This is a genomic window from Bacillus sp. TE8-1, from assembly GCF_008368855.1.
Taxonomy (GTDB): Bacteria; Bacillota; Bacilli; order Bacillales; family Bacillaceae_G; genus Bacillus_A; species Bacillus_A cereus.
Genome location: NZ_QPET01000034.1, coordinates 1 through 106507 on the forward strand (window position 1 = coordinate 1; position 106507 = coordinate 106507).

A 106507-nucleotide genomic window follows, 5' to 3' on the forward strand; every position below is an offset into this window, starting at 1 on the left:
ACTTTGAAATCCCAGAGTATCGAATACTTTTATGAGTCAACTGACCAACAATATTCGATTTATCTTTAAAAATTTATTAAAAATAACTTAGATACAAAAAAGCTACGTTTTATATAGGATAAAAATTTTTTTACGCAAAGGAGCTTGATTATTTGTGAATTTCCAAAATGATAACAACTCTAACATTCACAAACCTTGCACTTGTCCATCCCCCACGGCTAACAGTTTAAATGTTGTTCAAACTACCCCATCAATAGTTTCTGTAAATTCCGCGATTCCACTAGATACCGTGGTAAATTCTAATGGTACGGCAATCTCGTTCACACCACCAACAACTGTTTTACTTGAAGGTGGAAGAACCTATTTAGCAATCTATGAAGTGCAAGTTATCATTCAACCAGGAGGTAATTTGGCAGGTATCACTATGTATCTGAATAATAATCCAATCATTGGATCTGGTACTTCTCTGGGATATACTGCAGGATTCACTTCTGTATCAGCACCCGCAATTTTCACTACACCTTCAGGTATAACAAGTACTCTTACTGTTAATGTAGGACCATATTCTAATACATTAAATACGTTGGGCTTGACTCTTGCTGTTGTAGCATTAACATAATAAAATCTAGTTCTCTCTACAATGATTTTCTTTGTTCTTTAATTATTTTTGAGGGCTAGCCTCTAGGAATTCAACATAACTACATAAAAAAAAGAACATTATTTGGTTCGATAGCCATTTCTCATTCCTCATTTATTAATAAAATTCAAATTGTCCCAACCACGTATCGAACTGCGTAGCCGGGATTTCTTCACCTACTTGGTGCATCTTTTATGTCTATTACTATGTAATTTACTAGCAGTGATCATTTAATTTAACACAATTACATCACATTCTCATAGCATGTTTAATCATTTTCATTAAACATAAAATATAGTATAGTACCGAAAATAAAAAACATTAAAAAAAAGAGAATGTCTTCAAAAGTTAATCTGTGGATACTTTTTTGACATTCTCTTTTCTTATTTCAAAGTTTTCAAACAAGAAACTTATAAGCGATTATACGAATGTTATACCTGCACTTGCGAATCCTGTAATAGCAGTAGCTATATCGAAACCAGGTGTAGTCGATGATACAACAAGTAATATCTTATCTTGTGGAGCTACCGCAATTGCTTCTCCAACAATACCACTTGAAGTAGCACCGATAGCAATTAGACCACTAAATGCTGGTGTTAATAGTAATGGTACACCTACTGGAGTGAAAGTATTACTTGCTGCTGGCGCGCTGTACAATTGCATTTGAATTTGTATGCTTCCTAATGCTAAAGCAACCGCTACAGTTACACTAAAGAATCCTGCTAATGAAGTAATTGTACCTGCGCGAGGAGCTACAAATGCGAAATCAAATACCGGAGGTACAGGACCTATAGTAATTGGGCCACCAGGTGGGACAATTACAGGGAAGAATGAACTTCCAAATCCAAGAAGTGCTCCTGTGTTTGCCAATCCACCTAAAACAGTTGTTAATGCTACTGGTCCACCTGATGCAAACGGAATAACCGCTCCAGCTCCTGTTGCTCCTGTTAGGCCTGTTGCTCCTGTTAGGCCTGTTGGACCTGTTGGACCTGTTGCTCCCGTTGGACCTGTTAAGCCTGTTGCTCCTGTTAGGCCTGTTGCTCCTGTTAAGCCTGTTGCTCCCGTTGGGCCTGTTGCTCCTGTTACTCCTGTTGCTCCACCAGTACCTGCTGGACCTGTTGGACCTGTTGGACCCGTTGCTCCCGTTGGACCTGTTGCTCCACCTCCAGGACCTGTTGGACCTGTTGGACCTGTTACTCCACCTCCAGGACCTGTTGGACCTGTTGGGCCTGTTGGACCTGTCGCCCCTGGAGTAGCATTGATTAATTGAATTAATAAATTAAAAAGAAGTTGTAAAGTTGCAGAATCAACATTTGAGTCGCAGGATATAGGGATAAGATCTAAAGCGAAGAAGAATTGTGCAAGGGCGCTATAAAATTGTTGCAATAATGTTGACAATTGCCCTAAATTAGGAGCTGGAGATTGTAATAAAACTAAAATACTTTGAGTTAATTGTTTCAAGAAATTAACTTCTGGGGAAGGTAATAAGGAATTTAAGAAAATTAAAAATTGATTAAACACATTGAATAACGCTACTCTGTTTGCATCACTTGGATTTGCAAAAAATGCTGAAATAGCTGATACTAATGAGTTTAGTAAAGTAATTAATTGACTTAATTGTTCCCTAGTAATAGGAACTGACTGTGGATTTTTACAACAATCTGCTGAAAAAACAATCGGATTGCAGTTATTATGATTAAAACAATCATTATGTTTCATTTATTTCCTCCTTATTTAATAATTTTGAGAGAATACTCTTATACTAAGAAACACTCAATTGTAATAGCGTTGAATATTTTTAAATATTCATTTTTCTTAGAATAAAAATAGTTACTAATAATTAAACTATAAAAATTCAGCTTAATTACTTTCACAACTCACATAATATAAGTATACGCATCTATTTATCTAGTGCTTAGATTAATTCCCTAATAAAATAGCGTATTTTTAAAGGAATACGTTATTACTCCTATCAACGTGTTTATTTTGTCAATAAACGAAAAGACATATTAATTTATAAGTTCAATAATGCCATTCTAGAGTAATATCAAATGAAGTTTTTTGAAAAAGTTTAATCTTCACAACCTAGTTGTTTATATCATGAGTTTCTAATAATGCATTTCATTTTCCATTAAGAGCTAATCATTTTGCTTTTGCTGACTAATATTTATTTCTTTGTAACAACTTATACTCATCTTACATACATTATCTTGAATCCTTACTTGTTAAACCATTTAATTGTTCATGACTCACAAACATCAACAATATTTGAATGGTGTACTGATTCATAAACATATAATGGTGCTCTTTTTTATTTCTTTGTAACAACTTATACTCATCTAACAAATTGTTCATGACTCACAAACATCAACAATATTTAAATGGTGTACTGATTCATAAAAGAGTACCATATAATGGTGCTCTTTTTTATTTCTTTGTAACAACTTATACTCATCTTACATACATTATCTTGAATCCTTACTTGTTAAACCATTTAATTGTTCATGACTCACAAACATCAACAATATTTAAATGGTGTACTGATTCATAAAAGAGTACCATATAATGGTGCTCTTTTTTATTTCTTTGTAACAACTTATACTCATCTTACATACATTTTTTGAAATTTCCAATATACTTGTTAAAATTTAAATAATATCATTGATTATTTACTCCGAGAAAAGAAATTTTTCGAAGAATCCTTTTTTAATACACTAAATATACTTTAAGTACAGAAACTTCTAAGACATTTCAGTTAATATTTCTTTAAGATTGGAGCAGTTAGCTTTTTTGTTCTTATTTTTTGCATACAACATACATTGTTAGTAAGTTCGTTATGTTCACAGAATTAGTTACCTCCTATCTTTAGAGCGCCGTAAACGAGCGCTCTTTTTTATATCGGCTTCACCAACGAAGCATTTTTGTCATACCTTAACATTGAAAAGGTATTCAAACTTCATTTCATAAACGCTTAGTCAAAGGGCACTTATATACATTGCTCTTTGACTAAGCTTTTGTTACAAAATAAAATTCAGGTTCCTTTTTACTCCCGAATAACATTTCCAATTACGTTTATACTATAACTGTAACTTCAAGTTACATATCTGTACTTGTAGGGCCTAATTTCCTTTATACAACGAGTAGTTAGCAAATTAAGCTGACCGCTTCGTTGTGCTAACTAAAGTTTTCATTTTGTATATATTCTACAATACTGTTTATACTATAACTGTAATCTTAAGTTAGAAAACATAGCGTGTATGTGTATTGTTCTTTTAGATCGCAAAGCAGTTAGTTCACTGAACTAGCTGCTTTGTATTTTAACCATTTCTGCAAGAATAAAATTTATATGCATAATTTCTAAAGTGAAATCCATACTATATTTAGGTCTTAACATCTAAAACCCTAATTTCAACATTAGACCTAATAAACCGTTCCTCTTCCTTGGGACTAAGCAGTTAGCTTTTAGCTAGCTGTTTCTTAGTTTAAAGAATAACTTTTGAAAATATGTTAATACTATAGATACATCAAAGTGCAAGATGAATAGCCATCGAATTCTTCTTATGCATAGGACAATTAGTGTAACTAAATGTCCTTTTTATTTTTCATAATGTAATATCGTTTTTGTATAAAAACTGCACATTCATTAGAAACATACATTAAATATCATGTGGCATTCATTTTCAATATTAGTTTTGGTCATAGAGCGCTTTAAAAAACGCACTTTATATTTGCTAATAAATAACCATTTTGCTCAAACATACTCACGGTTTATATAAACAAAGCATATATTTAAATAGACAAGACATAGCTTTTTATTTTACATGCACATTTTTTGTGCATGTTTTTTCTTCAATACAATAACTATTTTATCATATTCCTTGCACTTTTAAATGAGACAAGCATATGTTGTAGTATAGTGTTTCATCACTTATTTACACTTCCTTTTTTCAAGAGTACATATTCGATATGTACTCTTTTTGCATCACTATATAATAACGCTTTTGTCTTGTTTTATAATCTGCCATGCTTCTTTAAAAACTCTTCTAGCTCACTGATCCACTCCAAAGTGAATTTAGTTGGCTCTTCAATCATGTCATCCATAATTGAAACTATATTTTTATAAGTAATTTCCGTCTCATCTAATTGCCCTCGCAAATATCTTTTTTGATAATCTTTACTTTTCATTTTCACGCCATCTTTCCAAACTACAAATATATAAGGATTAAAGTTGATGATTTCGTTCGTATTTTGCTTTCGAATTTTTAATGGCCACAATTTTATAGTTCGGTTTTTATACAAAATTCAAATTTTGTCTTGCTTTACATCTACACATGCTTGACTTGCTTCTCGACTAAAACCATCTGGATATCTTTTAGCTAATTTTGCAATATTCATTTCAGCAATATCTTGTAACGTATATCCCAGTTCATGCGCCATAATTGATAAATAATAAAGAATATCTCCAAGCTCTAAGGCTAACTTATAAGTGTTTCCGTCCTCCTCTCCTGGACAATGCGATGGTTGAAAACCATGTCCGTGATAAATTGCTTTTTTAACAATATCAGCAACTTCACCAGCTTCGCCTGTAAGTCCTAAAGCTGCATTTGAAACTCGTCCTCCAAAATCAGTTTTGTTATTCCAAGTTCGTAAAGTTGCTTCCTGATAATCATTTAATTCATCAATCGATAAGATACTTGCAATCTGTAAAACTGTAGCTTCATTTATAACTTGATCCTCATTTTTTACTTCACTCATTAATTTAGTTGCTTCTAATACACCATTTTCCATAATGTTCATTTTTGATTTCCCCTTCCTATTTAGCAAATTCCTAATCCTATCGGACGATTTTCAATTAAATACTTATCAGCCTGATCTATTACAAGGAGAGCAACCTCCGCTTGATGTCTCCTTAATGCTTTTGCCATCTTCGGCAAACTCATACCTTGACTCCACATTTTACGAAAACGAACTACATCTCTTTCATCCCAAATGAAGTTAGCTTCTTCTAAAGCAATGTATACCTTCAACCGTGATTCCTTCATCGTTTCATGATTTCTCACTACACTCATAAGCGAACCTACTTTCTAAAAATAATTATTTTACCTTTTCAGTAAACTTAGTATCTACACGATCAACTTTACCGTTTATCCAAACAGCAACTTGTTCACCAAAACCACTCTCCGGTGGATTGAATGCTGTAACATTTCCATCCTTTACTATTAAAAGCTTGTTGTTACTAACATCAATTTCTACTTTTTTCATATGTCTATCTCCCCTTTTATTACTGCATGTACTCAACAACATCAGGTTTAAAGCCACTTCCTAAATAAACCCTTATCGGAATTATTTCTTTTTTATCCCTTGCTGTCTTGCACAATTCTTCAGCTGTATCCCAATTGAAAAACTTATCTACAGCCCTTTGAAATCTCCATATTGCCATTACATATTGTTCAAAGATGTCATAGCGATCATCTTGTTTAGTTGTGCGTGGTAATTCATCCGTACCCTTTGCAATCTTTGGAACTTTGACGCGTACATCAGCGTATGTAGTGCGTCCAGTTCCTCTTTTCACATTTGCCTTCATTACATCGAATTCACAAATTGCTGGCTCTACATCGAAAATGTTTAGTTGCTTAGGCATGTGCCAGCCCACTCTTCTGAATAAGATTCAGTAATTCAATTATCCCTTCCTTACTCAAAAACATTCGGCCACCTAGCAACTCTATGTTAGTTTCAGAAATTTCACCGGTTACAAAGCATGACTTTTCATGTTTTCTTAAAACAATGTTTTCACCATCGATATGAAAATCTAGTGCCGTTCCTTCGGCAATCCCTAAAGTTCTGCGTAACTCTATCGGAATTACTACACGACCTAACTCATCGACTTTTCTTGCAACACCTGTGTTTTTCATACCTTACTCCCCTTTAGTATTTTTATATTTATTTAGAATCTCATCCAAACGTTTCTTATTATCTTCAAGATTATCGCTTTGAGTTTGCTGTGGCTGCTGTATTGGCTCTTGTTCATCTTGTTTGCGTAACCAATCCGGTACAACTTCCGTTCGTTTGGAATAACCTTTACCAGTACGTTTGTTGTTTTTCTTACTCATTTCAAATCGAGTATCTAAAGCAGCAACATCATTTAATGTTTTTACTTTTTCCTTTTCCCAACTACTTAAAATACTGCGAATATATCTCCACTTTGGTACATTTTCATCAATTGCTTTATTAACAGCGTGAATAACTAATTCATTACCGAATCTATCGCAAAACTCACCTAATTCTTGAATTGCAATTTCACTTAACGGAATCCCCTTTTCAAGTAAAAAGTTGTAACTAGTTTTAAATTCTTGATCAATTAATTTCTGAGATGAAGTAGCATCATCATCATTTATATTTGTAGTAATATTTGTAGTAATCTCTGTATTTGTCTTACGTTCTAGTGTAAGAGACTCTTCCGTTTTATCGTAGGAGGCTATTGCTTTAGAATGTAAGACCCTCTTGCTTTCTAAAGTAATAGGGCTATTACTTTTCAGTGTAGGAGGGTTATCATTTCCCCAATATATAATAGATATTTTCTGAATCATTTCAGGTACAGGTTCAACATACATAACGTTATTACACCTAGTTCCGTTAACAAGAATCGTCCTAAATTCAATTTTTATAAGTCCACGTTCTTTCAGAAAGTCACATGCTTCTTTTACTTGTCTTTTTGTAAACCCAAATGAATCGGCTAATTGTTGATAACTCTTTTGAAGCGTGTCAGCCTTAAACTTTTGTTTATATTGAACTTGACTAGATTCTTCACTTCTTACTTCAGTAGGTTTATACCAATAAACAATTTCTCCTAAGATAGTAATTGCAACAATATTAGGTTTACCATTATCTAATGTAAGTGTTTTAAACCATCCATGATCTATAACATTGCCACGAAAATTTATTTGCCCTATTTGTAATACCTTGTTGTTCATAGCTTTCACTCCTTTTCATAAAACCAATGTGCTATTTCCCTCCTTTCCGTGGTATACTTATAACAACTTATTTTTCAAAAGGACCCACTGCCATGGGTCTTTTTACTTTGCTTCACATCACTCCAAGCCCATTTTTTTATAGGCTCATAAGTTATGTAAAACAACCATGAACCACATGCAATTAATATCGCTAATATAGCTAATGATGTTGTATCTTCCACTAAATCACTTCCTTTTGTGCTTCAAGCCAAGCTTCTAAATCCTTTTGCAAGAAAAGTAATTTACGACCTTCCCTAATCACTGGAAAATGTGGGTGATTTGCTAATTCATACATTCTACAAACTGCTATATTGAGGTAAGCAGCTGCTTCTTTCACCCTCATTACCTTGTTTGGTTGTGATTGTTGTTGGAATGAAGCTAAAGCTGCTTGAATTTCTTCGCGAACAACTTCGCGGATTGACTCTTTAATGATTTGATCTAATCCCATTTTTTTTGCTCCTTTCTAATTTACTTAACCAAACATAACTTAACTTAAAGTTAAGTTATGGACAAAAAATTTTAATTGCATCTAACTTCACTTTAAAAAACTCAGCAATTTTCACAATTAAATCATAATAAGGTCGACGCTTCCCGTTTTCTATATACCAATAATAAACTTCAGTAATACCCACGGCTTCAGCTACTTCCCTACATGTATATCCCTGTTCTACACGTAGCTGCTTTAGAGTTTTCATAAACAACTCCTCTCTTCCGTTTTTGTTGTTAATTACATAATAACTTAACCTAAAGTTAAGTTCAAGTGTTTCCCAAAACTTTTTTCAAAAAAATTAACTTTCCACTTAACTGATAGTTAATATATAATGACAGTGTGACACCATAATAGTAATTAAGAAAAATAATTTCATATAAAATAAACTTGGGGTGTTTTTTATTATGTTTAGTCATGAGAGATTGAAATCATTAATTGAAAAGAAGAGCATCACCCAACAACAGTTAGCTGATGCAATTGGTGTTAGTCATGTTTCTGTTTATAATTATGTTGAGGGGAAAAAAGCACCCGGCACACGTACACTTCAGAAGATAGCAAATTATTTAAAAGTAACAACAGATTATTTGTTAGGTTTATCTGATTCACCAGATTTAACAGCGGGCGAAGACTTACAGTTAACAAAAGAAGCACACGAAATTCTTCAGATCATTAATGACTTACCTGAAGAACAACGAAAAAAAGCGTTAGAGCAATTAGAGATGTTTGTGAACTACGAAAAATCTAAAGGAAATATGTAGTGTAAAAAGACTATCCAAAAAAGTTAGATAGTCTTTTTTACATAACTTTTTCTTTTTTGGATTCACTCAAACAGATAGAAAATAATTTCTCTTTTGGATTATCCTCTTCTTGCAAAAGTAACAAAGCTTGTTTAATTAGATTAACTTCCCCTTCTTTGCTCTTCATCTTCTTCAATCTCCCTCTTTGTGTTTTTGTATTTTTTTACAATAATTTCTTTTTTCTTCTTACAGCAAAAAAAGAAATTTCTCCTAAAACTACAAATGACATCGTCAATTAAGACGATGTCATTTGTAATATATATAAACCTTTATTATGTATTTTACCAGCCGCCACCAGGGTCAACCATCATGTGTTGAATTGTAGGTTTTAAATCATTTGTACTAGGTTTTTCTTTTATAGAATCAGTGTTAATGAATAATGTAGCAGCTATTAATAGCGCAGGAATGATTGTAATTATTTTTTTCATTATTTCACCTCTTTCCGAAGACAATTATACCAATTATTCAAATTAAACCCAAGTGTATTTTTGGTAAATTCGAATAAAATATATTCCCTGATTTTTGACACATCAAAAGAGAACCTTTCATTAACTCTTCTTTTTTTGTACCTTCATATGTTAAACCTAAATATGCAGTCTGTATGTCTGTTAACCTTCCATTCTTCTCTTTTAATTGCATCAATAGTTTTCTCGCTTCAATCCTCTTACCTTGTTTAATCCTTAAATATGCTAGTTCACCTGGATGAACAACATCTATGCTACTAATTTCTTTATCATGATGAATCTTTAAAAATGATAATGTATGTTGCACCATTTTTCTTTTTCTCTCAATTCCATTAATCTTACTATCCCCTAGCACTTCAAGAGTCTTTTCCAAATAATATTTTGCCTTCTCATATTCATTCTCTGAAAAAATATACGATTCTCCTAGCTTTAAATATGCATTTACTTTTGGAAAAGAAAAAAAGTTATCCCATTCAAGATCATCTAATAGTTCCATGCTAACATGCCTTGCTTCAATGACTTCACCACCCTGCAACGAAGTAACCGCAATGGCTTCTTTATATCGTAATTTATAACATTCTCGAATGTACCTATTACTTATTTTATTTAGTTTTATTTCAAGAGATTTTAATCGCTCATTTAAAGAAGTAAAATTACCCGATTGATATTGCGCTTGACATAATAAAATTTCAATTAACACTTCCATCTCTGAGGTTCTTATTGATTTACTTTCGAGGCTTAATGCCTTATGGTACTGTATAGCATCAATCTCACCTATATATCGTCTATATATAATTCGATACACATTAGCAAATTCTCTATTTTCTGCTACCTTTGATTGTGATTCACTATTTATAATATTAATTAATAGATTAAACTTCCCCCTTAAAGCTAAATCCTCCATTGCCTCACGTAAGTTTTCTGATTTTGGTTTCGTTATATTTATATAATCTGTTAATAAATTTTCTTGAACCTGTATGTCTTTGTTTAATAGGATGACTGTCTTAGAAAGAAAGCCAAAACTCATGTCTGTGTTACCTTTAAAAACTTTTGTAACAGTACTTGGCTTAATTCCCCAATAATTTGCTAGTTTATTTTTCCTTATTCCAGCTGCACATAACTCTTTTTCAATTTGATTTAGAGCTTTCCACATGTTTTGTCCCCCTTATTGGAACAAGACACACTTCCCTATCATGAAAACGCACCTTAATGATGAATTACATCTAAAAGTTGTGTTATACTAGCCGTATATGTTACGCATAGTCGTAACTAAAAGGCTCATGGCAAATGTTTTCCCTACTACAATTAGGGCAAACGGTGTAAAAGTGTTCCCAGCACAATTACACACGCTATGGGTCTTTTTCGTTCCGTCAAATTATATTATTAAGAATATTCTATCACAAATAACCCAAACATCTATTCTCTCATATTCTGAAAATACTTGAGAAAGTTAAAAATATTAATATATTCCTTGTTTTTTAGCCTTCCTAAAAAAATATGCAATATTGCATTTAATAATCGGAGTAGACATTTCACTATTGTTTAACAACAAATGAATCCCCCTACACTATAACTGAATTTATTTTTATATGGTAAAATATACCCATCGCTGATATGTCCAAACATGTAATTTTCATAGCAGCAAAATTACAACCAGACTTATACAACATGATTCAAAACAAATGAAGGAGTGTTTTAAGTGAAAGGACATATTCGAAAAAGAGGAAATAAATACTGTATCGTTATTGATATCGGTCCTGATCCAGAGACAGGAAAAAGAAGACAAAAGTGGTTTTCTGGGTATAAAACAAAAAAAGAAGCACAGGCTGATGTGGCAAAGAAAATTACAGAATTGAATGAAGGAACTTTTATAGAGCCATCTAAAGTTACACTAAAAGATTACCTAAATCATTGGCTAGAAATTAAAAGTATGAGCATAGAAAAGAGTACCTTTGCTGGCTATAGGGCATTTATCAACCAACATGTTATACCTAGTATAGGAATGGTCGCGCTTCATAAACTAAATGTTATGCACATTCAAAAATGCTATAAGACTGCGATAGATAAAGGGATTGCAAGCAATTCTATTCTGCTTATGCATAGAATTTTAAAGAGCGCTTTAAACCTAGCCGTAAAACAAAATATTATGTCTCGAAATCCAGCAGATTTTGCTGAGATACCTAAAAAAGAAAAAACCCCTATCCAGACTTGGACAGAGGAAGAAGTAAAAAAGTTTTTAGCTCATTCACAAGAATCACGATATCACATTGGGTATCTACTTGCAATAACTACAGGTATGCGTCTAGGAGAAGTTCTAGGTTTACGATGGCAGGACATTGATTTTGAAAAACATACTGTTACAATAAATCAAACATCTGGTCATGACAATAAAATCAAAAAAACTGCAAAAACAAATTCATCAAAACGCACAATTCCTGTACCTAATGAAACAATAGCAGCTTTAAAAAAACATAAAATTTTAATCAATAAAGAGAAGTTAAAGTTTGGTTCTGCTTATCTAGATCAAGATTTAATTAATTGTAATGAGTTTGGAAGAATCATAAAGAGAGCTCATTTCAGAAAGAGCTTCATTAGGTTAACACACAAAGTAGGTATAAAAGAAATTAAATTCCATGATTTAAGACATACACATGCAACTCTACTATTGAAACAAGGAGTTAACCCTAAAATCATCAGTGAGCGATTAGGTCATACAGATATTTCAATGACATTAAGTGTCTATTCTCATGTTTTACCGAATATGCAGGAAGAAGCAGTTAAAAACTTCGGTAAAAGTATCTTTGGATAACCTATGTTTGCAAAATGTTTGCATTTTATAAAAATAAGTCAAATAAACGTTGTTATATCAAGGTTTGTTTGACCCAACATCTTATATTCTTGATAAAATCTCCGAATTCCTATTGAAATATTTAATAATGGAGCGTTCTCACCACCGCGGGTTATGCATTCGAATCGATATACATAGGAGAAAAAATCTTGTGTTTTTTCATCTTTTATCGGCCCAGACATCGCCTCACAAATATTTTGTGATCTAAGAGGGGAAAAATAGATTTCTTCTTCATTTGTATTTTCTAAATATATAGGACGCTCACAAAAAATATGTGAGATTAAAGCGGGCACCCACTTAGAATACGTTTCATTATCATGTAGTACTGGCAAATTAGAAATCAAATCGGATTGCCATTCATATTTTGGTGGTTCTACTAATCTATTTGGTTTCCAATCATGAATAATCTCATACCAACTTTGAAAAATATAATCGAGCTGCTCTTGTCTAATAGGTTCTTTCGATACAATCCATGGTGTATTTTCATTTAATACGTACGGGTTATGCTGAATAAACAATATATCCGAAAACATATCATACAATCTTTCATTCAAACGTTTCAACTTACTCGTTAATAAAAATGTCTTATAATGTATCTCTACGATGTCCAGCCATTCAATAGGAAAGTATATAAATGATACCTTTTCATTTAAAAGGGGGTTTACTATATTTTCAAATGTTAGCAGCCTTAATTTTTTCATAAAATGATTCCTTCCTTTCTTCAGTTGTCTTGATTATCAAAAAGCTAGAACAATAGTTACTTAATCTAATCCATTTAAACCAAGTATTTAAAAGAAACGTAAAAACTGTTTATCTACATAAACTATTATCAAACCGACTCTTTTAAAAATTCAAAGTAATTATCATGTATAACACCTCTATAATATTTGTATTTCAATACATTCGAATTATACATTACACATAATGCATTGTACTTATTATTTACAATAACTTTACAAAAAAACCAAAAAAGAACACCTTAATTCGGTGCCCTTTTTACAAATATCAACCTTTATGTAATTGAACATATAGATAACAGTAATCCCCCAAATGAAATTGCTCCTAGTAAACCTACTACAACTCCTGTTAAACAAATACAATCAGCAAGACAAATAGAAGACTGCGATAATGGAACGAATGACCTACTTGTACCCGAACCATATTGTTTTATCTTCTCATAATTCATATCTAACATTAAATGTAGACATGTTACACCCTCCTCAATAGTATGTAGAGATTCTTTTTCTAATCGCTCCAATAATTTACTATCAAAAGCAACTGCTAGAGGGTACTGCTTATCCGATTTCATATTTTGATAAATTAGTTGCAAACGAGATAATATATTATTTTTCTTCTTTTCAGATGTTACTGTACATTTCATATTATTAAATTCATTTAATAACAGTGATAATTCATCTCTTTTTCCGTATAAATCTTTAGCTATTTTTCTCTTTAGTTTATACGAATGGAAAATAGATTTTAGTTCAACCATATTCATACACTTCCTAATTACATAGTATTTACCCTATTATTTTGTAGATAAACAGTACTTTTTAATCTTATTTAAAATACACTTAAGCAACTTATTTTACTATCGATTAACATTACATTAACCTTACACGGTTGTAATAAAATCATTAGCTAGAAGGAAGCAATGCCCAAACTAGACAGATATTTAATGATAAAACCATAAGAAAAAAACAATGATTAGATTTTAAATCTAGTCATTGCTTTATCCATCACATCTTGATTACATCTATATATCTTATTGTTACTTTTTCACTTGAATGATTGAATATATCCATTAATAATGGCTATATTCTTTGTCGGCACGTACATATAACTAATGTTTTTTAATTGCTAAAGTGAAACTTTAATCAGCTCTCACCAATCGGGCTTTTATGGGCAGTCCGCCACCTAACTTCTCTTTGCTCTCGCTGAATTTTTTGGGGGATGTTACTGCCCGCAACTAGCAAGATAGATGTTATCAATATTCATACGTTACAATAGTACCGGTAGTATCAGTAAAACCATCAAAACAGTTAGAGCAACCACCACAGCCGCCACAACCGCCACAGCCTCCGCAACCAAAACAACCGAAGCAACCAATACAACGGAAGCCACCACAACGGAAGCCGCCACAACGACCTCCACCACAACCGCCACAACGACCACAACCGCCACAGCGACGAGCAGCATCTTCAATATAGTAATATGGATATTGGTTTTGCTGGTCCCAATAGACAATATTTCCAGACCGGTAATCATTAAGGCTTAACGCTTGTAGTTCTTGTTGAAACTGATTCATTTTCATAACCTCCGTTTATAAAATACAACCTCATCGATACTTCCCTATATTCCTGTTCGTTACATCTAAGTAGAAATAGCGCTATAAACTAAGTTCAATACGTACACCAACAAAGTATGACTTATCACTAGATGATGCACCTTGTTCATATACCTATTTTTACTATGGGCTCATTTTTATAAAGTGAAACTTTAATCAGTGGGGTTTTGTTCATCCCCTACCTAACTTCTTTGCTTCCGCTGAATTTTGAGGTGGGGGGCTTACTGCCCGGCAAATAGCGGAATAAATAAAAATTAAAAAATATGAATTCTAGCGTCATATCTTCATACTTACTAAGTTCAATTAATTTCTCAATAATTATGATGCCATATCCTATATATTTCCGTCTGCTGCTTAGATTTTTCTGTACTGTAAATGGCTTTCGCTATAACACCTCCAAGTGACCGGTTTCTATGACGGATAAGAAATTCCAACAAAAAAAGCCCTAATTAGGGCTTTTCATTCTATTTCTCCAGTAAAACTCTCTATGAAATTCCTAATAGAAAAAAGACACACTTAGATTGATGCGTCTTTTTGTGATGCCTCTTTTGTGAAATCATATAAAGCAATTGCGCCTAAAAGAACAAGTATCCCTTGAGGAACATCTAGCAAAATGGTTTTCCAAATTTCTGGAATTATCCATTTAATATCTGCTGCTGTTTCAAGATATGTTTGGAAATAGCTGATTGTAAAATTAATTATCCCTAAAAATACAAATAACGATAAACCAAATCGAATTAATTTCTTATTTGTAAACATATAACACCTCTCAAAATTCATTGGATATTCCTGCTTTTGCTTCTTTATATTTCCATATCTCTATATCTGATTTTAACACATAAAGAGCTCAAAAAAATACGATATGCATATTTGCATATCGCATTAACAACACTCCATGATAATTTAGAAATTCCTGCAAAGAAAAAACAACTCCGTTACAGCTAACAGCTCGGGTTTCTTTTCTTATTTAACTTCATACCACCAACATTTACGTTCTTTGATTGTAAAATAAATGTGACAGAAGTTTATCCAGTTAATGCGTAGACAAGTAAATGAGCTAAATTATCGATATTCTATTTCGCCATATCCGTAGCACTAATGACTTTACGCAAATTTGACAAGAAAAAATATATAGATAGGTATGATCCATACCTATCTATAACATTACTTCTATTCTTTATCCAATTACGTCTTTTACGTCTGTATCCACTGGCCACTTTTCTAATGTATAAGCCATTTCCCAAAATGAATATTCATATTGACTGCTAATAATAAAATGCTGTTTCATACGTTTGCGGTCTGCCTCTGTTACTTTTTCAGCGATAGTATCTAAACGTGTAATTTGTTCTTCAACTAGCGTACGGAACCAATCAGATCCATAAGCAGAAATCCATTCGTTATAAATTGGCTCTTCCGGCTGGCACTCTTTTAGGCGTTCGCCAATTTCATAATACAACCAATAGCAAGGTAAAATTGCTGCAATGATATCTCCTAAATGCCCTTCATACGCAGCACGATACATATGTGAAGTATACGCATATGCAGTTGGCGCAGGAATAAAATTATCTTTTTCTTCTTTCGTTATCCCTAGTTTTTTAGCAAAATTCTCATGTAAAGATAACTCTGCTTCATATGTATTTTGAGCATGATGTGCCATACGAGCTGTCGTCTCTAATTCAAGAGCTTTTGCAGCTCCTAAAGTTTGTACTCTAGCAAAATGACTCAAATAATATGAATCTTGAAGCACATAATAACGAAAACTAGCTAAATCTAACGTTCCTTCACCAAGTTTTTTTACAAAAGGATGGTTAAAACTCGCTTCCCAAATTGAATCTACTTCTTTACGTAATGATTGTGAAAAATTCATTTAAATCCCTCCAATAATATATAGAATATAAGTATTTATCCACAATTATTAAAGCTGTAAAATAAAAAAACTTTCTTTACAGGCGTAAAGAAAGTGAAATCGACAGTATTTATTTACTCATTAAATAGCAACGTCTTTCCCACTTCCCTACGCTGGCATTAACCAGATCAGGTACTAAGAGTCTCAAAATCACATTTGATCTCAGCCTATAAAAGGCCCCCCTAGTGGATAAATATTTTGTTTTTATAATGTATTCATCATAGCATACTTCGTGAAACTGTCAAAAAAATTCGTTATATAATTCCCTTAAAACCCTTCTTCTTTTCTAACTTTTAATGATGTTTCAATAATCATATCTAATAGTTTGCTATAACTAATCCCCGCTGCTTCTGCACTTTTTGGCAATAAACTTGATTGTGTCATCCCTGGTAATGTATTAATTTCCATTACATATGGAATTCCGTCCTTCACCATCATATCAACTCTTGCATAAACACTACATTTTAATGCTTTATAACAAGCAAGTGACGCTTTATTTACACGTTCCTTAATTTCTGCTGGAAGTTCGATAACTTCCTCAACTGTACTAGTATCATCATATTTTGCATTGTAGTCAAAGAATTCGGCTGCATGTCGAATTGAAACTATAGGTAACTGTTTTCCATCCAGAATTGAACATGTAATTTCATCACCTTTTATATACTTTTCAATTACTACTTCAGAATCCCATTCGAATACAGTTTCTAGGATTGAGATCAATTCATTTTTATTATAAACGATTTTCACTCCGACACTCGATCCGCCAGAGTTTGGTTTTACTACTAATGGAAATCCTAACTTATCTAACTCATCAAGATTTAGATCCTCCATTTTTGTAATTTCAATCCAATCTGGTGTTTCTACACCTTCATAACGTAAAATCTTTTTCGAAATATTTTTATCCATACATATACTGCTAGATAACATATTACTTCCGCTATAAGGAATCCCTAAACTCTCCAGTGTTCCTTGAACTGTCCCATCTTCTCCGTATTTTCCGTGTAATGCGAGCAACGCAAAGTCAATGTCTTTCGCTTTTTCAACTAAATCTATTTTTTCATTTAATGTAATTGGAACTATTTCATACTTATTTTTATCTAAATGAGCAATCATTTCATTCCCCGTCATAATTGAAACTTGTTTTTCAGACGATACCCCGCCCATAATAACACCGATTTTCATTTTCTCAACTCCAAATTTCATTTTTTAATGTATCACCAATTATTTTAATTCCCCGAACTATTTCTTCTTCTTTCAAGCGCGAAAAACCTAATCGGAAAGTGTTCGCTCCTTCTCCATCAGAGTAAAAAACATCTCCAGGTGAAAACGTAACGCCTTTCTCATAACACTTTTGTAAAAGTGTGCGGGCATTCATATGCTCTTCTAGTTCTATAAATAAATGAAGTCCACCATCTCCAGCCATTCTTTTGAAATGAATGTACTGGTCACATGCCCCGACAGCTAACTCATATTTTTTCTTATAAACAGATCTTGCCTTTTTTAAATATTTCTCAAAATATCCCTCATGTAAATATTGAAACAGAACAGCTTGATCTAACGTAGATGTGTGGATCGTTCTTGCTCTTTTTACGCTTTCTAAATAATGAATCAGCTCTTTATCTGCAATAATCCAGCCTACACGTAAACCAGGGAAAAGTACCTTTGAAAAGCTACTAATATAAATCACATTATTGCCAGCTCCAGCAAAAGTTAATAATGGGGCTAAATGTGAACCTGAATAACGTAATTCTTCATTAAATCCGTCCTCTATAATAGGAACCTTGTATTTTGAGAATAACCTCATCAATTCCGTTCTTTTCTCTGAACTCGTAACAATACCGGTTGGATTATGATAAGAAGGAATTAAATAAGCAAAATCAAAATCTTTTTCACGCAAACTTTTTTCAACTTCATTCGTATCAATACCATCCTCATGCATATCAATCCCATGAACTTCAAGTCCATGTAAACGGAAAAGCTTAAGTGCAGCATGGTGAGTTGGATTCTCACAAATGACACGACCGGATTTTTTTGATAAAGAAGAGAGTACAATATCCAATCCTTCTGTAAATCCATTTGTAATTAGAATATCTTTATTCGAAATGTCTACACCTTTCATCTCCATGTAATGAAGTAAATAATTCATTAACGGTCTATATCCCTTTGCATATCCGTAGTTCAATACGATGTCTCCTTCAATGGACATACGAGTAAGAAAAGCTCTTTTGAAATTTTCAACATCAAATAGCTTCTCATCCGGGGCTATACTATTAAAAACAATCATTCCCTTTTCCCAACGAACACCATGTTTCATTAAATCTAATTCATCCGCTAATGCGGTCACTGTATTAAGTTTCTTTTTCCAATCTATTTCAACAGACGAAGTGTTAGATATATCCACCTTCGCAACAAAGTTCCCTTTTCCTTTAACTGCATAAATGAGTCCTTCTTGCTCTAAATCTGCATAAGCAGCGAGTACAGTGTTTCTACTCACACTTAGTAATTCACTTAGTTCCCTTGTTGATGGGATTTTTTGATCCCCGAGCAAATGCCCTTTCATAATCATCTTCTTCAAATAATCTTTCAACTGAATATAAACGGGACGATCTTTAACAACTTTAAAATCCTTAAACAATTCCTTACCCCCTGCAATCATTTTTGCATATTTATTTCATTCTCAAAAGGTCCACGACATATGTATTTTTTATAAAGGGCGGTACGGTCTTACAAATCTTTTCGATATAAGTTAATTACATCTTTTAAAGCTGCAGCTGCAGCGCCTCGTGGATTAGAAGCCCCACCAATTGTAGTAACTTGTCCCATCGTATCTGTAAAGAACGTAATTCCTTTTTCGGTCCCATTTACTTTTGCTAACGGATGATCTTTTTCTATTTCGCACGGTTCAACATTTAAATTGACATTGCCACCCTCATCCTTATATGCTGATGCTATTAATTTAATAATTTTATGTTGTTCCTTAGCATTTCTAAATTGCTGTTTTGTAACGTGCTCGATTCCTTTTATATGTATATCAGTAAGTGTTTTCTCTGTTTCCATTAAGCTGTTTGTCAAAAGTAACAATTTACACGCACTATCTGAACCACTTATATCTAATATAGGGTTTGTCTCAGCAATTCCTTTATTTTGTGCTTCTTTCAGTGCTTCTTCAAATGTCATATCTTCCTCATACATTTTCGTAAGAATATAATTAGTTGTTCCATTTAATATTCCTTCTATTTTTTCAATACTGCAACCAGCTAAACTAAATTGTCCGATATCTAGTGTCGGTAGTGCAGCGGCTGTTGCACCGCTATATCGAATTCGTATATTTGCGCCTTTTGCTGCTTCATTTATTTCTCTCCAATTTGTAACGAGCGCACCTTTAGAAATTGCTACTATATCCATCTGTTTTTCAATCGCTTGTTTCATATATTGTTTCCCTGGATTTCCATCTTTAAGATTTGTAACTGTTGATTCTACCAATACAGTACCACTTATGCTAGTTGTTGCACGTTCCTTCGGATGATACTCTAAATATTTTTCAATTGCAGCGGTACCGCCACCATACATCAATAAATGATGAAGTGATAAGCCGTCTTCATTATGTATTGCGATATTTCTCCCTAATACGCCGCTTACAACTAATTGAATCCCATATGTTTCATATATATATGAATATTTTTCATGTAATAATTTTATAAACTCTCTACCTACTGTTCCGTATCCTGATAATACAACTTGAATTTTCATAATATCCCCCCATATTTTTCTACCAAATCCCTCTTTCAATATAATATAAAGCGCTCTCGAATTCCATCGAGAGCGCTTTATTATTACCTATTTCGGTAAACGTGATAGCTTTTCAGCAATTGTTCTATAAAACTCTTGAATGCTAGAAAAACCTAACGAGTCTGAAACACTTAACCCTACCATGTCGAGATGGTCCCAATTCGCTTTCGTTTCGATATGATTCCATTTTCCAATCTGTAATGACTCATTATTATTTACAGTAACATTAGAAGATGGTGCAATCATAGAATTTGTATTTACTACACCATCATTTTGCCACCAAGAAGTATCAACTAGTGGACGGTTTTCTTCATATCTCGCATAAGAACCTAAGAAAAATGCATTCCCCATCAACACTTTATTCATCGTTATATGAGGCAAATGTAAACCTGTTATAGGTGCTGCTTGTGATGCATGTCCACTATAGGATAAATAATACACATCTGGTTGCGTCTTTACCCAATTATTTAACTCCTTTGCACCATCTGTACTTAAGTCCCATTGACTTATATCTTTTGTATTTTTCCAAAGTGAACTATTTAGAATACGATTACTATATTGGAAAAAGGACTCTCCAGCATTCTTCTTTATACCCCATTGATCCAATTTAAAATCATATAATGATAAATTATTGTTTCCTCCAAAGCTTGCAGCTGTAATGAGTAAATCTTTAACGAACGGCAGTAGAAGACTACCATCCGCAAGTGTTGTACCGTTGTGAGGGGTTGCTAATGTTGTAACACTATGAACGTATGATTTTCCGCCTTCAAATAGTGGTGATATTTTGGTGTCTGGGTGATTTTTCACATAATTCTTTTCTTCAAAACTACCTTCTTTTAATAGCTGTACTAATGTTCTAATCGTTTGTCCACCCATGCTATGTCCAACTAAATGAACTTTATTTGTTTCACTCCAATTCGGCGCAAAACCACTATAAGTTCTGCCAAAACGATTATGTCCATGTTTCTCAGCATGGACTGCACCATAGTCTACTGTCCCACCGCTAATTTGTGCATACAATTCACATGCACGATCCCAGTTACTAGAAACAGGTCCAACAGCTGCGGTATGTACCGTATAACCATTTCGTTTCAAATCTTCCTGTATATCATGAACACCACCCCAATATTTTACGCCAAGCATTTCTTCTCTACCCCATCCAGCAAATCCATTCACCAATATGATAGGATAATTATTTTGTTGCCTCTCTTCAGCGTATGATATTTTCGCTGCGAATGAACATACGGTCACTAATGCAAAAAAACATATTTTTAAAAATAACTTCCCCATACTTTCTCCCCCTAATAAAACGTTTACATTTTTCTTTTCAAAAAATAACAGAATAATTTAACAACTTAAACATAATGTAAAGTATTTTATATACGTTGTATATATAGAAAACATATACAAATGTTGATAAATATTAATTCAAGTAAATATTTACTTTTTACAATACAACTTGTAAATCTATTTATTTAGATTTATAATTAGATATAGTTTCCTCATGTTAAAAAGATTTAAAAACCATAAGAAAACTAATCTCATTGCTTGAAAAGGAGGAAAAATCATGCAAATCGGATCAAATATTCATACATTGTCTCAACCTACTAAAATAACTCCATCTAATCTTGAGCATAATACTATCTCTTCTACTAAACTTGAAAGTAAGAAAATAAATGATCCTATCAAGTTTGATATTCGTTTATCTGAAAAAGAAATGAAACAGCCTGAGCATAAATTTAATGAATTAGATTTATGGAAGATGTTAAAGGATAAAGGTGTTCCCTTATGGATCATCCTTGAAATGCTACAAAAGGCTCGTAAAGAAAAAGAAGCCCAAAATAATTCAGTTCAAAATTCAAATGCGATTGAAGAAACGAGTGAGACTCGATTAAATGAAGTAATGTAAGTTATTTAAACGGTATTAAAAAGAGCTCGAGGTTGATAAAGTATCCATCAACCTCGAGCTCTTTTTTAAGATTTTTCTCCAATCGTTACAAACTGAATTGATACCTCATCTCTATAACCTTCAATTAACTTTCTTACTTTTACTTTTTCATTAATCAACGTATTATCTGTCGATATTTTAGGGTTTTCATCACCTAATGACTTTTTCAAGTGTAGAAGTTGCATATTCGTTTCATTTGCTTTTATTTCTTTATACACACTATTTTTCGCCACAACAATATACCATAGTACTCCATAGTCACGTTTATTGCCAAGCCAAACATCACTACCATATGTAACAGGTATCTTGTTTCCTTCTATTTCAATACTTTTTATATTCTTTTCTTCTTCATTTATAAATAATAGGGAACTTTCTTTTGGAAAATTCGGCAACGTATCTAACGTTTTAGAAAGGGATGCCTGATCACGTTTACGAAAAAGCTTTGCATTCATCATCGCTTGTGCAGTAGATTCATTTATTATCAGAACCCTTTTTTGGTCAAATCTACCTGTTTTCACTGCAAAAGCTTCCTGTTCTTTCGTGTTTTCCTTATAACGATTCATAATTGCTCCAGTATGATTCTCATCTCCAATGATTAATACACCGTTAGCTGGAAATCTGTTTTCGTTTTTAGAGCATGCACTTACACTTAATAACAATAATATACTTAATATGAAAATAGATAATTGTTTTTTCATCACAGTTCCTTCCATAACTTCAAATTGTTTTTTTACATGCTTTTCTGCAATCTTACTTGCTGATTTTCTCTATTGTTCCATTGTCTTATGAAGCTTTTGTAAATAACGCCAACGAGTTATAAAGAAATATAAAACTTGTATACATATAAATGAAATTAAAATGACAATAGAGCTATTTAGAATAGAAAAATCGACTAATTGTTGTAATGCCATATAAGCGACTACAGTATGTATTACTGCAACGACAATTGGTAAGAAAAACATTAATAATAACTGTCTCGTTACAACTTTCTTTAGCTCCCGTTTACTTAACCCCATTTTCGAAATCATTTTATACTGCTGTTGATCACGATTCAAATCAGTATATAATCGGAAATAAATAAAACTAGCAGCAAATGTGAAGAAAACGATTCCGACTAAAACACTAGCCATAAGTAATAACCCATTCGTTTGTTTTGCACTTAACAACTCTATTGTTAGTGCTCTAAATTCAAAATGTATATCTCTAGGTTCTTGATCAAATATATTATTTAATTGGTTTGAAACCTCTTTCGTTTTTATCCAATCATCTACAACAAATCCGTAAGTACGATATTGAATAATATCTTCATTATCTGGACCACTATTAAGTGGAATTCCATCATATACATGATCTTGAATAGCAATATATATCCCTTTCGTATCATGTGGCAAAACTAAATTATCGACAGTTTTTTTCACATGAAATGTCTTTGTCCAATCGCCTTGAATGACTTCAATATTCTTCTTATAATCACCATTTTTAAATTCTTGTTTTTGTGATACCATTCCAGGAATTAATAACATTTCATCTTCTTTTTCAATCATTTCTTGTTGATATCCAAGTGCTCTCGCAAGTTCGTTATACTCACTTAATTTCATTACATATACATTGCTTTCCGTATATATATATGAAGATGAAGCCATTCGATATGGAATATTAGCATCAGCCAGATGTTTTTTTATAATAGAGAGATGTTTATCCGCTATTTTGTTGTTTTCAGGAGCCATGTATAGTAACGTATACGGATTCGTCATTCTTACTAAATCTTTATTTCCAAGAGCAGCTGTCGTTCCAATTGCTGTAATAGCAACTGCTGAAATAATAGATACTATAAAAAACATCGTTGCATTATCTTTCATACGGTAAATTAATTCAGAAAATGTTAATATATTTGTTCTCTTTAAAAAGAAAGATTCTCTCCTTTTAGCAAGGTGCAATATATAAACGCTACACTGTGTATATAAAAAGTACGTTCCTATAATTACTAGGAGCACACCTATTCCAAGCGTAATAAAATTGGTACTTGGTATGAAGCGAAATACTGAAAAATATCCATATCCTATACTAATTAAAGAAAGTAGCGATAATAAAACTGAAGATTTCGGTTCAGGTTTTGGCTTTTCCTCTGCTCGAATAAGTTCCACAAGTTCCGTTACTTTTATCATTTTAAATGTAAATAATGAAACAATTAAAAACAAGAAAAGAAATGTGATAATTGTTAATAATACAGCCCGCACTGGTATATAAAAAGGTAAACCATTATTAATCATTAATACACTTGCACTTATCAATAAGACTAGTTTAGAAAATATGAGTCCAATGAAAATCCCTATACAAATTGAACCAAGTCCAATCAACATATTTTCAATTAATAATAATTTCTTAAGTTGTCTCATTGACATACCTTGCATCATTAAAACGCCAAATTCTTTCTTACGGGTTTTTAAAAACGAACTAACTGAATATAAAATGAAGAAAAATGAAAATACAAAAATCAATCCTTGCGAAACTGAAAATCCCAATGTACCAAATGCACTTATTGTTGCACTTGTCGATTTCAATTCACCTTGTAAATCAGGATGAAATAATAAAAGAGCATACGTAAAGAAAATCATAATAGAAAATGCACTACTTAAAAAATGGGCAGCATATGTACGCTTATTGCGAAAAATATTATTAAATGCGAACTGACGAAAAGTCATGCCTTTTCCCTCCTAACAAAGAAAGGACATCCATAATCTTTTGATAAAAAGTTTGCCTACTTTCACCACAATAAATTTCGTTATATAGTTGACCATCTTTAATAAAAATTACTCGGCTGCAAAAGCTCGCTGCATACGGATCATGTGTAACTAACATCATCGTTGCTTTTTCTTCTTTATTTAGAGTATCCAGCATCTCCATTACATCATTTGAAGATTTAGAGTCCAAGTTCCCTGTTGGTTCATCTGCAAGTAATAATTGCGGCTTATGAACGATCGCACGAGCAATTGCTGTTCTTTGAGCTTGTCCCCCTGATATTTCAAATGTTCTTTTATTCAAGATATCTGTAATATTTAACTTCTCTGCAATCTCTTCCAATCGCTTGTTCATTTCTTGCACGGAAACACCATCTAAAGTCATCGGCAATACGATGTTTTCTTTTACAGTAAGTGTGCTAAGAAGATTAAATGATTGGAAAACAAATCCTAATTGGTTTCTGCGGAATAACGCTAAATCTTCTGATGATAATTGGAAAGGATTTGTGCCATTTATTAAAATTTCTCCCGATGATGGAGAATCAATAGTAGATACCATATTTAATAACGTTGTTTTTCCACTACCAGATGGCCCCATAATCCCTACAAATTCACCTTCTTGAATTGATAAATCAATATCAACTAATGCTTTATAAGGTACTTTCCCTTTATATACTTTACTAATACTTTTTGCATGTAAAATTTCCATGTATATTCTCCCTTCATTTGCACGTCTCATAACAGAGTGTAAATGAATTGTCTTACAGCTCATATTGATTCGTCTTTCATTTATCTTACACGCTTGTAAGATTTCTAAAAAAACTGATAATAAAACTATTTTCAAACTGAAATTAACGCATAACTATCTTATAATAATTGTATAGTAGCAGGAAATACAAAGTATATGAAACCTTTATTATATAAATGAGAAAAGACCGATTGCTTTATCGGTCTTTTACTACCCAACGTTATATTTTTATCCACTCAGATCTTCTCAATATATAATGATTATATATTTGATTTTCTATCCTCTGTTGGCTCTTATAAATAAACCCACATTTTTCAATAACTTTATTTGATGCTACATTGTTAATTAAAGCAATTGCGTTAAGGTGATCTACATTCGTTTTTCCAAACAAATAGTTAATCATTCCTTTAGTTGCTTTCGTTGCATAACCATTATTATGATATTCACTTGAAACTGCATACATAATTTCTCTATTTGGTAAAGGAAGTTCATCTTTAATACCCGTACAGCACCATCCAATAAATTCATTTGTGGTTTTCTTAAATATTCCTAGTTTTAATATGTGATCATCTATGTTAGTCGTAGTTCTCACTGCATGAAGAAACGCTCTATTTTCTGGTATTTCATAATTTACAACCCAATTAACCCTTTGTTCTTTTGTTGATTTCCAGTCTGGTAAAAACTTTTCTATTTCTGGTTGATTGGATATGTTATAAATACTCTCTGCATCTTTGACCGTGAACTCTTGTAGGTATATATCTCCACAATCTATTTTAAATAACTTAGTGAATCTCTCTTCATCCATGTTAATCCCCCTTACTTACATTAAAGCTCCTTAATCTGCTTCGTAAGTTCCATAAACCGTTCATCCAGTGCTTTATATTCTTTGTCGTTAGAAGTTAAAAAGCTTAATTTCCCTAATACTTCTTGTCTCTCTGTTTCTAACGTTAAACGTAGCTCTTCAATATCATCTCTTGTTTTCGTAGGTTCTTCTAGCTGCTTTTGTATCGTATTGTTTGAAAACACGAGTTTTATGTTAGTTGTTTTCTCCAGAAAATATCGATCGTGAGATACAATTACTAATGTTCCGTTATACTCAGCTAATGTATTTTCAAGTTGTTCACGTGAAGGTAGATCCAAGTGATTCGTCGGTTCGTCTAAAATGAGTACATCTTTTTCATCTAAAATATAAGCCATTAGCTTACATTTTACTCTTTCTCCCATACTCATATGCTCAATCGGCTCTTTCCATTGAGAAGCTTGGAACCCTAAATGTTTCATTAAATTTTGGACTTTTCCTCTTTCTTCAAACGTCTCTTTAAAAAATAAATTTTCTGGTGTTTTATCAAGCGGTAAATCAAAAACTTCTTGTGTTAAATAGCCGATGTTCGCAGATGGTGAAATCCATATTTCTCCTTCAGCATTTTCCGTTCCCATAATCATCTTCAGTAATGTTGTTTTCCCACTACCGTTTGGTCCAACAATCGCGACTTTCTCACCGTGCTGAATTGTAAAATTAACGTTTTCAAATAATACTTTCCCATGAAAGTCTTTTTTTAATTGCTTCACTTCTAAAAAACGTTTTCCTACTTTTTTGTTCGCTTGAATAGAAAACTCAACTGAATACTCTTCTTTCACACGTTCTACTTTCGCTTTCTCCAGCTCTTTTTCAAGTCGTTTTCGTTTTGACTTCACTTGTGCATCCATTCGCTTCGCTTTTACACGATAGAATTCTTTCACACCTTCTTGTTTTGTAGACTGCGCGTGTGCCTTTTGTGACCATGAACTCAATTCTTTTATATGTGTTTCTACTTGTTCTATCTTTTTTTGCTGCTTTTCATATTCACGCTGCTGCGACTTTCTTTTTTGCTCACGTGCTTTCATGTAGCTCGTATAATTACCACTATGCTCAATTAATTTTTTGTCCTCAATTGACCATATTTTTGTTGCGACAACATCTAAAAAATATCGATCATGCGATACAACGATAACTGTACCTTTCATGTTTTTTATTTGTTTAATGAGAAATCCCGTACTGATCTCATCTAAATGATTTGTCGGTTCGTCTAATATTAAGACATTAGGATTTTCAGCAAATCCTTTTGCTAATCGAATTTTCAGCTTTTCACCACCACTTAAAGTATGAAAATCGTTCGTTGGCACGCCCCATTTTGCAAGAAGTTCTGCTTCTTTTGCAATTACATCATTACTAATAAAAGATTCTATTTCTTGCTCAACATATGCTGTTGTCATATTCATTTGCATCCATTCAACAGTACCTTTTGAAGGTTCAATCTTCCCATTTATTAATTGAAGTAACGTTGATTTACCAGCACCATTTTTACCGATTAATCCGATAACATCCCCTTGTTTTACTGTCACATTCATTTTCTCTAACAACATATTTTCTTTTATTTCAACATAAACATCATTTAATTTTAATAGTTCTTTCATAAATACCGATCCCTTTCATTAAGGGAGAATAAAAAATCCTCCCAAATAAATTTGGCAGGATTAGTCATTACATTATTTATACCCAAATAAGCTATTGCGCAATATAAATAGCAATACCGTTGTATGGAAATTGGGCAGACTAATCCTATTTTTTAGAAATTGAAATTTATTGAATTTCAACATTTAAAAATAAGATTAGTTAATCATCGTCCACCCATCATTCCTTTCCGTCGTTAATAACCATATTGTACCATACTAGTACTGTATGAGTAAATGCAATTATATGTGCTGTTAAAAAGATTGCTTTCTTTTAGGTTTATTTATCATTCCTTAACTTCATGTTGAATAAGCACAAGTTACATTGATTGTAATACGTCCTTTAGATTTCCCCAGTAGTAAACTTCTAAGCACTCTCTATTATATAAAGTGAAACTTTAATCAGTGGGGGTTTTCTTCATCCCCACTGATTATTAGTTGAACCAATCGGACTTTAATGGGCAGCCCGACCCCCACCTAATTTCTTTGCTTTCGCTGAATTTTGAGGTGGGGGTCTTACTGCCCATTAAAGCGGGATAAATTTTGTATAAAAACAAAATGTTATTCATTATCCAATAATCACTTATTGTTTTTCGATAAATTTTTATTGATTATTCCCTTGTAATAAGCTATTATATCTTTACAGAAAATATTAATGTAAGGATTGAATTTATGGACAGGACATTAAAAATCACAAAGTTAAATATGTTTTTAAGGATTTTTCTCGTCCCGATTATAGTAGGGATAATTGTTGGTATACTAACTAAATTGGGGCAAGGTATACTTCCTGGACATTGGAATTCATTAGCTAATCTAGGAAGCGTTTGGTTAGTTCCATCCTTTTTTGTGGCTAGCTTTAGTTATTCTAAGCGTACAGCTATACTTTCTGGTATCCTTGCACTACTCGGTATGGTATTAGGCTACTATGGTTATGCAATAGTTATTAAAAATGTAGCTCACTCTATTTATTTTATATCCGTATGGATTGTATGTGCATGTATAGGAGGAACTATCTTTGGAGTTGCAGGTTTTCTATGGAAAGATACTACGGATCCACTTCATAAATTCGGAAGCGCGCTTATTAGTGGCGTTTTTGTAACGGATGGACTTCACATTCTTTTAAATTTTGAAGACTATAGTCACATGTTACCTGTTGGATATACCGAAGTCATAGTCGGGATTATCTTGATTCTTGTATTAGAACGCTCTAATGCTAATCGAATTTCTTCTTTCTTAATGATGGTTCCTATCACTATTTTAGGATTAATTGGATATAAATTATTAAGTTTGTTTACTTAATTAAAATTCATGAAGCTAGCTCTTTCAAAGGGCGAGCTTTTTTCTTACAAAAAACTATTTAAATATTAATAAATTATTAAAAACCTCTCATTTAACAGCCTTATTTATTATTGTGTCATTACACATACTTACACGACCTTTTATTAGGATCATACCAGTCTTTTATATCATTTTATTTAATCCATATAAAGTAAGGCTAAAAAACTTATTTCAAAAGCTCTTTAGCCTGAGTCATTTTTACACATTTAAAATTTAATACGTACAACGGTACCTTTACCAACTTCTGAATGGATTTCTACACTATGTCCTAATTGCTTCGTAATTTCATGTACGAGATATAGCCCCATTCCAGTTGATTCTTTAAAATCTCTACCATTTTCTCCTGTAAAGAAAGGTTTAAACACTCTTGGTAAATCTTGCTTCGATATTCCTACACCATTATCAGCAATTTCAAGTATAACATTATTACCTTCCTTACAAGCTTTCACTTTAATCTTCTCTCTACTACCAGATGAATATTTAATCGCATTCGATAGTATTTGTCCAATTAAAAATTGTAACCATTTCGCATCACTTTCTACTGTAATGTCCTTATCAATTTCAAGCTCTGGATATACAAAATTCCGGATAAAGAACCGTTTATGCTCATGTACCGAATCATTCACTATTTTATATAGTTGTACTCTTTCTACATAAAAATCTTGTGTAAATGCTTCTAAACGTGCGACATACAGAGCCATTTCTAATCCCTTTTTTAATCGATCAGTTTCCTCATTTATACTTTCAAAACGTGAATCTACTTCATCCTGTGTAATTAATTCTATTACAGATAAAGGTGTTTTCATTTGATGAATCCACTGATTCATAAAGGTTAAATGGTCATTATTTTTTCTCTCTTGCATTTGCAGCTGATTTTGATAATGTCGATATTGCACCTCAAGTAGTTCTTGAAGAGCAGCCGATACAGCTGCAAAATCAGATTTTTGAACAGATTCATCCAAAGATTGCATCGGGTTTGCTAAGCGCTCATAAAAAGAACGATGTGTAAAATAACGAAACACTAAATAACTTCCCATAAAGAAAACACCTAGAAACATTGCATATAACGCCGTTGTAATATGATTATGCCCATCAAACCAATATACGAGAAATATAGCTAGTAGTTGAATTATAGTAAAGCAAATAAGTGGTATATGATCACGTATAAACAATCTTATCATTTTTCTATACCAGTATCCCAAGTAATATGCAATCTATATCCAACACTACGAATCGTTTCAATCGCACCTTCTATATGTAACGTTTGTAACTTTTTACGCACACGTGTTGTATTTACACTTAATGTATTATCATCAACATAAGATTCGCTATCCCATAATTTATTTAACAACACTTCCCTACTCACAACACGCGGATAATTTTTCATTAATGTCTCTAATAAAATAGCTTCGTTTCTCGTTATATCAATCTCTTCGTTTCTAAGTTTCAATACAAGTCTTTCAGGATATAAACAAAGGCCTTGTTGCTCAATCATTCGCTCTTCTAGTTTCGGTGCATAATCTCCATATGCACGTCTTAAATTACTACGAATTTTCGCCACTACCACTTCATAATGAAACGGCTTCGGAATAAAATCATCGCCACCGTTTTCTAACGCCATAACTTGATCCATCGTACCTTCACGAGCCGAAATGAATAGTATCGGACATGTAGAAACACCACGAATTTGACGACACCAAAAGTAACCATCAAAACTCGGTAAATTAATATCTAATAAAACTAACTCTGGTTGTTCATCTAAAAAAATGTCTAATACATTTTGAAAGTCCGATACAATAACTCCTTGATAACCATATTTCGCAACATATGTTGATAATAGTTCTGCAATTTTCATATCGTCTTCTACAATCATAATTTTGACCATTATTGAACTCCTTTTTAATCCACAATCTCAAATATACTTATATAAAATAAATACTACCTCTTTTCACAAAATCCGTAAATTAAAAAAAGGATGCTTTTATACAAAAGTATCCTTTTTCGTCCCTTATCTATTTAATATGAAATTTACTAAAAGTAAATCCTAGTTTCTCCACATAATCCATCCCTAATTCCATACGCGCCGTTTTCAACGGATCCACAACTTGGCAAACTTTTAAATCACTGGCAGCTGATGTGTGCCACATGAAATGCTCTCTTCTTTCGGTGCAGTACCAATTACACCAATTATTTGATTAATCAGAATTTGCAGTTCGTTTGAAAACAAAACATGTTCATTATGTATTAAGACGATTTTTATTGTATTTTCATGTAGATCTTCACCCATTACGCCAAGGTTCACCCCTGTAGTTAAAACACCTTGCTCTGCAATTTTTATCTTTTCAATCGTTACAGCTAATATGTCACCAGGTTCTGCACCACTGATATATACAGGTCCAGTCGTCGGATTAATTCGGTTTCAATCAAATTCCTGAAACGCAACATCTTCAGAGTCAATTTGATTCTCAAAGCAATCATATGTTCCAAATATAAGACGACTCCCAATTTCTACTTCCATATGTTGCTTTGAAATAAACTTTGATTAAACATACCTCACAGACTCGTAATTTATGGTAAACAAGAAGAATTCATTTTGAAAAAAGATTGATCAAAATGAATTCTTATCTAACAAATTTAAGTTTCTATACTATAAAAAGTTTGGTCATTTTCTATCTTTATTCTTCAACAAACGCGCCCTTTTCTTAAACAACATGCATCGTATTATAATTTAGACATAAAGACAAAACCCTAAATTACGAAGTGTCTTATAACTCTTTGGTGTGCTCATACACTACCGATTGATACGTTTCCGGATTAATTCTCAAGAATGTCGTGTAACCTCTCAGCAAACTCTTTATGATGCACTGTGTTATAGCCCACATGGTTTCCTGGAAACTCTGCGAATTCTGTTCCGAGGTGTTCTGCCAAGTTGAATGCGCAATGGTAAGGAAAAAATTCTCGTGAAATACTTCCACCGGCTGGACGTACCTGTATCGATGCAGGTTTTAATGAGTGCTTTAGTGCATCGATGTTTAAAGTATAGCTGAGAATTCCCGGGATTTCATACTCAGTGAAATAAATCGAATTGCCGAGTAGTCGCTTTGTTAGCATATCCTTCGATAGTCCGGAATTGCTATCATCGATATTTGACAATAACTTCATGACCTCACTTTTATGATTCCCTTTAAGGTCTTCCATGAAATTTATAGCCTGCTTCAACTCATTTTCAGGTAAAAGTTGTAATAAAACCGGTTCGTGTGGGATTAGTAACTGTACCTGCCCAGGATGGCGTATACACAAATCAAGTCCGATGACAGCACCAGAACTACTTCCGAATATATAAGCCGGTTCATTGGTCAAATTGGCTAGCAGCCGGTGAGCGTCTTCACTATGTGTTTGCACATGGTAATCTTCAGTTTTATTGACGAGATTGCTACGGGAATGACCACGACGATCGTAAGTAACAACGGTATACCATTTAGCAAGATGGTCGGCAATATTATGGAACTTGTCGGCATCACCACCCCCACCATGAATCAAAAGAAGAATTGGACCCGAGCCACGCACCTCATAATAGATGCTTGCTCCAATTACTTGCAATGTTCCGTTTTTTACTATACTCATTTGTACATCCTTCCTTTCTTTTGTCATCTCCCTTAACATTACATGATTGGTGAATGATATAAAATGCAGGAAATAACTAAGAAACAAATTCACCATAAGAAAAAGAAATGTGTGGCTTTAAAATAAAGTTTGATTAAAAATATTGTGTTAAACCGTATTCTATGTTGAATAAAAAGAAACCATTTTGAAAAAAGTTTAATCCAAATGGTTTCTTATCCAGCAGGTTTCTGTTTTATAAAAAAGTTTGATCATATATTTACAATTCTTTGATTAAAGAGATACAGCATCGCAACTTTATTTCAAAACTACACCATACATGGTTTATTCTCTGATGACATCGCGTAAATAATATGGTCTTTATGAATTCGATACATAATACCTCTCCCTTTTATATTTATCTACTATTACTAATTAGCTCTTTTTATACAAGCTCCTCTTAAAATTAAATGTTATTTTTATGTAAAAAAGCACGCAGATTGTTTTATAACATACACTCTTTACTATAACAGAAAGGTGGTATCACTATGCCCCTTATTCCATACAACGAAAGTGATGTTGATTTACTAGCTCGTTTAATTCGTGCTGAAGCTGAAGGCGAAGGTCGCCAAGGTGAGGAGTTAGTTGGATGTGTTGTAGTAAACCGTGTATTTTGTGATTGCTTAGATTTTAAACAACTCCGTACCGTACGCGACGCTGTATATCAAAGCCCCGGCGGATTTGAAGCAGTACAATATGGATATTTTTATCAACGCGCTCGTGAATCAGAAAAAGAAATCGCACGAAAAGTTTTACAAGGTGAATGGCGCTGGCCTGCACGATGGGCTCTTTGGTATTTCCGTCCAGTCGGAGCTTGTCCACCTGAATGGTATAATCAGCCATTTGTAGGACAGTTTAAAAGCCATTGTTTTTATGAGGCAAGTGGTGATGAATGTCCAAAAATGTATTCACGCTAGCAAAATTTGAAACGCAAGTACTTAGACCTCTAAGTACTTGCGTTTCTTTTAGCTTTATTTTAGAAATCTAGTAATGAGATGAATTTTTCGATGCCCACCACATGTATTAATAACGATATACGTGGGCCACTAGACTGATTCATAATGAGCTTATAAATAATAATAAATAATTGTTTTTGATTTTCTTTCATTATTTTTTTATTTTCGTGATGACAAATCGAATACAATTGCTCCATTAAGTTAGAGTAATCTTTATTAGAACGAAGTATTTTACAAACTTCTACTAGCCATTCTTTCTGCCTTTCATCTAATGTATAGTAAAACTCTTTATTTTTCTCCTGATTTACCGCAATTAATTTTTCAGATTGAAAGTTTCTTATCCAATACTCTGCGCGATTACTTATCGCTCTCATTTCATCTAATGCATAGCTCCTATCTATTTTCTTTAATATCCCCTGTAAAATAGTAGAATCAAAATTTAATAATGGTAACGTTCCTGCTACTTGATTAAATTTCGGATATTCTTTAAAATCGCTATCAACTTTAGAGATTTTAATTGCATCAAATAAATCTTCATTTTTGAGCGTTTTATTTTCATAGCTATCTTTCAATCGCTCATACTCTGTATAATTGCGAATCACATCTTCATCTAACCCAATATGAAAAGCAGCGCCTGGTTTGTATTTTGCAAACATAAAGAGAATTACTTCTGGTATATACACTCTCAATAAATTACTTGGTGTAATACTATTCCCTGAAGAGCTAGACATTTTTTCATGATTTCCTTTAATACCAATGAAATCGTAAGCAACGTAATGAGGCGCTTCACGATTGAATATTTTCCTTGCAATTTCTTTTGATACATTATAACTACCCGTTTCTGATGAATGATCTCTTCCACCCGGTTCAAAAATAACATCCTCTATCATCCATCTCATCGGCCAATCGATTTTCCAGTTTAGTTTCATTTTATTTGTATTTAATACGGATAATTCTTTTTCATTTCCGCATTCACATTCATACCGGACTGTTTTTAATACTTCATCAAAATGTGTAATAGTTGTTGTATCTTTTCCACACCTCTCACAATATAATGCAGCTGGATAAAAATTGTTTCGCTCTTCTTCACTACACTCTCCAGTTTTAAAGTCCATTAAAATATCATATATTTCTTTTCGTTTATACAAAGCCTCTAAAATATTTTTGTTATACCTTCCGCTTCTATATTCATCATGTTGATAAATAAATTCTACTTCAATTCCAAATGCTTGAAGCGATTTTTCAAACTCTTTTTCAAAATGCTCCGCATACGAGTTATAACATCCATACGGATCTGGAATATCACAGTATGGCATACCAATATACTTCGCAAAAGAAGGATCAATATTTTTGGGAACTTTTCTAAACCTATCATAATCATCCCACGAAAATATAAAACGAGTCTTTTTCCCTAAATCTTGAAGTGCTCTTACTACGAAATAAGTCGTTACGATTTCACGAAAATTCCCAATATGAACAGAACCTGACGGACTAATTCCTGATGCACAAACAAACGTTTCTTTATTTGGATGTTTCCTAATTAATTCATGTGCTACTTCATACGCCCAATGCATATATTACTCACCTCGATTATTTTTTTGTTTTCGCATTTTCAGTTTTATGCAATAAAAAAACTCCCACCCCCAAGATTATTCATCTTGAGGACGAGAGTTGTTAGCTTCGCGGTACCACCTCAGTTTGTTAATATGTCACCATATTAACCTCTTCAGGTACGGCAAAATATGCTTATACCCTATCTCTATAACGGGAGAATCCGTCGCACCATCCCTAAATAAATGAGTTCCTTGCGCAGCTCCAAGTCTTTTTTCGTTAAGATGTATACCGCTCTTTCTCAGCTACCAGAGCTCTCTGTACGTATTCTTTCTTAACTACTCTTCTCTTCCATGCCATTTTAAATATTAGTTTTTTAATATGATAATTTATAATGCTTTTATTGTCAAACTTTTCCGAATTCAAAACATATAATTACCTAAAAAAATTCTTTATCGCTTCTAATTGAATTTTATGACTACACTCATCACAACAATATGCCCCGTTTGGTTTCTCTTTAAATCGCTTATATTTTTCACTGCCTTCGTAAACACGAAATATATTCTTACAAGAAAAGCAAACAATCTCATAAAACATCATATGCATTTTCCTCTCCTTGTTTATACACTTTTTTAATCACTTGTGAGAAGGTCATTTTTCTACAGTATAAATTTTAATATCCTTTGACTAAAAGGTTTACCTCTATTCTTATCGAATTATATTAATATCTTATAACGCGAGGTGAACATCTTGTTCAGTAATATAGAATTAGTTTTAGATGCTAAAGCAAGTTTAGCTGAAGGACCATGTTGGGATGGAAAAAAGCAACTTTTATATTGGGTTGATATTATGGAGAGAAAATTATGCATATACAATCCTACCGCTAATACGAACCGAGTAATTGCTCTCAATCAACAAATTGGCTGTGTTGTTCCATATTTAGAGGATGTATTACTCTTAGCTATGGAAAAAGGCTTTTATTCTATTAATGTAAATACCGAGAAACTGACACATATTTTTGACCCTGAACCACATTTAATAGAAAATCGTTTCAATGATGGAAAATGTGATCCAGCTGGTCGTTTCTGGGCAGGTTCTACAGATACATACGGTATGAATGCTGCAGGTTCCTTGTATTGTTTACATCATAATTTAAGTGTAGAGAAAAAAGTTTCACATGTAAATACATCAAATGGAATTGCTTGGTCACCTGATCATACATACTTTTACTTTATAGATACACCTACTAAAAAAGTGGTTCGCTATCAATATAATATACGTACTGGAGAAATTCATAATCCAAGTGATGTAATCATTTTCTCTGAAAATGATGGTCTACCTGATGGTATGACAATTGACGAAGAAGGTTGTTTATGGATTGCACATTGGGGAGGTTCAAAAATAACTAGATGGAATCCATCTACTGGAGAACAAATATTAAATATTCCAATTCCAGCTTTATATGTAACATCATGTACATTTGGAGGACCTAATTTAACAGATTTATATGTTACAACAGCCAGAACAAGAATGACGGATGACGAATTAAAAGAGTATCCACATGCTGGTGGTATTTTTCGAATTCAAACAAATATAAAAGGTTGTTCTACATATGAATTTTGCAATAAAAATATTGGAGTTGAAACAATGTGAACCGTATCGATTACATAAGACAAGAAGAAAAGAAATATCACGACCTTTGCTATGAACAATATAAACTATTTGAAATTGGCTCTTGGCTGTACAAACCGGTTAAAACAGTTATGGACTTGATGGATCACTTTGAAGGACAAAACAACTTGCAAGTACTTGATCTTGGCTCTGGCGTCGGTAGAAATAGCATTCCAATTGCACAAAAGTTAAGGAATACTAGCGGCACTGTTACATGTGTTGATTTACTTAATTCCGCTTTAACAAAGCTACAAACTTATAGCAAAGAACATGATGTATTCGAGGTTATAAAAACAGAACAAGCAGCAATTGAAAACTATCATATTGACTCTAACGCTTATGATTATATCGTTGCAGTATCAAGTTTAGAACATGTCAAATCAGAAGAAGATTTTAAAAACGTGCTTCATTCTATGAAAAAAGGGACAAAAAACGGCGGTATTAATTGTTTGATTATTAACTCTAACATACAAAAAATTGATTTAAAAACGAATGAAGAATTAGAAGCTTTAATTGAAATTAATCTCCCAACCGAAGAAATAATACGTCTATTAAAAAGCATTTATAAAGGATGGAAAGAAGTAAAAGTTGAAATAAAAGAATTAGCTTATAATATAGTTCGTGATGAAAGACACATTCAATTAAAAACAAATGCTATAACGTTTGTAGTTCAAAAATAATCGTATAATAAAGATATGATTATTTTTCTCAGATTTATTTTTATTGCAAGAAATTTGCAACTATAAATATTTATGAAACAAAAAATAAAAGAGCACTTGTTTCCGCAAGTGCTCTTTTTGGGGATTTTGAGATATCCTATTAAAGAAAGTTAAGGTTACTTAAAGTTAATAGGTACTTCTATTATATGCTTGTCCTTTTTATTTGTGCATAATCAATATATAAACATCTTTAATCATTCTTAATAACTTTTAATTATAGTTCTCTCTTACATTTTATCGTAAAAAAATTGATTGAAGGTTTATTTACCACGTTCTTATTTGGTTCATCAATTTCCGAAACTTGTACTAATCCATATTGATTAAAATCTCGTTTTATAGATTCAGAATCATAGAAGAACATTTTTACGCCTTCCATTATTTCATAATAGTCTTGCTCCAGCTGTTTTCCTTTTCCATACATTGGGGCTTTTTGAGAAACAGTTGTAAAAACCATATATCCGCCTGGTTTTAACTGATTATAACAATCTTCAATAAATTTCTCTCTTTCCTGTTCATTCAACAAATGAAGAAGTGCATGACTAAATATCCCATCATACAGTTTGTTATTAAAAGGCATCTCATTTACCGAACCGTGATAGATACTAATATCTTCTAGTCCATTTTGCTTTGCTAAATCAATGGCTGTTTTTGAAATTTCAATACCTGTTACTTTTATACCATTATCGATAAAAACCTTTGCATTTCTTCCATATCCAATACCCGGAATTAATATGTCTTTAACGTTCTTTTCAAGAAAAAAATCTTTTGTCAAAATTGCAGATTCTGTAGATTCAAATCCCCACATCGTTTGTTTTTCGATAAAACTTGATTCCCAAAATTCCATTATGTATCTATCTCCTTATTTTCAATCCATTTTTAGTATCACATTAAAAACTTATAAATTTTAACGCTGCGTCTACCTATGCCAAATTAATTTTTTACCACATTCACTATAAGTCCATTGAATATAGCACAATTATAAGCCTATATCTATTATAATGATTGGTTTAAAATCCACCCTATTTTATTAATCCTTACATTTGTAGAAAAATAAAAAAGCCAATACTTCCGTTATAGTATTGGCTTTTTCTCACGAGAAATTATCTTTTTATATTGTACCGATCTAATACTTTTTCTAACATTTCTAAAGTTATTGGTTGTGCTTCTTTTATTAATTGATAACCAATACGACCATTCGGTTCCGCTGTAACTTGCTGTAAACTCTTTACATCATGGATTCCTTTTTCTCTTAATTGCATATATAGTTGTTGCTCCGACATTTTTGCCTGCATCAAATTCTCTTTTACAATCTCTCCGTTTTCAACAATTATAATGCTACTTCCATTTAGAAATTGTTCCACCTTCCTTGATTTCAATTCAAAGAAATGAATGATAAGTAGTATGCTTGCAAATATGATAGCCGCAAATATAGATGGGACTACTTTTCTACTTAATACAGGTTCCACAATAATACGGCCGATTGATACAACTATAATGATTTCAGCTCTTGTCATTTGGCTGACAGATGCACTACCTGTCATTTTCAAAACAATTATTCCAGTAAAAGTTAATATAATACTTTCCAAAATTATATTCATAATAACCCAATCCTTTAATGGTGTATTTTACTATCATTCCCATTAAAGTTGTGTTTTACTTACCTATTAAGTTGTTAAACCCTTCAGACCATGATGGAAATAAAGGTATCCAACCATACTCTTTACGCGCCTTATTATTGGAAGCTCCTCTTTCCCAACTATCTTTCCCATCTTGAACTTTAGGCTTAGGTGCCCCTATCGCTGCTGCATATATTGGTAACCATTCTTTACTAGTTGCTGGATAATTATCTACAATATTTACGATTCCTGAAGGCCAATTAAGGGCTAGCATAGTAGCTCTTGCAGCATCTTCGACATGTATAAACGAGATTATCCCATCTGATGCAATAATCTCATTATTACGAACTTGATTTGCTATTAATCCGTTTTCCGCATACCATGTTCCTGGTCCGTATAATGTGCCATAACGAAGTATTACCGATTCAGGTAACTCAGTAACAGCTTCTTCTAATTTCAATATGCCATTAACAGTGACTTGTCGAGGCATGGAAGCAGTAATATGTAGTGAATCTTTTTCAGTCGCAAATGTATCCCCTGGTTCATACGCCCATGAAATACTTTGAGCGATTATTTTCTGTACCCCTACATTTTTAGCTGCATCGACAAGGTTACGAGTGCCTTTTGTTCTAATTTTTGCATTATCCTCAAAATCCCATGAAGATAATGACGTTAATTGATGAATAACTACATCGGGATTTGTTTCTTCTAATACAGAAAATACAGCCTTTCTATTAAATACATCAGCTATTACTGGTATGGCACCAACCTTTTTCATTGCTTCTACTTGCGAAGTATTACGGATCATCGCAAAAACTGTATGCCCATTTTTTATTAACATTGGCAATAAAGAACGTCCTATTACACCCGTTGCACCTGCTACAAATATTTTCATATATGTTCCTCCTCATTTAGTAATCATAAATGTGACGAAACATTTGTAAGGTATGTGACAAATATTTTCTCATTTTTTTCGTTATTCATATGAAACATATACTTTTAATGGTTTAATTATCCCTAAACTCAATTCATCAAAGCATTGTATGAGTGAAGTATAATGTATTTCATGTTGAAAGATCTCTTCTATAAATGGTGTTTTTCCTATTTCTTCAAAAAACCAATCTGCATGCTTTTGATAATCGTATCCATCACTTGATCCAATGATTTGCAATTCTTTCTGATAAAAGTTAGCAGTTAATGTTAGTTCTTCTATATTACCATCAGATAGTATACATATTTTACCATTAGTTTTAAGAGCTTTTTGCAAAGTATGGAACCCACTATTTGTAGCAGAACATTCGAAACCATAATTATATGTTTCTATTATTTTCTCTTCTGAATCATATATGTTTTTCGGACCAAACTTCTTTGCAAAATCTCTTCTATTTTTATTAGGCTCAACAACATCCACGTGCTCAATGCCTACATAGTATTTTAAGAAATAACAAGCGAACAAACCAATAACTCCCATTCCAGTTATAAGTACTTTTTCATCATGTCGCGGGTTTAGTTTCAATACTCCTTTAGCAGCATCACACGAAAGAATAGATAATAAAGCAACTTTAGGTTGTATAGAACAAGGCACTCGGATTACTTTATGCCCCTTAACTATCCCTATCGTTTCATGTCCATAAAAAGAAACTACTTTATCACCTACGTTTACATGTGTTACTTTATTACCAACTTGAATCACTTCACCATAACTTTCATATCCAGTTTTTCTTGGATAAAAAGGATTCGTTTCCGTAACATCGGATCCATTATACTGTGGTAACTCGGCCCCAATGCTTATCGCTCCTGCGATTGTTTTAACGATAATTTCATCGTCCTGTATGTCCTTAATTTCATTTATTTCCCACTTGAGTTGTTTAGGCCCTTTTAAAATTAATTTATATTGTTCCATTTATATCCTCTCTTTTTATAAAGATGTTATAAGTAATATTGTTATCCATCTAGTTATCGACTATATTTATTTACCCACTAGAGAAATTACCCTTGCCCACGTTTATACCTTTAATGCTCCTGTACCTTTCTGTTCAGCGTCTAATACTTTAAGATTACTATTCTGATAACATTTTAAGAAAAGTCGTTGCCGCCCAAATGAAATACGCAAGTTGCGTCACGATATACATCGTAATTTCAAAACCTGTAAGCTTTCTTTCCCTTTTTATTTTCTTTAAATATCTATAAAAACAAAATGAACATAAGATCAGTAAAACAATAGACATTTGATATAGATTATCCACTAAAAGAACTGCCATTTATTTCATCACCTTTCCAATAGAAAGCGGGCTATAGTTCAAGCATACCATAAAAAAGGAATTAATTACCATGTAGTCTAGAGCAAATATTACCCAATTAAAACCAGTCACCTTTTTGAATTTATTCAATACAATGTTATGTAATCGACTACACACGATATAATAGGAGATTACTTTCTTTCACTGCAAATGCTTAGGAGGAAGTTGTACATGCAATTGATTCATAACATAAGAAAGGCATTTAATAACCTATGTAACTACGATACGTTCAATTTAATACACACTATTCAATCATTAAATATTTCACTTCATAAAATAGCTCCTTTTATTACTTCACCAGTTAACCTTGAATACGGAAGGAACATTATCTATCAATCTGAATTTGTAGAGATTTTAGTATTAAATTTCCCCAGCAAAGCAAAGACCTTTGTGCACGATTATGGAATATCTGTAGGATGTATACTAATAGTCAATGGTACGTTACAAAATATAACGTACGAAAATAATAGCGAGCGGATTGAAGAGTTTACAGAGGGAAATATTTTCACAGTAAAAAAAGATACTGTGCATAAAATGTATAATGCTACAGATTCAGCAGTAATAACTTTCCACGTATATTCCCCACCATTAAAAGATGTCCAAATATATGAATAGTCTTTAGAAGGAGGAAATATGCAAAATTTGAAAGATTACTATATAAAGAGCTTACAAGATGGTCGTAACGTTTGGCTCTATGGTCAAAAAGTAGATGTAACTACAGACAAACATTTTGCAGGAACATTAAGTACCATTTCTAATTTATTTACATTGTTTGATGATCCAATACGAAGAGATTCTGTTGGATATGTTAGTCCAAAAACGAAAGAATTTGTTCATACAGCCTTTTTAGTTCCGAATTCCTATAACGAATTATTAATGAGGAGAACCGCTTTTGAAACGTGGAGTTATGCTACAGACGGTGTAATGAGTAGACTATCTGATTACGCAAGATCGAGACTTACTGGCTGGTACGTATCAAAATATTTTTATAAAAAATTCGATGCACAGTTTCCAAATAAAATTACATCTTATTATGAAGAAGCGAGAGATAATCACTTATTCTTAAGCGTAGTTCAACGTGATCCACAAATAAATCGATCTACAGAATCAATGTTGAATACAAACGACTTAGGATTACTAAGAGTTACGAAAAAAACTTCTGATGGAATTTATTTAAGTGGTGCTAAAATGATTGGTACTGCTTCTCCTTATTCAAATGATTTATTAATCTATCCATTAGCAAAACTGACTGATACGCAAAAAGATTTAGCTCACTTTCTCATTGTGGCAGCCAATTCCCCTGGATTACATATGGTTTGTAGAGAACCATTTGCGAATACACATTCAATTACAGTTGATTCCCCTCTTAGCTCACAGTACGATGAAATGGATGCACTATTAATCTTTGATAATGTATTTGTACCATGGGAACGAGTCTTACTATATAACAACCCTGAAGCGTTATGGGCAATAAAGTCAGATGTAGCTTCTAGTAGTTTAGCTTATCACCAAGCAATTGTACGATTAGTAGTAAAGCTAGAATTTATAACTGCAATTGCTTGTGAAATTGCTGAAGCGATCGGTGCTACTACTTATTTGCATGTTCAAGAGAAGCTTGGGGAATTAATTATGCAAATCGAAACAATTCGCGCACTTTTAATTGCTGCAGAAGTTGAAGGTACTACAAATGAAACGAAAACTTATTTGCCGAATTTTAAATATATCGAAACTGCAAGGAATCTTGGTTCCAAATATTATCCCCGTGCAATAGAAATTTTACAATTAATTGGAGCAGGTGGGTTCATTCAACTTCCTTCGAGCTCGAATGACTTCCAAAGTCCGATAGCTGATTTATTGAAAAAGTACTTTAAAGGAACGAATATAGATGCCGAACAACGCACAAAATTATTTAAGTTGGCCTGGGATATCATTGGAAGTCCATTAGGATCTAGACACGAATTGTATGAAAGATTTTATGCCGGAGATCCAATACGAAATACAGCTACGCAATATGTAAATTATGATAAAAATCACTTTAAAAAGATGATAAGTAAATATTTACATTGATGAAAAAGAGCACTCTTTGCTAAGAGTGCTCTTAAAAAATATATAATTATCCAATTACATATATAATTGCTCCGGCCACAACTGCTATTTTTCTCCGTAATGGTTTCATCTTATTCACTTTTATTTTTATAATTCAGCTTTATTACTTCTGGTATATACTTCCTATCATATTTTCTCGTATAGATTTCTCCATCAGGAGTAACTAATTGTAAAACAATCTCACCACAAACCCCATCTAGTATTTCAAATTCACCTTGTGCATTTGAAATACTGTGTTCCTTACTTTCAATTGAATCTTCATAAATTTTCACATTAATTATAGGTTCGTTATTTTGATCTACGATAATACCTCTTGAATACTTTGCAACTGCTATGCATTGATCTCTTTTTTTATATTTAGCCACAACCATTACACCAACTACTATAGCGCTACATACAAACAAGAGAATGATTTTTCGCCTCAAAACCAAACAAACCCCTAATTCAAATTATTCTTTTCTAAACTGAAAATTAAACTGTCTTAATTGCTTGATTTCCCCAATTACTTTACGAATACCTTCTTCAATCTTATCTTCTTTTACATTCGAAACATTTAATTTTAATAGTTTTTCTTTAGGGAAATTCCTCATATAATTCTTATCAATAGTATCGACACTTATTTGCATGTCACCTAATTTTTGTATAAGTGTTTCTGTAACTATGTTTTTCTGCATTTCTAAACAGGTGTGTATTCCAAATGTGTTTTGTCTATTATATGTAAATAATGATGGATCTTCATTTTGCACTTTTTCTAATGTTTCTGCTAGTTTTATTGATCTATTATAGTAGGAAGAATTAATTTTACTTTTATGACGTTCAAACATACCGCTCTTTATATAAATTTCTAAAGCCGCTTGAGAAATCATCGGACTATCAATATCTAGTATCTTTTTGTATGTATAGAACGCATTTGCAATGGATGGTGGAATGACCGCAACTCCAACCCGTAAACCTGGAAAAATAATCTTCGAATAACTTTTCAAATATATGACATGACTACAATTATCCAAGCTATATAATGGATCTGCTTTTGAATCAGTTTCTAAATCTGCTAAATAATCATCTTCCACTATAAATACATTGTATTTCTTAGCCAATAGTGTGATTTTTTCTTTCTCATCTTTAGAATAAGACGTTCCAAGCGGATGATGATATCTCGGTATCGTATAGAAGAATTTTATTTTTCCGGTTTGAAATATTTGCTCCAATTCATTCAAATCGATACCTTCATTCGTACGTTTAATACCGATTACAGGAACTTTATTTATTTCTAGATAATCAATATATAGATGATATGTTGGTTGTTCAATTAATACAGTTTCATTTCCATTCGGAAATGGTATAGAAGTTAATATAGCAAGTGCCTGCTGAACACCTGATGTTATAAAAATATTTTCTTCTTTTGTAAAGACTTGATAATTTGCTAGTTGTTTTTGAATAACTGGTATTAAAGATGGTAAGCCTTTCGGCGTTCCATATACAAACAAATCATTTTTATACGTATCAATAGCCTTATTAATACAATGTTGAAAATCTAAATACGGAAAAACATCTGGATCTGGTGCTGAGGAGGCAAAATCAATTATCTCGTTATTTTCTATAGTACTCTCTGATTTTTTAACAACGTAGTATCCACTTTGAGGGACAGAATATATAATGTGACGCTTTTCTAATTCATGAAGAGCACGTATAACTGTTGCCTTATTACATTCATATTGCGTAACGAGTGACCGTATAGACGGTAATTTCTTTCCTTCTCTTATTTCTCCATTTTGAATCATATTTTCTATGTCGTTTAAAATATGTAAATACTTATACATCTTACACCTCCTTCAGTAATTCTATATTTAATTATATCGATTTTTCATTCATATAGCATTCATTCCTCAATTAGTTAATTTTCCGATCATCTATATCGTAAATCCCAATAGCATATGAATCATTTTCAATCCATTTCTTTACTGCTTCTGTTTTAAGTACCCCTTCAACTTCTTTTTCTATTTTCTGTCCAAGTTCTCTCGCCCCTACTTCATCATCGCTAATCTTAGTTTTTATATCAATGGTAACAGGTTGATTCTTTTTATAATTTATTTGCTGAATACCAAACCCTTCATATCCATTTTTTCTGAATACGTCATCAAATATATGTCCAAAAACTTGATTCCATCTACTCTCTGCCTTTACAACTTCTCTATTTCTTTGAGTTATATTGATTTTATAAGACGTTACACCTTGTATCACCAATCTTTTATTAATATCATTTTTTATTTCGTTACTATCTTCGCTATCAGCAATCTCTAAATCTAATATTCTTTCTTTTTCATCTCTTATAGCAGCACTAAAAAAAGATTCCTCCTTTACCGCGGCTGTAGCAATATCCATCACTATAGACTCTTCACTTTTAGCATCTTCAATGTCATTCTCACAGGCACATAATAAAGCAAGTGGAAATAAAAATACAAGTAACTTCTTTCCCTTTCTCATGCAGCACCCCTCCATATATTTTCATTTACGATAAACTTTTTACTTTGACATATAAATACCTTCTTTAATTATTAAATTTAACATTATTTCACATTTACCCCACTTAACAAGGGAATTACAATTAATAAATAGAATATCTCTATGAATAAATAAAAAGTGAGGGATATATAATGCAACATGTAAATACGATTGATATTAGTAATGTACTACAATTGGAAAAAACTCTTTCGACTTTATTAAATAAAATGATTTCTTCAAAACTAGACCTTGAAAATTGGTTAAAAGAGCAGTCAAAAGTAATTTGGGACATCGAAGAACAATTAAGATCACATTACATCGCCTTTCAATGTAATACGGATGATGAAGAAATAAAGGATACTTTTGAACATGATCAACAATTTGTAAAGCCACTTTTAAAGCGGTACCAAAATTTATTGGATAATAAATATTTAGAGTCACCTTTTCGAATGGAATTAGATTCTAACGTATATGGTTTATTAGATACAAAAATAAAAAATGCTCAAAAGTTATTTTGTGAGGAAAATATCGAATTAGAAATACAGGAAGACAAATTAGTCACAGAGTACTTTGAAATCACTGGAGGATTAAGTGGAATTTGGGACGGAGAAGAAAAAACGATAACAGAATTACAATCCTATTTACAAGATTCGAATCGTGACACCCGTAAAAAGGCAAAAACCATTATTTCTGAACAATTTTTATCTGTTGAAAAAGAACTCCAAAACATATTAAATCAATTAATTAAAATTCGCCATCAAAAAGCAAAAAATATTCAACTAGAGAATTATCGCGATTATATGTTCAAAAAATACGAGCGTTTTGATTATTCAGCGATAGATTGCTATGAACTAGCTGAATCGATACGTAAGTATGTTGTGCCGCTTAAAGATAAAATATTGCTAGAGCAAAAAGATAAACTGCAAGTTGATACACTTCGCCCGTGGGATGTATCAGCTGTAACTCCAGATCAAAAAGTACTTAAACCTATTACAAATGAAAATGATTTAATTGAAAAGAGCACTCATATCTTTAATAAACTAGATGTTGAATTTTCAGCACTTTTAAACCGAATGTATAAACACAATTGTCTCGATTTAACAAGCCGCAAAGGAAAAGCAGCTGGTGGCTTTTGTGAGTACTTACCAGCTTCACAATTATCTTATATTTTTATGAACTTAAATTATACACAAGATGATATTGTCACTTTTATACATGAAATGGGGCATAGCATTCATAACGAACTCATAAAACCATTAAAATTACGACAGTATATAGAAATTCCAGCTGAAACAGCTGAGCTAGCCAGTATGACAATGGAGTTATTCTCGCTTAATTATTGGGATACCTTCTATACAGACAAAAAAGATTTAAAACAAGCAAAAATTAACTTCTTTAAAGATGTTATTTCATATTTACCTATTATGCTTATTGTCGATCAATTTCAACACTGGCTGTATGAAAATCCAAGTCATACTTCTGAAGAAAGAAATGAAAAATACTTACAACTTCAAAAACATTATCAGTCTAGCGTCATACATATTGATGGCTACGAAAACTGGATAGCAACGAGTTGGCTACCTGTACTCCATATTTTTGAAGTACCATTTTATTATATTGAATATGCGATCGCCCAACTTGGCGCTTTACAAATGTATAAACAATATAAAGAGAATCCTAAGCAAGCGCTAGAAAATTATAAAAAGGCATTATCACTAGGAAGCTCGCAATCTATAAAAGAAGTGTATGATGCAGCCGGTATTCGTTTTGATTTTTCTGGTGAAACAATTAAAGAACTAATGCTATTTGTAGAAAAAGAATTAGAATTACTTGAGCAATTATAAGAAGAAAGCTGCACCTATATTTTTGGTGTAGCTTTCTTCTTTATTTTATTAATCAGTTCTATGTACTGAGTATCTCCATATCCGATTGTTGGAAAAAGATAAAACAACTTTATTAATAATTCACGAGTTGATAAATCTTTATTTTTAGAGATGAATTTCATTACTGCATTATCTTCTGTTAACATTTCTAAAAATAAGTCTATAGCCTGATACATTACAGGTGGTACCTTATGAGAGCTCTTTTTATGGTTTACTAATACTTCATTGTATATAGAAGAATAATTCCCCAATTCAAGTTCAATTTGATTTACTTTAAATTCATCCTCTCTAAAGCTATTTAAGTATACCTTCCCTTCATAAGCAGACTGTTCAAGGTGAGAAAGTATGGTAAGTAGGTTCATTTGGCAAAACATATCTTCACCAAACCATAGAACAATACATTTATACTTTTTCGTAAAAAGGTTTTCTAACGGATCTATAACCTTTTTTATATAACTTTCTACTGAACTGTTATGTCCTTTCGCTCTTGTTTTAATAAAATCCTCATCAAAAACTTGTGTAGTAGCAGGGTTCACACACATCGCCTCATTAAATGGGGCATAATCAGAATCACCCATTAGCTTTTTATTTTTAAATTCTTCATACATAACTTGACCATTTAATATGTTAAGTACCTCTTTATCAAATAGCTCACTCTTCCTATCTCGTAACTGTTCAACCTCTATTTTTCTAGAAATATTCATTTTAAACGCCCCTTCTTTATTTAAATTTAGTTTAACAAATGATTGAATAGGCATTTTGTTAAGTTGGTATTCTCTTGGATTCATTCCAAAAACATTTTTACATATTCGATTTAGCCGTTCCTATTTATAGTGCGATAGAATATTCATTTGCTGGAAATGGGAATATCGTTGACTATGAGTATTCTATTACAAAAGCACTATTTGAAGGCTATCAAAAGGAAAATGAGCTACCAAAAGAGATGAAAGACAAGTTTTCGTTATTTATTAAATTAAAGGAGATTTTTGAATATAGCTTAATGCATATGTATTGGGATAAAGAAGAATTAACGGAGGAACAAGTACGGATTATGAACCTTTATAGGATGAAGATCGAAAATAAGAATACCTATATCAATATTTAAGAATGCTGTTGTTTAACTGCAAGGAAACTTTGGTTAAACAACAGCATTTATTAATTAGCTGACAACCTTTTTTATGACTTATAAATACTGATTCAATAATCTTTTCAAATACACTTCATTTTGCGGTGATACTTTTTCAGAAAATCTAGCTGCAATAATAATAGGAGCCCATTGAAAAACTTCATCTCTTGATATGCCGGTACGACTGCAATATATATGTAAATACATCTCAGCTAATTCTACCGAAGATTGTGAGTACAACAAGTATGTTCGAAATACATCTGCGCGAATATCACCTGAACTAGCATCTACCCAATCTATAACTTTCACTTTCTCTTCCTTATTCAAAATCAAATTAAATGGATGAAAATCTCCATGACATAGCCTAAAATCAAATGTAATAAAATCTAATTTTTGTAATATATCCTTCTTTTTGCGTTCATCCAATTTATACACAGATTTAATTTGACGCTCTAACCTTTCCCTCATTAACTCCATTTCATCTGTATTCACATGTATAGCATGGATCTTTTTTTGCTCATTAACACAAAGGCTGATATAACGCTCTGCCTCATTTAAATTATTAAGCAGAAGATCACCAATGTTGTCCCCTTTTACATGTTCCATAATAATTGCCTGTCTATTTTGTATCTTTTTCACTTCAAATACGTTTGGAACTGGCAACCCGCATGAATACGCATATTTTTGTTTTTTTGCTTCATTCATAGACTCTGTATCTGGGAGGTAATCTTTAAATAATTTTACAACCTTATCATCAGTTAAATAAATTTCTGCTGTATTCCCTTTTGCAATTGGATTACCTAAAACCACTTTATTTCCCCCTTAACATAAATTAGAATAACACCTTATACTTCTCTTTAAATTCACTATAATCCTAGCTAAAACCTTCTTCACGAATATACAAAAAACTTACCGCTTTCCATCCTTAAATAGAAAGCAGTAAGTTTAATTGTTTAGGAATATCCGAATGAAACTCTGATGTATGCACAATTGAAAATGTATATCCTTGCTCAATAAATGATACTTCATTACGTTTACATTCAAATGATACACTATTTTTCTTAAAATTATTTTGGATTCGCTGTAAAAATGCGACGTCTGGTGTTCCGAAAGAAACGTATACTTTCGGTGATAGAGCTTTCATCGCGATTGGAATCCAAGGTCGCTGCCACCAAGTCGCGACGATATATGCAGTGCCACCTATAACAAAGTTAAAAATATCCCCATCTTCCATCGTTTTCATATTTAGATTTGATTTTAACCATTCCGTAAAAACAGGTACACTTTTAACAGGAAGACCAATTTCCCTTACGTATAAAATGTTTAAAGGTGAGTGTGGTACTAATACATCCTCTTTAACATAACTATGTGCGATAATTTCGAGTAGATTTCCATCTCCGTCTTTAAAGTATAAATTGAATAGACCATTCTCTTCACCAATTACATTTCCATTTTGCCATTTTACAATGAGTAATCCAGAGTCCTTTAACCATTTTGCTGTTTCATGGAATTTTGAATATGGGATTTCAAAAGCAAAATGTGCAGGTGCGATTGGTTCATACACTTCTTGAAAACTAATTGTTGTATAAGGTGTTACTTCAAATTGAATGAAGGATGCTGTTTCTTTTTTTATTGGAAAAGATAATATGTCCTTATAAACTTGTTTTACCCCTTCTATGGAAACCGTCTGTAGTTTTATATCTGATATATGTGTAATCACTTTACATTCCCCCTCATTTCTTATTATCTATTCGTATTGTATTACACTTATAAACAGATAAAATCAAACGGAAGGATGGATTTTTCATATAGAAACTACAACTTTAGTATGAATATGTTAGCCACAATTATTTTTTATTTCCGCTATAACAATTTCTGGTTTATCCCAGTGCAACATGTGTGTAGTATCAGGAATTACTTTTACTCTACTGTCCGTTTTCTCTTTAAAAACATGTACTGTCTTATCTCTATAATCCGCCCAAACTTGTGGGACTGTAGCTCGAAGTAATACAATATTAGCCGGTAGCTTCTCATATATATCTATTGTTTCATCTTTATGCATACCTCTTATTATATTATTAGCTGTATTCTCCCTGGCATGCCACCATACTTTATTATCCATTTCGATCCCTAGATCCTTTACAGCAACTTCTAACAATGAAGACCACCTAGTATAAGCTTCTTTTTCACTTTTGAAAAATTCGTCCCAATTATTAAAAACGTATTCATCAAAGTCTTTTTCATAATAAGCAATTTCTTCTTCCAACGCTTCTTCTTGAAGCCTTTTTGTTTGATATCCACCATCAATAAGAATACTTCCTTGTACTTTTTCTGGATGATTTAACAAATAAAATAACGCTACAAAACTTCCCCATGAATGTGATAGAAAATAGAAGTGTTCGATTCTCAATTCATTTATTATTTCATTTAACCAATTTGCTAAATTTTGCATCTCATAATCTTCTGTTCTTTCAAATGGCGGGGTTTTACCGTGTCCAGGTGCATCAACGGAGATAAATCTATACTCTTCTTTTAATTCTTCAGCAATTTCTATAAAACTTAAACTCGTACTACCTAATCCATGTAAACAAAAGATAACGGGCTTGTCATTATTCCCCCATTCAGTAATATGTACATTTATTTTTTCATTGCTAATATAGTAACGTTTCAAAACATTTATCCTCCATATTTTGATTTTTTAATTTATACTTTATTTATTTCTATTATTTTCAAGTATTTCCTGTATTCTTTTCCACACAAAAAGCTGCTTTTCATTTAAAGAAAAGCAGCTTTTACACTAAAATATATTATAATTTAACAGCGATAATCATAAATCTTTTTGAATTCGTACGAATCCCTTTTTCAGAACTATTCGTTTCAATGAACTTTTGTAAAATAGTAAAATCTTCTTCCTCTTCTCCAAATCTAGGAATAATAGGCGTATGTTTTAATAAGAAAATGAGATCTTCAGACGTACTGTAATAATCAGTAACATCATATTCACGTACTTGCACGAGATCAAATCCTGCACTAATAAGTTCATCCATATACTTTTCTTTTAAAGTGCCATCTCGTTCATCTAAGCATTGTCCTCTGCCAAATGCTTCTTTCAGGTTTAATTTATCATTCTCACTTACTTGTTGCGTTAAGAAAAAAGCACCTCGTTTCATTACTTTCGCTAACTCAGATGCTATAAACGGTGCGTGACAACTTGAAGCGATATCAAAATGGGCATTCTGAAACGTTAACGCTTCAGAACCCATTTGAAGAAACTCAACATTTTGTACACCTGATTTTTTCAAGTTGGAATGTGCCGTTTCAATCATGCCGTTAGAATTATCAATTCCAATCAACAATTTAGCTGATGATGCTATGTTAAGTACATTTTCTCCTCCGCCTGTACCAACATCAAGTAAAATATGTGATGGTTTACACCTTTCTTTTACCTCACTATAAAAGTCCCATGTATCTCCTACAGTTTCACATTTTATTTTACTAAAATCCCATCCATTTAATCTTCCTACTTTATCATAGAAGCTTTTATACTCTAATTCGTTCATCTTATTACTTCCCCTTTGTAAAAATAAATTAAATATGTATAATAACCTACGACACTCCTTAATTATATATTATAAAATACAAATTATTAAAACAACATTTCCCTTCAAACTACAATAAGTTTACATAATATTTTTATGGTTTATCTTTATCTATATATTCTAAATGCCCTCTTCCCCAACTACACATACTATCCAAAACAGTACTGACTGTTTTTCCATGTTCAGTTAAGCTATATTCTACTTTAGGTGGTATTTCTTGATAAATTTCGCGTTTTATTAGTTGATCTTGCTCTAATTCACGTAATTGCTTTGCTAACGTCCCTTGAGATATATCTGGTATTAATCTCTTTAATTCACCAAAACGTTTCGTTCCATCTGTTAGCAAAATAAATAAAATGAGCGGCTTCCATTTCCCACCGATTATTTGTAATGTTGCTATTACCCCTTTTAACTTCGGTTCTTGTAAATCCATTTTTCTCACCTCTCCTCAGATATCATAAAGTGAAACTTTAATCAGTGGGGGTTTTGTTCATCCCACACTGATTATTAGTTGAACCAATCGGGCTTTTACGGGCAGTTGATCTCTTACCTAACTTCCTTGCATTTTCCTAACTTTGAGGTGAGAGTTTTACTGCCCGTTAATGCGGGATAAACAATATGTAGAAATTTTTCGTATTACTTATCCGCATAAATAGCAATTAGTACGAAATTTGCGACTATGTACATATAAAGTGCGTACTTTTCACTTGCTCCCTTTTAGCGAATAATAAAAGCATAGCACAGTTATATTCTAAAGTTTTTTATTAAAGGAGTGGCTAAAATATGTCTATTACTACATTAGAAAATAGCCGTATTGTTATCATTGGCGGGAGTTCTGGTATTGGATTAGCAACAGCAACTCAAGCAATTAAACAAGGCGCACATGTTATTATTGCCGGACGCTCGGAAGAAAAATTAAAAGTTGCTCGAGAAGTAATAAATAACAATCATCTTCAAACTTATATATTGGATAATCAAAATAAAGAGCAATTACAAAATTTTTTCAAGACAGTTGGGAACTTTGATCATTTATTCACACCGGGAGCCTCTTATACACTTGGACCAATTACCTCTACAGAGGAAATTGCTGAAAGTAGCTTCATCGGAAAGTTTTGGCCTCAATATTATGCCGTAAAATATGCAATTCCTTTTCTTTCAAACTCTGGATCGATCGTGTTAATGTCCGGTGCCTTTAGTCAAAGACCACTTAAAGGTGCGCCTGCTTATGGAGCTTGCAATGGTGCTATTGAAAGTTTAGGGAAGGCCTTAGCTGTGGAATTAGCTCCTATTAGAGTTAATGTGGTTTCTCCTGGAACAATACAAAGAGAAAATGAACAAAATGAAAATAGACTAGTTGCTTACGAAGCTTATAAATCTCTTTCACTTGTACAACGAGCTGGATATAATGATGAAATTGCACATACTGTCCTATATTTAATGCAAAATAGTTTTACTACGGGTAATGTATTATTTCCTGATGGAGGGTACACATATCATTAATTATTAAAAATTTAATGCCTCCTTGTATTAACTAGTATTAAGGAGGCTATTATTAACTAAAAAAGGGATATATTAATGTAGGATCTTCTTTCAAAAGTTCTGCTAACAACAATAATTGCGGAAAAGGTCATAAGATTAACTCTTTATCCAGCAACCCCTTTTGTTCTCGAATCATACCGCCTCATCCAATAAAAGCCGCCCTAATTTCTATTCCCTACACTTTTATATAAAATTAACCTTATAAAGGTAGGATTCAACAACTTCTTACAGAATTCTATATTTAATACGTATTGGACGGATTATTTTCAAATTCCTCTTTACTAAAGGTGGTTCATACAATTGTGAAATTTGTACAAGAACGAAGGTTAACTGTCAAGACAATTTTTTCAAAAGAATACAAGATTTTTATTTTTGGTTTACTCATTTCACGAATCGGGGATTCATTATATACTTTTGCACTGCCTTGGATTGCCTATCAATTAACTGGTTCAGCTGTAATTATGAGTTCTTTATTTGCTGTAAACGTATTGCCAATCGTTTTATTTGGCCCTTTAGTTGGTGTACTAGTTGATCGATATGATCGAAAAAAGTTACTTTGGATGGCGGATATTACCAATATTATTTTAGTAAGTCTCGTACCAATTTTACATGCATTACATATATTAGAAGTCTGGCATTTATACGTAATTACTTTTATCTTAGCAGTTATGTCCATGCTTTTTGATGTAACAACAGTTACAGTCATTCCACACATCGCAGGTGCATCATTAACGAAGGCTAATTCTTTATATCAAATGGTTAATCAATTGGCTAGTTTGTTTGGTCCAATCATAGCTGGGCTTTTCATATCTTTTATTGGCGGCTTTCAAGTACTTTGGATTAATGCTCTTTCATTTATTGCTACATTAATTGCTGTGATTATATTACCTTCTATGAAAAACTTAAATAAAAAGAATACTGATAAAAAAATATTGCAAAATGTACTAAATGATTTGTTTGATGGATTTAAATGGCTCAAAAATGATCGGTTAAATATAGCTTTGTCACTTCAAGCTATGGTAGGTAACTTTGGAGCAAGTGCTGTTTTAGGTGTACTTATGTATTATTTATTATCGACATTAAATCTTACCTCCGCACAAAGTGGTTATAATTATACTTTAATAGGAATAGGTGGGCTTTTAGGAAGCTTAATTGCCGTTCCTTTAGAAAAGAAATTTCGACGTGGTATACTTATTCCTTTACTCCTATTTTGTGGAGCGCTTGGATTAACATTTGCTTTATGGAGTACATATTGGCTTGCTCCCGGAATTGCTTTCGGTATCGCGATGACATGTAATATCACATGGAATACGATTGTTACATCAATTCGGCAGGAAACTGTTCCATCCAATTTGCAAGGACGTGTTTTAGGTTTTTCTCGTGTACTTACACGATTATCTATGCCATTGGGGGCATTAGTAGGTGGAATTATTTCAGCCTACAATCCTGTATTTATATTTGCTTTAGCTGCTTTTACTAAAATAATTGAAGTCTTTATTGCCTTATGTAGTCCGATACGAAAACTGTAAAGAGGAAAAATTATATATTTTGAGATATTAATAAAATAAAAAAAGGCATAAAACATGCCTTTTTTTATTACTTATTTGTTTATTGGATAACAAACTTCTGTAACCCACTTATTAGGATCGGATTCCATCGCTGGGCTCACATGATAAATATTAAACATCGGGCCTGCTAATTTGTAACCCTCTGTCTCAATCCATTTTGCCGCAGCCTCATTTACAGCTGTCATCTGTTCATAACTTCCATTAACTGTTATAGAAGCTACATGAGTCGATTCCATATTTTTAAATGTAACGTCTTTTGTATTTTCGTGCTTACCTAGAATACTTAGCTGTATTTCTATATCTACATCATTTTCTTTGTATTCATGATCATGGAAAACCGCAATACTATAACTCGGTTGGGCAATACTAATATTTTTCATTTGAATTTCTTGCATTAATACACTCCATAAATCACCTTCGCAATTATACGATGGAATAATCTTTCTAACACTAGCTACAGTTCTTTCTGGAATTTCTTTTATTGAAACATGATAATTCATCTCAACAACATCCTCTCTCATCGTTTTCATTGAGTCTTCGAGGAGACGTAATTGTTTTTGGAGGTTATTCATGTCTTCTTTAATTTGAGCACTACGATTTAAAAATTGCTCTTTTATGGTATCTATATTATCGCATTCTATTATTTCTTTGATGGTAGCAATATTAAACCCCATAGCTTTTAACGTTTGAATTTGATTTACTTTTTTTAATTGGTCTGCTGAATAAAATCGATATCCACTCTGCTCATCGACTTTTACTGGTTGTAGTAATTCCACTTTATCGTAGTGTCTCAACATTCGTATACTAATGGAAGATAGTTTTGAAAAATCCCCTATTTTAAACATGATTTCCTCCTATAAGTTACATCTACTTTGAAGCTCAACTTTATCTTAAACAATGACATTGTGTGAGGGTCAATCGTTTTTTTGATGATTTAAACGATAATTTAACATGTTATATTTACATAATTAAAAACCTATATTCCTATTTTATGACTACTACAATTGACAATCCATCATCAGTTATTTTTCTCTAAACATTCATAAACCGCCATCATATCTCGTTTATCCAACTCACGTATGCGATTAAAAATTGGTATTTTTCCAACCGCTTCTGTTAATAAGCTTTCATTCACAACATCACTTGCTTTTCCAGTTAACCACGTTTGTACATCCACGCCCTCGACAACTTCTTTTAACCCTTCGTCATTAATACCACTTGCATTACAAGTTACACATGGAATTGTTAGTTTAAAGACACCATCATGTAGATTATCTTCGGTTATCACTTTCTTACCTTTACAAAATGGACATGGATTACTTTTTTTAATTTTATTAATTTGGGTAACTAATTTTTTGTATCCAAATGCTTCGTATACATACGTAAGTTTTTTATATTTACCATTTGTGAAATACTTATCTATAATGGTTTCTCTCGTTTCATAAACATTAGGGAAATCACAAACAGTTACTTGATTATTAACACTAATGGATTCGATATTTCCTTTTATTTCGCCCCAGAATGGTAAGACATTTTGTAACACCATTTCATAGTTTGAAAAGCTTGCTTGTTCTAATTCAAACATCTTCAGTGCAACTTGTGCTTTTCTTGGCAATAAAGAAATATCTTCCGTCAATACCATATCGCCACCAACAATAGACTTCAATTTAACAAGTGCCGGTAAATCACCAACTGTTTTCAATACTTTATTAATAGGCTGATTGATTATTTCACGAATATCTACGTTACCAAATTTAAGTGGTTTATGATGATTTAAAACCGTCCCCTCACAAATTGGACATTTCATCATTTTTTTTGAACTCTTAATTTCTTCTTTAATAGGTGCTTTTGAAATAACAATATATCCACCAATAATTGTATTAAACCCTACCCATGTTCTACGTGTCTTTCCTTTTTTATCATAAAATGATTTTTTAAAATATCCATACCAAAACGTATGCTTTTCTTCTTCTGACATATCATTATAGCTCTTTGACAAATCGTGACCAAGCTCATTTTTTATTTCTTCGAATAGAAATTCTATTTTTTCATGCTGATAAAATTTTAATACCTTCATGATTTCTGGATCGAATAGCCCATCCCAAAATGGAACACTTTTATCTTGAATGGCAATATCTTTATCAAAAACTTCAATTTGAAGACGTCCAGAACAAGATGGACAATGATTGTCCTGTGAATAGAAATCAAAACTTCTCGTATCTTTATTAATTGGATGAGCAGCTACAATATGATTAATTAATCCACCAAGCTCATATAAGAAACTATATTGACTATATAAATGTTTTTCAAGATCAATAGCAATAACAGGTGCGATTGTATCAGATTCATATTCACCATAAATTAACCTAGCCATTGATGATAAACTTTTTAAAATACCGCCCTTATAAACATTTTCGGCATTTTTAAAATAGTTAATATGATTTTCTTCTAAATAGTGAACTCCTTTTTTCTGCTTAAGCATTGAAGAGATATTTATTTTCTCTGTGCTATTCACATTACTTTTTTGACGATAGTAATCCTCATGATTAACAACATCCAAATGCTCTACAGATTCATTCTGCCTTTTTCCAAAATCAACTATATAATCAGAGCTTTCTAACATGTAACGATTATGCTCAATCATAATGATAGAAACTGATTCATCTTGCAGAATACCTCTAATACTATCGATAAATTGATTTAAAATATTTTGTGATAAACCTTTTGAAGGCTCATCAAAAATGAATAATGTATGTGGATTTCTAGTGTTTGCAAATAATTCCGAAACTAAATGAACACATTGAAACTCACCTGTCGATAATGTTTGTGTTTTTCTCTCTAATGTTAAATAGCCAAGTCCTAACTTAATTAGTAGGCTCAAACGTTTATAAGCGATATCTTCATTTGGAAGTTCATCAATAATATCCTCAATCGAGCGCTCAAAAATATCATCAATGTCTTCACTATACTTTGTTAGTTTCTTTTTAATATCTAGGAAAGTTGCTACAGTTGATCGACTTGTAATTGATTGATTTCGGTCTTGTCCCACCATAACTAATTTATCTTTTGGATATCTTTTCAAGAAATCTGTAGCTAGACATTCATTGACAAGTGTAGATTTCCCACATCCTGATTCTCCTGTAACCGTTACAAGCCTGTTTTTAGGAATTTGAAACTCCTCCATTTGGATATTACGGCAATATAAATCATAGAATGTATAATATTCTGTTGGTATTTCTTTATTTCGATCCCACAGTATTGACTTTGGTCTTGGTGATTCTTTCACAATTTTCCCGCCATATTTTCCGCTACCAGGTCCAAAGAACAATTGCTCATCAGTTGTATCTAGTACCGTATCTGAATGATCAATAAGCCAAATTTGATTTTTACACCCTAATCGTTTAATCTCTTCCAAAATTTTCAATAATGTTTCATGATCAAGTCCAACTGAAATCTCATCAATAATAATTACAGCATTTTCACTTACTGCCATGAATTCAGCCAAATAAAGTCGTGTTAACTCTCCACCTGACAACGTACCCATAATTCGATTTAATGTTAAATAACCAATGTTCATATTAATAATATTTTGCAGTATATGCTGTTTTTCTTCACTAATATTTAATTCTTTTGCTATTGAAAGAATAGATTCAACACTTAAATCATTAATATTTGAAATTGAATGTGGCTTGGCCAACAAATCAATTTCATGTTTTTCAATTTCTTCACTATAACGTTTTCCCTTACATTTTTTACACTCAACATTTTTTGTAGTACCACGGCCTTTACAACCAGTACACCAGCCTAATTGATTATTAAATGAAAAGACCTCTGGAGAAAGATTAAATACTTCAGCAAGTTTTTCCCGAACCTCTGTAAAAACACCAGTATGAGTACCAATCGTTGAACGTGGATTAGACGAAATCGATGATTTCCCTAAAAAAAGTACTAATGGCATTTCTTCCATCTTAATAGCACTAAAATTTGTTTCCATAATGTTAGGAAATAAATATTGATATTCAGCCTTTGGTAATAAAGAAACTAATCGTTTTTTTGACTCTTCACCAATTGTTTGGCAAAAAGTTGTTTTACCCGATCCAGATAACCCAGCAATTCCAAACGATTTATTAAACGGTATAGTTGCATCTAATTTATTTATGTTATTAGCAATTAATTGATTTACTTTCATATTAACCTCTATTCTTATTTATCCATAAAAGCATTTTTATAATATAATAATTACATAATGAATATTACCTATTATGTAATTATCCTCTAACTTCATGAATCTTACCCTTGTATATTTCAAACCATTGTTGCCATTCATCTTTAGAAAATTCTTTCTCTTCTCCTTCTAAAACGCAAGAAAAAAGATTTAAACAAATATGCCAACCAGCTACATCTCTCGGTGTATGATCTGTTAATTCATGAATGTACTCTTTAAGAAGTAAAAGAGTACCATTTTCCTCTTTATGTATTTCAAATCGGACACGGTCTTTATCCCAAGTAAATTCAAGTACTGAGTTTAGTTGACACTCTAAAATATCAATATTTATGAATGAACCGTCCATCATGTCGAACTTTATTATTCCACCAGTTTTAAGGCTTTCAATCTGTAAATTGGACATCCATTTTTTCAGCTTACTGTTTTCTGTTAATACAGACCAAACTTCCTCTACCGTATATGGAAATTCACGTTCAAATTTTACAATATATCCATCAGTTAGTTTCCCAATTTCAGCTATCATTTTGATTGCCTCCTTATATAGAATATATGTTCTTATTTCATTTTACACGAATATAAATATAAAATAAATATTTATGTCAACGAAGTGTTAATTTAAAGCGAATGACGCTGAGAAAAACTTAAATATTTTCTAAATCGAGTTATATAGTATTGAAAATTAAATATAGATTTACGTACAAATAAAAAAGCCGCATTTGCGACTTATGAAATCATAGGATTAACTCCTTTTTTTGTTGAATGATTAGCGCTTAATCGCATCGACAATTAGCGATGGAAAACCAAGTTTATCGCCTTTATTTCTAGAATCATACCTTTTCGAACGGAAAATAACACCGTCGTTTGCATCCCATTCGTTGTAATAAAACCGACCATTTTCATCACAATATTCAAGTAAAACTACCTCGAATCCAGCAGTTTCAAACATTTTCGTTAATGTTTTATAATTATGAACGATTTTATGACTTGCTGCTGGATGATCTTTCGGACCGGGGCCCCCTATTTGAACTATATTTTGATATGCCTCATCCTGAAAGAATGCATCAGGGACTCCGCACCGAATATGACCAGATGGTTTTAAAAATTCATAACAAATTTCAGCTGCTCTTACACCTTCTTCAAAAGTAAGGTGTTCCCATACATGCTCAGCTAAAATAGCTGAAATAGAGTTGTATTCAAATCTTTCTTCCCACGTAGCTTTATCTAGTAAGTTAAGTTCATCTTCTTGTGTTTGAATCCAGCCTGGATTATTATTAAACACTCCAGCTCCGACAACTACTTTAATTTCGTCTTGTTTTATTACCACCATTTTCACCTCTTAAATATTTTAATTCATTAATATATTCTATGTTTACTATTATGCTTCCTCCTTCAACAAATTTAGTAACATGAGTCCAGTACAATACCGAACTCATGCCCTAAAAACTCTCTAACGCAACAATCTGTCTAACTCTATAAAATTAGTTCATAATATACGATTTTTCTTACAGAAATATAGCACACCAAACATTAGCATAATACCAATCACGTAAAAAATTGTTGTTCCGCTCCCACCAGTATTAGGAATTACCCAATTATTCTTCGCATTTTTCACTGTTATTTTTTGTGTCTTTACTGCTTCTGTAATTTCTATTTCTATTGGATCTCTAAGTAACATGTATCCGTTCGGTGCTTTTATTTCTTTAATCGTATACTTTCCAATTGCTAATTGGTTGGAAATTACCTTTCCTTTTTCATCCGTTATTAATCTACTAACTTCTTTCCCTTCTTTATCTAACACTTGAAATACAGCGCCTTTTAGCTTTAATTCACTATCCGTATCATCAACTTTTTCAATTTCAAATTGCCCATTCGGATCTGGCAATTTCTTATTTCCTATTTTAATTTCTACTACTGTATCTTTTTCTATTTTTACAGCTATTTTATCTTTTAATAATTCATAACCTTTAGGCGCCTCTATTTCCACTACGGTATAGTTTCCTATTGGTAAGTCTTTTGATATTACTTCTCCTTCTTCATTTGTTACTAGTTCTCCAACTACTTTTTTATTTAAATCTTCTATATGAAACTTTGCCCCTGCTAGTTTTTTATTTTTATCACTTATGTCTACTTTCACAAGCTTCATTTTCCCCATTGGATCTGGCAATTTCTTATTTCCTATTTTAATTTCTACTTCTGCATCTTTTTCTATTTTTACAGTTATGTTATCTTTTAATAATTCGTAACCTTTAGGTGCTTCTACTTCCACTACGGTATAGTTTCCTATTGGTAAGTCTTTTGATATCGCTTCTCCTTCTTCATTTGTTACTAGTTCTCCAACTATTTTTCCTTTTGAATCTTCAATTTTAAACTTTGCTCCTGCTAGCTTTTTATTTTTATCACTTATGTCTACTTTCACAAGCTTCATTTTCCCCATTGGATCTGGCAATTTCTTATTTCCTATTTTAATTTCTACTTCTGCATCTTTCTCTACTTTTACAGCTATTTTATCTTTTAATAATTCGTAACCTTTAGGTGCTTCTTTTTCCACTAAAGTATAGTTTCCTATTGGTAAGTCTTTTGATATCGCTTCTCCTTCTTCATTTGTTACTAGTTCTCCAACTATTTTCCCATTTAAATCTTCAATTTTAAACTTTGCTCCCACCAATTTTTTATTATCATTATTACTATCAACCTTTTTTATTTTTACTTTTCCTGTACTAGGCTTGTTCCAATGTTTCCAGTTAAATTTGAAATTGTGAAACTCAAATCCACCAGTTTGTTGTACCGCACCGACAAATGCTTGTCCATTAATCGAACCGCCTTTTGTTTCTAATACAGCATTGGGAGCAAACACACTTCCAACAACACCATATCCTTCTGTTGTGATCTTTTTCGCATTAGGAAAAACCCAAATCATTTTACTGTATAGCTCAGTAAATGGTGAATTAGGAGAATAGGGTTGTGATGTGGGAATTATATCCGTAGCCCTTCCAATATTGTTCTTGTCGTATAGAATAGCCCCATTTTTAAATGTAACCTCTATCGCATCCGAATACATAACAATAAAATCTTTGTCCTTAGCACTCGGTAAAAATACATCTCTTATATCTAAATTGATTTTCCCTGTCAATTCTGATGAAACATAAATATTAGGATTGTTTATATCTTTTCCGATTCCATGACTCATATTTGGAATTGGGGTATTCGTTTTATATTGACCTGCATTTTTACTGACTTGGTTCACTATATTGCGAAATTCATTAAATTTCGCGTCAATTTCTAGTTTTTCTTTATAAACGATACGATCATAAGAAGATTGTATGATGCGATCTGGATCACTCTCTTTTGTCATTACAACTATTCCGTTTTGAATGATAAAAGATTCTTCTCTTGATTTCTTAAATTTTCCAAACAATAACAAAGACGGATATCCCTCATCAACCCATTTTTCACCTACTATATTAGATGTTCCCGCTGCAGCACCTACAATCGTATACCCCGATGCATCCATGTCACCTTGAACTGCAATTGCCCCTTCAATGTCGCCACCTACTGCTTTATGGTTACCAAAAACAACAGCATTATAACGCGATATATCACCTAGACTTTCTAGGTTTGTCGTGGATCCATATGCTTCTTTTGGTACATATACGAAAAAACTTACACTTAACATTAACAAAACAATAAAATGAATACTTACCAGCTTTAATCGTAGCCTCAATTCCTTTGTTCCCACCTTTACCGTATTTTTTCTATAGTCGAATAAAATGAAATTTTTATTAATGATGATTTACTTCAATCCCCTATATACCTTCTTTACTTATCTCTGAATTTCCGGTCCCACTTCCCATTAATGCAGGATAAATAAATACATTCTATCTAGTTAACCTTTTCTTATAAATTACGACTAGAAACACACATAACAATAGGATTGGAACTATTACAGTCCACTTATTAAATATAAATATCTCTGTACTCACTTTTTGTTTTTCTTTCTCGTTTAACTCCACACGCACACCTCGAACTAGCAATCTATTGGTGTTTACTCCATAAGGCGTACACGTAATTAAAGTTGTATAATCTTTTTTTTGTACAATTTGTAGATCGTCCGTTTCGTGTGGTAACACTACTTTAATTTGATCTACTTTATAAGCAAGAACTTTGTCTAAAGAATGAATATAAAAAAGATCTCCTTTGCTCAACTTATCTAAATCTGTAAATAATTTTGCTGATGGTAAACCACGATGCCCTGTTAAAATAGTATGCGTACTTTCTCCACCTACCGGGAGCGAAGAAAAATCTAAATGACCTATCCCGCGACCCAATACTTCCTCAGAGGTCCCTTGATAGATTGGCAGTTTTATATTAATTTTCGATATTTCAATATACCCCATTACATCTCCTAAATTTAACACATCAGCATACGCTTGATAATTACTTTTTTTTTCAGAAAATGGATCTGTAAATGTTTTCGCAGAAGTTTGAACTTGTTTATTATATTCGGCTGCTTCTTTTTCCCTACGTTCGACTTCTTTCTTTTGTAGCGCTTTGATCTTCTTATCGTAAGAGCTAATCTCAGAATAATGTGCACGAGTCGCCAACCAATTACTAATAGTAGGATATAAAAAAATACCTAATCCAAATAAAAAAATACCCCCCAAAACAAGATTTCGTTTCATATTTCCACCTCTGTATATGCTTAAATATCGAAAAGAGGGAAGCATTTTGCTTCTCCCCTTTTCCCATAGTTACATGTTCCTAAAATCTTAATTTCTAGCAAACTTTTTTCTAAAGAAAACAAATGCCGCTGTAAGCATTAACGTAAGGCCTATTACAGTAAAAAGAGTCGTTCCTATACCACCCGTTACCGGAAGAATCCATCCACTTTTATTATTTTCTATCGTTAATTTAACCGTTTGATTATTTTCGCTAATCTTTACATCAATGGGGTCTTTTAATAATTGATAAGAAGCTTTTGTACCATCTTCTTTTGTATATGTCGGTGCTTTCGTTTCAAAAATTTGATAATCTCCATATGGAATGTTAGACCATTTAATAACACCATTTTCATCTGATACACCTGTTACTTCTTTTCCTGCTACGACAACTATTTTTCCATTATTATCTTTAAGTACAAACTCTGCACCTTCTAATTTATTCTTATTAGCACTATCAATTTTTGTTAACTCAATTATTCCAGTTGTCGGAATAACAACTACAGGTTTAGATTCCTTTTCTCCAATTACATCATTTTTATTTGTAAAATGTATTTTTGCTGTATTTAAAATTTCCGAACCAGATGGTACTCCTTCTTTTACTTGGGATTTAATTTGCAAATGAAATTCTTTTTTACCATCTAATTTTGTGAAATCTTTTACTGTAGCTGTTACTTTTTGACCTTCTATAGCTACCTCAACAACGTTTGCATTTACTTCTGCTCCATCAATTTTCACGATTGGCTTTCCTTGAATCACTAAACGATTATCCAAAGTATCTGTTACCACATATTTTTTGTATTCCTTAATGTCTTCTGGAATTAATGTTTTAATATCATAATTATAATTAGTTAACGGATTTATTGGTAACGCTTCCAATTTTCCGTTAATTTTTTTATCAATTGTTGGTTCTTCATTGTTTTTCACTTCTATTTTAACTACTGTACCAGAAGTAATAGTTCCATCTTCATTAATTGTTCCGGAGTTCTTAACAAAAAACTCACGTTTAGTTGGATCTATTACATAGCCTTTCGGAGCTTTTGTTTCTTGGAAATAGTATTCTCCATACTCCAATCCTTGCACTCGGATATGGCCATTAGCATCTGTTGCTAACTCTTTTTTCACTTCTGTACCGTCTTTTTTAAATAAAGAGAATACTGCACCTGCTAATGCTTTTTCATTTACACCAGTTTTTATTAAATCCACTGCACCACGTTTAATCTCATTTTTGGGATACATGTGAACATCATAGTTTAGCACCTTACCCTCTTTATTCGTTAATGGGATATCCACTGTATACGTATTGGGATTTAGATTCACATGTGGAGGTCCTGCCACTTCTTTCACCTCATAACGTCCTAGCGGAAGATCTTTTAATACAGCTTGTCCGTTATCATCTGTTACTACTTGATTTGGAGTGGCTCCCATTACAGGTTTCACATCTTCTTTTACGATTTTCCCATCGTTTGAAATTTTTTCAAAAGAAGCAACCCTTTTCACTTCAAACGTTACACCTTTTAATGGTTTCACATCTTTTGGCACCTCTTGATTTGCCGAACCGTCACCTTCTAGTCCCTGCGCTCCATCTTTTTCTTGTTCATACTTATGAATCGTTAAAGTACCTTTAGATGGTGAATCTGCCTTTACTAATACACTAGACCATGTAGAAAATGTTAAGAATAACACTAAAAGCACACTAAATATTTTTTTCATTTCTCTTATCCCCTTTACTACTTCTATCATTTTAAAAATTTCTTTATTACTATTACCTTCTTAAAAGCAATAGTGTGCCAAGTATCAGATTTAAACGAATAACATAAAACATAGTCGTCCAACAATCCATTGTTTACAATCACTTATTCACTTTTCTTATCTTCTATTATTACGTTGTCTCTCCACATGATATATGTAATTTTCTCCCCTAAATTACACGTATATCCCTATTTCAAGAATCATTACATTTGTTACATAATAGCTTTCACTGCTAATTTCGACTAGTCACTTACTGTCAATCTATTCATTTCTCACTTCCTATCCCTATTTAAAATCCAATCTTAATCATTTTTTAATACATATAAGTAATAACCAACAAATAAGTGTGACGATTCATATTTTACGTTACTGTCCAAAACTATTACCTGTATATTCAAATAATATGTGCTATTCATGTTAAATTATGGTATTATTCTTAGAAGTTTATAACTTTTATTTATATTTTTTATTGATAAAGGTTTTCCGTATCTACTTATGAAAAAGGAATATATGTTTATTTAACTATTACGCATAACTGTAAGGAGGAAGAATATGACTAAAAAACTCAGTCTAGTTGAGATAGAGTACATTTGCAATATGTTTTTTCAATCTTTCGAAATTCCAGTTTGTTTTTTAGATTGTAACAAAAATATTCTTTTAGAATTTAAATCAAAAAATGATTCACATTCGTTATATACATCAAAAATAGAACAGTTACATATGCTTTTTCAGAGAAATGATACATATAATTCCCCCATCTTCAGAACTCACGAATATCTAGGGCACTTTATTTTAATTCACATAAAGAGCGATTATATGGTGAACGGTACTGTTATTATTGGGCCCTTGACACATGTAAATTTTTCTACAAGTAAAGCGGATAGTAACCTTAATTTTATTCCAAATTATAAAAGAACAAGAGACCATTATTTTTCATTGTCAGTCAAAGATCAAAATTTCTTTGTAAATATAGCGATATTGTTCTATAACATTCTCTATAAAAAAAATTCAGATGTAAGCACCTTTTCAAATAACAGTGACTCACTTCATATAAGTCATAGCAGCATCTTAAACGAAGATGTATATATTTCAATGCAAAAAGACGAATCTATTTATCATAATTTATATATAGAGCAGCAACTACTTAGTTCTATAGAAGAAGGGGATAAAGAAACCGTACTCAAATATTATTACGAATTCCAACAAGAGACTCTTTCATCTTTATCTTCATTCCATCAATTAAGACGTCATAAAAACATTTGTATTTCATCCATCACGCTCGCTACTAGATATGCGATAAAAGGGGGACTTCCATCTGGGATTGCTTACAAAATTTATGATTTACATATTCAAAGAACAGAAGATTCAAAAGACAAAGAATCTGTTTGGGATTTATTAAAAAATGCTTTTTGTACCTTTGCAGACCGTGTAAAGGCACAAAAAACACAGCAATATTCACAGACTATTGCTATTTGTAAAAACTACATTTTTAAAAATATTTACAATCCAATATCTGTTAAACAACTTGCTAAATTTGCAAATGTGAATTCAGATTATTTATCTATATTATTTAAAAAAGAAGTCGGTATTTCATTAATTGAGTACATTCAACGTGAACGAATCGAAGAAGCAAAGAAATTATTAACTTTCACCACCTATCCTTTATCAGACATATGCGCTTCGCTTAATTTTAGCGATCAAAGTTATTTCACTAAAATTTTTAAAAAATTCACCAATGAAACACCTGGTAAATATCGAAAATCTCATGTTGTTATTTAGAGTGAAACTTCCATTAAAACAAAATGTTTTCAGTAACTCATCAATGACAGATTAGAAGCACTCCCAGATTCATGAACTATAGGATTTATGCTTTTTCCAAACCAAAAAACACGTTACTATTCTTTTATTTTAATGAGAATAGTAACGTGTTTTTTATGTAATGTAGTTTTGTAGACAGAACATGATCCAACTACAAATTTTTATAGAAGCCAAATGCACCGCTTAACTACTAAAATCTTATTAAGTAAAAAATCCATATTTTGTTTTACTTACTTTCTACTTTATTTCTTTTGAATAATGAACTCTTTTCTTCAAACGAATGATCCCTACTATTATTTTTGTATCTTTCTAAATTTGCGAACAAAAGTGAGTACTGTGCCTGTAATAATCATCAATATGCCGATTGCTGCACTGTTAGTTGTACTTACACCCGTCTTTGGAAGCTCCTTATATGTATATTCTTTTTTATCGCTATTACTGTTGTTTGAGATATTACTCTTATTTTCCTTATTAGCAAGGCCATTAGCTTTGCTAGTTTCTTTATCTTTCACTAATACTTTTTGTATTGCATTTACCTCATTACCCACGGAATCTCTAACACTATATATTATTTCATAAGTACCAGCTTTAGTTGTATCTATAGTTCCTTCATACGCTACTTTAGAAATAAGGTCACCGTCCTCTTTATCAGTAGCTGATACCCCTACCAATGGATCAAATTGATCACCCTCAGTAATTGAAGTTGTAGCAGGTACTTTTAGTATTGGTTTATCATTTTTAACTTCTTCTCTAACTTTGACCGTTACAGTTTGCTTCGCCGTTACTTCATGACCTTTAGAATCTGTAACCGTGTACGTTAATACGTAAGTACCGGCTTTAGTTGTATCTACTTCACCATCAACTTTGATTTTAGAAGTGAGATCACCGTCTTCTTTATCGATAGCTAATACTTCTGCCATTGGAACAAATGAATCTCCTACATGAATTGTCGCTCCAACAGGCACTGTTAATTTAGGTTCTAAATCTGATGTTTCTCCATTTCCCTCTACAATTACAGTCTGTCTAGCCGTTGTATTTCTCCCTTGGGAATCAACGACCAAGTATTCCACAATGTATGTACCTGGTTTTGAAGTATCTACATCGCCTTTATGCTTTACTTTATTTGTTAAATCACCCTCTTCTTTATCAACAGCTTTTACATTTCTCATTGGATCAAACGTATCACCTACACGTAGTGTAATCGTAAACGGTACAGTTAACTCTGGAGCTTGGTTTTCTGCTGTTTTTTCGTTTTCTTTCACCGTTCCTGTAATTTTTGCCGCATCAAAAGCATTTTGGACTGCTTGAACTTCAATTGAGTTCGCTCCATATTTATTAGTTGCCACTTTAAGGCATGCCAATTTCAATTCAGAGAAATTAGAAGTCATATTTAATTCATCAGTATTTGCATAATAGAAAATATCAAACATTCTATCTTCACCAATACCATTTACATTTACACCGTTATGAGTACCACCTTGTGCAATTAAATACGCAACTTTATTAATAATACTTGAGTTAAAATGAACGCCTCCATAATCCTCTCCATTTAAATCATTATATTTACTATAATCATCAGGATACGGTAGTCCTTCTGAAAAATTAATTGCAGTTGGATTTTTCATATTACGAAAAGTCGATCCAGTTTGTTCTCCTATTGTCCAGTTAAATTCCCCATTATTTATGTATTTCTCTATAGCCGTTCCCATAATATCCGATAATGCCTCGTTAATTGCCCCAGATTCTCCTGAAAATTCAAGGTTAGATTCACTTGATGTAACTGCATGTGTAAATTCATGACCGGCTATATCGAACGCTTTTACCATAGGATCTCCATATAAAAGCATACTAATGTTATTAATATTAGTACTAAATGCATTCTCCCAATTTTCAGGATCATTTGTTCCTCCAGAATCCCATGCATGTACAACTGAAACTACTTTTTTTCCTTTATTATCAAAACTATTACGCTTATATTTTTCTTTATAAAAATCGTATACCTTTGTTGCTAAGAAATGAGCGCTTACCGCCTTTGGATCATTAAATGTTGTTGAAACACTAGTTGCTAGTATACCAGGATAATAACTTTCTTCATTTGTAATATCTCTATAATTTACATCATATGTCTCAATTCCTTGTCCTCTTGTGTAATCAGCAAGTGCATAATTCCCACTGGTCTGTTTAGAAATACCAAATGTACGAGTTACGCCTAAATCATCTTTTCCTGTTCCAGTTAATGATGTCAAATTGCTAGTTTTATTTTCCTTAACGGATTCAACATACTCTTCACTTATTTTCAAACTTGATTCTTGTACCATATCTTTTAACATTTCACCATTATGAGCATTCACTAAATAAGTTCCAGATACATAATTTGGTGTTGTAGCAGCAAATGTAACTTGATATGCATTGCTAGCCTCCCCATGATTTTCATCAACAAAAATAACTGCCTTAACTTCTGGCTCAGAAATAAATTTAGTATCGTTTCCGTACTTTTTATAAATATATTGTTTTGCTTCTTCTTTTGATAAATTAATAGGTTTCTTTAAATCTTCTTGTGTTAAATTTTGTGCGCTAGCTCCTGAAATGCTTTTAATAATACCTTTTTTATCTACGTGAGCAGTCAACTGGTGGCCATATACTTCTTTTCCTTCATATATTTGTTGCATGCGCACAAGTGTAGTTCCATCATAAGAACCACGTTTTTGAAGAACTTTGTAATCTACTCCTGTTTCTGCACTAACTTGTTTTGGAGACAAAGCATGCTCCGTATTTTCCTTAAGTGCATCTTTCACTACATTCTCTGGTGCCTTTTTTGATGGTTGTGTCAGATTACCTGTACGGAACGAATCCTCTTGAATTTCAACTTGCATTTGACCAGGTTCCTCTGCATGACCTACTCCATATAGTGTTACACTTGTTAAAACGAATCCTGTAGTTAATGCAACTATAGCTATTTCTTTTTTATTTCCCATGATATTTACCTCGTATAAATTTCTATTATTTATATAAAACTGCTAAAATGTATACAATCTATTCCTAACATAAAAAGATGACTTTTGTAATCAACAAAAGCCACCTCTTTAATATGTAATATCCCTAAAATGTTTTTAATACATAATTTCTATACAAAAAAGAAAAAAACATTCATTAACGAGCATTTTGCAATACTTTTATTAGGTCATTTATATTTTCAACTTTCTGTTGAAACTGATCAAGTCTGCTATGTAGCAATGAAGGATTTTTATCTTCAGTTGAAATAACTTGTTTTAATTCGTTTTCTAATTTATCATACATATCAAAGAAATTATCAAATTCTACACTTACAAGCTCTTCATTTTCGCGATAGAATCTTTTTGCTTCTATATAAGTCATATATGATTTATTTAAAAATCCTAATGAAATTAAATATTTAGAAGTGTTTTCTTGATAAATAGCAATATCACACGCTATTTTAATATCAGAATAAGTCTTTTGAACGAGACAATGCAATTCAAAAATCTTAAACTTTAATCCATTATTCATTTCATCCCCTCCCATCGTATCTATTCTACATAAAATTAGAATATTATACAAAGAAAATTATTAGCATGAAATTGACAATTTAAAAAATAACTTAAGGATAAACAAAATCCCTCTCATTATAAATTATAGTTGCGGAGCATTTACCAACATAACAGCAAAATAAAAAGCGAAAAGAATAAATCTTTCCGCTCTTAGAGTAATAAATACATTTCATATTGCGCTAAAGAATTCTTTTCAAATCCACATTTCTTAAGAAAACCTTCCAGTAAATTATTGTTAGGAAACCCAATTGATAAACTTGATAAATTTAATTCTTCTCTTGCTACTTGTAATAATTTCATCCCAACACCAATATTTCTATAATCTTTGTCTACGAAAATAAAACTAATTTTACCTTGTTTATTTACACATAGAGAGCCTTTTAAGTCATTATCGACATATGCACCATAAAATACATTATTTGTTTTTTTGATATAATCAATATCATTTTGCCAATTTATATGGAAGTTTAACCATTTCTGAATTTCATCTTTAAAAGTTGGAAATTCTAATTGTTTTACTTCACTATCCTTACAATCTTTATTCATTATTTTAGTCAAATCATTTAAATTATAATAAGAAAGATCGTACACTTTTTCATAGCCCAACTTATTATAAAAATGAATCGCTCGGTCATTTCCTACAATGACTTCGAGAAAAAGTTGCTTACATCCATGTTGAATCGCCTCTTCTTTATGCAGTTCAAATAATTTTTGACTTACACCAATACCGCGGTAATTAGGATGAACCGCTAATGTTCCACAGCGCATAGTCTTTATACTTTCATAATCCTTTATACCACCTAGTATTACGCCAACAGGTTTGCCTTCTTCTAAAGCAAGAAAAGAATGTTCTAGCAAATTACCTTCTGGTCCCAAAAAACGTTGTATAAAATCCTCTTTTGAAACCTCCATCTTAATAATGTAATCTGAAAATCCATCTTTAAAAGCTTCATATACTAAATCAATATTTACTTCACTACACCTTTTATATTGAATCATATAAAATTGCCCTCCAACTGCTTATATTAAACTCAACGTGTACCCATATAATATATTCCATCTATTATAAATTTCAGCTCTTAATTTGAAATGAGCGGACATTTCCCTACATATAACTCACTATTGATTTGTTTTATAACAAACTATCTATTATTTACTACATTAACCTCATAAACACGTAAAAAAGCAATTAAATGCTCACATGCTCTTTCACATGCTAGCATTTTAAAGATTTTTTGTTCTTCTTTCGTTTTATCATTTGCTTGATCTGAAGCAGCTTTTAAACAGAGAAATGGTTTTTTATTTATTTGGCATACATAGGCGAAAGCTGCTACTTCTTGATCAACTGCCAATGCTCCATATACGGTATGGAGTAAATATCTCATTTCCGAACTACGAATACGTTGATCTCCTGATAAAAATGTACCGAAATGTATCGGATCATACGATCGTATTTTTTTTATTCTTCTTACAAGTGATTTTGTTGTTTCAATAGGTGCTGTTCTACCGTTATATAAATTAAAAACATCTTCCCCTGAACCAGCAGCAGTAACATCATGTTGTATTGCGTTTAGTGCGACTACAATATGACCGTTTTTCACCTTGTTTGATAAACTTCCGCATATTCCTGTCATAAACAACTCATCTGGCTGAAACTCACTAATTAACAATTGTACACAACTAGCGCAGCTTACTTTACCGACACCAGTAACAACTGATATAATTTCCAGCTCATTAATAGTATGAAAATGAAATTCCCAAGCTGCTCTTTTTTCAACACGTTCACTCGGATAATGTTGATGCAAATACGTCAGTTCTGGTTCCCATGCAGATACTATTGCAATACGTTTCATTACACGCTTCACTTCCCCTATTGTCATTTAAATATGTTATCTATACTTTCTCGTTCATAATCTGGAATCCATTCTTTGTATTTCTTATATAAATCTCGTATTATTTCTTTATTCTTCGCAATTACTTCACATCCTCTATCATCATACATAAACATGACAATATCTTTCGTTGCATTAATGAGAAATACATCTGGATAAAAAATTTCTTTTTTTCGTCCAAATCGAGGATACAAATCAGAAAAATCCTCATGATTAGCAGCTTGTATAAGCGATTCATACTTAATATCTTCTACGAGACATTTTAAAGAAAATTGATATGTACAATATAAATCTGCTTCTTCATCTTCAAATAGAAACGGTAATGTTTCTTGTCTTATATGAAATCTTAAATCTCTTTTCTTAATATATTTATTGTATACATTTATTTTCTGTGGAGTTTTTATGTTTTCCTTTTTAAATCTATAAACATTTGTCACTACAAACACTACATCTTCTTTTGAAAATATGTCTTCAAATAAGAATTTATTATATGTATATAGTTGAGAAAAGTATTCCATATTTAAATCGTTGGTTCCTTCTACAATTTGATATTTATCTTTTCCGAAATCAAAATGCAAATGATTTTCCCACTGAGATAATAAGTAGGGTCCTAATGTAACTTCTGGAAATGTTTGATTCATATATTCTTTTAATTGCATTTCCTTGTCCTTTCTACTGTACAATTCTTTTTAAATCCCAATATGCTTCTTCTAGCCACGGGTGTATAACTTTCAATGTATCTTTCCTTTCCCACAAATATGAAATATATACAAAAGCTGCTTTTTCCAAAGATTTTCCCAATCCTTTTTTTATTTCTATTAAATATGGTGGTGTCCCTTTTTGATCCCATTCTATTTTATCTGCAACAAATAATACTAAATCCATCTTCGTTGCATGTTTACGCAACGTTGTATGGCAACAAATTGCATTTAAAATCTCTTCATCTTCGACTTTAAATATTTCTTTTGCGATTACCCTCTATAATTTTTGATGAATAATCATAGGAAACTTTCTTTCCGCTTCCACTATTTCTACACCAAATTCTTCAGCAACTGCAATCCGCTCCTCGTTTGGAAAAATGCCACTAATATCATGTAAATATCCTGCAATTGCTGCTTTTTCTTTATCTACGTGAAACTTTTCTGCAATCTTTTTTGCCTCATTTGCCACACGAATTGAATGTTTATATGTAAACTCTTTATTATATTTTAGTAGAAAAGCTTTAATATCATTTTCTATTTTTCAGTTGGAGTAAATGAATATTTATCATTACATAACATAGAAAATCCCCCTTATAACTACCTTTCATTATAATGTAGAATCTAAATATCTTTGTTATTTTATATTCGATATTAATCTTTTTACTCCTTTTTAATACGTTACATGAAATTTTATACAGAATCATCGCTACAAGTACATAAATGTTTGATATTATAGTAATGTTGATGATTTGTAAGGAAAGGAACTACACAATGAATAAAAACATATTAATTATTGATGATGATAAAGAAATTGTTGAATTACTTGCTGTTTATTTGCGAAATGAAGGCTATAACATTTATAAAGCTTATGATGGCGATGAAGCATTGCAAAAGGTTTCTACATATGAAGTTGACCTTATGATTTTGGATATTATGATGCCAAAACGAAACGGATTAGAAGTTTGTCAGGAAGTGCGTGAAAATAATACTGTACCAATTCTAATGCTTAGTGCAAAAGCAGAAGATATGGATAAAATATTAGGCCTTATGACAGGTGCCGATGATTATATGATCAAACCATTCAATCCATTAGAATTAGTAGCTAGAGTGAAAGCTTTATTACGAAGATCCTCTTTCCAAAATGCTACTTCGCAAAAGAATGAAGATGGTATTATTCGTATTCGCTCTGTTGAAATACACAAACATAATCATACAGTTAAAGTAAATGGAGAGTACATTAAACTAACCTCTATTGAATTCGATATTTTATATTTACTTGCGAGTAATACAGGAAGAGTATTTAGTTCAGAAGAAATTTTCGAACGCGTTTGGAATGAAGATGGTTATGGTTCAAATAAGACGGTAATGGTCCATATTAGCAACTTACGAGATAAACTTGAAACAGTAATAAATGGAGAAAAATTTATTCATACTGTTTGGGGAGTTGGCTATAAAATTGAGAAATGAAGCATTTGATATATTAAAAGATATTCCTAAATGGAAACTTATTTTTTGGCTTTTATTAGCTATCACACTCACTCCTATTACTGAATTAATTATTTATCGCCTCGTTACGAGTGTAATTGAAAGTTCACTTACTCTAACCGAACTCGGTAAAGAATTCATTCGAATTTTTGGTTATGAAAAGTATAAAGGGATTAAAGAGTCTTTATGGATGATGATTGTATCTTATTTGTTTTTATTTTCTATTTTTTCATCCTATCTTTACATTTTTTATCGTCACGAGAAAAAACTTTATTATGAAACTTGTATAAAAAAAATGATAGAAGAAATTCGTTATATTGCAAATGGAAACTTCAATCATAAAGTTTCTATTGTAAATCATAATTATCTAGAAGAATTAGCAATCGGGGTCAATGAAATTGTTGAACAATTAAAAGTCTCCATTGATGAAGAAAGACAAGCTGAACAAGCAAAAAGTGAACTTATTACAAATGTATCACATGACTTACGCACTCCCCTTACCTCTATAGTTGGATACGTAAATTTAATCCATCATGATAATTATAGAGATGAAGTGGAATTGCGATACTATATTCAAGTCATTTACGATAAGGTAACTCGTCTTAATGCATTAATGAATGACTTGTTCGAATATACACGTGTTCAAAATAAAGAATTAAGCTTGTATTCTGTTCCTATTGATATTGTAGAGTTACTTGGACAATTAACTGTTCAATTCCGTATACAATTTCAAGAAGCTAATATAGAATGTCGGCCTTCTTTCCCGTCTCAAAAGCTCATGGTATTAGCTGATGGTGACAAATTAGTGCGTGTGTTTGAAAATCTTATTATAAACGCTATCGCTTATGGAAGCGAAGGTCGCTATATTGACCTTACTGCTTATGAAAGCAATAATATGATTACAATTGATATAACAAATTACGGACAACCTATTCCTAGTACGGATTTACCTCATATTTTTGAACGTTTTTATCGCGTTGAGAAATCTCGCTCTACAAACACTGGTGGATCTGGACTTGGATTAGCAATTGCAAAAAGTATAGTCGAATTGCATAAAGGAACAATTGAAGTATATAGTGATGACGAAAAAACAACATTCACTGTAAAACTACTCCCATACAAATGTTAATATTACAAATAAAAAGTTCAATTTCTTACCATATAAGAAATTGAACTTTTTCCATAATTACCCTAAATTTAATAATCCTTTATAATTCTTTAGAAATTCTTTACCTTTTCTTTCTTCCTAATTAAGCATTCCTTTTTACAATACTATTATTGATGTCATAATAGGAGGATCGCTTATGCAATTCTTAAAGAAATTCGCTATTCTATTATTATCTTTTTTTATTACTGCACTTATCGTTTTATATTTTTATCTTTATGTAAATGGTCCGATTATTCAAGCTAAATCAGCTATTTTAATAAATGCTAATTCAGGTGAAATTGTTTATAAAAAAAATGAAGAAACTCCAGTACAATCAGCTGCTTTATCTAAATTAATGACAGAATATATCGTATTGGAGCAACTAAATGATAGAAAAATACAGTTAGATGACTTAGTACAAATAAGTAACGAAGTTTTCCGAGTAGAAACAAGCCCTATACAAGTAACATCGAATGATAAAACAACGGTTCGTGATTTACTTCATGCATTGCTACTGGCAGGGAATAATCGTTCTGCACTCGCCCTAGCAGAACACATTGCTGGAAATGAAGATAACTTTACAGTATTAATGAATAAAAAAGCAAAAGAACTAAAGTTATTACAACCATCTCCATTTCTAAACTCTACTGGAATTAATAATAATACAAATAAACAATCAACTACAACAGCGATAGACGCAGCTAAACTAGCAGCACGATTAGTAAAAGATTTTCCAGATGTATTGAATATTACGAAACTAACCTCTTACCAATTTACCTTCAAAGATTCCCAGGTTTTCAATACGAATAAAATGATATATTCCCTTAATGAAAACATTAAACTTCAAGGTGTTGATGGCTTACAAACTAGTTTTTCAACTAACGGTAATTATAGTTTTGTCAGTACAGCAAAACTTGGAGATACTAGACTAATTTCAGTAATATTAGATGCAGATGAAGAAAACATTTCATTTATTGAAACAAAAAAGTTGCTCCAGTATGGTTTTGATCCTTCCTCGTACTCTGCACTCCAAGCTTTTAAAGACGCCCTTACATCTTGGACAATATTGCTTCAGTTTAAAAATTTAATTATACAAACTATAATGATTTTTTTAATCATTACCACCTTAATGTTTTTACATATACGTCAGAAAAAATCCGAGGATTTCAATTAAGAAATCTTCTTATATATATAAAACCGACTTGCGCTTGAGATGCAAGTCGGTTTTTAATTCTATCATCCTCTTCCAAGCAAATTTGCTGAAACTGGTTGCAAGTTTAACTCTCTCGCCCATATAGATAGCTGACCAATATGATAAATTTAATATCCCATTACATGTCTTAAAACCTATGTTTTTTGAGGCATACATCCATCTCTGTTTCCTTTCGTTGTGTTCGTTTGTTTAGTTTAAATGGGTTAATCTATTAATTCTATTAAATCCAACAATTGAACTATTACACTTTAAAGTTCTACTCATATACTATAGTAAATTACTAGAAAGGAGGCTTAACTATGGATAGTTGCGTTGTATTTGTAAACGGACAACCTTTTTTAGTTCTTTCAGTAGCTGGTATTGAAATTGCTAGATTAGAGATTTCCCTTCAAGTAGCATTAGCTCTAAGAGTGCTTGGGATACCAATCTGTGATTAATTACCAAATTAAAAGAAAAAGAGGGCATTAGCCCTCTTTTTTTATTTTCCTCATATATTTTCTTAACAACAAATAAAATTTTAATTTTTATATTGTAAGGAAATTCCGAAAAATAAACTCATTTTATTCAATAAAAAGAGCACCACCCATACCTCATTATCCGTTTCTAAAAAATTAGAATTCGATTAATTACAAAAAAATTTAAATATACGAACGTTACATAAAATACTTGTTAGAATAGCTGTCCTTCACACTATTTATTTCGCAGACGTTATATAATCAAAGCACCAATGATTAACTTTTTATACGGCTTATTTTAAGTGTGCTAGCATTCTAGGCTAGATGATCATGACTGCAAAAAAAACTTCAAGTTCTCGTTTATATAAATCAGATAACGCTTTCACTTTTTGAATCGATTGATAATCTTTAAATTGCGGTTCGCTATCTTCTTCTCCTTGAAGAGCACTAATCCAACTATACTCTACATCTACAATATGAAATCATGTTTCTAACATACCCCCAGTTTGCAAAGTAAATCTTCCTCTCAAAGTTGTTCACACCACTTAAACCAATCATCTCTTACTTGCCAATTATATTGAAATAAAGTGTACACATTTCTCTCTCCCTTACTTCAATTATCCACCTAACAGCATCTGTTATACATTTAACCATTGACAATCACTTCTCTTCGGCCAAGTTCCTCTACAGCGTGATTAATTATTTCACTTACAGATAAAGAACCATCCAATATGATATCTGAATTCGGCTTAACAGTATGAATTGCCTCTAAATAAGCTTTTCTCGCATATGTCATGTAATGTTCCAAATCATTATGTATTTCATCTATTGTACCTTCCTTAAAATCTCGCAAAATCCTTCTAGCCATCGCAATATCTAAAGGCGTATTAATAAATATAGTTACATCAATGAATTTTCGCATCTCACTATTTAAGTATGCAAAAGGATAATCTACAATAATATAGTCTAAGGTATTATTTTGTATAAGTTGCTCAATATCATGAATTAATGGTGTTAATACCCACTCGTCGTAATTCGCCCCATCATCAATCCATTTACAAATATCAGCAGGAGAGTTATCAAATGTATAACTATCAAAATATAGAGCTTTTGAGTTTTTAAACTTATGCTTTAATCTTTCTGTAATTGTAGTTTTACCTCCTCCCGAAACAGCTGCAATTGAAATTATTTTTGTTTTATTATCCACTATACCCACCAAACCCCTTTGTTAACATAATATAATTATAAATTACTATCGTTGCTACTTCTTCCATTCATATTCTAACATACTCATTTCCCATAAATTCCAATACGTTTCTCCTACTCTTTTTGACTCTCTTAATAAGCCTTCTTTTACAAACCCTATTTTTTCGTAACATGAAATGGCCGATGTATTAAAATCATACACACCAAGAGTTACTCTATGTAGTTTTAATTCGTCAAAAGCAATATGAAGTACTGCTTTCATCATATGTTTTCCTATAGAACGTCCTCTCATCTTCGTATTACCAACTAATACTTTTCCAATTCTAGCGGACTTATTAATATTATCTATTTGCCCAAGCGAAATATGTCCAATAACGTCTGAAGTCTCTTCATCTACCACTTTGAAAGCGAGTGTATTTGCACTTTCTATATACTTCTCTAATTGCTGTTCGTCTAAAGGAAATGTGAATGCATTTCCTGACCACTGTATTAGAAATTCTTCGGAATTAATCCAATTTATTAATTGTTTAAAATCAGATTTCTTAAAGCTTTCTAGTTTAATCACTTCCTTGCTCCTTTCGTACATCATGCTTTATAACCTCAAACTTATTTCTATATAAAGAATATATTCTCCTTTTATATAAAATTAAAATAAAGCCATTCATGTGAATGGCTTTACAAAAAAGCAGCATAATTATGCTTTGTTTGCTACATCAATACCATTAAAATCAAAGTCAGCAGTAACCGTTGTAACCGGTGGGAAAATTGCTTCAATTTTGCAAATGGAAATAATTACTCCAACCGATCCAGGAATAGCCGCAAGCCTAACTACATCACAACTTACAGACGAAACAGTACCTACATAAGTACGTCCCTCTGTATTAATTTGAACTGTTCGATTAATTAATTTCTTAAGTTCATCTCTAATTCCTTGTACACAAGAATTATCACATTTCTCATGCTGTTCTTTTTTACACTCTTCGAATACTTCCCAACAATCATCTTGTTTACATGTACACTTCTTTTTACAATTATTAAATCGAGAACCCAATACCTCACCCCCTAATCCTTTCTATTAGTAAAGTATGTCCACTAGCTTAAAAGGGTACGAGGCAAACACATAAAAAGAAAAAAACAAACAATTGTACCAAACTTTCTTTTCATTATTCATTATAAAAACAGACTTCTCCTAATTAAAAGCTTTTTAATGAGCGGCCGTGAATTTAGTCCTACTCCATTTAATGTTTAGACACCACTTTCTAAAACAAACCTTTTTTCTTTTAAATAAGACGCCCCTTAAAAACACACTAGATTTTCCCATTAACTCACATATACATAGACTTTATTTGTGGATTTCCCATTTTTCATTGTGAAATATACATTTAAAAAGCGTACTCGAAAATAAGATATTATTTGTAATCAGAACATTTTCTTCAACAAGTGTTTATTGAAAAATACCATAACTAGTAGTAGTTCTCTCCACTTTCTCTTAAAAATTAGCATAGTTTGTATGAATTCTATATCGAGTAGAAGACACTCTATCATATAAAGATAAAATAGTAGGTTAATAAACAAGCCATTTTTTTATTAAAACATAGAATAATATGAACACTATTGAAAGGAGGTAGAAATAAATGTCCTGGAAAAATGATTGCTGGAGTTCTCAGAAAAAGCATTGTTGTGATGATTGGTGGAAATCTAAAGAAAAGCATCATTGTGATGATAATTGGAGTTCTCAGAAAAAGCATTGTAATGATGATTGGTGGAAATCTAAAGAAAAGTGTCATTGTGATGACGATTGGAGTTCTCAGGAAAAACATTGTAATGATGATTGGTGGAAATCTAAAGAAAAGTGTCATCGTGATGATGATTGGAGTTCTAAACGAAATAAGTGTCGTTGTAAATGTTTCTTTATTTGTTGCCATTGTAAAAGAAAAAATTGGTAATATTTTTAATGTCAACGTAAAGGAAAGAATATGTCTTTTGGAACCAATCGGGCTTTTCCGGAAAGTTGATCCCTCACCTACTTCCTTGCTTTCGCTGAATTTTTAGGTGGGGGCACTACTGCCCGGCAAATAGCGAGATAAATACTAGAATGTAATATATAAAAAGCTGACTGCTTATAGTCAGCTTTTTATATATTAACACGTAAAGGTTTAAACAGACATATAAGCAGTCACGCTTTGTCATCACCTTGTTGTTGTAAATTAGTATTTCTCCATTGAATAGACATTCCATAATATCGTATTTTGATAAAAACTAAAAAACATACTTAACACTAATAGTAGAATTTTTCTTCTTCATCAACTTCACTTCTTCTCTTTTTATAAACATAAAAAAGGAGCTCTATTTATATAGAGATCCTTTCTAATTTTATAATTTACTAGACTGTAACCCCTGAATAAACGGAACTACTTCAGGATTTACAAGCGATGATAAATCACCTAATTCTTTTCCTAAGTAAGCTGCTTTAATAACACGACGCATTACTTTAGAATTACGTGTTTTCGGTAAATCTTCTACAACGTGGATGTCTTTAGGACACAACGCTTTTCCAATATGAGAGTTTACTAAACTCATTAATTCTTTCTTTAATTCCCCTGTAAATGTTACATGGTCTCTTAACACTACAAAACAATGACAAACTTCACCTTTTACTTCGTCAGGTACACCAATTGCAGCAGCTTCGATTACATCGTTATGTTTCACAAGAATAGATTCATATTCAGCAGGTCCAATACGTTTACCTGCAATATTTAACGTATCGTCTGAACGCCCTGTGATGATATATTGTTCACCATCGTAAATGACCCAGTCACCGTGGACCCATTTATTTTCAAAACGCGACCAATATGTGTTTACGTAACGTTCATCATCTTCCCAGAAGCTTTTCGTCATACCTACCCAAGGTTTCTCTAAGCATAATTCTCCGACTTCATCTCGAATTGGTTTACCTTGATTATCCAGTACGACAGCTGCCATTCCTGGTAAAGATGCGTTAAAACTAATCGGTGCTATTGGCTTAATAAGAACATTACCGAAAATCCCACCAGAGATTTCAGTTCCACCTGAGTAGTTACAGATTGGGACATTTCCTTTTCCAACTGTTTCAAACAGCCACATCCATGGATCAGGATTCCAAGGTTCTCCTGTTGATGCGAATACTTCCAAACTCTTTAAAGAATGTTTATTGACATACTCATCACCTTTTGCCATCAATGCTCGGATTAACGTTGGCGAAATACCTAGATGAGTAATCTCATATTTATCAACTGTCTCCCATAACCGGTCTGCTTCTGGGAAGTCTGGAACACCTTCGTACATAACCATCGTTGCTCCATTAATGAGTGAACCGAATAATAGAAACGGCCCCATCATCCAGCCCATATCAGTTACCCATAATACACGATCACCTTGTTTAATATTCATTCCAAATCCTGCATCAAAAGCTGCTTTCAAAGGAAATCCTGCATGCGTGTGTACTGTTCCTTTCGGCTTACCAGTCGTTCCTGATGTATAAATGAGCATTAATGGATCATCACTTTGCATTTCCTCGGCATGTATGAATGGTTTTTCTTTTTCTAGCGTACTCCACGAAAAATCATAGTTATGTGGTGTAAAATCATTTCCTGCATGACGAACGATAACAACTTTTTCAACAGTTGGGCAATGTTCACAAGCTTTATCTACTTCATCTTTTAAAGAAACAATTTTACCGCGGCGTGAAAATCCATCTGCGGTAATAATCATTTTTGAACCTGCCGCTTGCACACGTGTCATGACTGCATCAGACGCAAAGCCTGAGAATATTGGTGAAATAATTGCTCCGATTTTCATTACAGCTAGCATCGCAACAACTGTTTCTGGAATCATCGGCATATAAATTGTTACACGATCACCTTTCTCAATACCCGCATGTTTCAAACCATTTGCAACACGGCTTACCCAGTTGTCAAGCTCTTCATATGTAAATGATTTTGAAGTTCCATTTTCCCCTTCGTACTGAAGTGCTGGCTGTATTCTCGTCTCTTCATCCGCAAGCCAGCGAGATAAAGCTGATTCTACAACGTTACATGTTCCGCCATTATACCACTGTGCAAACGGTGTACCATTTTCTAAGTCTAACACTTCTGTATAAGGTTTCATCCATTGATAGCCTACTGCTTTTTCTGCCTCTCCCCAAAACCAAGCTGTTTCCTCAATAGATTTATTATAAAAAGTTTCATAGTCTTCATATCCCAATGATTTCATCCAACCATATAAACGTGTTTTTTCCTTGTACTCTTCTGTTGGAAACCAAACTGCTTGTTTCAATGTTTTCCCCTCCTTAACTTTTTGAGCAAGAAAGCCCTAAATAGGGCTTTTAAACTGGATATACAGGATGTTTACGATCTGTGAATACTTGATATTTACTCATATACATTTCGAAACGTCCTTTTAACTCTTCACGTAAATTGTTTGGATGAACAATACCATCAATCACCATCTCTGATGCTAAATGATAAATATCAATATCTTTCTTATACTCTTCACGTTTTTCAGCAATGAAGCTAGCACGCTCTTCTTCTGGTAAAGCTGCAATTTTATTTGCATATACAGCATTAACCGCAGCTTCTGGACCCATTACCGCAATAGAGGCTGTCGGTAATGCCAGACAGCAATCTGGTTCAAATGCTGGACCTGCCATCGCATATAAACCAGCGCCATATGCTTTACGAACAACGATAGAAATCTTCGGTACAGTTGCTTCACTCATTGCAGAAATCATTTTTGCACCGTGGCGAATAATACCGGCACGCTCTACTTTTGTACCAATCATAAATCCTGGTACATCCGCAAGGAATAATAATGGAATATGATATGCATCGCATAAATTAATAAACTTAGCAGCTTTATCAGCTGAATCGTGGAATAATACGCCGCCCTTCATACGCGGCTGATTTGCAATAATACCAACTGGCTTACCATCAATACGTGCTAAGCCTGTAATTAGCTCTTGAGCAAATAATTTTTTCACTTCATAGAATGAACCTTCATCAATAACTCTATTAATGAGATCTTTCATATTGAAAGGAGCATTTTGATTTTCTGGAATGATTTGTTCTAACGTTTTATCGAATTGTTTCGGTTCTTGAGGTGTAACCAATGGAGTCTTTTCTAAGTAGTTGTTTGGAAAATATGAAATGTATTGTCTTGCTTGTGTAATCGCATCTTCTTCTGTCTTACATAAAACATCTCCGCATCCTGATACAGAGCAATGCATACGAGCTCCGCCCATCTCTTCTAAAGTTACCTTCTCACCGATAACCATCTCAGCCATACGAGGAGATCCTAAATACATAGATGCATTTCCTTCTACCATCATTACAACGTCGCAAAAGGCTGGAATATAGGCACCACCAGCTGCAGAAGGTCCAAATAATAAGCATACTTGAGGAACTTTACCTGATAATTTCACTTGATTATAGAAGATTCTTCCTGCACCACGGCGCCCTGGGAACATTTCTACTTGATCTGTAATACGCGCTCCAGCAGAGTCAACTAAATAAAATAACGGAACACGTAGTTTTTCAGCTGTTTCTTGAATACGTAAAATCTTTTCAACTGTGCGTGATCCCCATGATCCAGCTTTTACAGTAGAATCATTGGCCATTACACACGCAGTACGACCATGTATTTTACCCGTTGCCGTTACAACGCCGTCCGCAGGTAAGCCTGTTTGTTCACAGTTAGCAAATAATGCATCTTCTACATATTCGCCATTATCAAATAGAAGCGCTAAACGATCTCGAACAAATAATTTTCCTTTTGCTTTATTTTGTTCATGATACTTTGGTGCGCCGCCTTGTTTAATCGTTTCAACTCGTTCTTCAAATGAATTAGATTGTTGTTTTTGATCTAACATATTTACTCCCCCTTATACGTTGGTGTGCGTTTTTCCTTGAATGCTTGTAATCCTTCTAATCTATCTTTCGTATGGATTACACCTTCATACGCTTGTTTTTCCATTTGTAATCCGGTATGTAAATCAACTTGAATACCATTTGAAATTGCCTCTTTTGCTAATCGAACAGCAATAGGTCCATTACTAGCAATTTTCTCTGCTATTTCAATCGCTTTCTCTTCAAGTAAATTAGCTGGTACAACAAATTCTACTAAACCATATTCTTTTGCTTCTTGCGCTGAAATACGTCTACCTGTATAAATTAATTCTTTCGCTCTACCAACACCAATTAATCTCGGTAAGCGCTGTGTACCACCCGCTCCTGGTATAATTGCAAGTGTCGTTTCAGTAAGACCAAGACTTGCAGATTCAGCAGAAATTCTAAAATCACAAGCTAAACTTAATTCCGTACCACCACCAAGTGCGATTCCATTTATAGCAGCAATAACTGGCTGTGGTAATTGTTCAACCATCTCCATAGTCGTGCGAATCATACTAACAGCATGGCGAACTTGTTCCTCATTCATACCAGCACGTTCTTTTAAATCAGCACCAGCACAAAATGCTTTTTCACCAGCACCTGTTAGAATAACTACACGCGTATTGGACTCTTCACTTATTTGAGTTAATATGTTTTGTAACTCTTCTAATAACGCTAAAGATAATGAGTTTGCTTGTCTTTCACGATATAACGAAATCTTTACAACGTGAGGTGTTACATAATCAACTGAAATGTTTTGTAATTGTAGCATCTTCTCACCTACTTATCGTTTTATGTTGAAGCGCTCTATACACATGACTCGGTAATTGGATATTTAGCTTACTTTGAATAAATTGACTAGCTCGCAATAACTTTTCTTCGTCTATATTCGTTTGAACTCCTAATTTATGGAGCATATGTACTAGGTCATCAGTAGCAACATTACCTGATGCTCCTGGTGCATAAGGGCAGCCCCCGAGTCCACCACAAGAACTATCAAATGTTGTAATACCGTATTCTAATGATTTAACTACATTTGCTAGAGCCATTCCATACGTATTATGAAAATGCATGGCAAACTGCGAAGCATCATACTTCTTTAATAGATGTTCTAATACTTGTTCTACTTGTAATGGATTCGCTACACCGATTGTATCCCCAAGAGAAACTTCATAAATGCCGTATGAAAATAGTTGATTACATAATTCGTCAACTGCTGTGACACTTATATCCCCTTCATAAGGACATCCAAATACAGTAGAAACATAGCCTCTTACCTTTTTCCCTTCGAATAATGCCTGTTTTGTTATATCTTCGATTACAACTAACGCTTCTTTAATCGATTTATTAATATTACTTTTATTATGAGATTCACTTGCTGATAAAAAAACATTCACCTCATCTACATTTTGCAAAAAAGCTCGTTCCAAACCATTTTGGTTCGGAACAAGCGCAGCATATGTAACATTTGGATCCCTTTTCAGCTCAGAAAACACATCATTTGCATCCGCTAATGCTGGGACCCATTTTGGGTGAACGAATGAGGAAACTTCAACATACGACAATCCTGCTTCTGTAAGTAGTTGAATCCATTTTACTTTATCTTTTGTGCCAACAATCTTTTTTTCATTTTGTAAACCATCACGTGGTCCTACTTCTTTAATGACAGCAAAATTAGGTAGTTTCAATTCGCTTCCCCCCTATATCTCCCTATTCAATTTCTAATAATACATCTCCTTCATTTACAAAATCGCCTTCTTGCACATTAATTTTCATAACTGTGCCGGCTTCTTCTGAAATGATTGGAATTTCCATTTTCATAGATTCCAAAATGACGACATCCTGCTCTTCCTCTACTGTATCTCCTACTCCTACAACAATCTTCCAAACGTTTCCTGCCATCGATGCGTATACTTTCGTCATCATTTTATCCCCCTTAATATTGTTAGATCTTATTTTTTAACGAGTTGTTTCGTTACAAAACCCGTTGTATAAATACCCGCTTTGAACACTTCGTCTTCCAAAACTTGCAGTAGCATTGGCGTGTTCGTTTTAATACCTTCTACTTTTAATTCTTCTAGAGCATCATGTAATTTCGAAATTGCTTCTTCACGAGTCTCGCCATGTGCAATGACTTTCGCAATCATTGGATCATAGAAAGGTGTAATCGTTACATGATTTTCTAAGAAGTGATCAATCCGTACATTTGACGGTAATGTTAAATCTGTAATTTTCCCAGGTGACGGGAAGAATGTTTTCGGATCCTCTGCATAAATACGAGCTTCAATGGCATGACCACTACGTTTTACATCATCCTGAGTAAATGATAGTTTCTCTCCACTTGCGATAAGGAGTTGCTGTTCCACAAGGTCTAATCCCGTAATTTCTTCTGTCACTGGATGCTCTACTTGTAATCTCGTATTCATCTCTAAGAAATAGAAGTTCTTCTGATCATCTACAAGAAACTCAACTGTACCTGCATTTGTATAACCAAGTGCTTTGGCAGCTTGTACAGCAACTTCTCCCATCGCCTTTCGTGTACCTTCATCTAAAAATGGTGAAGGTGCTTCTTCGATTACTTTTTGATTTCGGCGCTGTACCGAACATTCACGCTCCCATAAATACACTGTGTTACCATGTGTATCTGCTAAAAGCTGAATTTCAATATGATGCGCATCTGCTATATATCGCTCTAAATACATTTCTCCGTTACCAAAGAAGTTTTGCGCTCTTGTTTTATTACTTTCAAACGCTTTGGTGAGCGTTTGCTCAGTTTCCATCAACTGCATACCAATGCCTCCGCCGCCTGCGGATGCCTTAAGCATTAATGGATAACCAATTTGTTTTGCAATTTCAATTGCTTCTTCAGCAGTTTCAATATTTGTAGTAATACCTGGGACTACTGGGACATCTGCTGCTTGCATTGCGATACGTGATTCGATTTTACTTCCCATCTTCGTAATGATTTCTTCTGAAGGACCGATAAATACGATACCTTCTTCTTTGCAACGAACCGGAAAAGACGGATTCTCTGATAATAAACCATAACCCGGATGAATCGCTTCTGCATTTGTCTTCTTAGCTATTTCAATAATTTTTTCAAGGTTTAAATAACTTTCTTGAACACGCGGTCCACCTACTAAGTAAGCTTCATTTGCCATCTTCACATGAAGGGCATTTTCATCTGCTTCAGAATAAATAGCAACAGTGCGAATACCAAGTTTTTGACAAGTTTTCATAATACGAACAGCGATTTCCCCGCGATTCGCAATTAATATTTTTTGAAACATAGTGATTCCTCCCTTTTATCTACATCCTAAATGTCTAGCAATTACGAGACGTTGAATTTCAGAAGTTCCTTCACCAATTTCTAATAGTTTCGCATCACGAATATGTCGTTCAACTTCATATTCACGCATATAGCCATATCCACCATGAATCTGTACTGCATGATTCGCAATACGGCTTGCCGCTTCCGATGCAAATAGTTTTGCCATTGCCGCTTCTTTGCCGAAAGGTTTATCGTTATCTTTTAACCAAGCTGCTTTATGTACTAAATTACGAGCTAACTCTACTTCAGTCGCCATATCAGCTAATTTAAATTGAATCGCTTGGAAATTAGAGATTGACTTTCCAAATTGTTGACGTTCTTTCGCATATTGCAATGCACGTTCAAAGGCTGATTGCGCAATACCAACTGCCAATGCTGCGATTGAAATACGCCCTCCATCAAGTGTATATAAAAATTGTTTAAAACCTTTATTTACATCACCAAGAATATTTTCTTTCGGTACACGAACACCATCAAGTACGATTTCACAAGTATTAGAAGCACGAACACCCATCTTATCGTAAGGACTTGAAATCGTTAATCCTTCACTCGTAGTAGGCACGATAAATGCAGAAATACGTTTTCTACCATTCTCTTCAATACCGTTGACAGCGGTTACGATAATTGTATTTGCATACTCTGCGTTTGTAATCCAACACTTCTCACCACTGATTACATACTCATCACCATCTAATACCGCTTTCGTTTGAGTACCACCTGCATCTGATCCAGCATTCGGCTCCGTTAATCCGAAGGCACCTAATGTTTTACCTGACGCCATTGGAACTAAATACTTTTGTTTTTGTTCTTCTGTACCGAAATAATAAATTGGAGAAGCACCTAATGAAATTGTTGCAGCATAGCTTAAACCGGTGCCACCACAAGCGCGACCAATTTCTTCAACTGCTAACGCATACGATACCGTATCGCCACCTGAACCTCCATACTCTTCTGGGAATGGGATGCCTAATAATCCTAGTTCGCCCATTTTTTGAAATGTTTCATATGGAAACTCTGCAGTTTTGTCATAATATACAGCTTTCGGTGCGATTTCCTTTTCAGCAAAGTCACGTACCATTTCTTTAATCATTTGTTTTTCGCGAGTTAGAGTAAATTCCATTCCGCTACACACCCCTTATCGAATATTGAGTTTCGACAGCGTGCGAGTTTCTACTACAAACATAACAACTTAAAAGACAGGAATATTAGTTAGACAATTGCTACAATTCTGTCATAACTTAATTTTAAAACAGATTCTGTACTAATGCACAAAAAAATTCCTACATTGTTCTACAACAACATAGGAGGTTTTGTGTCGAATTATGTAATTTATTGTTTAATAATCTCTACCTTTTCCGGAATCAGAAATTTCTACTAATGCTTCAGGGTATGGTTCGAAATATGTTTGTCTTAATAAATACTTTTCATCAAATCGAATAGCCCATGATTTTAAAATTGTAAGTAAACTACTAAGTGGTATTTTCTTTTCTGCATACTTTTGTAACAGTTCTATAAAATGATCTTTTTCTTGTTTTTTTAACTTTGTTTTAAAATATCCAAAAATGTGCTCGCATACATTTACATTCGATGTATAACGGGGCGCACGCATAAATAATTCATATAAAGTCTTCTCATAGTTTTCAAATACCACTTCAATCTTTTCATTTTTTTGATTTGCAATTATACGCCCTAATTCCTTTTGTTTCACCTGATTATATGCCATAAATAAATATTTATTGTCCGACTGAAACGATACAAGGTCTTTTATATTTTTACTATGTTTAATCATTTTGTAATATGCGATTGTAAATAGCCTTGTAAAGAAATGCTCTCTAATAATAAAATTCGACAATCTGCCTTCCTCTTCAATAGGAAGATGCGAAAATTTTTTTACTACTGCTCCGCCAAATAAGCCCGATCCTTTTCCCTTTGCTGGCGCTTTTTCAAAACCAGAATAAATTTTCACATCACGCGTACCACAACTTGGTGAACGATTCTTTAAAATAAAACCATCCACATCCGGTATCGTTTGTAAAAAGTCATTTGAAAACTGCTCCATTTTTTCAGTTACATCTTCTCGTGTCGACGGTTGCACAAGTCTATTCTCACCATTTTCTTCTACAATTCGTATCGTTTCACGAGGAGTCCCCAATCCAATCTCGACTTCTGGACAAACAGGTATAAATGTAACAAATGGCTGCAAATTTCGTATTGTTACATCTGGAATCATCTCTCCATTATAACGACAAGCATCAAATTCTAAACATTTACTTACGACGATTGTTGGTTTTGCAAATTGTCGCATCTTATTACCTCCTTAGTGCTAGCCCGTATAATATAAATTGTACTAAGATTAACATTTTAAGCAAAGTTTGATTCATTTATTTTTATGAGAAATATATATCCAATGATATATTAACAATCATTCAACTCTATTTTCTATAAATGTGCGCCTTATTAATGAGGGTTTAGATATTGTGAAATGAATAATACACACTTGCTTCGGAGAAATTAATGATTAAGAAAGGAGGGATTGTTATGAAAAAGAAATTATCATCTATTTTAAGTGTTTTAGCACTATCTATTATGTTTTTAGGTACATCTGCGCAAGCTGAATACGATGGAAATAATATGAATAGAGTTAATAACACTGATATTTCAACTCGAGTAAATGACAATAACTTAGACAGAGTTAATAATGATGTAAGAACTCGAAATGTTAATACAACAAATGATTTAAATGATAATCGTGATAGAAATAATAATTGGGCTTGGCTTGGTTTATTAGGACTAGCAGGATTATTAGGTCTTAGAAAAAGAGACAAAGAAACACGCTGATTTAGAATGTTTTTAGTAAACAAGTACTTATTTATCAAAAATATATAATGAAAATAAATCGCCTTTTTAAAGGCGATTTATTTTTACTTAAAAGTAATGTATGTAATTCACATTTCAACGCTTACATTCGTGGAGTTAATCCATACAATATAAATTGAATCGTATTTTCAATTTCCGCTTCATCATTCCATTTTTCTTCAGGCAATAATAAAAATCGTGTTAATAATAAACCTAATACAGCTGATAAAGTAAGACGTAGTACGGAAGATGGTGGTATCTCAATAATTTCCCCTACTTCTTGAAATTTCACAATCAATTTTTTGAAATGTGAAAACAGTTCTGTTTCTACTAATTGCTGTATTTCATTTTTCAGTTCTGGTTGGAATGGCACCTCTTGAATTAATATTTTTATCATAGGAAAGTGTTTTTGAGCAAATTTAAACCTATTATGAATTACAACCCTTAAAAGTCTTTCATATGATTCATACTCCGATTTAAATATTTCTTTTGCAAAGGTTTGTACGAAAAATGGTGCAGCGAACTTAGTTAAAGTTGGCATTACGACCGCTAGTAATAAATCTTTTTTCGTCTTATAGTAGCGGAAGATTGTTCCTTCCGCTACACCAGCCCGTTTTGCAATTTCACTTGTTGAAGTTGAAGCGTATCCTTTTTCTCCAAACATATCAACAGCCGCCTCTAATATTCGCATTTGACGTTCATTTTTTTTATCCGTATTAGTTGCAGCTATTAATTCCTCCAGCCAATCCTTCTGCATTTATAAAGCTCCTTTTTGTCATTATTATATTTTGCGATGTTTCTTTAAAGCAAATACATTTCCTACTGCAAATAATATTGAAAAAAGTAATAATACAGTAAGATCTAATGCAATCTCTGTAAACCCTTGATTCCGAATCATCACTTGTCTCATTGCGTCAGCGCCGTATGTGAGTGGAAATACTTTCCCTAACATTTGTAGCCACTTGTTCATAGATTCCATTGGAAACAATCCAGAAAAGAAGATTTGTGGCACAATAACAAGCGGTATAAATTGAATCATTTGAAACTCATTATTTGCGTATGCCGATAAAAACGTACCTAATGTTAGTGCAGTTAAAGAGAGCATACATGTAATAAGTAGCGTTAGCCATATGGAGCCAGCTACGTATAAATCTAAAATATAAACGGAAAAACTTACGATAATTATGGATTGTATAAAGGCAAAGATTCCAAAACCAATAATATAACCTGCGACTATTTCCCATCTTCTTATTGGGGTGGATAATAACCTTTCTAGCGTACCACTTAAACGTTCTCTTACGAAGGATACACCTGATAATATAAATACAAAGAAAAATGTAAAGAAACCAATTAATACAGGACCAAGCCCATCAAACATCGTAAAGTCTTTAGAGCCATGTAAAAAATTTACTTCAGGTTTCATAATCGATACATCATTCTTCTCTGTGCTTTTTTGCAATACTTGAAGTACAGCACGATTTTTTGACGAATCACTACCTTCCAACAGAAGTTTCATTTTTCCATTCTCTATTCGAAGTATTGCATCTACCTTTTGTTTTTTTAACTCAGAAATCGCGTTTTCTTTACTGTATTCATAAATTGACGCTTCTTGATTTTTCATCACTTTTACTATTTGAGCGGGCATATCAACAACAGCAATTTGCGGTATATAGTCTTTTTGTGTAAACACTAGCGATAATAGCCAAAGTAATAACATTGGTGCCCCAAACATCATCGCTAACGAACGCTTATCTCGAAAAAATTGGCGAATAATACGAATGATTACACCAGTAACTCTCATGATGACACCACCTCTTCCAACAAAAAGACATCTTCAATCCGTCCAGATGACACGCGTTTTTTCAATTCTTCAGTTGTTCCAACCGCAACTAGTTTCCCTTCTCTAATTAATCCTAGACGCTCACAAAATTCAGCTTCATCCATAATGTGCGTCGTTACAATAATCGTTGTGCCTTTCTTTTTAAGATCATAAAATTTTTCCCAAATCGTTTTCCTAAGAAGCGGATCTATCCCCACTGTAGGCTCATCTAAAATTAATATTTCTGGTTCATGGAGGAGTGCTATTGCTAATGATAAGCGTTTTTTCATTCCACCTGAAAATTGTTGTACTTGCTTTTTCATATACTGTGACAATTGTACAAGTTCAAAAACCTCTGCAATTCTTGTCTTTTTACTTTTTCCCTTTAATCCATACATCGTTGCTATAAAATCTGCATTTTCATATGCTGACAATTCTTCATATAATGCATCCGCCTGGGCCATATAACCAATTCGTTTCATTTCATTTAAGTTAGGCATATTAGTATTATTAACAAGCACTTCACCTTTCGTTGCCTCATTAATACCTGCAATCATTTTAATGAGCGTTGTTTTCCCCGATCCAGAAGGTCCAACAAAACCAAAAATCTCTGCTTTTTCAACTTGCAATGAAAGATTGTGTAACACTTCTTTTTTTCCAAAACTTTTTGATACAGTCCGTAAAATAATTGAAGGTTGTTGCACGTTTCATCCTCCTTTTCCAATAAAAATGAGTGAGTACTCACTTTTATTTTACTCTTGCTTAATTATATGTCAAACTTCGTTGATTAGTATGTATGTTCAATCACCGATATTAAACAATGAAACAGAGTCGACATTAGCATTTCATTTCCTAAAGTCGACTCTGTTTCATTTAAACTATAAATTTCACTTTACGTTTTTAAATTCATATACTTCCGAATTCTAGCAACGTCTAAAGAATATTCGATAACTAATTGCTGTAACGGTAAAATAACTGTGTCAGGATATAAATGTGCATATTGTAATGTTTCTGCATATTTTTCTAACCTTTTTTCTAAATACTTTATTATTTGATCAGGATGACTTACTAATAAACATTTACAATAATAATGGATTTGTTCCTCAATCGCCGTGTATTCTTCAATTTCATATTCTTTATGCATGTGTACACCCCTTTAAGTTTTTTATATGAATTACTTATCACAATTTTCACTCGACAAATTTTAAGTTTTTTGATTATTTACACTATAACAAACACTGAGGGTCAAATTTTGTTACTTTATGTAACGTAGAAAATTTTTAACAAAATTGTAATGTTTACTCCTGCAAAATACAGAAAGCCCCTTTACTCATTTTTGTATAAAAAAAATCGTACAGCTTAATTTAGCTGCACGACTACAATTTCTGGCCTATTCAAAATCCTTTGCGGAATGATACTATTTCCTAATCCTCTACTCACTACCATTGATGTATTTTGTTCTACATATAAACCCGCTGTATATTTAGGTAAAACACCTTGATTTGGCGCAACTAATCCTCCGATAAATGGCAATCTAACTTGCCCTCCATGAGCATGTCCCGATAAAACCAAATCCAACCTCTCATTCGTATATTCCTTTATAAATTCAGGCCTGTGGGATAATAATACATTATATCTATCTGACTGCATTTCAATTTTTGCTTTTTTAATTTCATCTATTATAATATTTCCTTCATCACGGTTTCCAGTACCAAACTCTGGATCATCAATACCTAGCAAGTTTATCTCTTGCTCACCCTTTCGAATGCCTACATGTTCATTCCTTAAAACATTGACACCATATTTCTTCAACTCTTTTTCTAAACTGTTATACTTTCCAGACCATTGTTCATGGTTTCCTGTCACAAAATATACAGGATACTTCTTTACCATTTCTCGTATTAATTGCATACTAACTTCTGTATCGTATGATTTACTGTCAATTAAATCACCCGTAATTGCAATAATATCTGGGTCTATACTTTTCATTTTTTGAATTAACACATCTTGATTATCACCAAATTTTTTATTGTGTAAGTCTGAAATTTGTAGAATTTTATACCCTTTAAAAGAGGATGGTATTTTACTAGAGGTTATTTTAATCTCAGTTATACTTATTAAATTATTCTGTAAATATAAAAAGATTGTAAAACCTGCTAATATACAAATAATCATTACAATTCTATTAATCTTCTTTTTCATATTTTCTCCTTTACATTCTCATCAAACACTTCTATATGCTAACTGAATTATATTATACTTTCTTGAAATTTATTTAAATTAATAAAATAATACAGTACATGAAATTTCATATGAGATATGTCATATATATTCGTTATATTTTTACTTTTACCTTTTTAATAATAAGAATACAAAAACGACTCTTATCACACGAAAAGAGTCGTTTTCTAACTTTATACTTTTAATACTTTCATGTTAAAAATGCGAAAACTAAAATACTATTACCTAAGAGCCTTAACTATAACTTTAGTTGCCTCTGCAATGAGTTGATTATCATAAGTTGCCTCTTTCTCATCTTTACTAGATAAAATTGCGATGATAATTGGTGCTCTATTTGGAGGCCAAACGATAGCAATATCATTTCTTGTCCCGTAACTGCCAGCACCTGATTTATCTCCAACTACCCAGTCAGTTGGTACGCCTGCACGAATAAGTTTGTCTCCTGTAGCATTTCCTTTCATCCACTCTGTAAGAATTTTACGCTTTTCAGCTGGAAGTGCATTTCCGACCGTAAAAGCTTTAAGATTCGTAGCAATAGCTTTCGCTGTACTAGTGTCACGAATGTCTCCTGGAATAGCTTCGTTTAATTCTGTTTCAAAGCGATCAGACATAGTAATCCGATCCCCCATATGCCTAAGCGCTTTTTCATATCCTTTAGGTCCTCCTATTTTATTAAATAAAATGTTCCCTGCAGTATTATCACTTGAACGAACAGCTGCCTCAGCAATTTCTCCTAGTTTCATTCCAGTATCTACATGTTTCTCTGTAACAGGTGAATAATCCACTAAGTCTTCTTTCGTATAGGTGATTACTTCATTTAATGAATCAATTGAGTTTTGCTGTAGTAATACCCCCGCGGCTAAAGCCTTGTAAGTTGATGCGAAGGCAAATCTTTCGTTAGGTCGATAAGAGATTGTTTGATTTGTACCAGTATCAATCGCATATACACCTAATCGAGCATCAAATTTTTTCTCCAGTTGAGAGAACTCTTTATGCGTTGCCTGATTTTTATGTTTCACTTGACCAGTCTTTTCTTTCGCTTCAACTTGCAGTGACTCTCCTGTAAAAGCTTCTAGGCTTGTAATACTTAAACCTAATATACCAACGCATATTCCTATTTTTAGCATCCTCTTATTTTTCAAAATCATCATTCCTTCCAAATTTTTAGCACCTTTTTATACGTACACATAATAGACAATCACCGAACCAAATTTGTTCCATAAACTGAAAAAAATTTATAGCTAGTATGAGAGTTATTAACAAAATAAGAGATAGTAGCTATGAGCGCCACTATCTCTTATTTCATATTTCATTTTTTTACTTATAAATGGCTTTATATAAACAGGTTCTCTTCCCTGAGAAAAGTATTCTAATTTTGCTTAGAACTACCTGTACTAGTAGATTCAGCATGTATACGTTGCTGTTTCAAATCAAAGTATACATCTAAAACTTCCTTTCCAATTATAGAATTAATTCCATTTTTATCATCATGAAGCCATGGAACTACTACGGAAAATGCTAGTTCCGGATTATCATATGGAGCATATCCAACTAACGTTAAGTTGTAACATTCCATACGTTCTCCTTTTGCATTTCTGCCAATCGGGTCATCTCCACCATATACAGTTTGGGCTGTTCCTGTCTTTCCTGCTGGTTTATATGGCGCGTTTTTGAAATATTTCACGCCAGTTCCATCACCTTCTTGGAATACCCATCTAAACCCTTCTTTTATCCGATCAATATGTTCTTTCTTCATATCAATTCGATTTAATACGACAGGATCTATGGAACGTATAACTTTGCCAACCTCTTCTTTTATTGATTGTTCTCGTATTTCTTGTACAATTTGAGGTTGCATTCTATAACCACCATTCGCAATCGTTGAAATATATTGCGCTAATTGCAACGGCGTATACGTATCATACTGACCGATAGAAAAATCTAGTAAAAACCCAGGTTGACTATCTACTTTTCTCGTTTGTCCAATTATTTCATTCGGTAAATCAATACCTGTTGGGACACCTAAACCAAATTGCTTGAAATAATAGCGCATCGTATCAAATGCTCCTTGTTTAATATCCAATGAGCCATTTGGTACGTAATTGACTCCCGCAATTTTTAATGCTGTCTGGAACATGTATACATTCGAAGATACTTGTAAAGCCCGTAAATCATTAATATTACCAAATCCGGATACATTCCACGATTTCTTAGCTTGTGTACCTTTAAATTTCATCGGCGCGTCATAAAATTGATCTCCTGGATGTATTGCCCCTGTCTCATATCCAGTTAATAAAGTAGCACCTTTTACAGCTGACCCTAGCTCATACGAAGTTGTCATGTTTCCTAATGCCAAATCCTCAACCTCTATTTTCCCTTCTTTTTCTACAATCTTTTTGCCTGCCATTGATAAAATTTGTCCGTTATTTGGATTCGTCATGACAACAAAAGCTCGATCGAGCAGTGGCTCTGAACTCTTAAAAGCTCTCAAGTTTTTCTCTATACTTTCTTCCACTTTCTTTTGTAATTCCATATCAATCGTTAATGTTAAACTATTACCACTTTTTCCTTTAGAGATTATTTCTGCGCTAACAATGTTTCCTGATTTATCAGTAATATTTTTCACTTCTTCTTTTGTGCCGTGTAATACATCTTCATATCGTTGTTCAATATAACTTTTTCCAACACGATCATTACGGTTATATCCACGTACTAAATAAGAATCTAAATTTTCTTTCGGTAATCCTTCTTCACTACTCGTAATATTTCCTAATACAGAACGAAATAAATTACCGTTTACATAATTACGTTCCCAATCAACAGTTGCATCTACTCCTGGAAAATTCGCAAGATTTTCGCTTATCCGTGCATACTCTTCATCTGTTACATCTTTTTTAATGATTTGTGGTGTTAGTTGATAACCTGAACTCATTTTACTTTTAATAGCTAACACCTTTAAATCTTCTGCTGTTAATTCTGCTAATTCTACCTCTGTAACACGACCTCTTCTTAAGTCTTCTATTTTTTTATCTAACTCTTTTCCCTCTATACCCTTTTCTTTAAACTTTTCTATATCTTTCTTAGTAATCTTTGTCTCCGCACGTTTCGAATTCAACTGCATCCAAAAATCTTTTTTATCGATATCTGTTAATTTATTTATATCTTGTTCGGGCATTTCAAGTACTTTCGCCAAGTCTTTTGCTGTTTTTAAAATATCTTCACTCGTAATTCCCTTCACCCTTGTATACGTAATTGTGCGAAGAGATTTATTATTAACAACTGTTTTCCCTTCTCGATCTAAAATTTGTCCACGTGGAACTGGAATACTAGTTATTGCATTTTGACTATTTTCCACTTGGTTCTTATAAGCCTCTCCCTCAACGATTTGTACTTTTCCTAGCTGCATAATAATAGCTGAGAATAGTACAAATATGCAAAGGAACATTATATTTAATCGAATAGATATATATGTCTTCTGCTTCTTGCTTTTTTGTTCTTTCATAAATCCTCCATTTAATCCTTTCAGGAATTGCTATAAATACTAAAAGCATTCCTTCTATATTAGATTCGATAATCGGTTATAAATATCGCCTCAATTTTTTACTTAATCCTTGTAAGCATCCATTCCTTTTCGTTTAGCTACGGAATTAATAACTCTCCCTTCCTGTTTTCTCTCTATTTTTTTGCTGCTTGCATTAGAAGCGCTAAACTGTATAATGACTCTTATTAAACTTACATATAAACTTGCTAGTAAATTTTCATGCTAATTATTCCTTTCTTCATGCTGTAATACTTAATAGACAACCTAAACAATACAGTTGTTCCACATTTACAAAAAAAATAATTAAATATAAGATGAAGTAGGCTACATAAGGGAGGGTTATATGTTACATACAAAAAGATGGAGATTATTTGCGGTTCTTTCTATTGTAGGTTTGATTTTACTAATTTTATTAAAAATCAACTTCATTTCAATTACTATCGCAACTTCTTCAGCTGAAAGAGGAAAGATTTTTGATCAAAATGGTGCAATACTAGCTACAAATAAGAAAGTTAAGTCTCTATATTGCACTTCTAATGATGAAAAGCTATCGAAACAAGATACATCAAGCACATTAGCTTTTTTCAATCAATTTTCAAGCGAGTTTCAACATGATATTTCTACAGAGAACATAAAATCTCAATTACAACAATCTTGTAAAAAGCAGACTATGAATGGTATACCGTTATACTCTGATATAACTGAGAATGAACTTGCATTTATAAACAAAAACAAACCCAATAATGTAATAATTAAAGATGAATGGATTCGATATTATCCTAAACACGAAATTGGTTCACAGGTAATTGGGTATGTAGAAAATGCCCTTAATTCAAAGCATATGGCTGTTGGAAAAAGCGGGATTGAGCTGCAATATGAAAATGATTTAAAAGGAAAACCAGGTAAAACTCTTATTTTTAAATTGAAAAATAAAAAGTTCTTATGGAACATTCAAAAAGTACAAAAAGGAAAAGATGTACGGCTAGCTTTAGACTCTGATTTGCAGCAAAAGGCAGAAGAAGCATTAAGATCGCAAATTAAGAAAACACCTGATGCTAAAGCTGGTTATGCTGTAGTGAGCGATGCAAAAACTGGCGCAATTTTAACTATGGTCAACTCGGCAGTTTTTGATCCAAATATATTAAATACACATGTATCTTCTCGAAAAGAAAATATTAAATCTCTTTCGCAAAATAAAGCGATTCAAAAATTAAAGTATGGTGAATCTTATGTAAATATGGCTTCTACTATAAAACCACTTACTATTTTAATTGGATTAAACGAAAAACTTTTTCAACCCGAAGATACTTATTTAGATAAAGGTACTTTTCAGTATGATAATCAAAATAACATTACGAATGCACCTGGAACACCAACAGGTGAGATTACACCGAGGCAGGCTATCATTAATTCATCTAACACATTTATGACAGCAAAAGTAGCTCTGCCCTTATTCAACCAAAATAATGGAAATATAGAAAAAGTGGCACATATATGGACAGATTATTTAATGCAATTCGGCCTACGTTCTAAAACCGGGATTGATTTGCCCTTTGAAGAAGACGGACAATATGAATTCCATCCATCTAATAAATTTGAAAATGGGATTTCTGCTTTATTAAATGCCTCTTGGGGAGGAAATGAAGTGCATACTCCTCTTCAACTCGCTCAATATGCAGCAACATTGGCAAGTAAAGGTGATAAATATAAACCTCAAATCGTAAGTGCGATTATTGGTCAAGATGGTAAGGAAACAAAAAAGTTTAAACCCATTTTAGAAAGTTCAAATCGTTACCCGATGAACTTTTGGAGTGTCGTGCAAGGTGGAATGAGTCAAAATATAGAGGAAATTAAAAAGTTGCCCTTTGACGTCGCAGGTAAAACAGGTATTACAGGTTTTCCAAATGAGCAAGAAAGAATGATAAATCATTCTCTTTTCATTGCATATGCTCCTACTGAAGATCCACAAATTGCTATTTCTGTCGTTATTCCTGGTAGTAATTCCGAAAAAAACATTGCCGCTCTCGTTACATCAGAAATTTTAGAGTACTGGAATACTCTTCAAAAAGAGAATAAAAACAAAGAGGAAGGTTCATTAAAGTGAACCTTCCTCTTTTACCATATAGAATCTATATTTATTATTTTCCATATACCTTCATTATTCTTTTCGAACATAAATGAATATTTAATATCAGTTAAAACGTACTCTTTCTGTACATATCCAGTATTACCGTTAATTGTCGATATTTTTATATATCCATCATTCTGCACTTTTTCTGGAATCCAAGCTTTTACCATTTCATTAGATACTTCATATAAAACTTGTGATTCTCGCTTTGGTTCTGCTAAAATTTTTGTTTTATTTCCAGTAACAGTTGCATATATAAAATGTGCTTGCTTTCGTTGGTTACTTTCCGTCAATCCACTTGGTACTTTATATATTTGCTTTGTATCATTTGCAAACCCTCCCCCCATTGTAAGGGCGACTTGCAACTCATGAAAAATATCTTCATCAAACTTCAGTTCATCCTTCTTATAACTCTTCCCTTTAAATAGAACTTCATCATTTAACGCTTTGTACAGGTCATTTTCATTTTTTGAGTTCGTACTTTGATATAGTTCATTCATAAATTGTTTTAATGATGGATCTTGAGCAGACTCATCTTTTGTTTTAGGCTTAATTTGTGTACTACTTTGTACTGGTGATTTATTATCATCAAGCCAAGGTTGTTGAACAATGAAAAATAACATTGTACAAACTAAAACAACTACAATAGGTAATGCTTTTTTACGAAATGGTCTTTTATGTTTTACAAAATCCACTTCATTATTTTCGTATATAGACTGCTTTATTTTAGAAATAAATTCTTCTTCATCTTTACGATTCTCCATTGGGCCTTTTTTTATTTTTCTATACCAGTCAGGATTTTGTTTATTGTTCATCACTACTACCCTCCCCTATTAATTTTGAAACCTTACTTCTCGCTCTACTTAATCTCGATTTTACAGTTCCAATGGATACTCCTAACGTTTCAGCCATTTCTTCATAAGATAATTCATATTTTGCATCCAATATGATTATTTCACGGTGCTTTTTAGGTAGCTTTAATACAACTTTCCACACATCATTCATTTCTTCTTGCTTAAAAAATTCTTGTTCTGCCGACTGGGATTGCTTATCGTCACTAAAAAAACCTATTAAAGATATTCTTTTAAAATAAGATGATTTCAAATAGTTTATTGCCGTATTTCTTGTGATTTTTAATATCCACGTTTTAATAGATGACTCCTTTCGAAATGAATTCCAATTTTTAAATACCTTTATAAATACATCTTGCGTAATATCATCTGATAAGTGTGGATCTTTCGTAATAATAAATGAATAATTCCATACATCTTGCCAATAGTCTTTTATAACATCGTCCAGCTCATCATGATTATACTTTTCAATAAACGTCTGTTCCATTTCCACACCTCAAACTTATTTGAATAAACGTAAAACTACCCTCACTTTTATTATGGTTTCAATATATAGACAAGATACAAGTTTCATTTGTTCCATTGTTTATCTTTTTTCAAGCAGAATAATACTACTAAAAAACAAGTAAAGCATACAATGATAAAATTCTACTCATGAAAATCTGTTTTTTGAATTTAACGTAACACTCCACTTGTCCATTTCAACTTGCTATACTCTTCTATTTACCATTAGCAATGCCAACTTTTCAGAAATGAAAATTAAGATAAGGTATTAACTTTCTAGAGTCGCAGCAAAAAAAGCATTCTCGATTAGAAAGAATGCTTTTTTGAAATTTCATTGTTCTATATTCCCCCAATTTATATCTTTGAGTTAAGCAAACATGTAATAAATGTAGTCAAAAAATTCACCTTATAATTAAGTATTAATTCTGAAATACATGTTTTACTTTTTCACCTGGGACGTTACTTCCTCCTCTTCCTTTTACATCTTCAATCATCATTGTAACAATCATGTCTGGCGCATTTGCATCGAAAGCTGCGAACCATCCCAGTTCTTTTCCGTCTGCTTCTTTAGACTCTTTCAGTTCTGCTGTACCAGTTTTACCAGCAAGCGTAACACCATCAACCTTTGCAATTCTCCCTGCGCCATCAGGGTCATTAATGACTTTGATTAATGCACTCTTTAATATGTCTTGATTCTTTTTAGAAACCACATTTTCTTTCCAATTCCCCGCTACTTTTGCTTCTTTTAAAAGATGTGGCGATGGAATATTCCCTTCATTCACAATCGGTGCATATGTTAATGCTAAATGAAGTGGTGTCATTAATACTTGTCCTTGTCCATAGCCTGTGTCTGCTAGTTGGATATCGTTTCTTATCCCATCTCTTGCAATGATTGAAATAGGAAATTCGTATTCGATTGGTAATTTTTCATGAAAACCGTATTTCTTCAGTTCATTTACATACTGATCTTTTCCTATTTTCAAAGCTTGTTGAGCAAAATAAATATTATCAGAGTACTTCATTGCCTTATCAAAATCAATTGGACTTGCATCCTTCACACGCGTTACATAGTAATTTCCCCAAGATGAATCTTTTGTCCACTTCAATCCTTGAATTTTAAATTCTTCCTTCGGATTTATTGTGTTTGTTTCCAAACCAATTGCACCTGTGATCGTTTTAAATACGGAACCTGGTACAATTGCTTGTGTAAAGCGATTCGTCATTGGTAGTTTCGAGTCGTTACTCCATGCTTCTCGTTGGGCTTTCGATGCTCCTCTAACTATTATATTTGGATTATAAGCAGGGCTACTTACAAGTGCGATTGTTTCACCTGTTTTAGGATTAATCGCTGCACTAGACCCTGCTTCAGTTTTCATCTCATTAAAGATTTTTTCTTGAATTGCAGCATCAATTGTTAACGTAACATTTTCTCCTTCTTTTGCTTCTTTTTTTGCTACGTTTTTAATCTCTTTCCCATTCTCATCTTCTATAAATACGCGTCCACCCTTTTCACCACGCAATTTATTTTCTAACACTTTCTCTAAACCGGTCTTACCTACTAAATCATCTGCTTGATAACCTTGTTTTTGAAGTGATTTTAACTCCTCCGCATTCACCTTTCCTATATATCCAGTTAAGTGTGCCGCTGCTTCACCTAATGGATACGTACGAATATTTACTGGGCGAGATGAAACTCCTTCTAATTCAATATAATCATTCTGTCTGGTTCCCTCTTTTAAAATACCAATTGGTACAAAGGAGTCTCGTTTTATCCATTTTGCTGTGAGTTTTTGTTCGACCTCTTCTGTAGACATATCAAGTAATTGTGCTACTATTTCTTTCGTTTGCGCTGCTGTTTCGCCTAGTTTCTCTGGAATAATTCCAACCTCAGTTGCTTTACCATTCGTTGCAAGCCCTTTTCCATTTCGATCATATATTTCTCCGCGTTTTCCTTGCTCTATTTGCATACGTACTTTGTAATCTTTTTTCATACCTGGGAAGATGAAGTCTGGCGTCCAATCTATTTTCCAAGACTCTTTATCTTTCACAAGTTTTGCTTCATGGATGAATGAAACTGGTCCTACATCCGTATCCATCTTAACTTCAAAAAGAAAAAGCTCTTTATCTTTCGTATTCTCTCCTTTCATTTTAACTTTTAAATTATTAGCTCCAATCCCCTCATAGATTTTTTGATATTTTTCTGTGAATTCTTTTTTAGAAATCGATTTTTTGGCATGATCTGATAAATGATCATACATATTTGCAAATTTTTTATCATTCCATAAATTAATATATTCTTCAAATGCTTGTTTTGGCGGTTCGTTTTTATTACATCCTACCAACATAACTGCGAAACAAATGAAAAACAGCATCCATAATTTTTTCAATTCAATCTTCTCCCTTAATTAAAAATCATTATTCCTTTCTTAATTTATTACATAAAAAATGTTTCAACGCTTAATAGACATTGTAAGTAATGACATTGTTCCATATTTACAAAAAAATTAATATCTATGTTCATTTTAATACAAAAAAGCAGGCATAAATATATGCCTGCCTTCCGTTCCCAAAATCAATTACACCTAAAACAACTTGTGGTTAACCAAATCCAGATACTCTTCTACACCCTATTTTTTACTTTTCTAAAATAATTCCCGCTATTTCATTAGCATATTTTTTAGAGTCAAATCCATCATAGTTACTTAGTACTACAACAGTCAAATATTCTTTTGGAAACCGCATGAAGTATGAACGATAACCTGCCCAGCTACCTGAATGTTCCAAGTATCGA

General features: G+C 32.6%; 102 protein-coding genes, 6 pseudogenes, 1 riboswitch and 1 other annotated feature. Of the genes and pseudogenes, 22 read left to right on the forward strand and 86 right to left on the reverse strand.

The window, feature by feature from the left end; genetic code table 11:
• Positions 1 to 154: 154 nt before the first annotated feature.
• Positions 155 to 619: a hypothetical protein gene (locus DN404_RS26800; RefSeq protein WP_149215670.1), complete on the forward strand. Its 465-nt coding sequence runs from the start codon at positions 155 to 157 to the stop codon at positions 617 to 619.
• Between the two features lie 438 nt (positions 620 to 1057).
• Here DN404_RS26800 and DN404_RS26805 read toward each other — a convergent pair whose 3' ends face one another.
• The 11 genes from DN404_RS26805 to DN404_RS26845 all read right to left on the reverse strand — a co-directional run bounded on the left by DN404_RS26805 (position 1058) and on the right by DN404_RS26845 (position 8342).
• Positions 1058 to 2356, reverse strand: coding sequence for an exosporium glycoprotein BclB-related protein (locus DN404_RS26805; RefSeq protein ID WP_149215671.1), 1299 nt, complete (start codon positions 2354 to 2356; stop codon positions 1058 to 1060).
• A gap of 2292 nt (positions 2357 to 4648) precedes the next feature.
• A complete protein-coding gene (locus DN404_RS30680; RefSeq protein WP_179951878.1) occupies positions 4649 to 4822 on the reverse strand; it encodes a hypothetical protein in 174 nt (57 codons plus the stop codon).
• Between the two features lie 117 nt (positions 4823 to 4939).
• Positions 4940 to 5434 carry a nucleoside triphosphate pyrophosphohydrolase family protein gene (locus DN404_RS26810; protein ID WP_149215672.1) on the reverse strand — a complete coding sequence of 165 codons (495 nt, stop codon included), beginning with the start codon at positions 5432 to 5434 and terminating at the stop codon, positions 4940 to 4942.
• A gap of 20 nt (positions 5435 to 5454) precedes the next feature.
• Entirely contained in the window at positions 5455 to 5706 is a 252-nt protein-coding gene (locus DN404_RS26815) for a helix-turn-helix domain containing protein (protein WP_149215673.1), read from the reverse strand.
• A gap of 25 nt (positions 5707 to 5731) precedes the next feature.
• Positions 5732 to 5899 carry a DUF3954 domain-containing protein gene (locus DN404_RS26820; protein WP_000754942.1) on the reverse strand — a complete coding sequence of 56 codons (168 nt, stop codon included), beginning with the start codon at positions 5897 to 5899 and terminating at the stop codon, positions 5732 to 5734.
• A 19-nt stretch (positions 5900 to 5918) separates the two neighbouring features.
• A complete protein-coding gene (locus tag DN404_RS26825; RefSeq protein WP_149215674.1) occupies positions 5919 to 6278 on the reverse strand; it encodes a cell division protein SepF in 360 nt (119 codons plus the stop codon).
• Positions 6271 to 6549, reverse strand: a complete 279-nt coding sequence (locus DN404_RS26830) for an AbrB/MazE/SpoVT family DNA-binding domain-containing protein (RefSeq protein WP_149215675.1) — start codon at positions 6547 to 6549, stop codon at positions 6271 to 6273. Before DN404_RS26830 ends, DN404_RS26825 begins: the two co-directional genes overlap by 8 nt.
• A gap of 3 nt (positions 6550 to 6552) precedes the next feature.
• Positions 6553 to 7608: a DnaD domain-containing protein gene (locus DN404_RS26835; RefSeq protein WP_149215676.1), complete on the reverse strand. Its 1056-nt coding sequence runs from the start codon at positions 7606 to 7608 to the stop codon at positions 6553 to 6555.
• A gap of 74 nt (positions 7609 to 7682) precedes the next feature.
• Positions 7683 to 7829 (reverse strand): hypothetical protein, encoded by a 147-nt coding sequence (locus DN404_RS30685; protein ID WP_179951879.1) that lies wholly within the window; start codon positions 7827 to 7829, stop codon positions 7683 to 7685.
• On the reverse strand, positions 7829 to 8095 hold the full coding sequence (locus DN404_RS26840) for a helix-turn-helix domain-containing protein (protein WP_000522030.1): 267 nt from the start codon (positions 8093 to 8095) through the stop codon (positions 7829 to 7831). Before DN404_RS26840 ends, DN404_RS30685 begins: the two co-directional genes overlap by 1 nt.
• Before the next feature lie 55 nt (positions 8096 to 8150).
• Positions 8151 to 8342, reverse strand: a complete 192-nt coding sequence (locus DN404_RS26845; RefSeq protein ID WP_000854271.1) for a helix-turn-helix domain-containing protein — start codon at positions 8340 to 8342, stop codon at positions 8151 to 8153.
• 199 nt (positions 8343 to 8541) lie between these two features.
• On the opposite strand from DN404_RS26845, the gene DN404_RS26850 reads away from it, so the two are divergent.
• The gene (locus DN404_RS26850; RefSeq protein WP_000491236.1) at positions 8542 to 8895 is read left to right on the forward strand and encodes a helix-turn-helix domain-containing protein; all 354 of its coding nucleotides are present in this window, start codon (positions 8542 to 8544) and stop codon (positions 8893 to 8895) included.
• Positions 8896 to 8932: 37 nt separating this feature from the next.
• Here the strand turns inward: DN404_RS26850 and DN404_RS31080 are convergent, their stop codons facing one another.
• The 3 genes from DN404_RS31080 to DN404_RS26860 all read right to left on the reverse strand — a co-directional run bounded on the left by DN404_RS31080 (position 8933) and on the right by DN404_RS26860 (position 10551).
• Positions 8933 to 9061 (reverse strand): hypothetical protein, encoded by a 129-nt coding sequence (locus DN404_RS31080; protein WP_000836783.1) that lies wholly within the window; start codon positions 9059 to 9061, stop codon positions 8933 to 8935.
• Positions 9062 to 9215: 154 nt separating this feature from the next.
• The gene (locus tag DN404_RS26855) at positions 9216 to 9362 is read right to left on the reverse strand and encodes a hypothetical protein (RefSeq protein ID WP_000720921.1); all 147 of its coding nucleotides are present in this window, start codon (positions 9360 to 9362) and stop codon (positions 9216 to 9218) included.
• 37 nt (positions 9363 to 9399) lie between these two features.
• Positions 9400 to 10551 carry an AimR family lysis-lysogeny pheromone receptor gene (locus tag DN404_RS26860; RefSeq protein ID WP_149215677.1) on the reverse strand — a complete coding sequence of 384 codons (1152 nt, stop codon included), beginning with the start codon at positions 10549 to 10551 and terminating at the stop codon, positions 9400 to 9402.
• Between the two features lie 546 nt (positions 10552 to 11097).
• Here DN404_RS26860 and DN404_RS26865 point away from each other — a divergent pair.
• Positions 11098 to 12207, forward strand: a complete 1110-nt coding sequence (locus tag DN404_RS26865; RefSeq protein WP_149215678.1) for a site-specific integrase — start codon at positions 11098 to 11100, stop codon at positions 12205 to 12207.
• Between the two features lie 38 nt (positions 12208 to 12245).
• On the opposite strand, the gene DN404_RS26870 is transcribed toward DN404_RS26865, so the two are convergent.
• The 10 genes and pseudogenes from DN404_RS26870 to DN404_RS26915 form a co-directional block, all read right to left on the reverse strand.
• Positions 12246 to 12947, reverse strand: coding sequence for a pPIWI_RE module domain-containing protein (locus tag DN404_RS26870; protein WP_149215679.1), 702 nt, complete (start codon positions 12945 to 12947; stop codon positions 12246 to 12248).
• A gap of 311 nt (positions 12948 to 13258) precedes the next feature.
• Entirely contained in the window at positions 13259 to 13744 is a 486-nt protein-coding gene (locus tag DN404_RS26875) for a hypothetical protein (protein WP_002024190.1), read from the reverse strand.
• Positions 13745 to 13953: 209 nt separating this feature from the next.
• A pseudogene (locus DN404_RS30755) lies at positions 13954 to 14088 on the reverse strand (site-specific integrase); the annotation flags it as partial.
• 145 nt (positions 14089 to 14233) lie between these two features.
• Entirely contained in the window at positions 14234 to 14554 is a 321-nt protein-coding gene (locus DN404_RS26880) for a heterocycloanthracin/sonorensin family bacteriocin (protein ID WP_001071364.1), read from the reverse strand.
• Between the two features lie 555 nt (positions 14555 to 15109).
• A complete protein-coding gene (locus DN404_RS26885; protein ID WP_016122577.1) occupies positions 15110 to 15373 on the reverse strand; it encodes a DUF3937 family protein in 264 nt (87 codons plus the stop codon).
• Between the two features lie 397 nt (positions 15374 to 15770).
• Positions 15771 to 16460, reverse strand: a complete 690-nt coding sequence (gene tenA / locus DN404_RS26895) for a thiaminase II (protein ID WP_001011746.1) — start codon at positions 16458 to 16460, stop codon at positions 15771 to 15773.
• A 127-nt stretch (positions 16461 to 16587) separates the two neighbouring features.
• A riboswitch (TPP riboswitch) is annotated at positions 16588 to 16693 on the reverse strand.
• A gap of 73 nt (positions 16694 to 16766) precedes the next feature.
• On the reverse strand, positions 16767 to 17681 hold the full coding sequence (locus DN404_RS26900; protein ID WP_113304073.1) for a D-alanine--D-alanine ligase: 915 nt from the start codon (positions 17679 to 17681) through the stop codon (positions 16767 to 16769).
• A gap of 4 nt (positions 17682 to 17685) precedes the next feature.
• On the reverse strand, positions 17686 to 19134 hold the full coding sequence (gene pdxR / locus DN404_RS26905; protein ID WP_113304069.1) for a MocR-like pyridoxine biosynthesis transcription factor PdxR: 1449 nt from the start codon (positions 19132 to 19134) through the stop codon (positions 17686 to 17688).
• A gap of 89 nt (positions 19135 to 19223) precedes the next feature.
• Positions 19224 to 20249, reverse strand: coding sequence for a homoserine dehydrogenase (locus tag DN404_RS26910; protein WP_113304070.1), 1026 nt, complete (start codon positions 20247 to 20249; stop codon positions 19224 to 19226).
• An 87-nt stretch (positions 20250 to 20336) separates the two neighbouring features.
• Positions 20337 to 21578: an esterase/lipase family protein gene (locus tag DN404_RS26915; protein ID WP_000517071.1), complete on the reverse strand. Its 1242-nt coding sequence runs from the start codon at positions 21576 to 21578 to the stop codon at positions 20337 to 20339.
• A gap of 277 nt (positions 21579 to 21855) precedes the next feature.
• On the opposite strand from DN404_RS26915, the gene DN404_RS26920 reads away from it, so the two are divergent.
• Complete coding sequence (locus tag DN404_RS26920; protein ID WP_017673477.1) at positions 21856 to 22197, forward strand: DUF3914 domain-containing protein; 342 nt, start codon at positions 21856 to 21858, stop codon at positions 22195 to 22197.
• Positions 22198 to 22262: 65 nt separating this feature from the next.
• On the opposite strand, the gene DN404_RS26925 is transcribed toward DN404_RS26920, so the two are convergent.
• From DN404_RS26925 to abc-f, 5 genes are all read right to left on the reverse strand, one after another.
• On the reverse strand, positions 22263 to 22934 hold the full coding sequence (locus tag DN404_RS26925; protein ID WP_149215680.1) for a lipoprotein BA_5634 family protein: 672 nt from the start codon (positions 22932 to 22934) through the stop codon (positions 22263 to 22265).
• A gap of 69 nt (positions 22935 to 23003) precedes the next feature.
• A complete protein-coding gene (locus tag DN404_RS26930) occupies positions 23004 to 24938 on the reverse strand; it encodes an ABC transporter permease (protein ID WP_113304071.1) in 1935 nt (644 codons plus the stop codon).
• A complete protein-coding gene (locus tag DN404_RS26935; protein WP_149215681.1) occupies positions 24913 to 25683 on the reverse strand; it encodes an ABC transporter ATP-binding protein in 771 nt (256 codons plus the stop codon). The genes DN404_RS26930 and DN404_RS26935 overlap by 26 nt, the downstream gene beginning before the upstream one ends.
• A gap of 259 nt (positions 25684 to 25942) precedes the next feature.
• Positions 25943 to 26527 carry a GNAT family N-acetyltransferase gene (locus DN404_RS26940; RefSeq protein ID WP_076876388.1) on the reverse strand — a complete coding sequence of 195 codons (585 nt, stop codon included), beginning with the start codon at positions 26525 to 26527 and terminating at the stop codon, positions 25943 to 25945.
• A gap of 20 nt (positions 26528 to 26547) precedes the next feature.
• Entirely contained in the window at positions 26548 to 28176 is a 1629-nt protein-coding gene (gene abc-f, locus DN404_RS26945; protein ID WP_098272527.1) for a ribosomal protection-like ABC-F family protein, read from the reverse strand.
• A 708-nt stretch (positions 28177 to 28884) separates the two neighbouring features.
• Here abc-f and DN404_RS26950 point away from each other — a divergent pair.
• On the forward strand, positions 28885 to 29511 hold the full coding sequence (locus tag DN404_RS26950; protein WP_000376271.1) for a DUF6518 family protein: 627 nt from the start codon (positions 28885 to 28887) through the stop codon (positions 29509 to 29511).
• A gap of 245 nt (positions 29512 to 29756) precedes the next feature.
• Here the strand turns inward: DN404_RS26950 and DN404_RS26955 are convergent, their stop codons facing one another.
• From DN404_RS26955 to DN404_RS26970, 4 genes and pseudogenes are all read right to left on the reverse strand, one after another.
• Entirely contained in the window at positions 29757 to 30731 is a 975-nt protein-coding gene (locus DN404_RS26955; RefSeq protein ID WP_149215682.1) for a sensor histidine kinase, read from the reverse strand.
• The gene (locus tag DN404_RS26960; RefSeq protein ID WP_149215683.1) at positions 30728 to 31435 is read right to left on the reverse strand and encodes a response regulator transcription factor; all 708 of its coding nucleotides are present in this window, start codon (positions 31433 to 31435) and stop codon (positions 30728 to 30730) included. The genes DN404_RS26955 and DN404_RS26960 overlap by 4 nt, the downstream gene beginning before the upstream one ends.
• A 127-nt stretch (positions 31436 to 31562) precedes the next feature.
• Positions 31563 to 32068, reverse strand: a pseudogene (locus DN404_RS26965) (acetamidase/formamidase family protein).
• A gap of 296 nt (positions 32069 to 32364) precedes the next feature.
• Positions 32365 to 33174 (reverse strand): alpha/beta fold hydrolase, encoded by an 810-nt coding sequence (locus DN404_RS26970; protein WP_000029415.1) that lies wholly within the window; start codon positions 33172 to 33174, stop codon positions 32365 to 32367.
• A gap of 524 nt (positions 33175 to 33698) precedes the next feature.
• Here DN404_RS26970 and DN404_RS26975 point away from each other — a divergent pair.
• Positions 33699 to 34127 carry a cell wall hydrolase gene (locus DN404_RS26975; RefSeq protein ID WP_149215684.1) on the forward strand — a complete coding sequence of 143 codons (429 nt, stop codon included), beginning with the start codon at positions 33699 to 33701 and terminating at the stop codon, positions 34125 to 34127.
• A 59-nt stretch (positions 34128 to 34186) separates the two neighbouring features.
• Here the strand turns inward: DN404_RS26975 and lysS are convergent, their stop codons facing one another.
• Both lysS and DN404_RS26985 read right to left on the reverse strand, forming a co-directional pair.
• Entirely contained in the window at positions 34187 to 35740 is a 1554-nt protein-coding gene (gene lysS, locus DN404_RS26980) for a lysine--tRNA ligase (RefSeq protein ID WP_113303047.1), read from the reverse strand.
• Positions 35741 to 35823: 83 nt separating this feature from the next.
• Positions 35824 to 36080 (reverse strand) — a binding site (T-box leader).
• Positions 36081 to 36152: 72 nt separating this feature from the next.
• Positions 36153 to 36323, reverse strand: coding sequence for a DUF2197 domain-containing protein (locus tag DN404_RS26985; protein WP_000551047.1), 171 nt, complete (start codon positions 36321 to 36323; stop codon positions 36153 to 36155).
• Between the two features lie 144 nt (positions 36324 to 36467).
• Here DN404_RS26985 and DN404_RS26990 point away from each other — a divergent pair, with 144 nt between their 5' ends.
• Together DN404_RS26990 and DN404_RS26995 are read left to right on the forward strand one after the other, a co-directional pair.
• Positions 36468 to 37370 carry an SMP-30/gluconolactonase/LRE family protein gene (locus DN404_RS26990; RefSeq protein WP_006921576.1) on the forward strand — a complete coding sequence of 301 codons (903 nt, stop codon included), beginning with the start codon at positions 36468 to 36470 and terminating at the stop codon, positions 37368 to 37370.
• On the forward strand, positions 37367 to 38068 hold the full coding sequence (locus tag DN404_RS26995; RefSeq protein WP_006921575.1) for a class I SAM-dependent methyltransferase: 702 nt from the start codon (positions 37367 to 37369) through the stop codon (positions 38066 to 38068). Before DN404_RS26990 ends, DN404_RS26995 begins: the two co-directional genes overlap by 4 nt.
• 253 nt (positions 38069 to 38321) lie before the next feature.
• Here the strand turns inward: DN404_RS26995 and DN404_RS27000 are convergent, their stop codons facing one another.
• The 5 genes from DN404_RS27000 to DN404_RS27020 form a co-directional block, all read right to left on the reverse strand.
• Positions 38322 to 38951 (reverse strand): class I SAM-dependent methyltransferase, encoded by a 630-nt coding sequence (locus DN404_RS27000; RefSeq protein WP_006929509.1) that lies wholly within the window; start codon positions 38949 to 38951, stop codon positions 38322 to 38324.
• Between the two features lie 256 nt (positions 38952 to 39207).
• Positions 39208 to 39705 carry a DUF421 domain-containing protein gene (locus tag DN404_RS27005; RefSeq protein ID WP_001021411.1) on the reverse strand — a complete coding sequence of 166 codons (498 nt, stop codon included), beginning with the start codon at positions 39703 to 39705 and terminating at the stop codon, positions 39208 to 39210.
• A gap of 55 nt (positions 39706 to 39760) precedes the next feature.
• Positions 39761 to 40618, reverse strand: coding sequence for an NAD-dependent epimerase/dehydratase family protein (locus DN404_RS27010; protein ID WP_006929510.1), 858 nt, complete (start codon positions 40616 to 40618; stop codon positions 39761 to 39763).
• Positions 40619 to 40699: 81 nt separating this feature from the next.
• Positions 40700 to 41626: a zinc-dependent alcohol dehydrogenase gene (locus DN404_RS27015; RefSeq protein ID WP_006929511.1), complete on the reverse strand. Its 927-nt coding sequence runs from the start codon at positions 41624 to 41626 to the stop codon at positions 40700 to 40702.
• A 157-nt stretch (positions 41627 to 41783) separates the two neighbouring features.
• Entirely contained in the window at positions 41784 to 41984 is a 201-nt protein-coding gene (locus DN404_RS27020; protein WP_000279689.1) for a hypothetical protein, read from the reverse strand.
• Between the two features lie 210 nt (positions 41985 to 42194).
• On the opposite strand from DN404_RS27020, the gene DN404_RS27025 reads away from it, so the two are divergent.
• Together DN404_RS27025 and DN404_RS27030 are read left to right on the forward strand one after the other, a co-directional pair.
• Positions 42195 to 42638, forward strand: a complete 444-nt coding sequence (locus DN404_RS27025; RefSeq protein ID WP_149215685.1) for a cysteine dioxygenase — start codon at positions 42195 to 42197, stop codon at positions 42636 to 42638.
• Between the two features lie 18 nt (positions 42639 to 42656).
• Positions 42657 to 44090: a 4-hydroxyphenylacetate 3-hydroxylase family protein gene (locus DN404_RS27030; RefSeq protein ID WP_149215686.1), complete on the forward strand. Its 1434-nt coding sequence runs from the start codon at positions 42657 to 42659 to the stop codon at positions 44088 to 44090.
• A gap of 110 nt (positions 44091 to 44200) precedes the next feature.
• Here DN404_RS27030 and DN404_RS27035 read toward each other — a convergent pair whose 3' ends face one another.
• From DN404_RS27035 to DN404_RS27045, 3 genes are all read right to left on the reverse strand, one after another.
• Positions 44201 to 44554: a serine/threonine protein kinase gene (locus DN404_RS27035; RefSeq protein WP_033692968.1), complete on the reverse strand. Its 354-nt coding sequence runs from the start codon at positions 44552 to 44554 to the stop codon at positions 44201 to 44203.
• Positions 44555 to 44578: 24 nt separating this feature from the next.
• Positions 44579 to 45949: an aminotransferase-like domain-containing protein gene (locus DN404_RS27040; RefSeq protein ID WP_149215687.1), complete on the reverse strand. Its 1371-nt coding sequence runs from the start codon at positions 45947 to 45949 to the stop codon at positions 44579 to 44581.
• 70 nt (positions 45950 to 46019) lie between these two features.
• A complete protein-coding gene (locus DN404_RS27045) occupies positions 46020 to 46613 on the reverse strand; it encodes a DUF4030 domain-containing protein (protein ID WP_001225387.1) in 594 nt (197 codons plus the stop codon).
• A gap of 170 nt (positions 46614 to 46783) precedes the next feature.
• Between DN404_RS27045 and DN404_RS27050 the strand changes: the two genes are divergently transcribed.
• Positions 46784 to 48475, forward strand: coding sequence for a M3 family oligoendopeptidase (locus DN404_RS27050; protein WP_149215688.1), 1692 nt, complete (start codon positions 46784 to 46786; stop codon positions 48473 to 48475).
• A gap of 14 nt (positions 48476 to 48489) precedes the next feature.
• Here the strand turns inward: DN404_RS27050 and DN404_RS27055 are convergent, their stop codons facing one another.
• Positions 48490 to 49302, reverse strand: a complete 813-nt coding sequence (locus tag DN404_RS27055) for an AraC family transcriptional regulator (protein WP_255445419.1) — start codon at positions 49300 to 49302, stop codon at positions 48490 to 48492.
• Here DN404_RS27055 and DN404_RS27060 point away from each other — a divergent pair.
• A complete protein-coding gene (locus DN404_RS27060) occupies positions 49293 to 49619 on the forward strand; it encodes an aminoglycoside phosphotransferase (protein ID WP_071740589.1) in 327 nt (108 codons plus the stop codon). The two genes, DN404_RS27055 and DN404_RS27060, sit on opposite strands and share 10 nt — an antisense overlap.
• A gap of 78 nt (positions 49620 to 49697) precedes the next feature.
• Here DN404_RS27060 and DN404_RS27065 read toward each other — a convergent pair whose 3' ends face one another.
• The 5 genes from DN404_RS27065 to DN404_RS27085 form a co-directional block, all read right to left on the reverse strand.
• The gene (locus DN404_RS27065; protein WP_149215689.1) at positions 49698 to 50450 is read right to left on the reverse strand and encodes an aminoglycoside phosphotransferase family protein; all 753 of its coding nucleotides are present in this window, start codon (positions 50448 to 50450) and stop codon (positions 49698 to 49700) included.
• 115 nt (positions 50451 to 50565) lie between these two features.
• Positions 50566 to 51360: a VOC family protein gene (locus DN404_RS27070; protein ID WP_149215690.1), complete on the reverse strand. Its 795-nt coding sequence runs from the start codon at positions 51358 to 51360 to the stop codon at positions 50566 to 50568.
• Positions 51361 to 51477: 117 nt separating this feature from the next.
• A complete protein-coding gene (locus DN404_RS27075; RefSeq protein ID WP_149215691.1) occupies positions 51478 to 52311 on the reverse strand; it encodes an alpha/beta fold hydrolase in 834 nt (277 codons plus the stop codon).
• Between the two features lie 136 nt (positions 52312 to 52447).
• Positions 52448 to 53200, reverse strand: coding sequence for a class I SAM-dependent methyltransferase (locus tag DN404_RS27080; protein WP_016122554.1), 753 nt, complete (start codon positions 53198 to 53200; stop codon positions 52448 to 52450).
• A gap of 133 nt (positions 53201 to 53333) precedes the next feature.
• Positions 53334 to 53672, reverse strand: a complete 339-nt coding sequence (locus DN404_RS27085) for a winged helix-turn-helix transcriptional regulator (RefSeq protein WP_000365529.1) — start codon at positions 53670 to 53672, stop codon at positions 53334 to 53336.
• Between the two features lie 350 nt (positions 53673 to 54022).
• On the opposite strand from DN404_RS27085, the gene DN404_RS27095 reads away from it, so the two are divergent.
• Entirely contained in the window at positions 54023 to 54739 is a 717-nt protein-coding gene (locus tag DN404_RS27095) for an SDR family oxidoreductase (RefSeq protein WP_048535362.1), read from the forward strand.
• 341 nt (positions 54740 to 55080) lie between these two features.
• Entirely contained in the window at positions 55081 to 56307 is a 1227-nt protein-coding gene (locus DN404_RS27100) for an MFS transporter (RefSeq protein ID WP_006929234.1), read from the forward strand.
• Positions 56308 to 56378: 71 nt separating this feature from the next.
• Here the strand turns inward: DN404_RS27100 and DN404_RS27105 are convergent, their stop codons facing one another.
• The 7 genes from DN404_RS27105 to DN404_RS27135 all read right to left on the reverse strand — a co-directional run bounded on the left by DN404_RS27105 (position 56379) and on the right by DN404_RS27135 (position 66999).
• A complete protein-coding gene (locus tag DN404_RS27105; protein WP_006929236.1) occupies positions 56379 to 57191 on the reverse strand; it encodes a MerR family transcriptional regulator in 813 nt (270 codons plus the stop codon).
• Positions 57192 to 57364: 173 nt separating this feature from the next.
• Positions 57365 to 60535, reverse strand: coding sequence for an ATP-binding cassette domain-containing protein (locus DN404_RS27110; RefSeq protein ID WP_149215692.1), 3171 nt, complete (start codon positions 60533 to 60535; stop codon positions 57365 to 57367).
• Between the two features lie 79 nt (positions 60536 to 60614).
• Positions 60615 to 61094, reverse strand: coding sequence for an SRPBCC family protein (locus DN404_RS27115; protein ID WP_000559843.1), 480 nt, complete (start codon positions 61092 to 61094; stop codon positions 60615 to 60617).
• 240 nt (positions 61095 to 61334) lie between these two features.
• Positions 61335 to 61895, reverse strand: a complete 561-nt coding sequence (locus DN404_RS27120) for a class I SAM-dependent methyltransferase (protein WP_006929239.1) — start codon at positions 61893 to 61895, stop codon at positions 61335 to 61337.
• 159 nt (positions 61896 to 62054) lie between these two features.
• A complete protein-coding gene (locus DN404_RS27125; RefSeq protein ID WP_149215693.1) occupies positions 62055 to 64292 on the reverse strand; it encodes a SpaA isopeptide-forming pilin-related protein in 2238 nt (745 codons plus the stop codon).
• A gap of 154 nt (positions 64293 to 64446) precedes the next feature.
• Positions 64447 to 65250 carry a class C sortase gene (locus DN404_RS27130; RefSeq protein ID WP_098376414.1) on the reverse strand — a complete coding sequence of 268 codons (804 nt, stop codon included), beginning with the start codon at positions 65248 to 65250 and terminating at the stop codon, positions 64447 to 64449.
• A gap of 87 nt (positions 65251 to 65337) precedes the next feature.
• Entirely contained in the window at positions 65338 to 66999 is a 1662-nt protein-coding gene (locus DN404_RS27135; protein ID WP_179951880.1) for a SpaA isopeptide-forming pilin-related protein, read from the reverse strand.
• 591 nt (positions 67000 to 67590) lie between these two features.
• On the opposite strand from DN404_RS27135, the gene DN404_RS27140 reads away from it, so the two are divergent.
• On the forward strand, positions 67591 to 68817 hold the full coding sequence (locus DN404_RS27140) for an AraC family transcriptional regulator (RefSeq protein ID WP_000162835.1): 1227 nt from the start codon (positions 67591 to 67593) through the stop codon (positions 68815 to 68817).
• A gap of 332 nt (positions 68818 to 69149) precedes the next feature.
• Here DN404_RS27140 and DN404_RS27145 read toward each other — a convergent pair whose 3' ends face one another.
• The 6 genes and pseudogenes from DN404_RS27145 to yqeK form a co-directional block, all read right to left on the reverse strand.
• A complete protein-coding gene (locus DN404_RS27145) occupies positions 69150 to 71831 on the reverse strand; it encodes a M4 family metallopeptidase (protein ID WP_149215695.1) in 2682 nt (893 codons plus the stop codon).
• 175 nt (positions 71832 to 72006) lie between these two features.
• Entirely contained in the window at positions 72007 to 72381 is a 375-nt protein-coding gene (locus DN404_RS27150) for a hypothetical protein (RefSeq protein WP_001059022.1), read from the reverse strand.
• Between the two features lie 191 nt (positions 72382 to 72572).
• On the reverse strand, positions 72573 to 73421 hold the full coding sequence (locus DN404_RS27155) for a GNAT family N-acetyltransferase (RefSeq protein ID WP_000617060.1): 849 nt from the start codon (positions 73419 to 73421) through the stop codon (positions 72573 to 72575).
• Positions 73422 to 73564: 143 nt separating this feature from the next.
• On the reverse strand, positions 73565 to 74302 hold the full coding sequence (mtnN, locus tag DN404_RS27160) for a 5'-methylthioadenosine/S-adenosylhomocysteine nucleosidase (protein WP_001987381.1): 738 nt from the start codon (positions 74300 to 74302) through the stop codon (positions 73565 to 73567).
• The gene (locus tag DN404_RS27165; RefSeq protein WP_001176116.1) at positions 74299 to 74973 is read right to left on the reverse strand and encodes a DUF3885 domain-containing protein; all 675 of its coding nucleotides are present in this window, start codon (positions 74971 to 74973) and stop codon (positions 74299 to 74301) included. The genes mtnN and DN404_RS27165 overlap by 4 nt, the downstream gene beginning before the upstream one ends.
• Positions 74974 to 74986: 13 nt before the next feature.
• Positions 74987 to 75594, reverse strand: a pseudogene (gene yqeK, locus DN404_RS27170) (bis(5'-nucleosyl)-tetraphosphatase (symmetrical) YqeK).
• A gap of 192 nt (positions 75595 to 75786) precedes the next feature.
• Between yqeK and DN404_RS27175 the strand changes: the two are divergent.
• From DN404_RS27175 to DN404_RS27185, 3 genes are all read left to right on the forward strand, one after another.
• Positions 75787 to 76482, forward strand: a complete 696-nt coding sequence (locus DN404_RS27175) for a response regulator transcription factor (protein WP_001038807.1) — start codon at positions 75787 to 75789, stop codon at positions 76480 to 76482.
• Positions 76472 to 77629 (forward strand): sensor histidine kinase, encoded by a 1158-nt coding sequence (locus tag DN404_RS27180; protein WP_001243307.1) that lies wholly within the window; start codon positions 76472 to 76474, stop codon positions 77627 to 77629. Before DN404_RS27175 ends, DN404_RS27180 begins: the two co-directional genes overlap by 11 nt.
• A gap of 175 nt (positions 77630 to 77804) precedes the next feature.
• Positions 77805 to 78821 carry a D-alanyl-D-alanine carboxypeptidase family protein gene (locus DN404_RS27185; protein WP_001160054.1) on the forward strand — a complete coding sequence of 339 codons (1017 nt, stop codon included), beginning with the start codon at positions 77805 to 77807 and terminating at the stop codon, positions 78819 to 78821.
• A 62-nt stretch (positions 78822 to 78883) separates the two neighbouring features.
• Here the strand turns inward: DN404_RS27185 and DN404_RS31440 are convergent.
• A pseudogene (locus DN404_RS31440) lies at positions 78884 to 78994 on the reverse strand (DinB family protein); the annotation flags it as partial.
• A 165-nt stretch (positions 78995 to 79159) separates the two neighbouring features.
• Here DN404_RS31440 and DN404_RS27195 point away from each other — a divergent pair.
• Positions 79160 to 79297 (forward strand): DUF3956 domain-containing protein, encoded by a 138-nt coding sequence (locus DN404_RS27195; protein ID WP_000376554.1) that lies wholly within the window; start codon positions 79160 to 79162, stop codon positions 79295 to 79297.
• Between the two features lie 350 nt (positions 79298 to 79647).
• Here DN404_RS27195 and DN404_RS31085 read toward each other — a convergent pair.
• From DN404_RS31085 to DN404_RS27215, 4 genes and pseudogenes are all read right to left on the reverse strand, one after another.
• Positions 79648 to 79910, reverse strand: a pseudogene (locus DN404_RS31085) (DinB family protein); the annotation flags it as partial.
• Between the two features lie 51 nt (positions 79911 to 79961).
• Positions 79962 to 80531 (reverse strand): nucleoside/nucleotide kinase family protein, encoded by a 570-nt coding sequence (locus DN404_RS27205; RefSeq protein WP_370512808.1) that lies wholly within the window; start codon positions 80529 to 80531, stop codon positions 79962 to 79964.
• Positions 80532 to 80576: 45 nt separating this feature from the next.
• Positions 80577 to 81110 carry a GNAT family N-acetyltransferase gene (locus tag DN404_RS27210; protein ID WP_000990082.1) on the reverse strand — a complete coding sequence of 178 codons (534 nt, stop codon included), beginning with the start codon at positions 81108 to 81110 and terminating at the stop codon, positions 80577 to 80579.
• 105 nt (positions 81111 to 81215) lie between these two features.
• Positions 81216 to 81572, reverse strand: coding sequence for a hypothetical protein (locus DN404_RS27215; RefSeq protein WP_000535577.1), 357 nt, complete (start codon positions 81570 to 81572; stop codon positions 81216 to 81218).
• 563 nt (positions 81573 to 82135) lie between these two features.
• Here DN404_RS27215 and DN404_RS27220 point away from each other — a divergent pair.
• Positions 82136 to 82573, forward strand: a complete 438-nt coding sequence (locus DN404_RS27220) for a hypothetical protein (protein WP_171009802.1) — start codon at positions 82136 to 82138, stop codon at positions 82571 to 82573.
• Positions 82574 to 82894: 321 nt separating this feature from the next.
• On the opposite strand, the gene DN404_RS27225 is transcribed toward DN404_RS27220, so the two are convergent.
• The 8 genes from DN404_RS27225 to DN404_RS27260 form a co-directional block, all read right to left on the reverse strand.
• Positions 82895 to 84835 carry an AMP-binding protein gene (locus DN404_RS27225; RefSeq protein WP_098610939.1) on the reverse strand — a complete coding sequence of 647 codons (1941 nt, stop codon included), beginning with the start codon at positions 84833 to 84835 and terminating at the stop codon, positions 82895 to 82897.
• Positions 84836 to 84884: 49 nt separating this feature from the next.
• Positions 84885 to 86426: an acyl-CoA carboxylase subunit beta gene (locus DN404_RS27230; RefSeq protein WP_000886744.1), complete on the reverse strand. Its 1542-nt coding sequence runs from the start codon at positions 86424 to 86426 to the stop codon at positions 84885 to 84887.
• A 2-nt stretch (positions 86427 to 86428) separates the two neighbouring features.
• Complete coding sequence (locus tag DN404_RS27235; protein WP_149215696.1) at positions 86429 to 87217, reverse strand: enoyl-CoA hydratase; 789 nt, start codon at positions 87215 to 87217, stop codon at positions 86429 to 86431.
• Positions 87218 to 87221: 4 nt separating this feature from the next.
• Positions 87222 to 88133 carry a hydroxymethylglutaryl-CoA lyase gene (gene mvaB, locus DN404_RS27240; protein WP_000775436.1) on the reverse strand — a complete coding sequence of 304 codons (912 nt, stop codon included), beginning with the start codon at positions 88131 to 88133 and terminating at the stop codon, positions 87222 to 87224.
• A gap of 22 nt (positions 88134 to 88155) precedes the next feature.
• On the reverse strand, positions 88156 to 88371 hold the full coding sequence (locus DN404_RS27245) for an acetyl-CoA carboxylase biotin carboxyl carrier protein subunit (protein ID WP_001987345.1): 216 nt from the start codon (positions 88369 to 88371) through the stop codon (positions 88156 to 88158).
• A 26-nt stretch (positions 88372 to 88397) separates the two neighbouring features.
• The gene (locus DN404_RS27250) at positions 88398 to 89735 is read right to left on the reverse strand and encodes an acetyl-CoA carboxylase biotin carboxylase subunit (protein WP_016098542.1); all 1338 of its coding nucleotides are present in this window, start codon (positions 89733 to 89735) and stop codon (positions 88398 to 88400) included.
• A gap of 15 nt (positions 89736 to 89750) precedes the next feature.
• Positions 89751 to 90896, reverse strand: a complete 1146-nt coding sequence (locus tag DN404_RS27255; protein ID WP_149215697.1) for an acyl-CoA dehydrogenase — start codon at positions 90894 to 90896, stop codon at positions 89751 to 89753.
• A 216-nt stretch (positions 90897 to 91112) separates the two neighbouring features.
• Positions 91113 to 92081, reverse strand: coding sequence for a YbgA family protein (locus DN404_RS27260; RefSeq protein WP_044306560.1), 969 nt, complete (start codon positions 92079 to 92081; stop codon positions 91113 to 91115).
• Between the two features lie 233 nt (positions 92082 to 92314).
• Here DN404_RS27260 and DN404_RS27265 point away from each other — a divergent pair, with 233 nt between their 5' ends.
• Positions 92315 to 92614, forward strand: a complete 300-nt coding sequence (locus tag DN404_RS27265; RefSeq protein WP_049107879.1) for a WGxxGxxG family protein — start codon at positions 92315 to 92317, stop codon at positions 92612 to 92614.
• A 121-nt stretch (positions 92615 to 92735) separates the two neighbouring features.
• On the opposite strand, the gene DN404_RS27270 is transcribed toward DN404_RS27265, so the two are convergent.
• The 7 genes from DN404_RS27270 to DN404_RS27300 form a co-directional block, all read right to left on the reverse strand.
• On the reverse strand, positions 92736 to 93389 hold the full coding sequence (locus tag DN404_RS27270) for a TetR/AcrR family transcriptional regulator (protein ID WP_149215698.1): 654 nt from the start codon (positions 93387 to 93389) through the stop codon (positions 92736 to 92738).
• Between the two features lie 24 nt (positions 93390 to 93413).
• Complete coding sequence (locus tag DN404_RS27275) at positions 93414 to 94433, reverse strand: ABC transporter permease (protein ID WP_149215699.1); 1020 nt, start codon at positions 94431 to 94433, stop codon at positions 93414 to 93416.
• Positions 94430 to 95155 (reverse strand): ABC transporter ATP-binding protein, encoded by a 726-nt coding sequence (locus DN404_RS27280; RefSeq protein WP_001187075.1) that lies wholly within the window; start codon positions 95153 to 95155, stop codon positions 94430 to 94432. Before DN404_RS27280 ends, DN404_RS27275 begins: the two co-directional genes overlap by 4 nt.
• 188 nt (positions 95156 to 95343) lie before the next feature.
• Complete coding sequence (locus tag DN404_RS27285) at positions 95344 to 95595, reverse strand: hypothetical protein (RefSeq protein ID WP_000548621.1); 252 nt, start codon at positions 95593 to 95595, stop codon at positions 95344 to 95346.
• A 215-nt stretch (positions 95596 to 95810) separates the two neighbouring features.
• On the reverse strand, positions 95811 to 96653 hold the full coding sequence (locus DN404_RS27290; RefSeq protein ID WP_149215700.1) for a metallophosphoesterase: 843 nt from the start codon (positions 96651 to 96653) through the stop codon (positions 95811 to 95813).
• A 260-nt stretch (positions 96654 to 96913) separates the two neighbouring features.
• On the reverse strand, positions 96914 to 97840 hold the full coding sequence (gene bla / locus DN404_RS27295; RefSeq protein ID WP_140335695.1) for a class A beta-lactamase Bla1: 927 nt from the start codon (positions 97838 to 97840) through the stop codon (positions 96914 to 96916).
• A gap of 221 nt (positions 97841 to 98061) precedes the next feature.
• Positions 98062 to 100194 (reverse strand): peptidoglycan D,D-transpeptidase FtsI family protein, encoded by a 2133-nt coding sequence (locus DN404_RS27300; protein WP_149215701.1) that lies wholly within the window; start codon positions 100192 to 100194, stop codon positions 98062 to 98064.
• A gap of 382 nt (positions 100195 to 100576) precedes the next feature.
• Between DN404_RS27300 and DN404_RS27305 the strand changes: the two genes are divergently transcribed.
• Positions 100577 to 102337 carry a peptidoglycan D,D-transpeptidase FtsI family protein gene (locus DN404_RS27305; protein WP_149215702.1) on the forward strand — a complete coding sequence of 587 codons (1761 nt, stop codon included), beginning with the start codon at positions 100577 to 100579 and terminating at the stop codon, positions 102335 to 102337.
• A gap of 11 nt (positions 102338 to 102348) precedes the next feature.
• Here the strand turns inward: DN404_RS27305 and DN404_RS27310 are convergent, their stop codons facing one another.
• The 4 genes and pseudogenes from DN404_RS27310 to DN404_RS27325 all read right to left on the reverse strand — a co-directional run.
• Complete coding sequence (locus tag DN404_RS27310) at positions 102349 to 103176, reverse strand: SH3 domain-containing protein (RefSeq protein ID WP_049107876.1); 828 nt, start codon at positions 103174 to 103176, stop codon at positions 102349 to 102351.
• Positions 103166 to 103699: an RNA polymerase sigma factor gene (locus DN404_RS27315; RefSeq protein ID WP_000438340.1), complete on the reverse strand. Its 534-nt coding sequence runs from the start codon at positions 103697 to 103699 to the stop codon at positions 103166 to 103168. Before DN404_RS27315 ends, DN404_RS27310 begins: the two co-directional genes overlap by 11 nt.
• 436 nt (positions 103700 to 104135) lie before the next feature.
• On the reverse strand, positions 104136 to 106103 hold the full coding sequence (locus DN404_RS27320; protein ID WP_149215703.1) for a penicillin-binding transpeptidase domain-containing protein: 1968 nt from the start codon (positions 106101 to 106103) through the stop codon (positions 104136 to 104138).
• A 247-nt stretch (positions 106104 to 106350) separates the two neighbouring features.
• Positions 106351 to 106507, reverse strand: a pseudogene (locus DN404_RS27325) (serine hydrolase domain-containing protein); the annotation flags it as partial.

What these genes read in the sequence shown, in the direction of transcription:
- DN404_RS26805 (WP_149215671.1), bottom strand. Translation starts at nt 2,356, where the DNA reads ATGAAACATAATGATTGTTTTAATCATAATAACTGCAATCCGATTGTT.
- DN404_RS30680 (WP_179951878.1), bottom strand. Translation starts at nt 4,822, where the DNA reads ATGAAAAGTAAAGATTATCAAAAAAGATATTTGCGAGGGCAATTAGAT.
- DN404_RS26810 (WP_149215672.1), bottom strand. Translation starts at nt 5,434, where the DNA reads ATGAACATTATGGAAAATGGTGTATTAGAAGCAACTAAATTAATGAGT.
- DN404_RS26815 (WP_149215673.1), bottom strand. Translation starts at nt 5,706, where the DNA reads ATGAGTGTAGTGAGAAATCATGAAACGATGAAGGAATCACGGTTGAAG.
- DN404_RS26820 (WP_000754942.1), bottom strand. Translation starts at nt 5,899, where the DNA reads ATGAAAAAAGTAGAAATTGATGTTAGTAACAACAAGCTTTTAATAGTA.
- DN404_RS26825 (WP_149215674.1), bottom strand. Translation starts at nt 6,278, where the DNA reads ATGCCTAAGCAACTAAACATTTTCGATGTAGAGCCAGCAATTTGTGAA.
- DN404_RS26830 (WP_149215675.1), bottom strand. Translation starts at nt 6,549, where the DNA reads ATGAAAAACACAGGTGTTGCAAGAAAAGTCGATGAGTTAGGTCGTGTA.
- DN404_RS26835 (WP_149215676.1), bottom strand. Translation starts at nt 7,608, where the DNA reads ATGAACAACAAGGTATTACAAATAGGGCAAATAAATTTTCGTGGCAAT.
- DN404_RS26840 (WP_000522030.1), bottom strand. Translation starts at nt 8,095, where the DNA reads ATGGGATTAGATCAAATCATTAAAGAGTCAATCCGCGAAGTTGTTCGC.
- DN404_RS26845 (WP_000854271.1), bottom strand. Translation starts at nt 8,342, where the DNA reads ATGAAAACTCTAAAGCAGCTACGTGTAGAACAGGGATATACATGTAGG.
- DN404_RS26850 (WP_000491236.1), top strand. Translation starts at nt 8,542, where the DNA reads ATGTTTAGTCATGAGAGATTGAAATCATTAATTGAAAAGAAGAGCATC.
- DN404_RS31080 (WP_000836783.1), bottom strand. Translation starts at nt 9,061, where the DNA reads ATGAAGAGCAAAGAAGGGGAAGTTAATCTAATTAAACAAGCTTTGTTA.
- DN404_RS26855 (WP_000720921.1), bottom strand. Translation starts at nt 9,362, where the DNA reads ATGAAAAAAATAATTACAATCATTCCTGCGCTATTAATAGCTGCTACA.
- DN404_RS26860 (WP_149215677.1), bottom strand. Translation starts at nt 10,551, where the DNA reads ATGTGGAAAGCTCTAAATCAAATTGAAAAAGAGTTATGTGCAGCTGGA.
- DN404_RS26870 (WP_149215679.1), bottom strand. Translation starts at nt 12,947, where the DNA reads ATGAAAAAATTAAGGCTGCTAACATTTGAAAATATAGTAAACCCCCTT.
- DN404_RS26875 (WP_002024190.1), bottom strand. Translation starts at nt 13,744, where the DNA reads ATGAATATGGTTGAACTAAAATCTATTTTCCATTCGTATAAACTAAAG.
- DN404_RS26880 (WP_001071364.1), bottom strand. Translation starts at nt 14,554, where the DNA reads ATGAATCAGTTTCAACAAGAACTACAAGCGTTAAGCCTTAATGATTAC.
- DN404_RS26885 (WP_016122577.1), bottom strand. Translation starts at nt 15,373, where the DNA reads ATGAATTTTGAGAGGTGTTATATGTTTACAAATAAGAAATTAATTCGA.
- tenA (WP_001011746.1), bottom strand. Translation starts at nt 16,460, where the DNA reads ATGAATTTTTCACAATCATTACGTAAAGAAGTAGATTCAATTTGGGAA.
- DN404_RS26900 (WP_113304073.1), bottom strand. Translation starts at nt 17,681, where the DNA reads ATGAAAATCGGTGTTATTATGGGCGGGGTATCGTCTGAAAAACAAGTT.
- DN404_RS26910 (WP_113304070.1), bottom strand. Translation starts at nt 20,249, where the DNA reads ATGAAAATTCAAGTTGTATTATCAGGATACGGAACAGTAGGTAGAGAG.
- DN404_RS26915 (WP_000517071.1), bottom strand. Translation starts at nt 21,578, where the DNA reads ATGGGGAAGTTATTTTTAAAAATATGTTTTTTTGCATTAGTGACCGTA.
- DN404_RS26920 (WP_017673477.1), top strand. Translation starts at nt 21,856, where the DNA reads ATGCAAATCGGATCAAATATTCATACATTGTCTCAACCTACTAAAATA.
- DN404_RS26925 (WP_149215680.1), bottom strand. Translation starts at nt 22,934, where the DNA reads ATGAAAAAACAATTATCTATTTTCATATTAAGTATATTATTGTTATTA.
- DN404_RS26930 (WP_113304071.1), bottom strand. Translation starts at nt 24,938, where the DNA reads ATGACTTTTCGTCAGTTCGCATTTAATAATATTTTTCGCAATAAGCGT.
- DN404_RS26935 (WP_149215681.1), bottom strand. Translation starts at nt 25,683, where the DNA reads ATGGAAATTTTACATGCAAAAAGTATTAGTAAAGTATATAAAGGGAAA.
- DN404_RS26940 (WP_076876388.1), bottom strand. Translation starts at nt 26,527, where the DNA reads ATGGATGAAGAGAGATTCACTAAGTTATTTAAAATAGATTGTGGAGAT.
- abc-f (WP_098272527.1), bottom strand. Translation starts at nt 28,176, where the DNA reads ATGAAAGAACTATTAAAATTAAATGATGTTTATGTTGAAATAAAAGAA.
- DN404_RS26950 (WP_000376271.1), top strand. Translation starts at nt 28,885, where the DNA reads ATGGACAGGACATTAAAAATCACAAAGTTAAATATGTTTTTAAGGATT.
- DN404_RS26955 (WP_149215682.1), bottom strand. Translation starts at nt 30,731, where the DNA reads ATGATAAGATTGTTTATACGTGATCATATACCACTTATTTGCTTTACT.
- DN404_RS26960 (WP_149215683.1), bottom strand. Translation starts at nt 31,435, where the DNA reads ATGGTCAAAATTATGATTGTAGAAGACGATATGAAAATTGCAGAACTA.
- DN404_RS26970 (WP_000029415.1), bottom strand. Translation starts at nt 33,174, where the DNA reads ATGAGTATAGTAAAAAACGGAACATTGCAAGTAATTGGAGCAAGCATC.
- DN404_RS26975 (WP_149215684.1), top strand. Translation starts at nt 33,699, where the DNA reads ATGCCCCTTATTCCATACAACGAAAGTGATGTTGATTTACTAGCTCGT.
- lysS (WP_113303047.1), bottom strand. Translation starts at nt 35,740, where the DNA reads ATGCATTGGGCGTATGAAGTAGCACATGAATTAATTAGGAAACATCCA.
- DN404_RS26985 (WP_000551047.1), bottom strand. Translation starts at nt 36,323, where the DNA reads ATGCATATGATGTTTTATGAGATTGTTTGCTTTTCTTGTAAGAATATA.
- DN404_RS27000 (WP_006929509.1), bottom strand. Translation starts at nt 38,951, where the DNA reads ATGGAATTTTGGGAATCAAGTTTTATCGAAAAACAAACGATGTGGGGA.
- DN404_RS27005 (WP_001021411.1), bottom strand. Translation starts at nt 39,705, where the DNA reads ATGAATATAATTTTGGAAAGTATTATATTAACTTTTACTGGAATAATT.
- DN404_RS27010 (WP_006929510.1), bottom strand. Translation starts at nt 40,618, where the DNA reads ATGAAAATATTTGTAGCAGGTGCAACGGGTGTAATAGGACGTTCTTTA.
- DN404_RS27015 (WP_006929511.1), bottom strand. Translation starts at nt 41,626, where the DNA reads ATGGAACAATATAAATTAATTTTAAAAGGGCCTAAACAACTCAAGTGG.
- DN404_RS27020 (WP_000279689.1), bottom strand. Translation starts at nt 41,984, where the DNA reads ATGGCAGTTCTTTTAGTGGATAATCTATATCAAATGTCTATTGTTTTA.
- DN404_RS27025 (WP_149215685.1), top strand. Translation starts at nt 42,195, where the DNA reads ATGCAATTGATTCATAACATAAGAAAGGCATTTAATAACCTATGTAAC.
- DN404_RS27030 (WP_149215686.1), top strand. Translation starts at nt 42,657, where the DNA reads ATGCAAAATTTGAAAGATTACTATATAAAGAGCTTACAAGATGGTCGT.
- DN404_RS27040 (WP_149215687.1), bottom strand. Translation starts at nt 45,949, where the DNA reads ATGTATAAGTATTTACATATTTTAAACGACATAGAAAATATGATTCAA.
- DN404_RS27045 (WP_001225387.1), bottom strand. Translation starts at nt 46,613, where the DNA reads ATGAGAAAGGGAAAGAAGTTACTTGTATTTTTATTTCCACTTGCTTTA.
- DN404_RS27050 (WP_149215688.1), top strand. Translation starts at nt 46,784, where the DNA reads ATGCAACATGTAAATACGATTGATATTAGTAATGTACTACAATTGGAA.
- DN404_RS27055 (WP_255445419.1), bottom strand. Translation starts at nt 49,302, where the DNA reads ATGAATCCAAGAGAATACCAACTTAACAAAATGCCTATTCAATCATTT.
- DN404_RS27080 (WP_016122554.1), bottom strand. Translation starts at nt 53,200, where the DNA reads ATGAACGAATTAGAGTATAAAAGCTTCTATGATAAAGTAGGAAGATTA.
- DN404_RS27085 (WP_000365529.1), bottom strand. Translation starts at nt 53,672, where the DNA reads ATGGATTTACAAGAACCGAAGTTAAAAGGGGTAATAGCAACATTACAA.
- DN404_RS27095 (WP_048535362.1), top strand. Translation starts at nt 54,023, where the DNA reads ATGTCTATTACTACATTAGAAAATAGCCGTATTGTTATCATTGGCGGG.
- DN404_RS27105 (WP_006929236.1), bottom strand. Translation starts at nt 57,191, where the DNA reads ATGTTTAAAATAGGGGATTTTTCAAAACTATCTTCCATTAGTATACGA.
- DN404_RS27110 (WP_149215692.1), bottom strand. Translation starts at nt 60,535, where the DNA reads ATGAAAGTAAATCAATTAATTGCTAATAACATAAATAAATTAGATGCA.
- DN404_RS27115 (WP_000559843.1), bottom strand. Translation starts at nt 61,094, where the DNA reads ATGATAGCTGAAATTGGGAAACTAACTGATGGATATATTGTAAAATTT.
- DN404_RS27130 (WP_098376414.1), bottom strand. Translation starts at nt 65,250, where the DNA reads ATGAAACGAAATCTTGTTTTGGGGGGTATTTTTTTATTTGGATTAGGT.
- DN404_RS27135 (WP_179951880.1), bottom strand. Translation starts at nt 66,999, where the DNA reads ATGAAAAAAATATTTAGTGTGCTTTTAGTGTTATTCTTAACATTTTCT.
- DN404_RS27140 (WP_000162835.1), top strand. Translation starts at nt 67,591, where the DNA reads ATGACTAAAAAACTCAGTCTAGTTGAGATAGAGTACATTTGCAATATG.
- DN404_RS27145 (WP_149215695.1), bottom strand. Translation starts at nt 71,831, where the DNA reads ATGGGAAATAAAAAAGAAATAGCTATAGTTGCATTAACTACAGGATTC.
- DN404_RS27150 (WP_001059022.1), bottom strand. Translation starts at nt 72,381, where the DNA reads ATGAATAATGGATTAAAGTTTAAGATTTTTGAATTGCATTGTCTCGTT.
- DN404_RS27155 (WP_000617060.1), bottom strand. Translation starts at nt 73,421, where the DNA reads ATGATTCAATATAAAAGGTGTAGTGAAGTAAATATTGATTTAGTATAT.
- mtnN (WP_001987381.1), bottom strand. Translation starts at nt 74,302, where the DNA reads ATGACAATAGGGGAAGTGAAGCGTGTAATGAAACGTATTGCAATAGTA.
- DN404_RS27165 (WP_001176116.1), bottom strand. Translation starts at nt 74,973, where the DNA reads ATGCAATTAAAAGAATATATGAATCAAACATTTCCAGAAGTTACATTA.
- DN404_RS27175 (WP_001038807.1), top strand. Translation starts at nt 75,787, where the DNA reads ATGAATAAAAACATATTAATTATTGATGATGATAAAGAAATTGTTGAA.
- DN404_RS27185 (WP_001160054.1), top strand. Translation starts at nt 77,805, where the DNA reads ATGCAATTCTTAAAGAAATTCGCTATTCTATTATTATCTTTTTTTATT.
- DN404_RS27195 (WP_000376554.1), top strand. Translation starts at nt 79,160, where the DNA reads ATGGATAGTTGCGTTGTATTTGTAAACGGACAACCTTTTTTAGTTCTT.
- DN404_RS27210 (WP_000990082.1), bottom strand. Translation starts at nt 81,110, where the DNA reads ATGATGTACGAAAGGAGCAAGGAAGTGATTAAACTAGAAAGCTTTAAG.
- DN404_RS27230 (WP_000886744.1), bottom strand. Translation starts at nt 86,426, where the DNA reads ATGTTAGATCAAAAACAACAATCTAATTCATTTGAAGAACGAGTTGAA.
- DN404_RS27235 (WP_149215696.1), bottom strand. Translation starts at nt 87,217, where the DNA reads ATGCTACAATTACAAAACATTTCAGTTGATTATGTAACACCTCACGTT.
- DN404_RS27245 (WP_001987345.1), bottom strand. Translation starts at nt 88,371, where the DNA reads ATGATGACGAAAGTATACGCATCGATGGCAGGAAACGTTTGGAAGATT.
- DN404_RS27250 (WP_016098542.1), bottom strand. Translation starts at nt 89,735, where the DNA reads ATGTTTCAAAAAATATTAATTGCGAATCGCGGGGAAATCGCTGTTCGT.
- DN404_RS27255 (WP_149215697.1), bottom strand. Translation starts at nt 90,896, where the DNA reads ATGGAATTTACTCTAACTCGCGAAAAACAAATGATTAAAGAAATGGTA.
- DN404_RS27260 (WP_044306560.1), bottom strand. Translation starts at nt 92,081, where the DNA reads ATGCGACAATTTGCAAAACCAACAATCGTCGTAAGTAAATGTTTAGAA.
- DN404_RS27265 (WP_049107879.1), top strand. Translation starts at nt 92,315, where the DNA reads ATGAAAAAGAAATTATCATCTATTTTAAGTGTTTTAGCACTATCTATT.
- DN404_RS27270 (WP_149215698.1), bottom strand. Translation starts at nt 93,389, where the DNA reads ATGCAGAAGGATTGGCTGGAGGAATTAATAGCTGCAACTAATACGGAT.
- DN404_RS27275 (WP_149215699.1), bottom strand. Translation starts at nt 94,433, where the DNA reads ATGAGAGTTACTGGTGTAATCATTCGTATTATTCGCCAATTTTTTCGA.
- DN404_RS27285 (WP_000548621.1), bottom strand. Translation starts at nt 95,595, where the DNA reads ATGCATAAAGAATATGAAATTGAAGAATACACGGCGATTGAGGAACAA.
- DN404_RS27290 (WP_149215700.1), bottom strand. Translation starts at nt 96,653, where the DNA reads ATGAAAAAGAAGATTAATAGAATTGTAATGATTATTTGTATATTAGCA.
- bla (WP_140335695.1), bottom strand. Translation starts at nt 97,840, where the DNA reads ATGATTTTGAAAAATAAGAGGATGCTAAAAATAGGAATATGCGTTGGT.
- DN404_RS27300 (WP_149215701.1), bottom strand. Translation starts at nt 100,194, where the DNA reads ATGAAAGAACAAAAAAGCAAGAAGCAGAAGACATATATATCTATTCGA.
- DN404_RS27305 (WP_149215702.1), top strand. Translation starts at nt 100,577, where the DNA reads ATGTTACATACAAAAAGATGGAGATTATTTGCGGTTCTTTCTATTGTA.
- DN404_RS27310 (WP_049107876.1), bottom strand. Translation starts at nt 103,176, where the DNA reads ATGAACAATAAACAAAATCCTGACTGGTATAGAAAAATAAAAAAAGGC.
- DN404_RS27315 (WP_000438340.1), bottom strand. Translation starts at nt 103,699, where the DNA reads ATGGAACAGACGTTTATTGAAAAGTATAATCATGATGAGCTGGACGAT.